The following is a 112366-nucleotide window of genomic DNA, read 5'->3' as shown; positions in this document are numbered from 1 at the left end:
CCAGATAATATCCGAAATTGTCGTGAAGATGGGGCAGGAAAGCACTGCCGCCGACATCCGGGAAGAAGCCGATGCCGGTTTCCGGCATGGCAAACATGGTGTTTTCCGTCACGATGCGATGCGAACCGTGAACGGAAATACCCGCACCGCCGCCCATGACAATCCCGTTAATAAGCGAGATATAGGGCTTTGGGAAACGGCCAATACGTGCATTGAGCCGATATTCGTCGCGGAAGAATTCGTAGGCAGGCGTTCCGGCCTGACCGGCCTTGTAGGCAGCAACGACATCGCCGCCCGCACAGAATGCACGCCCCTCGCCTTCCAGAATCACGCAGGCCACTTCAGGATCGTCTTCCCAAGCCTGCAAGGCGCGGTCGAGCGCCAAAATCATTTTATGCGTGAGCGCATTGAGAGCTTCGGTTCGCGTAAGCTTCACAAGCCCCGCTTTTCCCTTGCGTTCAAAGCTGATTTCGCTGCCACCGCCGAAGTCAATCTGCATATCCTGTCTCCCGTTCCATCAAATGGGTAGAAAGTGAGACGCCCCGCGTCAATCCTGCACAGGTCAATGTTCTTGGTTTCATCACTTTTCCCATGATAAACGGTGCGCATCCGATGCTAGTGGATTGAATTTGACGTTTGATACCCGTCCGATATTAATCCCGTTTCAAACGTCAAATTCGAAAAATCCACTAGATACATAAAGTTACTAGTGGTCTTTTTGATTCCGACATTTGCTCAGCGCTTATATCCGAGGGATGCAAATGTCTGAATCAGACCACTAGCCTTGAGACTTCATATTCCAAGGCGTCAATTCTCGGGAATAGTTTCATGACTGATCGCCAATCCAAATATCTGCCCACCAATATCAGCCAGCATGTCGATGACGTTACCGGCAGCAGACGTCTGCGCCGCATGCGCAAGGCCGACTGGTCGCGCAGGCTGGTACAGGAAACCCGGCTGACGGTCGATGACCTCATCCTGCCGTTCTTCCTGACCTACGGAACCGGCGTGGCGGAGCCCGTGGACGCAATGCCCGGTGTTGAACGTCTTTCGGTCGATATGGCTGTTCGCATGGCGGAAAAAGCCGCCAAGCTTGGCATTCCTGCCATCGCCCCCTTCCCGCGCGAAAAGCTGGAAGTGAAGACCGAGGACGGCGCCTTTGTCGCAAGCCCGGACAATCTGATCAATCGCGCCGTGCGCGCAATCAAAAAGGAAGTGCCTGAAATCGGCATCATCACCGATGCGGCGCTCGATCCCTTTACCACGCATGGCCATGACGGCATCCTGCGGAACGGCGAGATCGTCAACGACGAATCGGTTGCCATGGTGGTTCGCGGTGCTCTTTCGCAGGCTGAAGCCGGTGCGGATATCATCGCGCCTTCCGATATGATGGACGGTCGCGTCGGGGCTGTGCGTCAGGCGCTGGACGAACATGGGTTCTGTCACCTGCCGATCATGTCCTATGCCACCAAATTCGCCTCGGCCTTCTATGGCCCTTATCGCGATGCCATCGGCACGCAGGGACTGCTCAAAGGCGACAAGAAAACCTATTATCTTGATCCGGCCAATCCGGAGGAAGCCGTGCGCGAGGCCGAGCAGGATGTTGCCGAAGGCGCGGATATGTTGATGGTCAAGCCAGGCCTGCCCTATCTCGATATCATCCATCGCCTGAAAAGCGAGTTCCGCCTGCCCACCTATGCCTATCAGGTGTCGGGCGAGTACGCGATGATCAAGGCTGCTGGCATCAATGGCTGGATCGACGAAGAAAAAGTGATGATGGAAAGCCTTCTGGCGTTCAAGCGTGCCGGTTGTGACGGAATTCTTACTTACTTCGCAATCGAAGTGGCTGAAAAGCTTAAACAGCAAGGCTAAACGGCGGGTCCTTTCGGCGGGAAATCTTCAAATTTCCTTGAAACCGCCGGTTTTGGTTCCCATGTTGATGCCTGTTCCGCTGAGGTAGCGGGACAGCGCCGGTTGTCACACTCCCCCGGACGCTTCCTTGGAAACGACTGGAAGGAAAAATGTCCGACCATATTCTGCACGGCGAAGTCATGGGACCGCGTTATGAAAGCCGCGCATTCTTTGAAGGCGTGCGCACGCGCCGCATTATGGCTTTTCTTATCGATTACCTGATTGTCTTTCTGCTCTGCATTCCGGCAGCAATCGTTATTGCGATCCTCGGAATCATTACGCTGAGCCTCGGCTGGATGCTTTACGGCATCATGTTTCCCATGGTCGCGCTGTTTTATGTAGCCCGCACTCTGGGCGGACCGCAGCAGGCCACCAAGGGCATGCAGATGATGAACATCAAGCTCGTCCGGCTCGAAGGCAGCACGGTCGATCCGATGCTCGCTATCGTTCACACAGTCCTGTTCTGGGGTCTCAATGTGGTGCTGACGCCGCTGATCCTGCTCGCTTCGCTGGTTCTCGACCGCAAGCGCACGGTGCACGATCTTCTGCTTGGCACGGCTGTCATTCGTTCAGATCGATAAGCCTATAGAGCTGGATCGACGCATCCGTTTTCCGAAAATCGATTCCGAATTTCGGGTTGATGCTTCAGATCAAAAAAATTCAGAGCCGGCTGCGCAAAATGCCTATTGACGTTTTGTGCCGTCGGCTCAATCCTTAGAGACAGTATCGTGATGGTTTTGCCAGAGCATTTCCAGCAAAAGTGCGAAGCGGTTTTGCGTAGGAAAATGCGTCAAAGCGAGTAAATTAAGCCATTTCGTGGATATTGAATGACCCATCAACCGCAACAGTCTCCGCAGTTCTTTCTGACAGCTCCTTCGCCCTGCCCTTATCTTGAGGGTCAGATGGAGCGAAAAGTCTTTACGCATCTGGTCGGCGACAAAGCGAACGAGATCAACGATCTTCTGACCCAAGGCGGTTTCCGCCGTTCCCAGAACATTGCCTATCGTCCGGCCTGCGAATTGTGCAGGGCATGCATATCCGTTCGCATCCTGGCCGGAGAGTTCAAGATGACGCGCAACATGCGCCGCGTCTGGACACAGAATAATGACCTGATCGGGCGCGTGCACAAGGCACAGCCCAGCACCGAACAATATGCGCTTTTCCGCGATTATCTCGATGCACGCCACCGTTCCGGCGGCATGTCGGACATGACGGTCCTCGACTATGCAATGATGATCGAGGATACGCATGTGAATACGCAGATCATCGAATATCGCAAGCGCGGCCCGGAAAGCTTCATCAGTGCCAAGGGCGACGGTGAGCTGATCGCTGTAGCACTCACCGATGTTATGGCCGATGGCCTGTCGATGGTCTATTCGTTCTTCTCACCGCATATGCATGACCGGTCGCTTGGAACCTACATGATCCTCGATCATATCCAGCGCGCCCATGCCGCCGGTCTGCCGCATGTCTATCTCGGCTATTGGGTCGAGGGATCACGCAAGATGCAGTATAAAATCCGCTTCACTCCGCAGGAGCATCTGGGGCCCCGCGGCTGGCAGCGGTTTGAGGGTTAGACATAAAAAGCGGCGAAAGCCGCTTTTTTATTGAGCCGTTTGCGCAGTATCTGAATCAAAAAGCGGCAGGCCGTGGCGAAAATGGTGATTTCGAGAACCGGAGCGCAGCGTACATAAAGGTACGTGAGTACCGGAAGCACAGAAATTGCCATCTGCAGACCGGCATGGCGACTTTTGGATCAGGCACTTAGAACTTGCCTGAACGCGGAAAGCCCTTCGGCACCAGACGGCCCGCAGAGGCGCGCGCGCCGATCCACTCGACAAGCTCTTCCTTGTTGCGGTTGAAAGTGCGCTCTGCGGAATCCTGCCAGGAAAGCCCCTCGGCAATCGCAAAGGTGCGGACGTCGGACACACCGCCATCCTTGTACTTCTGCAGGCGCACGCCCTTGCCGCGTGTCATTTCCGGAATATCGGAAAGCGGGAAGACCACCATCTTGCGATTCTCGCCCACGACAGCAATGTGATCGCCGGAAACGCGCTGGCACAGTTTTGCCTCGTCCGGTGTCTTGACGTTCATCACCTGCTTACCCTTGCGGGTGTTGGCGACCGCCTCATTCTCGGGAACAATGAAACCGTTACCTTCATGGCTGACGAGCAGCAATTTCGCGGATGGATCATGCACGAAGGCGGTCAGAATATCCTGATCGTTTTCCATATCGACGAGAATGCGGATCGGCTCGCCATGGCCGCGACCGCCCGGCAGCGTGTTTGCGCCGATGGTGAAGAACTTGCCGCCCGTCGTGAAGAACAGAAGCTTGTCCGTCGTCTCGGCATGGAAAGCGAGCTTGAGCTTGTCACCTTCCTTGAAAGCGAGCGTGGAGAAGTCGGCCAGATGCCCCTTCATCGCGCGCAGCCAGCCCTTTTCCGACACAACAATCGTGACCGGCTCGCGCTCGATCATCGCCTGATGAATATCTTCCAGATCATGGGTCGGTGCATCAGCAAAGGTCGTACGACGTGCGCCGAGCTTGGTCTTCGGACCAAACTTTTCGCGCACCGACTTGATTTCGGCGCTGATCTTCTTCCATTGGCGCGTACCGGAAGCGAGCAGACCTTCGAGGTCTGTCTTCTCGACGGTAAGGTCATCGAACTCCTTGCGGATTTCGAATTCCTCAAGCTTGCGCAATGAACGCAGGCGCATATTGAGGATCGACTCGGCCTGAACATCGGTCAGCTCGAAGGTCCGCATCAGGTCCTGCTTCGGCTCATCCTCCTCGCGGATGATGCGGATCACCTCATCCAGATTAAGATAAGCGATCAGGAAGCCGCCAAGGATTTCCAGGCGTCTTTCGATTTCCGCCAGACGGAATTGGGAACGGCGGACAAGCACTTCCTTGCGATGATCGAGCCATTCGCGCAGAACGCTGCCCAGCGACAGGACATTCGGCACCTTGCCATGCGACAGCACGTTCATGTTCAGCGATACGCGGCTTTCCAGCTCGGTTAGCTTGAACAGCGATTCCATCAGCAATTCAGGATCGACCGTCCGGTTCTTCGGCTCCAGAACGATACGAATGTCTTCCGCCGACTCGTCGCGAATGTCGTCGAGCAATGGCAGCTTCTTTGCCAGCAGCAGCTCGGCGATCTTTTCGATCAGTCGCGATTTCTGCACCTGATAGGGAATTTCGGTGACGACGATCACCCAGGTGCCGCGATTGCCCTCTTCCTTCTCCCAGCGGGCACGAACGCGAAATGCGCCGCGGCCCGTGCGATAAGCATCGAGAATATTATCGTGTGCTTCGACAAGGATGCCGCCCGTCGGAAAATCCGGGCCACGCACCTTGCACTTCAGAAGAGCAGCCGGATCAGTCTCGGCTTCGCGCTTCAGTTCTTCCCACTGTTCCGGCGAGGTAACAAGTTCCTCCACCGGCGCGTCGGGATGATTGATGAGATAGAGCGCCGACGAGCAAAGCTCCGCCACATTATGCGGCGGAATATTGGTCGCCATGCCAACCGCGATGCCTGCCGAACCGTTTGCGAGCAGGTTCGGGAAGGCGCCCGGAAGAACGATCGGCTCCTCGTCCTCTTCATTATAGGTCGGGCGGAAATCAATGGCGTTTTCGTTGATGCCTTCCAGCAGCAGCGTCGCCACTTCCGTCATGCGTGCTTCTGTGTAGCGCATGGCGGCAGCGTTATCGCCGTCGATATTGCCGAAGTTGCCCTGCCCGTCCACGAGCGGATAACGCACCGCGAAATCCTGTGCCAGGCGCACCAGCGCATCGTAGATCGACGCATCGCCGTGCGGATGGAACTTACCCATCACGTCGCCGACGATACGGGCGCACTTTGCATAGGCCTGATCGGGATTGAGACGCAGCAGACGCATAGCGTGCATGATGCGGCGATGCACCGGCTTCAGGCCGTCGCGCACGTCCGGCAGCGCACGATGCATGATCGTCGACAGCGCATAAGCGAGGTAACGTTCCTCGAGAGCCGATTTGAGATCGACCCGCTCGATGTGTTCTTCGCCGTCATCCGGCGGAATCAGACTTTTTCCCATGTCTCTCAGTACCAACTGCGCGATTCGCCAGCAAGAGTTCAGGAGAACCAATCCAGTACATTCATGTGCAATAGTCGCAATCCTGCCGCCATTTGTGTCCTATAGAGCTATCAGGGGTGAATTTCCCCGGCTGCAATCGCAGGCTGAGGAAATCATGTTGTTATTGCGAGTGATTTCCGCCTATGAATGCCGCGCTACATTAAAGATCAGGCAGGAGCTTCGAATGCAGGTTTTCGTCAACATCAAGCCAGCGGCACGTATTTTGGCGGCCGGAACAGCGCTTTCGCTGATTTTCGGCAGCGCGGCCATGGCGGCAGACGCCAATGCGGTCGCCGAGCGCATCAAGACGCTCTACGCAAAACAGGGTGGCGAGCTGAGCTTCGCCAATGTTCAGGCGAATGGCTCCGACATCGTGCTTCAGGGCACCAAGATCAAGCTGCCGACAGTCGGTGAAAAGGAAACCGCCCTTGGCGACGTGACGCTCCAGAACGTTCAGGATACACCGGACGGCGGCTACAGCATCGAACAGGTTACAGTGCCCGATCTTGCTTTTGCCGGTCAGGAAGACAAGAACGACAAGGCCGAGATCAAGGGCTTTGCCATGCAGAACGTGCAGATTCCGTCGGAAACGGCCAAGGGCCCGCTCGACAGCATCGTCATGTATGACAAGCTGAAGATCGACGAAATCCAGTTCGGCACGCCCGGCACGGATGGTGCGACGGTGAAGGGTTTCGACCTGTCGCTCGACACCTCCAACAAGGCCGAGAAGATCGGCTATGTCTGGACCATCGCCAATATCGATGCGACCTTTGAAAAGGACGGCAAGAACCCGCTTGCGCCGCTTGACATGAACACGTTCAACGGTTCGCTGAACTCCAAGGGCAGCTGGTCGCCATCTTCTGGTGACACTTCGCTGGACCAGCTTGAGCTTCAGGCAGCGGAACTCGGCAAGATCAACATCACCGGCAGCCTCGGCGGATATGATCTGGCTTTTCTCGAAGCCGTCCAGAAGACACAGGAAAATATGAGCAAGGCCGATGCAGACAAGGACGCTGCCGGTCTCGCCATTCTGGGTCTGGCAGAACAGCTGAACCTCAAGAATCTGTCCATCCGCTTCGACAATGAAACCCTGACCCAGAAGATTCTCGACTATTACGGCAAGCAACAGGGCGCCGATGGCAAGCAGCTTGGCGAACAGATGAAGATGATGGTTCCGCTGATGGCAACACAGCTCAAGAACCCTGAGTTTGCCCAGCAGCTCAAGGCCGCATCCGACAAGTTCTTCGATGATCCGAAGTCGCTGACCATCAGCGCATCGCCGGATCAGCCGGTGACCTTTGCTTCGATCGTTGCCACGGCATCGCTGGATCCGACGAAGATCATCCAGCTTCTGAAAGTCAGCGTCGACGCTAACAACTAAAATGAAAAAGCCCGGTGAGTTTTCTCACCGGGCTTTTCTTCACCTAGAGCATTTCCTGTTTTGATTGGATCATTGGAAATGCTCTATCTGCTTGTTTTTACGCATGTCTTTATCCCGAAACCGGTTCCCACTTTCGGGAGACATGCTCTAATAAAAAACCCGGCTCTAGGCCGGGTTTTTTTATTCCATCGTGTGCTTTTAGCTCTTCTGTACGGGAGCCAGACGGATATGCAGATCGCGCAGCTGCGCGGGCGACACATCCGAAGGCGCGTTCATCAGAAGATCGAGCGCCTGCTGGTTCATCGGGAACAGCGAGATTTCGCGCAAGTTCTTCGCGCCGACCAGAAGCATGATGACGCGGTCGATACCCGCCGCCATGCCGCCATGCGGAGGTGCACCGTACTGGAACGCACGATAGAGACCGCCGAAACGTTCTTCCACATCCTGCTGGCTGAGACCGACCTTTTCAAATGCCTTGACCATGACGTCCGGCAGCTGGTTACGGATCGAACCGGAAGCGATTTCAAAGCCGTTGCAGACGAGATCGTACTGGTAAGCCTTGATCGCAAGTGGGTCCTGGTTTTCCAGCGCGTCCATACCACCCTGCGGCATGGAGAACGGGTTGTGTGCGAAGTCGAGCTTCTTGTTGTCCTCGTCCCATTCGTAGAACGGGAAGTCGATGATCCAGGCCAGTTCAAAACGATCGCGATCAACGAGGTTCAGCTCTTCACCAGCGCGCGTGCGGGCATCGCCTGCGAACTTGTAGAACTTGGACGGCAGACCGGCAACGAAGAAGCAGGCATCGCCGTCTTCCAGACCCATCTGCGTGCGGATCGCTTCCGTGCGCTCTTCACCGATGTTCTTGGCAATCGGGCCTGCACCTTCGAGCTTGTCGCCTTCCTTGCGCCAGAAGATATAGCCGAGACCCGGCTGGCCTTCGCTCTGCGCCCAGGAGTTCATGCGGTCGCAGAATGCTCTGGAGCCGCCAGTCTTGGCCGGAATGGCCCAGACTTCGACCTTCGGATCGTTGGCGATCATGTTCGCGAAGACCTTGAAGCCCGAACCGGCGAAATGATCGGTCACAGCCTGCATTTCAATCGGGTTGCGCAGATCAGGCTTGTCCGAACCATAGGTGCGGATCGCATCATCATAAGCGATGCGGCGGAACTGCTGCGTCACCGGCTTGCCTTCGGCAAACTCTTCGAAGATGCCGCGCATGACAGGTTCCATCGTTTCCCAGACTTCTTCCTGGGTCACGAAGCTCATTTCGAGGTCGAGCTGGTAGAATTCGCCCGGCAGGCGGTCTGCACGCGGATCTTCATCGCGGAAGCACGGCGCGATCTGGAAGTAGCGGTCGAAACCGGCAACCATCAAAAGCTGCTTGTACTGCTGCGGCGCCTGCGGCAGCGCATAGAACTTGCCTTCGTGAATACGGCTCGGCACGAGGAAGTCGCGCGCACCTTCCGGCGACGAGGCCGTCAGGATCGGCGTGGTGAACTCGTTGAAGCCGATTTCGGTCATGCGGCGACGCATCGCAGCAATGATCTTGGTGCGGCTCATGATGTTCTTGTGCAGCGTTTCACGGCGCAGATCGAGGAAACGGTACTTCAGGCGGATATCTTCCGGGTAGTCCGGCTCGCCGAATACAGGCAGCGGCAATTCCTTGGCAGCCGCCAGCACTTCGATTTCGGTTGCGAAGATCTCGACTTCGCCGGTCGGCAGATTCGTATTGACCGCATCGTCTGCGCGGGCCTTCACTTCACCATCGACACGGATAACCCATTCGCCACGAACGGTTTCAGCAACCTTGAAGGCGGGCGAATCGGGATCGGCCACGATCTGGGTAATGCCGTAATGATCGCGAAGATCGATGAAGAGAATGCCGCCATGGTCACGGACGCGGTGAACCCATCCGGAAAGGCGAACGTTCGAACCAACGTCCGTCTTGCGAAGGGCTGCGCAGGTATGGCTGCGGTAACGGTGCATGATTTCTGCCTTTGGAATGATAAGTCAGTACTAACTGACGAAACGCTTTAAATTCTCGCGGAAAAGCGCATTTTGACCGGGTTTTGTCAAGTCTGCACTCCCTACGGGTTTTGGTGTTAAACCACCTTGACGTAACGTGTCGACAAAAAACACTATGAGCACGCTCTGCGGAACGCTACTTACTGATTATTTCGCGACAAGCGGCAAAGCTTTGTCTCTTTGTTTTGTCGCATTATCCGACGCAAAACCGCTTCGCACTTTTGCTGGAAATGCTCTAAAAGGTAGACATGCATCTGATTACGACCACACAGGCCCTCGAAGAGGCCGTATCCGCCCTCGCCAAATCCGATTTCGTCACGGTCGACACGGAGTTTATCCGTGAAACGACGTTCTGGCCGGAATTGTGCCTTATCCAGATGGCTTCGCCTGACCACACGGCGCTTGTGGACGCGCTTGCGCCGGGGCTCGACCTCGCGCCGTTTTTCCGCCTGATGGCGGACGAGAAGATCGTCAAGGTTTTCCATGCCGCGCGGCAGGATATCGAAATTGTCTTCCATCTCGGCGACCTCATCCCTTCACCTGTCTTTGACAGTCAGGTTGCGGCGATGGTTTGCGGGTTTGGCGATGCCATTTCCTATGACCAGCTTGTGCAGAAGGTCACCGGCAAGCACATCGACAAGTCTTCCCGGTTTACCGACTGGCGCCGCCGGCCGCTTTCGGACAAGCAACTCGACTATGCCCTGGCCGACGTTACCTATCTGCGTGACATCTACTTCTATCTGAAGGAAGAACTTCAGAAAGAAGGTCGCAGTGAGTGGGTGAATGAGGAAATGGCGGTGTTGACTTCCCGCGAAACCTACGACCTGCATCCGGACGATGCGTGGCGGCGGGTAAAGGCGCGCGTTCGCAAGCCGCTTGAACTTGCCATCGTGCAGGCTGTGGCCGCCTGGCGTGAACGCGAAGCACGCGAGCGCAATGTGCCGCGCGGACGCATCATCAAGGACGACACCATCGCTGAAATTGCACAACAGCAGCCGCGTGACGCAGAAGCGCTCGGTCGCCTTCGTTCGATTCCGAAAGGCTGGGAGCGTTCGGCACAGGCTGCTGGGCTTGTCGCAGCGATCCAGTCCGCGCTTGAAATCCCGAAGGAAGATTTGCCGAAATTGCCGAAGCCGTCGCATTCGCCGGAAGGCAGCGCTGCTGCTGCAGATATCCTCAAAGTTCTGCTCAAGCTTGTGACGGAAGAGCACGGCGTCGCGGCAAAGATCGTCGCCAGTTCTGATGACATCGAAAAGATCGCCTCAGAAGGCGACAAGGCCAATGTACCTGCCCTGCATGGCTGGCGTCGCGAGGTATTCGGTCAGAAAGCCCTCGATCTCATCGACGGCAAGATCGTCATCAAGTTCGAGAACCGACGGATCAGGGCGGTTGAGTTAGGGCAATAAGGCAATAGGGCAGTAAGGCAATGTGTGAACGTATGCGTTAAACATACTGCCTTACTGCCCTACTCACTTACTGCCTTATTCCCGTGTCCCCTCAATCGCAGCGTCGCCTACCGCGAAATAGATGTTCTTTCCGGTCAGCTTGGAAAGCTGTTGCAAGCGTCCTTCGGGACGATCCGAAATCAGATCGGCCAGATCTCCCGGCACGACAAGCGCAATGCCGTTTTCCTCTTCACGCCAGACAAGGCGCGGGATGACGCCCGGCATCGAAGCCGACAGAAGGTAGACCACGCGCAGCAAGGCTCCGAGCAACTTCGCCCTTTCACGCAGACGCGGCGTGGCGAGCTGCATGATTTCCGGTGCAATCTCGTCTTCGATCAGGCCTTCGTGGCGATAATAATTGGCAAGCGCCATGAAGGAACGCCCGGCATGGTCGATACCGCCGAACGAGCCGTGGGCGATGATGTTCAGCGCCTGTGATCCGCGATAATCGGGATGCGCGCGCCAGCTAATATCGGCCACGAGGCAGGCAGCCTGCCTGTAGCGCGCTTCGTCCTCGGTTTCGTCAAAACCAAGCACCGGCAAGGACAATGTCGTCCATGTTGCCAGTTCGCGAGCATGACGCGGAGAGCGTGAGCGCAGAATGGACAGCTCGTCTGCCGAGGCCAGCAGAGGATCGAGCCGCTGTTCGTTCTTGGGTAGAAGCGAATAAAGATAGCCTTCGCGTACGCCGAGCGCCGAGAAAACGATCTTGGAGGGCTTCATCAGACGGATCGTCTCGAGCAGCACCGTAGCGCCATAGGCCAAAAGCTGGCGACGGTTTTTCGAAACCGCCTCGATACCGCGCATCGTGTCCAGATTGCCCTTGGCAACGCGCTTGAGGAAGCTTTGCGCTTCCACCGGGTTTATCTCATAGCCGTGCATGACATGCAGCGGATAGTTCTTCGCCGTCATATGCAGCTTGGCAAGGTTACGCCACGTACCGCCGACCGCATAGAACACCTGTCCCTGATGCGCTTTCAGAAGCGTCGCCTTTGCCAGCTCCGTACGCGCGATCTTGGTTGCCTCTGGCAGCCGTCCATCGGACATATCCTGCAGGCGCAGGCCGCCAAGCGGCAAGGTGATCCCCTCGCCTACCTCGTGGTCATCCACCGCAATCAGTTCAAGGCTGCCGCCGCCAAGGTCACCGGTTACGCCCTTCGGTCGATAGAAGCCCGAAATGATACCAAGCGCCGAATAATAGGCTTCTTCCTTGCCGGACAGCACTTCAATGTGCCGGCCGAGAATGGCTTCCGCCTGAGCGATGAAGTCCGGGCCGTTTTTCGCTTCACGCGCAGCCGCAGTCGCCAGCGCGTGGATGGATACGGCGCCAGCCTGTTCGGCCAATGCGCGAAAACGCTTCAGCGCACGAAGCGCCGCCTCAACGGATTTCTCGTTGAGCTTGCCGGTTTTCGCGAGGCCTTTTCCGAGGCCGCAGAGTATCTTTTCGTTGAAAAGCACCGTCGGAGAACGGACGATGCCTTCATAAATGACGACACGGATCGAGTTCGAGCCAATGTCGATGACCGCAACGGGCTTGAGCCCCTTCAAACGGCCTTGTGCTAAAGCTGCGCTCATGCAGTGGTTTTTCTTTCCGCCTGCGCGCGCTTGCGATGCGCGATAAGGCGGGGGGCCGAAGACTTCAGCGACTTTCCGCGACCCGACAGGCTAGGATTGGTCATGAAATATTCCTGCGCGTTGAAAGCTTCCTCTCCTGCTTCTTTTTCTATCCGGCGAGAGGTGCCGTCCGCAAGTAGCTGATAGCTCTGTTGGTTATCAATTATGTTGGCAAACATGATTTGCGACAGGATTTGCTGGTGCACTGTGGCATTTGTGATCGGAACGAGGGTCTCCACCCGGCGGTCGAGATTGCGTGGCATCATGTCGGCGGAACCAATATAGACGATTGCCTTGTCGGAAGGCAGGTCGTTACCGTTTCCGAAGCAGAAAATACGGCTATGCTCCAGAAAACGCCCGACAATCGACTTGGCGCGAATATTGTCGGAAAGCCCCGGAACACCTGGACGCAGGCAGCAGATGCCACGCACGACCAGATCAATCTGCACGCCCGCCTGGCTCGCCATGTAAAGCGCGTCAATAATCTGTGGATCGACGAGCGAGTTCATCTTCATCCAGATCGCAGCCGGACGCCCCGCCTTCGCATGCGCGACCTCATCCTCGATGTGCTTCAGGATTCGGGCGCGGAGCGTAAAGGGTGAAATCGCGATCTTCATCTCTTCGGCAGGCTGGGCATAGCCCGTGATGAAATTGAAGATATGCGCCACGTCGCGCGCAATATCCGCATCCGACGTGAAGAACGACAGGTCGGTATAGATGCGCGCCGTGATCGGGTGATAGTTTCCCGTACCCAGATGCACATAGGAACGCAGCTTCTGGTCCTCACGGCGCACCACGAGCGACATTTTCGCGTGGGTTTTCAATTCGATGAAACCGAACACCACCTGAACGCCCGCGCGTTCCAGATCGCGTGCCCAACGAATATTCGCCTCCTCGTCGAAGCGTGCCTTCAGTTCGACAAGCGCCGTTACGGACTTTCCGGCTTCGGCGGCATCCACCAGCGCGCGCACGATCGGGCTGTCATTGGAGGTGCGATAAAGCGTCTGCTTGATCGCCAGTACATCCGGGTCGGCTGCGGCTTGCCGCAGGAACTGCACAACCACGTCAAAGGATTCATAGGGGTGATGGACCACAATGTCCTTTTCGCGAATCGCTGCGAAGCAATCGCCGCCATGCTCGCGAATACGCTCCGGGAAACGCGGATTGTAAGAGACGAATTTCAGGTCTTCACGCGGGATCGAAACGATCTCCGAAATCATGTTGAGCGCCAGAAGACCCTCATGCACGCTGATGCGGTTTTCCGAAACGCCAAGTTCCGTCGCCACGAAGACGCGCAGAGCTTCCGGCATTTCTCCATCAAACTCGATGCGGATCACCTGACCGCGGCGGCGGCGTTTCAGCGCCGTCTCGAAGAGACGAACGAGATCTTCCGCCTCTTCTTCCACTTCGATATCGCTGTCGCGGATGATGCGGAATGTACCGGCGCCGCGCACTTCATAACCGGGGAACAACCGCCCGATGAACAGGCTCACTGCGTCCTCGATGGTGATGAAGCGGTAAACATTGGCCTGATCTGTCGGCAACTGGATAAAGCGCTTCAGCGCAACAGGAATGCGCAACAGCGCCGTCATCGGATGATTATCAGCGCGGCGCGCAAGCTGCAGGGCGATGGAGAAGCCGAGATTCGGAATGAACGGGAATGGATGCGCCGGATCGATGGAGAGTGGCGTCAGGACCGGAAAAATCGTTTCGAGGAAGTGGTTTTCAAGCCATTCCTTCTCCGGCTTCGCAAGCGCCGATGGGCGAACGATCTCGATGCTTTCCTGTTCCAGTTCCTCACGCAGCGCGCGCAGGCGCTGCTGCTGTTCTTCCTGCAGGCGCCCTACCTCGTCCAGAACGAAATCAAGCTGTTCCTGCGGCGTGCGTCCGTCGGCGCTGCGCAGCGCCACACCGGCGCGCACCTGTGCGGCGAGACCGGCAATGCGGACCATAAAGAATTCATCGAGATTGGCGGCGGAGATGGACAGGAAGCGCAGGCGTTCGAGCAAGGGCTGGCGCATATTCGCGGCTTCCTCGAGAACGCGCCGGTTGAATTGCAGCCAGGAAAACTCGCGATTGACGAAGCGGTCGGCGCTTTGCATCAGCTCGCTGTTCAAAGCTTTGTGAACGTCAGGGCCTATGTCCATATCGGGAACCACGGTTGGGTTGGGGGCTAGTCCGGCTGTCATCTCGTGTGTTCCGCCTTGGGATGCGCTGGGGGTTTCGCTCGCCATAACGCTGTTTTCGCTCATTTTTCCTGTCCCGACTTCCGCCGGAACATTCCGGCTCTGCCTTAAGCCTATGGCTGTCATATGACAGTTTGATAGCAATTAGCTTGAAATGTCCTCAGAATTGATGAAAACGCTTCCGGAAACAAGACTTTCGCGGTACACGCATGCCAATGTTTATGCATGATCTCGTCCGGCGCACGGTTCAGGACCATGCTCATACCGCCCATCGACCAGAACCGGAGCATATTATGTCCGATCACATCATTCCTCACTTTCAGAACGACGCCGGCCATGCTGCCATCGAAATCGGTGTGAAGGAATTCATGTGCGTTGGTGCAAACCCGCCTTTCGATCATCCGCACGTGTTTCTCGACATGGGTGACGAAAGCGAAGTCGTTTGCCCATATTGCTCGACCCTCTATCGTTACAACGCCAAGCTTCATGCTGACGAAACCGTTCCGGCTGGCTGCGTTTACGAAGCACCCGCCGACAAAGCTGCCTAATCTGGGCAGCCTCACGGGGCTGAATGCCGGATGATCTCATCAACATGAGCAAAGGGCGCATATTGATTGCCGGGGCCGGAGTAGCTGGCCTGTCGGCAGCACTGGAGCTGGCAGCACGCGGCTGGAATGTCCGGCTTGTCGAAAAGGCGGAGACCCTTTCGGAAGTCGGCGCCGGCCTGCAACTTGCCCCCAATGCGATGCGCCATCTGGAACGGCTCGGCGTTGCCGACCGACTTTCTACCCAGACCGTAACACCAGAAGCGCTCTATCTCATGGATGGGCGTAAAGCGCGTCCGCTGATGGAAATGAAGCTTGGCGACAAAGCTCGTCAGCGCTGGCACCATCCCTATCTCGTTTGCCATCGAGCTGATCTGCAATCCGCTCTGCTCGATGCCTGCCGTGAAGAGCCCGGCATTGAGATCAGCCTCGACGCTGAAATCACAAATCACCGTGTCGAAAACGGAACCGTTGCGGCCACCATCCGCCATGACAATTCCGAAGAAACTATCAACTCTGCCTATCTGATCGCCTGCGATGGCGTCTGGTCGGCAGAGCGCTCAAAGGCCAGTTTCAGCAAGGCACGGTTCAGCGGCCACATTGCATGGCGCACAACACTTGCCGTCGGAGCCCTCCCCGCATCGTTTTTATCCGTCATGAAGACGAGGAATGCCGTTTCAGCATGGCTCGGCAGGCAGGCGCATTTCATCGCCTATCCGGTCAAGGGCGGCAGCTTCTTTAATTTCGTCGCCATCACGACAGGCGAAAACCCCGGCGAAGTCTGGTCCAGAACCGGCGATCCGACACGTTTGCGCTCCATCTATGCGGATTGGGGCGCTCCGGTTCGCGATGTTCTGGCAGCGACCGATGCTTGGACCTATTGGCCGCTTTTCGAAATGGCAGACGCTCAATTCGTCGGGCCGGACCGGACGATTTTTCTCGGCGACGCATCGCACGCGGTCACACCTTTCGCCGCGCAAGGTGCCGCCATGGCAATCGAGGATGCGGCCGCCCTTGCCGAAGCGCTGGACAGCGACGACCACGAAACAGGGCTGAAGCGCTTCGATACCGCCCGCAAAGAGCGCATCGCGGCAGTTGGCAAACGCGGTCAGTTAAACAGGTTCGCCTATCACGCCACCGGCATTTTTGCGCTTGGCCGCAACACGCTCTTCGCCATGCGCAGCCCGGAAAGCTTCCTGAAAGATCTGGACTGGCTCTATGGCTATGATGCCATTGCGGCGGTACGGAATTAAGCTGCGTCGCGCGCTGCTTCGAGCGTCGCAACATCAAGCTTGACCATCTTCATCACGGCATCAGCCACGCGCTGGCGCTGTTCGGCAGTGCCGTTTTGCAGGACATCTAACAGCATCTGCGGCACCACTTGCCACGAGAAGCCATATTTGTCCGTCAGCCAGCCGCATTCCATCGGCGCACCGCCCTCCATCAGTTTTTCCCAGAACATATCCAGTTCCGCCTGATCCTTGCATTGGACGAAGAGCGAGACTGCCGGGGAAAACTTGAAGGGCGGCCCGCCGTTGAGACCGGATATCGCCTGCCCGTCGAGGGTAAAGTTCGCAACCACCACATCGGTGCCTTCAGGCTGGTGTGCATGCTCGAACCGGATGAAACCATCGACGGAAGCCGGTCTTCCGCAGGCACGGAAAATCGAGACATAATGGTTCGCCGCTTCCTCTGCCTGCCTGTCAAACCAGAGACAGATTGTCAGACCTGACATTTTCTCCTCCCTGCCGCATCGGCCCGACAATCGAAACCGATCTTCGGGGCGATGCGTAGTTTTAAAGGGTTAGAAGAGTGGAGCGTTCTTTGTGCACCCGTAAGGACGCAGGGCGCTCCAAGTGTTTGTATTTTCTATTGTCTGGAATACTCTATCCCATGACCTTGCTGGCTTCTTCCATATCCATCCACATTATCTCCCATATATGACCATCGAGATCTTCGAAGCTGCGCCCATACATGAAGCCGTAATCCTGCTTCGGCCCCGGATCGGCCTTTCCACCAGCATTCACCGCTTTCTCCACCGTCGTATCGACTTCAGCCTTGCTTTCCGCAGACAGACAGATCAGCACCTCGCTCACCGTGTTGGCATCGGCGATCTTCTTCGGTGTGAACTGGCTGAACTTTTCGTGGTCGAGGATCATCGCGTGAATAGTGTCCGAAAAGACCATGCAGGAAGCCGTTTCGTCCGAGAACATGGGATTCTTGGTGGCGCCAATGGCTTCATAGAAGCTAGTCGACTGTGCAACATTCTTCACTGGCAGGTTCACGAAAATCATTTTCGGCATGAGATTCCCTCCGTTGGCGGGCCAAGCGACCCGATCTTTATTTTACGATTATCTATCGCCTGCCCGGCTCCCCCGGCGATAAGGTCGAGCCATGCGTCGGAGGCCCGATATGCAATCGATGCTTGAGTCTTCCTTGCGTAAAACAAGTCACGCAATTGGCATCGAAAGAATTCAAAGTTCGCTTGTGCATAATGGCATATAAGTTATAATTAGCAACCATGAAGTTAGAAAAAATAACCAAACCAGAAAAGCCAGCCGCTAAACGCAGTTATGATGATGCATGCGCTGCGGCTCATGCCCTTGATTTGATTGGAGAACGCTGGTCTCTTCTGGTCATGCGTGAATTGATGTTCGGCCCCAAACGTTTCAGCGATCTGCGGGCTGATCTGCCGGGCGTGAGTGCAAATGTCCTCACGCAGAGGCTTGAAGGGCTGGAAGACGCTGGCATTCTTCGCAAAACGAAACTTCCGCCTCCGGCATCGGTGCAGGTCTATGAACTGACCGAATGGGGCTATGAGAGCGAACCTATCCTTCAGACGCTGGGCCGTTGGGCCGCACGTTCGCCAAAGCACGATCCTAACCTGCCGATTTCAACCGCTTCCTTCCTGCTTTCACTCCGAACCATGATGGACCATGACAGGTCTCTCGGCATGCGCGCCGTGATCGGTCTCCGTCTGGACGGAGAAGATTTCACCGCCCGACTGGAGGATGACGGAATTCATATAGAGCGCGGCACAGCACAGGAATACGATCTCCATTTCGAAAGCTCGCCGCGCATGCTTGCCGCAGTCATCTATGGCGGACAGCCCATTTCAGCCCTGGAAAGCGCCAATGTTCTCAAGGTCATAGGCGACCGTGCTCTGGCGGAAAAGTTCGTGACATTGTTCCCGCTTCCCGACAAGGCTCCACTGGCCGAGTAAATATGCAACTTTTCAGTTGCGTATTTTCGCAGTCGCCCTATATTGGCAACCATTAAGTTGCCAATTACGGAGGTTCATATCATGACCGTTGCAAGCAATACTGACCGCATCGTGAAGACCGTCGACATTCATGCTGGGATCGACCGCGTATGGCGTGCCCTCACCGATCATGAAGAGTTTGGAAGCTGGTTTCAGGTTAAGATCGACGGGCCATTCATCGTCGGCACCCGTTCGACCGGCCATATCACCTATCCCGGTTTCGAGCACGAGCCTTGGGAATCCTTCATCAAGGAAATGAAGGCACCGAGCTATTTTGCCTTCACTTGGCATCCCTATGCGGTGGACCACAACATCGACTATTCCAAGGAGCCGCCGACGCTGGTGGAATTCAGACTGGAAACGGTCGAGGCCGGAACGCGGCTGACAGTGATTGAAAGCGGTTTCGACGCCCTGCCTGCTGAACGCCGCCCGCTGGCGTTGCGGATGAACGAAGGCGGCTGGGAGGAGCAAGTCGGCAATATCAAAAGACACGTCGAAAATGAACGATAGGCAAGCTGTGACCGGCACGGATATGTCCATGGTTTTCGCAGCGCTCGCCGATCCGACCCGGCTGGCGCTTATCGAAACCCTGAGTGATGGTGAAAGCCGCTCGATTGTGGCGCTGTCGCAAAATGGCAGCATTACCCGGCAGGCAGTCACCAAGCACCTGACAGTGCTGGAACAGGCAAAACTGGTCGAACGGGAAAAGGTCGGACGGGAAAGCAGGTTTCGCCTGCATCCCGCACCACTGATCGACGCCCGTGCCTATCTCGCAACCGTTTCCAGCCAATGGGATGATGCTCTCCGGCGTCTGCGCCGGTTTGTCGAGGATTAAAGCATGTCGCGGAAAAGTGGGAACTGGTTTTCCGATGACGACATGCGTAAAAACAAACAGTTAGAGCGCGACGCGCTCTAACGCTGATTGAAAAGCAACGAGGATTTGCCCTTCACAAAACCCAGCTTCTCGTAGAAGGGCACAAGCCGTTCCGGGCAGTAGAGCTCAAAGCTTTTCACACGCTGCAGCTTTTCATGGCTGACAATGCGTTCCACGAGGGCTTGTCCCAGCCCCTGCCCCCGATGCTTCTCCGACACAATCACATCGAATATCAGCGCCTTGAAAGTGAAGTCGGTGAGAACGCGGGCGAAACCTGCAATCCCGCCTTTTGCATCGAGGCAGAAGAGAAGCAAATCGCAATGGGCCAGCATATGCGTGACCTCATCCAGCGTCCGCTCGCTCGTCCACCATTCTTTACTATAAAACTCATGAAATTCGCGATATTGCTCAGGTGCGAGTTTCTCCACCCATTGAAAATCAGTCACGAATTGCCTCTCCCGTTCGTTGAACTATCAGTCGCAAAGGCGTTTCAGAATGGCAATCCAGTTTGAGCAGACCTGTCCGATCTTTCGCATTTTCGACATTGAAAAGGCCCGCGAATTCTATCTCGGCTTTCTCGGATTCAATCTGGATTGGGAGCATCGCTTTGCAGAGGGAATGCCGCTTTATATGCAGGTTTCCCGCAGCAGGCTTGCCTTGCATCTCAGCGAACATCACGGCGACGGAAGCCCCGGCGCGAATATTTTCGTGCGCATGCGGGGTGTGGAGGAACTGCATAAGGAGATTAACGCGCGCGGCTACCGTTTCATGCGGCCGGGAATCGAGAGTGAGCCGTGGGGCCGTGTGATGACGGTCATCGACCCTTTCGGCAATCGTATCCAGTTCTGCGAAGGTCCGCACGACGAATAAACAAAAACACCCGCTGGCGAACCGGCGGGTGTCTTGATTCTAGCTCCAAAATCCGATCAGTGCAGGATCTGGCTCAGGAACAGCTTGGTGCGTTCATGCTGCGGATTGTCGAAGAACTGGTCCGGCGCGTTCTGTTCAACGATCTGGCCCTGATCCATGAAGATCACGCGATTGGCAACCTGACGGGCAAAACCCATTTCGTGCGTCACGCAGATCATGGTCATGCCTTCGGCAGCAAGGCTCACCATCGTATCGAGCACTTCCTTCACCATTTCCGGATCGAGAGCCGATGTCGGTTCGTCGAACAGCATGACTTTCGGGTTCATGCACAATGCACGGGCAATCGCCACGCGCTGCTGCTGACCGCCCGAAAGCTGGCCCGGATATTTGTTGGCCTGTTCCGGAATCTTCACGCGGGCCAGATAATGCATGGCGATTTCTTCCGCCTGCTTCTTCGGCATCTTGCGAACCCAGATCGGTGCAAGCGTGCAGTTTTCCAGAATGGTCAGATGCGGGAAGAGGTTGAAGTGCTGGAATACCATGCCAACTTCACGACGCACTTCATCGATCTTCTTGAGGTCGTTGGTCAGTTCGATGTTGTCGACGACGATCTTGCCCTTCTGGTGTTCTTCCAGACGGTTGATGCAGCGGATCATCGTCGATTTGCCCGAGCCCGACGGCCCCGCCACAACGATGCGCTCGCCGCGCATGACTTTCAGATTGATGTCCCGCAGGACGTGGAACTCGCCATACCACTTATGCATATTGGTAATTTCGATGGCGACATCGGTTTTGGAAACCTGCATCTTCGAACGATCGACGTCTACGCCGAGCTCGGATTGCGGGAGGGCGCTTTGTGCACTCATTTCCATTATTCCCTTTATTTTTATCGTTTATGACCCGTGTCGAGCCGTCGTTCCATGAATATAGAGTATCGCGACATTGCGAAACAGAAAATCCAGAAAACGAAGCCCGCAAAGATCAGACCGGTAGCAGGCGTCTGTGGAGAAGCCCAGTTGGCATCGGAAAAGTTCTGACGGACGATGCCCAGCAGGTCGAACATGCCGATGATGTAGACAAGGCTTGTATCCTTGAAGAGACCGATGAAGGTGTTGACGATACCCGGAATGACCAGCTTCAGCGCTTGCGGCAAGACGATCAGTCCCGTCTTCTGCCAGTAGCTTAGACCCAGCGCATCCGCGCCTTCATACTGCCCACGCGGGATAGCCTGAAGACCGCCGCGCACCACTTCTGCCATATAGGCCGATGCGAACAGCGCGACGCCGATAAGCGCACGCAGCAGCTTGTCGAAAGTCACGCCCGGCGGCAGGAACAAAGGCAGCATGACGCTGGCCATGAACAACACCGTCACCAGCGGAACGCCGCGCACCATTTCGATGAAGATGATCGAGAAGGTCTTGATGACAGGCAGCTTTGAACGGCGTCCAAGCGCGAGCACGATACCGAGCGGCAGCGACACGGCAATGCCGACAAAGGACAGCACAAGCGTAACCAGAAGTCCGCCCCAGAGCGGGGTTTCCACATAAGGAAGGCCAAACCAGCCGCCGACCAGCAGGAAGAAGGCGACAATCGGGAACACGAAGAAGAACAGGATCGCATTGAGAGCCTTCTTCGGGGCCTTCGGAATCAGCAGCGGCACAAGCAGGACGACGAAGATCAATGCCGTCAGATTGACACGCCAGCGTTCCGAAATCGGATAGCGGCCATAGATGAACTGCTCATATTTCGCGTTCACGAATGCCCAGCAGGCACCCGACCAGCCTTCCGGTTGCGTGCCACCCTGCGCGACGGTCAGGCAGGCCGTGCGATCCGCACCGGTCCAAACGGCCTTGAAGAACAGCCACTCGATGATCGGCGGAAGGAACCATGCCACGGCCAGCAGGCCGAGAATGGTCAGCGCCGCATCGACAGGCGTTGCGAACAGATTGACGCGCAGCCAGTGTGAAAAGCCCTGCACGGAGCGTGGCGGCGCTTCGCCATCCACCATCTGCGCACGGACATATTGGAGATTTGCGTTTTCCATTGTCATCTCTCCACCAGCGCCATCCTGGCATTGAACCAGTTCATCAGGCCGGACACAATCAGGCTGATGCCCAGGTAAATCACCATCCAGATCGCCACGACTTCGACCGATTGACCGGTCTGGTTGAGGATCGTGCCGCCTACGGCGACAAGATCGGGATAGCCGATGGCAATGGCGAGCGACGAGTTCTTGATAAGGTTCAGATACTGGCTCGAGAGCGGCGGAATGATGATGCGCAGCGCCTGTGGCACGATAATGAGACGCATCGTCTGACCGGGACGCAAGCCCACTGCATAGGCCGCCTCGGTCTGCCCTTTGTTGACGCCCAGAACGCCGGCGCGAACCGTCTCAGCGATAAAGGACGCCGTGTAGAAGGAAAGCGCCAGAAACAGAGCCAGAAACTCCGGCTTGATCTGCGCGCCGCCGGTCAGATTGAAGGTTCCAAGCTTCGGCGAATCGAACGAAACCGGAAAGCCGGTCGCGATCAGCGCCAGTATCGGCAGGCCGATAATCAGGGCGGCGGACACGCGTATCGTATGAAAGGACTGGCCGGTTGCCATCTGGCGGCGTTTTGCCCAGCGCGCAACGATGATCGATGCCACGATGCCGACGAGAAGCGCCACCGGCAGAAGCCACGCCCCCTCACCCCAGATAGGGGACGGCATGAAGAAGCCGCGATTGTTCAGATAGGTGCCGAGCGGGAGCGCGAAGCTGTCACGCGCCTGCGGCAGGACGGACAGAACGCCGAAATACCAGAAGAAGATGACGAGCAGCGGCGGAATATTGCGGAAGACTTCCACATAGACCGTGCAGATCTTGCGGATCAGCCAGTTGCGTGAAAGACGCCCGATACCAACCAGAAACCCGATGATCGATGCCGTAATGACACCGAGCAAGGCCACATAAAGCGTATTCACGAGGCCGACCAGAAAAGCCCGACCATAGTTCGAATCACTGTTGTACTGAATGAGCGTCTGGCTGATATCAAACCCGGCGCGCCCATTGAGAAAACCGAAGCCGGACGCAATATTTGCGCGCTGCAGATTGGTGATCGTGTTGCCAACGATCCAGTAGATTACGCCAATGACCGCGCCAAAGACAATGACCTGATAGAAGATGCCGCGAATCCGCGGATCGTACAGGAGCGAAGTTCCGCCGCTGTCCTGGCGACGTTCAGTTGCAGAATAGGAAGCCATATGTTTCCTGTGCCTCTCGGCTGGCTGCATCGACCTCGAGCAGGAAAGGCTGGCCGCATTTGCGGAGCAATTCCGGAAATCGAGGCATCGAATGCCGAACCGTTCGGTCTTGCCATCCCCCGTTCAGGCTCATCTCGAGCTTGCGGGCCTGCAAGACGCGGTTGAATTCCAAAATGCAGCTTGTCAGCATCCAAATGCCCGCGTGACGCGAGACCAATAGCAAACGGACAAACTGCAGAGCCGACAAATCCGGCGGGCGCTGCTGCACCCGCCGATAATCAGTCTGGAGAATAAGGTCCGTTAGCGCACAGGGACGCCATATTGCAGGCCGCCCTTGTTCCACTGAGCGTTAATGCCACGTGCAATCTTGAGCGGGCTGCTGGCGCCGATATTGCGCTCGAAGATTTCACCGTAATTGCCGACGCCCTTCACGATCTTCACCACCCAATCATTGTCGAGACCGAGATCGGTACCGATCTTCGTGTCTGCTTCCACGCCGAGAAGACGCTTGACGTCCGGGTTGTCGGACTTCTTCATCTCTTCCACATTGGCCTGCGTAATGCCGTATTCCTCAGCATTGAGCAGCGCATTATGGGTCCAGCGAACGACGTCCGCCCACTTGGAATCGCCCTGACGAACGGTCAGACCGAATGGCTCCTTGGAGATGATTTCCGGCAAGATGACGTGATCGTCCGGATTGGCAAGCGCCAGACGAACCCCGTAGAGGCTGGACTGGTCGGTCGTATAGGCGTCGCAACGGCCGGAATCGTAGGCAGCATTGGCTTCTTCGATCTTCTCGAAGACAACCGGGTTATATTCCATCTTATTGGCGCGGAAATAGTCGGCCATGTTCAACTCGGTCGTCGTACCGGCCTGAACGCAGATGGAAGCGCCGGAAAGCTGCAATGCGGAATTGATGCCCGACAGTTTCTTCGAATTAATCATGAAACCCTGGCCATCAAAATAGTTGATGCCAGCAAAATCGAGACCGAGCGCAGTATCGCGGCTGATGGTCCAGGTCGTGTTACGGATCAGGACGTCCACTTCACCCGACTGCAGCGCGGTAAAACGCTCCTTTGCGTTAAGGGGGGTGAACTTCACCTTGGTTGGATCACCAAAAATCGCAGAAGCCACCGCACGGCAATAGTCTACGTCGAAACCGGACCACTCGCCTTTGTCGTTGGGCGAAGCGAAGCCAAGCAGCCCCGTATTAACGCCACACTGCAGAAAACCTTTCGCCTTCACGTCGGAAAGCGTGTCAGCGGATGCTCCCGAAGCGACGCCAAACAGCGCTGCCGCACCCAATACACCCGTCATAAGAGTTTTTTTCATCTGGCCTGCAACCTTTTTGTTCCCTGGAGAGCGCCGAACCATGGGTTCATGGCGTCTCTTGTTGCTTTATTTTTTGCATAAACCCGTTGGAAAAGCCGCGTGACCTCCCAAGCCCATGCCCTACAGCAGATTGCCCTCGCCCGAGACCGCTTTCGGTCTTCGATTTTTGTTTTTGAGCGCAGTGACAAACCTGTCGCCTTCACGGGTCTTATCGAAGGCGAATTTTTGCCGTTGGTCAAGGCATTAACGCAGTCTGGTGAGCAGGCTTTTAAAAAAGATGAGGGAGAAATATTTGAAAATTTACACGGTTTCCCGATTTCTGGGTAGGCGGCTTCACTAATAAAACCCATGCCACCCCATCGCAAAGAAAAGCAATATAATTCAATTAATACAAATATTTATAAGACACTACCATCCTAGATAGTCGCACCAGGCAACAACCCTTGCGGGAAATCAGATGCGCGGCATCGCGCTATCGTCATCCAAAGAAAAAATAATATTTCGCGTCGCCATATAGCGGGCAACCCACCAGGTCGTGACGAATCCAATTGTCAGACCGGCGACAACGTCCGTCGGATAATGTGCTCCGGCGGCAAGTCTGCTGATCCCGAAGAGAATACAGATGAGGACTGTCAGGATGCGCCAGCGCGGCAGGAATATCCAAAGCGAAACCATCATGATGCCAGCCATCATGGAATGGCCGGATGGGAAGCTTTCATAGAGAAACTGCCCCTTGAAAGGCGAGAAATAAGCCGCTCCCACGTCATCAAGCAGAAAGGGACGCGCGCGGCCAATGGCGAGCTTACCGATTTCTACCGGCACGCTTGCGACAACGATTGAGGTCAGCACGAGTGTCGCCCAGCTATGGAGTTTCACGAACCACGATCTGGCCCGCGATCTGACATTGTCGCGCAGTTTCGGCGAAAGCAGTATCGCGGTGACGAGCCATACGACGATGCCGATTGCCAGCCAGACGATGGTGCGAATCGCATCGGTCACCGCACGCAGGAATTCCATGATGACATTGGTACTTTGCGCAGTGACGCGGATGATGTCGGCATCCCACAAATGCAGCACAAGAATAATGAACGGCAGAAGCACGACAATCGCGGTCATTTCAAGCGTCCAGGAGGACGGCGCGCCCTTGTAAGCCGGGCGTATAAGAGCTTGAAGGAGTTCCAGTGCGGCGCGAAAAGGATAAACAAAAATGCTGCCCGTGCTTGACCCCGTCATAACAGAAATATCCTTTCAAACGCATATTACGCAATAAACGGCACGCGAGGTTGCATCCAGACCACGCGCATCCTATCCAAGTATTCAAAGTTTCCGCCGCAAACGGAATCGCAGATCTTTTTGCCGTAGCCGACCTTGATGCGACCCGGCAGAATCCTCTCTTTCGAGAATCGGCGGGCGAGAATCAGTGGGATAGCATGCAACATGGTCTGGAGGCATTTTCGTGACTAAGCAGCAGGGCAAAACAGAGAAGCTGGGTGTAAACACACGGCTCGCTCACGACGGTTATAAGCCGCGCGATTATCATGGTTTCGTCAACCCACCCGTTGTCCGTGCCTCGACCGTGCTTTTCCCCGATGCGGAAACAATGGCGACCGGCAACCAGAAATACACCTATGGTACGCGCGGAACGCCCACCAGCTATGCGTTGTGTGCAGCCATCGATGCGCTGGAAGGTTCGGCAGGTACGGTCTGCGTGCCGTCAGGGCTTGCGGCTGTAACCATTCCGCTTCTGGCCTTCCTGTCGCCGGGCGATCACGCGCTGTTCGTCGATTCGATCTATAATCCCACCCGGCATTTTGCCGATACGATCCTGAAGCGCATGGGTGTGGATGTCGAGTATTACGATCCAGAGATCGGTTCCGGCATCGCGAAGCTGATGCGCCCGAACACCAAGGTCGTGTTCACGGAATCGCCTGCATCGAACACGTTCGAAATGCAGGATATTCCAGCCATCGCTGAAGAGGCCCATAAGGGCGGTGCCATCGTCATGATGGACAATACCTGGGCTACCCCACTTTATTTCAAGGCACTCGATTTCGGCGTAGACATCACCATCCACGCCTCGACAAAATATCCATCCGGTCATTCGGATATTTTGTTTGGCACGGTTTCGGCCAACGAAAAATGCTGGCCGCAGCTTCTGGAAACGCACGGAACACTTGGACTGTGCACATCGGCAGACGACACCTATCAGATCCTGCGCGGCATGCGCACCATGGGCGTGCGGCTGGAACATCACCGCAAGAGCGCACTGGAAGTTGCGCGATGGCTTGAGAAACACCCTGCCGTCGACCGTGTTCTGCATCCGGCACTGGAAAGCCATCCCGGCCACGAAATCTGGAAGCGGGATTTTTCCGGCTCGTCGGGCATTTTCTCCATCGTGCTTGCAAGTGGCGGGCAGAAGGAAGCCCATGCCTTCCTCGATGCGCTGGAGATTTTCGGTCTAGGCTATTCCTGGGGCGGTTATGAAAGCCTCGCGGTTCATGTGCGTCTCAATGACCGGACCGTAGCCAAGGGTGAATATCCGGGACCGGTGATCCGCCTGCAGATCGGTCTAGAAGACGTGCCGGACATTATTGCCGATCTCGAAAAAGGCTTTGCAGCGATCTAAGCCGGTTTTGCAGCGGTCATCTTGCGTGACCGCGCTCGAACCGTCTTTTTTGCCGTCTTCAAGGGTTTAGGCTCTCTTTCGGAGAGCCCTTCCACAACGGCCTCTATCATGGTGCAGGCGGCGAAATCCGCCTGCATTTCTTCCCGCAACGCCTCCCGGTCAACGGATCGTGCTTCGCCTGGATCATGCCACAGCACCACGCCGATGCGCAGAGAAGGTTGCAGCCGTCGCAGACGACGAACGGCAAAACGGGCATGGCGTGCCGCGCGACGATCCAGAAAGCAGATCATCAGCGTATCTTTACCGGAAAGATCCAGCGTCCTGAGATTGGCAGGATTGAGCGCATCATGAGCGGCGGCTTCTGCTGAAGCGCCCTGCACGGCAAGCACCTGTGCCAGCATGATCGCCGCCGTGTCGTCGAGTCCTTTTCGCCCCCCGAATGTCAGAAGCGATCGGCCTTCGCCGGACGGAAGCTCCAGATCGGATGCGCTTCCATCGCCATCGGGATTTTCAATCGCGATCTCTTCGTCATCGCCCTCCTCTTCGCTCGCAATCTGCTCCAGATTGGCCACCAACGTCTTTGTGCTTTCGGCGACAACCTGCAATTGCGGTTCAGTCAGAACCCCGCGAAGACGATCCTGCTCAGCCATCAAAAGCGCCGGGATCGCCACCGAACCGTAAAACTCGACCAGATATTTCCGTTCCAGCATTTCCTCGGCATTATCCGTGGCTTCGTCCGGATCTCCTGCCAGAAGGCGCTGATAGAGGCGCTCCTTTGGGTCGAGCACCGGCTCGTTGCCGAACAGGATTTCCAGAAACTCGAATTGCGGCACGTGACGCCCAAGCACGACGAGACAGACCGTCAACGGTGTCGATAGAACGAGCCCGACCGGCCCCCATAGCCACGTCCAGAAGATGGCAGATACGATGATCGCAAGCGGTGAAAGGCCAGTACGCGAACCATAAAGCCACGGCTCGATCACATTGTTTATAAGAAGCTCGATGATGACGAAGAGCCCGATTGTCCACAGCAGCAGGTTCCAGCCGGGTGCAACGGCAAAGGCGAGGAACAACGGCAGGATCGCCGCTATGACTGGGCCGATATAGGGCACGAACCGCAGAACAATTGCCAGCATTCCCCAAAGGGCAGCGTTGGGAATACCCAGAATCCAGAGCCCGAAAGCGAGAGGCGCGCCATAGGTGATATTCACCACAAGCTGCGTCAGCAGATATTGACCGACCCGCTTTCCGGCATCCTGCAAGGCTTCCGTCGTTCGGTGAAGATCACCATAGCCGACCAGCCTTATGAAGCGATCCCGCAGCTCCTCCCGTTCCAGCAGCATGAAAATCACGACGACCACAACGAGGCCCGTCGTCGCCAGCGGGCCGATGAGCGGCTCAATGATGCTCCTGAGCGTTTCGACCGGATGACGGGGTGCGAATATCTGGACGAGAAGCGGTTTTTCCTCCGGTTGATCCGAAGGTAAGGCCTGCGTTTTCTGTTCCGGCCTGTTGATTTCCGTACCGATACGCTCGGCAAAGCGGTTGAGCCTGTCGAAGAAACTGTTATCTGAGCTGGCTTCCTTGAGCGTCCTGATCTTCTCGATGATGTTGTACTGATAGGTCGAGATATTCTGCGCGACTTCCGAGACCTGAAAGGCAACCACTGCACTGAAAACGGCCACGATCAGGAAGCCACCGGCAACACTCGCAATCACCGCGAAGAGCCGCGGAAGGCCGGCTCTGCGCAGAAAAGCGACGATCGGCGCAAGCGCGAATGTCAGAAGCACCGCTATGGCGAGCGGCAGAAAAACGTCTTTTGCAAAGTAGAGAATGGCAACGGCCACAGCCATTGCCGCCAGGGTTGGCAGGCGTGGTGGCGCCGACGTGATCGGACGCACCGCAGAATCGGGATTGTTGATACTCTCCATGAACCCCTCTTTTGCCGCGTTATTATTTTCGGCTTGTTAGCCGCAATAACTGAACAGGAGGCGTTCGGTTCCATTTGTCGAGAGAGCAGAGATCAAATTACATTAGTGAATACTAATAATAATATTGGTCAAAATATACGCATAGCTTGAGAAGTAAATATTAATATAATTAAAATACCGACGAGATCGAGATTACCGTAAGTACTGGAAATATGTGGGGACCTGCTTTGTCGTTCATGTCGCTGAAAACCTTTAACAATCATAGCTTATGCATAGCTCTGGTAACTCTACTTTTAGTAGCAGTTTCGTCAATCTCCTATGCTCAGCAAACACCGAAGCCTGTGCAGGTCGGCGTCTATGTCAGCGAGCCATTCGTCAACAAGCAAGGCGATTCTTATTCTGGGATGGCCATAGATATCTGGCAGGACATTGCCGCGCGCATGAACCTTGCTTCGCAATATGTCGAATATCCGAACTATACCGAACTGGTGAAAGCTGTCTCCGAGGGCAAAGTTGACGCTGCCGTCACAAATCTGACTATCACGGAAAGCCGCGCAGAAATCGTCGATTTCACGCATCCATGGTTTGACGCAGGCTTGCGCATCATGGTCCACACCGAGGCGGGCGGCGGCTGGGACGACCTTATCAGCCGCCTCAATGATGCGGGACATCTGGCAACCTATGCCTGGATACTCGGTATTCTCGTTGCGGCCACGATATTACTCACGATCTTTGACAGGCGTTTCGATAAAGGCTTTCCGAAGCGCTGGCGCGAGGGGCTGGCGGAGAGCTTTTATCACGTGGTTTCCGTTGCAACATCCGGAAAAACCTCGCGTAAGAACCTGTTCGGCTGGATGGGGCGCATCTGGCAGACATTCTGGATGGTGTTCGGCATAGCGATCATCGCCTACATGACCTCATCGATCACGAGCGTCATGACCGTCGCTCATATCGACAACAATATTTCCAGCCTTTCTGATCTGCAGGGGAAATCCGTTGGCGTGCGGGCGGGCAGCGTTGCAGAACAATTCCTGAAGTCACGTTCCATCGCGACCGTTCCTTTCGATCACATGCCAGAAGCAGCAAACGCACTCGTCAACGACGAAATTGCAGCCATCGTCGGTGACGGTCCTGTGCTGGAATATTACGCCCACCAGCACGCCGACCAGCCTCTCGATCTCGTCGGCAATGTATTCAGTCCCGACAAATATGGCTTTGCCTTTCCGCGCCATAGCGAGCTTGTCAAACCCGCCACGGTGGCGATCATCAGCGCCCACGAGAATGAAGAGGTCGCCAAGCTGAAAGCCAAATATTTTGGCCCAGAGAATTAACGGCAGATGCAAAAAAGGCGGCCAATGGCCGCCTTTTTATTGTTCCTGCGAATGACTTACCGGCCCGCCACGATGGACGAAATGATGCCGGTTGCGATGCCGATCAACATATAATCATTGTTGACCTTGACCCAGTGGTAGCCACGCGGCGGCTGGCGCAGCTTGTAGTTCGAATAGTTGTTCACGACATGACCGCGATAGTTTGGCGGCAGACGGTTGCCCTTCTTCCAGCTCTGGTGGCGGCGGTTGTCATACTTGCGCGCATCATATTTCGGACCACCCTTGTGCATCTGGCTGTGCGAAGGCTGGCCGTGATGCGACGGATAAGGCTGTGCCATTGCGGCAGGGGCTGCGAGAAAGGAAAAGGCAGCAAGAGCAATAACGATCTTCTTCATGTCGGCATCCTTTGTTGTATTCGATGTGGGGACAATGCGCCTGCTAATGTGAATGCCAAGTGAATGCTCTCATTAAATAAATTTAATGATTTCATCGGCCTAGCACAAAGGCAGCATCCTGCATTTCCCATCCGTTCAAAATGCGCTAGGTAGAAGCCAAATTCGTACGTACCTCTCAACGAGGTAAGTGTCAGAGGACTGCATCATGATGAACTGGGTTTTCATTCTGCAAGGCGTTATCGCGTTTGGGCTGGCTGGACTGGCCATTGCAGTCATCCTGCGTCATCGCCGCCACTGAGGCGCCTCGGACTGGGCCTGGGCCCGCGATATTTTTCGCACCGGCCTGCCGGTTTCAAAGCAACCGAACACGCAATCAATCGTTTAAACTTAGTCTGATTTTTCTCAGGAGGAGACAGGGATGCGGAAAGTGGCGCTTGGGTTGGTCGCCTTGCTCGCAATTACGGGCTGCACGACCACGGAAAAGGACATTTCCATCGGCACCGGCGCAGGTGCCATTATCGGCGGCATTGCTGGCGGCGGACGTGGCGCGCTGATCGGTGCCGGTGCAGGCGCATTGGGCGGCCTGCTGGTGCGCGAATTGCGCAACGGCAATTGCCAGTATCGCGACCGTCATGGCCGCATATATGTGGCTCGCTGCAGACGATAGTCGCAGGCATCCGCAACGATCATCAAAAGCGCCGGTTTTCCGGCGCTTTTTGTTTTCGACAACTTTGGACTGCCTGACTTGCCGAACGGACCTGATTGGAACCTTCGCTCGCCGATGTCGTTTTACAAGCAATAAAGACAGTTCAGGGAGAACTCCGATGAAGCTTGCTTTCAAAGCCGCCCTTGTTGCCTTGGGCGTATTTGCGGCGGGCGCGGCGCAGGCGGCGAACGCCATATCCACCACCAACCTCAATATTCGTACAGGTCCCGGCACACGCTATGCGACGCTTGGCTCCATCCCCAGCGGCGCGCCTGTGAATGTGCGTGGCTGCACATCTGGCTATGGCTGGTGTCAGGTGAGCTACGGTCCGACCTATGGCTGGGCATCTTCGCGCTATCTGGCATTTCGAGAGGGAACATCCAGCGGTTATTCCGATGATTTCGGTCGAACGGCTGCGCTAATCGGTATTCCGCTCATTGCTGGCGTCGCCATAGGCTCCGCACTCAATGACCGCGACGACTATTGGTATCGTGATCGCCGCTATTATCGCGACAGACATTGGGATCGCCGTGGATGGCGCGACCGTCCCGGCTGGCATGGGCGCCCCGGCAATCACGGGCCGCGTGTCTATATGAGACACCGCGTTCCTGACGGTCCGCACGGACAGTAATGGACATATGAACGAAACTGGGGAAACGCCGCGAAGTGCTCGCGGCGTTCTGTCATCGCGGGAAGCTCCACACGGTCTCTATTCTGTCTTCAGATAAACTTCATGCCAGAAGGTGATGCGGTCGGCTTCATCGAATTTCAAAAGCAGCATCGCTTCGAATTGATCCGTTGTTTTATCAAGACGCACGACTGTAGCAGTCATTGCCAGCACCGCCGAACTTCCTTCGGCAACAACCTCCTGCACATCATAGTCGATGGCGTGAATCGTGCTGCGGAAACCATTCAGAAACGTCAGATAATTGGAATGATTGGCAGGATGGACGCGTCCATTGGCCTTGACGATAAACTGGTCCGCGAATCTCTCCGCGATGATTGCCTCAGTAAGCGTTCCGCTTTGAACCAGATGCTTTCGGTTCCAATCCAGAAGGCCCAACGCCAATTGTGTTGTGGTTTGCTTGTGCAAGATGACCTCCGGAAATTAGAGCGCGCTTCGATCTGATTGGATCAGATTGGCGCGCCAATGTTTTTTACGCGCATCCTGTCCGAAAACCGTTTCACACTTTTCGGGATGCGCTCCAATTGACGGGTGAGCTGTGTGGCCGCGTATTACATCAAACAGGCGAGTGCTAAAAACTCGCTCAATCGGGCGCGAAGAAACTGAAGGAACATGCCACCCCCTCGCATCAAAAAAGAGTGAGCTATTTCAATATGTTGCGAGCGTGGAAAAGTAAGGTGGCGATCCCGACAGGATTCGAACCTGTGACATTCAGCTTAGAAGGCTGACGCTCTATCCAACTGAGCTACGGGACCTCGCCTTTCGAAAAAGATCGAAGATATTTCAATGAACGCAGGGCTTTGCCAGCAAAGCCTTGCCGAATTATCGCATCGCCCTGCCTGAAACAAGTGTCAGGCCAAACAGGCAATCAATGCGTCTCAATGCGTCCAGGGCATCGTCCGGTCGAAGCGGAAATTATCCGAATAGGAAACCTTGCGGCGCTTCGGCTCATTAGGCTCGATAATGCGATAGGCGATGCCGTTGCGCTTTGCGTAATCGACTGCTTCTTCCTGCGTGGCGAAGAACAGACGAATCTGGCTCTTCATATCGCCGGAAGAAGTATAGCCCATCAAAGGCTCGACCATGCGCGGGCTTTCCGGCTCATATTCCAGAAGCCACTGATCTGTCTTGGCCTGACCGGACTGCATGGCAGTCTTAGCTGGACGGTAAATACGTGCAACCATTTGAAGAACCCTGAACTACTCTCTTGCCCCGCTGGGGAGCTGAAAATCCACCAAGCCAATAGTTTACACGGGAATGCATGTCAACGCGATAAAGACGCACGCCACAGCCTGTGCCAGTGCGTTCATTTATCGACCAAATCAAATCTTGGGGAAGTTGGTCGGAGCGGCAGGATTCGAACCTGCGACCCCCTGATCCCAAATCAGGTGCGCTACCAGACTGCGCTACGCTCCGTGGCCCTCTCGGACGTTGAGTTCCCTAGAGAATTCGCTTTCCTAAGGCAAGAGCTATTTTCAATCTTCAATAAAAAAATAAGCCGAACCGCTCATTGCAGGAGATGTTCTGCCCTCGAACCTGACGCTAGTGGATTGAATTTATCGTTTGATACCCTTCCGATATAAATCCCGTTTCAAACGTAAAATTCGAAAAATCCACTAGATTCATAAAGTTACTAGTGGTCTTTTTTGATTCCGACATTTGCTCAGCGCTCATATCCGAGGGATGCAAATGTCGAAATCAGACCACTAGCACAAAGGCTATGCTCAGCTTTGCATCGTCGGCCCGAATCTTTCGGGGCGTAATCACAGGATGTTCAGCGTGTTAGGAGAGTTGACCACTCCACGAGGAACCAGCGGAGATTTAGACCGTTCATTTCAGCGGCGGGCGCAAAACCAACGATGGATAGGTGCCATGTACAAATTTTCGGCAATCGCAGCAGTGATTATGGTGGCTGCTTTTTCAACCGCCTCCGCACAGGCACAGAGTATCGAAATAGGTCCCAATGGTATCCAGGTTAATCCTGATGGTGACCGGCGCCCCATGCGTGAGGGTGGGGAAATCAGCGAACGAAGAGCAGCGCGAATCGCACGCAGTGAGGGAATGGACGAAGTCGAAAGCGTTTCACGACGCCGTAACGTCTACGTTGTTCGAGGAATAGACCGTCGCGACAATGATATGCGCGTGGTGATCGATCGTCGTACTGGCGAAGTGCTTGAGGTACGCTGACAGACCCTGAACGATATATTCAGCAGCCGCGCCCGCAGGCGCGGTTTTCCTCCTGGAGATTTGCAAAGATGATGACCAAGCGCGATCTGCGCGAAGGCTTGGTGATTTCGCGCCATTTTTGTGCGCGAATCTTACCAGTTTCCCATTGCATGACGTAACGAGTAGCTGATGGATACCCTGCCTGAGTACAACTTGAAGCAGCACGGACCAGACTACATGCAAGCGCTTGAAGCGCTTTCCCGTCCGAAAGTAGCAGAATCAGCGAATTGACAGCTCTGGTAAAGTAAGCTTACCAATTATCTGCCTACATAAATTAGCACTTCGTAATTCAACTGCCATTCGGGAGAGGATGGTCGTTCATTGCATAACCGTCGAAAAAATTGCGACGGCGCATTCATTATCAAGGAGAGGAACTGCACATCCAGGAAGGGAGGACCTATGCCCTGGAATCAAGTTTATGACCCTTTGGGGAGCATGTTCTGGTCGACATTGCTTGCCGCCTTGCCAATTGTCGTCCTGCTGGGCGGTATCGGCTTTTTCCACATCAAAGCACACACCGCAGCCATACTTGGGCTTCTGACAGCGCTTGTCATCGCAGTCGTCGGCTTCGGAATGCCTGCCGACATGGCGGGTGCCACCGCCGTTTACGGTGCCGCCTATGGACTTCTGCCCATTGGCTGGATCATTCTCAACGTCATATTTCTCTATCGGCTGACCGAACAGACCGGCCAGTTCAATATTCTGCGTGATTCCATTGCCGGCATCACGCCGGATCGTCGTCTTCAGCTTCTCTTTATCGCCTTTTCGTTCGGTGCTTTCTTTGAGGGTGCCGCGGGTTTCGGTACGCCTGTAGCCGTGACGGCTGCGATGCTGATGGGGCTGGGTTTTGCTCCCCTGCCCGCGGCTGGCCTTTCACTGATCGCCAATACGGCGCCGGTCGCCTATGGCGCGCTTGGAACGCCGGTCATTGCGCTTTCGGCGGTGACCGGAATTGACCTTTTGCAACTCTCCGGGATGATCGGACGCCAGCTTCCGTTCTTTTCCGTCATCGTGCCCTTCTGGCTGATCTGGGCCTTTGCCGGACGCAGGGGCATGCTGGAAGTCTGGCCTGCATTGCTGGTGGCAGGTGTTGCCTTCGCCGTTCCGCAATATCTGGTGTCCAATTTCCATGGACCATGGCTGGTGGACGTGATCGCGGCGATCTGTTCGATGGCGGCTCTGGCAGGCTTCCTGCGCATCTGGCAGCCGAAGCGAATCTGGACCTCGACCGGCAAGGAAGGTGAAGCGGATTCGGCCCCTATGCCAGCGCCGCCGAAGCATTCCATCGGAACCGTTTTCCGGGCATGGACGCCCTGGCTTATCCTGTCGGTGTTCGTGTTTCTCTGGGGCACGCCGCAATTCCGGACATGGCTGGACTCACTCTGGGTCTGGAAAATGCCGATCCCCTATCTGCACAATCTTGTATTCAAGGTTCCGCCCGTCGTGGCCGAAGCGCATTCGGAAGCCGCGATCTATACGCTCAATCTGCTTTCGGCCACCGGTACGGGCATCCTGCTCTCTGCCGTGGTCGGCGGACTTGTGCTCGGCTTCAACCCGCTGAAGCTTCTGAAGGAATACGGCAAGACCGCCTACGTGGTTCGCTTCTCGCTGATCACGATCTCGGCCATGCTGGCGCTTGGCTATGTCACGCGCTATTCGGGCACCGATGCGACCCTCGGCCTCGCTTTCGCGCAGACCGGCTGGGTCTACCCGTTCTTCGGAGCGATGCTCGGCTGGCTTGGTGTCGCGCTGACAGGGTCCGACACGGCGTCGAACGTCCTGTTTGGCGGCCTGCAGAAGATCACGGCGGAACAGCTCGGCCTGTCGCCTGTCCTGATGGCGGCTGCAAATTCCTCCGGTGGCGTGATGGGCAAGATGATTGACGCACAGTCCATCGTCGTCGCCTCAACCGCGACGCAGTGGTACGGGCATGAATCGAAGATCCTGCGCTATGTGTTCTTCCATTCCATTGCGCTGGCCGCACTCGTCGGCCTTCTGGTGATGGCTCAGGCCTATCTGCCGCCATTCACCTCCATGGTCCCGACCGAAACACTACCGGCCATCACGCACTGACGCGAAGTGAACGACAGACGAACCCACGCGAGCCCCCTCGCGTGGGTTTTCTGCTTTTCTGCGAAGCCTCTCGGGGGAACAAAATCGCACGCGCACGCGTTTTCACTTCACTACCAATAGGCTGGAGACTGAATGTGAATAGAAACGGGCTTTATCTGATTATTGGCGCGCTGATTGTCGTGGCTGCGGGTCTTGCGGTTTATGTCTATCGTGAAGAGACCAAACCCGCCGGAATCGAGATGAAAATCGGAGAAGGTGGTGTTTCCATTCAGGAAAACTGAAATCGGCAAGACGTTATAAACATATAAACCGATTAAGATTTCAAACGCTTACGCTTTGTGATGCAACATTTCGGACTTCGCCATGTTATTTGGGGCACCAGATAAAACGGAGGACCGAAATGGGTATCCAGACTGTTTCCGACGAGCTTTATCGTCGTCATGAACGCGAATGGGCAGAGCTGCGCAACGCAGTTGAGGCAAGCGAAGCCAACCAACGGCAGCAGGAGAAGGCATCAGGCCAGACCTCTTGCGATGACAAGACGTCTGGGCACCAGTAAGTCTTCACCAATCTACCTTGAAACGCCGCGAAAGCGGCGTTTTTTGTTTCCGCTTCATCGTTCCAGCGTCCGCGCCAGACGCTGCGGTAACCAAATGCGAAGGAACAATTGGTAGCGTCTCCCCATCGCGATTCGAACAGGAGACAGACGATGGCTGCACGGAAACGCACCACCCGCTCGCCCCAGCGCTCCACAAAGCGCTCGGCCAAGTCGTCGGGCAAGTCCTCCGGCTCGTCCACCCCCGTTCTCGCACTTGCCGCAATTTTGGGCCTAGGTGCCTTCAGCCTGTGGGCAACCTCCCAGCACAAGAGCCCGCAAGCCGCCATAACAGCCCTGTTCCAGCGCCCCGCTTCCAAGCCGAACACACAGTCATCTGCGAGAGCCGAGCCAAAGGCGACCGTCACCAGCAAAGCACCCGAAAATAAGGCGCCGTCGAAGGATTACGGCGCCGCTGTCGGCCCTGTACCGCGTCCATCGGCACCCGTTGTGGCGGCACCCGCACCGCAAAAGCCGGTGCAGCAGGCGGCAATCCAGACCGCCACCCCGCCGCGCCCCAAAAATCAGGTTGCCGTATCCCCGCCCGCCGCTGCGCTACGCTCCATGCCGCCGCGTGGCGTCAACACTCCGGCAAGCTCCCCATCTGTGATTTATGCCAAGGCGCGGCTCACCATCCATAAGAATGCCTGGGACAAGTCGCCATCCATCGGCGTCGTGGAAAAAGGCCGCGAGATGCGCTCCTATGGGAAGACCGGACGCTGGCATCGCGTGATCGTCCCGAAGACGAACATGATCGGCTGGGTACACGAAGATCAGCTTATCGGTGGGCGCAACAAGCCTGACAGTGCAAGCCTTATCACCGGCTCGATTGCCAGGAAGACGCAAACTGCAACGGCTGCCGCACCGAAACAGGTTTCAAATCCAGCGCATTCACGCATGGAGCCGCCAAAAGCTGTCGGCCAGAAAAACTAGAGCGGTTCCGGTTAAAACGGAGTCGGTGGAACCGCCCTATCTCTTTGTTTTTACGCATGTATTTATCCCAAAACCGGTTCCCACTTTTGGGAGACATGCTCTAATCCAGACCACGCGCCATTGCTTCGAGCTGCCGGTCGCCCGGCAGATAATCGAATCCTGCTTCAATCAGTGATGAACTGTCTGCGACCAGATCACCATAAAGCTGGTCGTAGAGACCGCCTTTGCCTACTGCCGATAGCAGGAGCCGCATGAAGACCGGTGGAACGGGTACAAGACGCAAAGGCTTTCCCAAGGCAGCACGCAGCTTCGTTACAAGTTCTTTTGTGGAGCGCGGTTGCGGCTCAGCAAGATGAAACACCCGCCCGGCAACCTTTTCGGCAGGCGCCACGCTTAAAAATGTCAGCGCATGTGCGACGTTTTCAAGCGACACGAAACTGCGCCTGTTGTTTGCCAGACCGAACGGCAACGGCAATCCGCTGTTGCAGAGCTTTATCAAGGCTTTCAGGTTCGCCCGCGCTCCGGGACCGTAAACAAGAACCGGGCGCGCGATGACGATCTCGATTCCGTTGATTTCGCGCAGATCGGCTTCCGCCTTCGCCTTGGCACGGCCGTAATCATCACGCGGCTTCAGCGGCATGTCCGGCGTCAGCGGCGACGGGTTTCCCACAATCGTATAGATCGTGGATACAAATACGAAGCGCTTTACGCCGGTGGCTTTTGCCTTGGTGGCGAGTTCCACGGCCAGTCGATGATTGACCGCATCGAATGTATCTGCATCCGGTCGTTCCGCGCCGGTGCGGTGAGCAAATGCTGCACAATGAACGACAGTTTCCACACCTGAAAAATCCGGATCAGACAGTTCATTCCGGGACAGAGGCAGGACATCATGCCCTTCCCCGATCAGCATTTTTGTAAGGGCGCTTCCGATAAAACCACCCGCGCCGGTGACCGCTATCGTCATCCTCAGCGTTCCGGCTGTTCGCCACCCGCCAGAACCTGAGCGGCAAGCGTGCGCGTGATGCGGCTTTTCTGCTCAAGTGCCGCCCGGTCGAGCTTGTCGACGATCTGGATCGCAGACAGAAGCGAGCGCTCGATCCGGCTCACCAGATAGGCGACGACATGCGGCTCGACGCTTACCTGCCGGTCCGCGAAGAGTTTGTGAATAACGCCGGAAAGCAGCAGGTCGTCCGGTTCTGAAATTTCCACGACGGTTGCAGCCTTGAGACGCGAGGCAAGATCGGGGAGCTTGACGTTCCAGTTGGCTGGCCACAAGCGGGAGGTCATCAGCAGGGAAGGCCCAAGCCCCTGAGCCGCATTCTGCCGAACGCTGTTGATGAGATGGAAAAGTCCGGTTTCATCGAAAGGCGCAGCACCAATATCATCGATCAGCACCGGATATTCGGCAGCGCCGTTCACGGCTTCCTCGGTAATGTGCGTGGGGTCTACCAGAAGTGCGCCTGTTCCGGCGCGCCAGATTTCCGCCAGATGCGTCTTACCTGATCCGGTCGGTCCGGCAAGGATCGTGACAGGCGACAGCCAGTTCGGCCAGCGATCGATAAGATCGACGGCGGCACGGTTGGAATCCGTGACGATCATGTCTTCCCGATGATAACCGGGCTGATGCTCAAGATTCAACGGAATCTGGCGCGGTGCCTCACGCATCGCGGCCTCCTGCAAATCCCGTTTCAAATCCTGCCCGGTTACGACCCAGTCTCATTTCTCTTTGCCCGCATTCTCGCCTGCCTCGATCAGCGGCCCGGCGTCGGGGTTCGGCTGATGGTAGGCAGGATCATACATCGGTGAGTGGAGATAGCTATTCAATGCGAACCGCACAAGCACCCCGACTGCAGCCGCTGCGGGCACTGCCACCAGCATTCCGGTGAAGCCGAACAGCGAACCGAAGGCAAAAAGAGCGAACATGAGCCAGACCGGATGAAGCCCCACGGACGAGCCGACGAGCTTCGGCTGGAGGATGTTTCCTTCCACAAACTGACCAAGGAAAAACACACCCGCGACGGCACAGATCATGATCCAGTCAGGCCAGAACTGGACCAGCGCCACACCGATGGCGAGCGCCAGACCAACAAAGGAACCGATATAGGGAATAAAGCTGATGAGACCGGCAAAAAAGCCGATCAGCAGGCCGAAATTGAGCCCGGTCAGCGTAAGACCGATGGCGTAATAGGTTCCCAGAATGAGGCAGAGCGTTCCCTGTCCGCGAATGAAACCGGCGACGGCGGCATTCATCTCGCGGGCGATGCGGCGCACGGTATGAAGCTGGCGGCGCGGCACCCATGAATCGATGCTGCTCACCATGCGGTCCCAGTCCAGAAGCATGTAGAATGCAACCACCGGAGTGACGACGAAAAGCCCCGCAATATCGATCAGCGATTTCCCCGAATTCCACAGGGACTGAAGCAGGGTAGACAGGAAACCGGCGCCCTGCTGGAGCAGCGAACTCAGATTCTGCTGAATGACCGAACTGTCAATGCCGATATATTTCTTCAGCCATTGCGAATCCTCATTTGCCAGCAGCGACTGCAACTGGGTGATGTATTCGGGGATTTTGGAAATGAAATCAGCGAGCTGCGTTGCGAGGATCGGCACGACGATCATCAGGCCGAGGATCAGCGCCATCAGGAAGATGAGCAGGATGACGATTGTAGCCGCAAGCCGGGACAGGCCGAAACGTTCGAGCCTGTCTGCGACAGGGTCGAGGAAATAGGCCAGCGCCATGCCCGCAACAAAAGGCAACAGCACTGAACTGAATACGATGAGAAACAGAATGAAGACCGCGACGGTCCCCACCCAGAACATCGCCTGACGACGTACCGAAGAGCCGGTCAGCGCGCCGACTTCCACATTGACGTGGATATCACCATCGCGAACTGTCGCTTCCGACTGACGGATCGTTCGACTGGCGCTCGTGCGCGTGGGTGTCGGTTTCTTGACCATGTGCGTCCATTTTCTAAGAAATGAGCTGGATAGAGCCAGTCCTGATAGCAGAATGGCGTTACGGATATCTTAGTGCGAACGGGAACAAGTTAGAACGGTTACTCAAGATTGCAATGTCTGTGCGAAAAGCCAGACGAAACACAACCTTCTATCGAGTTATGGACGGTGCTTTACGATTTCAGGCAGAATCCTGCACTGTTTCGCTCTTTTCGGGCTTTGTGGCCTTGCAGGCAGCGCCGTCTCGTGCCATTGCGCGCACATTCTCTTTTTATCGCATTTTTCTTGAGCAAAACCGTTACACGCTTTTGCCGAAAATGCATTAAACAGCTGCGTGGATAAGCACCCAATTTCAGGAGCAGGCCATGACCATGGAAAATAAGCCCGCCGATAAGTCTGTTGGCCAGAACGGCCTGACCTATGCGCAGGCTGGTGTCGACATCGATGCTGGTAACCTGATGGTCGAGAAGATCAAGCCCCTCGTGCGCTCCACGCGCCGCGCCGGTGCGGACGGAGAGATTGGCGGCTTTGGCGGCCTGTTCGACCTCAAGGCCGCTGGTTTCAAGGACCCGGTACTCGTTGCCGCCAATGACGGTGTCGGCACCAAGTTGAAGATCGCCATCGATGCCGACAAGCATGACACGGTAGGCATTGATCTTGTTGCCATGTGTGTCAACGATCTCGTCGTTCAGGGTGCTGAGCCGCTTTTCTTCCTCGACTATTTTGCGACCGGCAAGCTTTCGCCGGATCAGGGTGTCGATATCGTTGCGGGTATCGCCGAAGGATGCCGACAGGCTGGCAGCGCGCTGATCGGTGGTGAAACCGCTGAAATGCCCGGCATGTATCGCGACGGCGATTATGATCTTGCAGGTTTCGCGGTTGGTGCGGCTGAACGCGACCGTCTGCTGCCGCGTGGCGATATCGCCGAAGGTGATGTCATACTCGGCCTTGCTTCGTCCGGCGTTCATTCCAACGGATTTTCTCTGGTGCGCCGCATCGTTGAACTCTCCGGTCTTGGCTGGAAGTCCGATGCCCCGTTCCAGCCGGGCGCAACACTCGGTGAAGCCCTGCTCGCCCCAACACGCATTTATGTGAAGCCTCTTCTTGCCGCAATCCGCGCTTCAGACGGTATCAAGGCGCTGGCCCACATCACCGGCGGCGGTTTTCCCGACAATATTCCGCGCGTCCTGCCGGAAGGTCTCGCTGCTGAAATCGATCTTGCGTCCATTTCCGTTCCGCCAGTCTTCTCCTGGCTTGCCAAGACGGGCGGCGTCGAGCCGAATGAAATGCTGCGCACATTCAATTGCGGCATCGGCATGATTGCCGTCGTGAAGCTTGAGAAGGTTGAGGAAGTTGTGGCTGTCCTTGCCGCAGAAGGCGAAAAGGTTGTCACGCTCGGCCGGATGGTGAAGCGTGAAAAAGACGGCGTCGTCTATAAGGGTACGCTTTCGCTATGAGCCGCAAGCGGGTCGTCATCTTCATTTCGGGCGGCGGCTCCAATATGGAGGCGCTGATCCGCGCTGCTCAAGCCGCCGATTTTCCGGCGGAAGTGGTGGCGGTCTTTTCCGACAAGGAAGAAGCTGGCGGCCTTGCCAAGGCAAAGGCTGCCGGTATTGCGACACAGGTTTTCAAGCGCAAGGACTTTGCCTCGAAGGATGCGCATGAAGATGCCATTCTGGACGCACTCGCCGCGTTGAAGCCGGATATGATTTGCCTTGCTGGCTACATGCGTCTTCTGTCGGGCCGTTTCATTGCTCCCTATGAGGGCCGTATTCTCAACATTCACCCTTCCCTGCTCCCGCTTTTCCCCGGACTGCATACCCACCAGCGCGCGCTGGATGCGGGTATGAAAGTCGCAGGCTGCACCGTTCACCTGGTCACGGAAGGGATGGATGAAGGTCCGATTCTGGCACAGGCGGCGGTGCCGGTGCATGCTGGTGACGATGCCGAAGCGCTCGCAGCCCGCGTTCTGAAAGCCGAGCATCAACTTTATGCATTGGCCCTTCGCAAATTTGCCGACGAACAAAACAGCCAGCCGGATCTGGCCGATGTGATGGTTCTGAGCGCCTGACGGCGTTCTTTCCTTTTTTAGCCGCGGCAAATTAATCACATCCCAATTTTTTTGTTAATAAAACTTTAATTTCCCGCAAAAAGCTCTAATTCCCATTCGTAACGGAACTTGCTTCGGCAAATCTCGTTAAGGGACGTGTAAGCGTCTCTTTCAATGTGTGTTTTAGAAGAGGACAAAGACATGTCTCTCCGTTTTTCGACTTCCTTCCTTTCGGCAATGACCGTCATTTCCGGCATTGCGGTCACGGCTCCAGCCATTGCTGCCGACTACGTAGCTCCTCCCGCTTCGGGTCGCACCCAGCCGCGCTCGGAAGTCGGCACGCTGTCCTGCGATATTTCTCCTGCAATCGGCGTCATCATCGGCAGCCAGCAGGATGTGGACTGCGTATTCAGCCCGGCCCGTGGACGTGGTCCGGCTGAGCGTTATACAGGGACGATTACCAAGCTCGGCATCGATGTCGGCTTCATCAATGGCGGCCGTGTCGCCTGGGCCGTCTGGGCTCCGACTGTTCGTCCCGAAGGCGCTCTTCAGGGCCGTTATGTCGGCGCATCTGCCAATGCAGCGATTGGCGTCGGCTTCGGCACCAACATCCTGACCGGCGGTTCGTGGAAGACGATTTCGCTTCAGCCGATTTCGCTTCAGGGCCAGCGCGGCCTGAATGCTGCTGTGGGTGTTTCCAAGCTGAGACTGCGTTACGCTGGCTAACAATCAGCGCGAATAAACAACAACGCCGGGACGCATATAAATTTTATATATGCGTCCCGGCGTTGTTGGATAAATATTTATGTATTTATTTTGCGTATCCAGATCTTGGTGTCGTGGACTGCCAGCCCGCCATAGGGTGCGGCAGGTTCAGCGCCGATCAATATATTGATCCCCTCGCCGCGCTCGAATGTCGAGTTCGGAAAAATGCCCTCCGACACGACGACCCCGCGTTTTTGTCCGGCACGCAGCACGGCATGAAGCACCAGTTCGCCACGATGATTGCCGATCTCGATCCGCTCGCCATTCTCGATGCCAAGTTCTGCCGCATCGTCGGGATGGATAAGCAGTTCAGGCCGGATTTCCTTGGCAAGCGACGTGGGCGTCTCGGCAAAGGTCGAGTTCAGGAAATTATGCGCCGGTGAAGTCGTCATGCGGAAGGGATGTTCGGCATCCGCCGTTTCAATCACTTCCCAATAATCCGGAAATTCCGGTATCGACTGGAAATCACCCTGAAGCCCCATGACTTCCGGTGGCTTGTTCGGCGACGGGCTTCCGGTCCAGTCAGGACGAAAGCGGAACTTGCCATCCGGCCATTTAAAGCCATTGATATAATGCGCATCTTCGAAAGGCGGCTGTAGATCGACAAAGCGCTTTTCCTTCAATTCATCGAATTGCGGCAAGTCGCTATTGGCGTTCATGTTGTCGATCAGCGTGCGTTCATCCAGATCGAAGCCCGGCAGATCGCCAACGCCGAGGCGCTTTGCCAGTTCGTTGATTACGAAGATATTCGGACGCGCATCGGCGAGAGGCTCAATCAGCTTCGGCCCCAGAACGACATGCTGCTGCCCGCCGCCGCGATAAATATCGTCATGTTCGAGGAACGTCGTGGCTGGCAATACGACATCGGCCATCTTCGCCGTATCGGTCATGAACTGTTCGTGCACGGCAACGAAAAGATCCTCGCGTGCAAAGCCTTTGCGAACCAGCCGCTGTTCCGGCGTCACATTCATCGGGTTGGTGTTCTGGATCAGCATCGCCATGACGGGTGGGCCGCCATAAAGAGCCTCACTGTCACCGGTGAGAATGCGACCGATCTTCGACTGATCGAGAAAACGAAGCCCCACATCCTGCATGGCGCGACCTTCGATCTCGCGCTTGTCCATCTTGAAGATGCCGGAGTTCGAGTGGAATGCCCCACCGCCTTCATAAAGGAAAGCACCTGTCACGCAGGCAATCGAAGCGGCTGCATGCATGTTCACCGCGCCGTTGCGCTGGCGGGTGAAACCATAGCCGAGGCGGAAATAGGTGCGCTTGGTTTTGCCGACGAGATGGGCGAATGCCTCGATCTCTTCAACGGACAGGCCGGTGATCGCGGCTGCCCATTCCGGTGTGCGGGTCTGAAGATGTGCTTCCAGCCCCTTCGGATCATCGGTGTAGCGCTCCAGATAATCCCAGTCTGCAAGGCCGTCACGAAACAGCACATGCATGACCGCGCAGGCAAAGGCGCCATCGGTTCCAGGTTTCAGCACAATGCCCATATCCGCCTGACGGACGGTCGCATTGGCATAAACGTCGATGACGACGATCTTGGCGCCGCGTTCCTTACGTGCTCGGACCGCATGAGTCATGACATTGACCTGCGTGGCGGCGGCATTGGTGCCCCAGATCACCACCACATCGGCCTTCGCCATTTCACGCGGATCAGGACCAGTCAGGCTTCCTGTTCCCGCAAAATAGCCGGTCCAGGCCATATTGGTGCAGAAACTGTCGAACTGGTTGGAATAGCGCTTGGCAAAGCGCAGGCGATTGATCGAGTCGCGCTGCACCAGCCCCATGGTGCCTGCATAGTAATAGGGCCAGACGCTCTCGCTGCCATAATCGCGCTCAGCTTTCAGGAAACGCTCTGTAATGAGATCAAGTGCGGCTTCCCATGAAGCTTCCTTCCACTGCCCCGCACCTTTCGCACCGGCACGAACCAACGGATGCTTGAGGCGATCGGGATGATGAACGCGCTCGGCATAGCGCGCCACCTTGGCGCAGATGACGCCAGCCGTATAGCTGTTGTCCTTCGCGCCGCGCACGCGCCCGATGGTCCGCTCATCGAGAATTTCGACATCGAGTGCGCAAGTTGACGGACAGTCGTGCGGACAAGCCGAATGACCGGTTTTGATGTTCGAGATTGGAGCGTGCTGGTTCATATTACTTTATTATCTCAAGCCACTTCCTGCAGAAACGAATTTCTGCCGGAAGATTGTCACTGTGACGAAATAAATTTTCAAGACAGGCGCAATGCAATTGCGCCGAGAACAATAAAGCCGGCAGCCACGAAACGCGATAGCCCGACTTTTTCTTTCAACACCAGAGCCGAAATGAGCACACCGAAGAGTATCGCGGTTTCGCGGAGTGCCGCCACGACGGCAATCGGAGCCATGGTCATCGCCCAGAGTGCAAGGCCATAGGAACCGAGCGTACCAACGCCACCGATCATGGCCGGTCGCCAGTGATTGCGCAGATACTGGATGAAACGATCCGGTTCGCGGTAAAGGGCCCAACCCGCCAGCGGTATGGCGTTCATCAGGAACAGCCACAGCGTATAGGAAATCGGCTCGCCCGACACACGAACACCGAGGCCGTCAATGATCGTATAACTTGCTATGAAACCGGCATTGGTCAGCGCAAGCAAGGCAGTGCGGCTTGAAGCCCCACGATTTCTTCGCCGCGCATCAAGCGCCATCGCCAGAACGCCGGAACAGATCAGCACGATACCGAGCCAGCTCTGCCAGCCCATGATCTCGCCGACCAGCGGCGCACTGACCAGCGCCACCAGCAAGGGCGGAGTGCCGCGCATGATCGGATAGGCTTCGCTCATATCGCCGGATTTATAAGCCGCCGCCACGAGCGACATATAGAAGGTCTGCGTAACCGTAGACAGAAGCATGTAAATCCAGCTTGCCGGGTTCGGCAGCGGCAGAAAAGGCAAGGTGAAAAGAGCAATCAACCCGGCAGCGCTGGTCACACTGGCCGCGCTGAAGAACTTGTCTCCGCTTCCCTTTACAATTGCGTTCCAGCTCGCGTGGAGGAACGCGCCAAAGAGGACGATCAGAAGGACGCCACCAGACATTTCGGGACTCGACTCAAAGGATAAGGAGCGGATGTTGAAGGTTGTATGTCACATTTGTGACAGGAGAGATATTGCAGGAACGACGCAGTGTCTGTTCCAAAAGTCGCCATGCCGGTCTGCAAATGGCAATTTGTCTGCGTTCCGGTGCTCACGTACCTTTAAGTACGCTCCGCTGCGGTACTCGAAAATCACCATTTTCGCCACGGCCTGCCGCTTTTTGATTCAGTCACTGGGGGTGTTTTTGCCTTTCCCTATCGACCCTCTTGCCGAAATGAGACCGACATGAAACAAGCGCAACCATGAATTATCGTCACGCCTATCACGCCGGAAATTTTGCGGATGTCGTCAAGCACGTCATCCTGACGCGTCTTGTCGAGTATCTGAAACGCAAGGATCAGGCCTTTCGTGTCATCGACACCCATGCAGGCATCGGCCTCTACGACCTGAAGGGTATTGAGGCAGGCAAAACCGGCGAATGGGCAGGCGGTATCGACCGCATCCTGGACGCGGTGAAGAAAGGGCAGATCGAGCAGCCCGTTCTGGATTTGCTGGAGCCTTATCTTGCTGCCGTCCGCTCGGTCAATGAAGGCGAAAAGCTGCGCCATTATCCGGGATCGCCCCTTCTCGTGCGGCATTTGCTACGCAAGCAGGATCGCCTGTCCGCACTGGAACTGCATCCGCAGGACTCCACCAAACTGGCGAAGCTATTCGACGGCGATTATCAGGTTCGGGTGACCGAGCTGGACGGTTGGCTGGCGCTTGGCGCTCACCTTCCACCGAAGGAAAAACGCGGCATGGTGCTGGTTGACCCGCCTTTTGAAAAGGAAGGCGAATTCGATCGCCTGGTTGACGGTCTGGCCAAGGCGTACAAGCGTTTCGGCGGCGGCATTTATGCGCTGTGGTATCCGGTGAAGGACCGCAAGGAAACGGAACGTTTCACCAGACACTTACGTGAAACAGGCATTCCGAAGATCATGCAGATCGAACTGGCGATTCGTGCCCCCTCCGCCGAACCACGCCTGGATGGCACCGGTATGATTGTCGTCAACCCGCCCTATACACTTGAAAGTGAGATGCAAACCCTGCTTCCCTGCCTTACCAAGCTTCTGGCTGAGGAAAAAGGGAGCAATTTCAGCATCAAGTGGGTGAGAAGCGAGACGGATCGCACTTGACCCGCGTGAATTGCTGACGGAAACTGCGCCTCAATGCTTCGGCTATCATAGACTTGAACGGGTGCCAGCCCGCAATTTGGGACAGGACAGAGATATGCAACGAACCCTGGAACGTATCGGACAGTATTCACGCGCAGCCCTGTTTGCGGCGTCTGTCCTTCCTCTGACGCTTGTGTCTCTGCCGGCCAGCGCCGCAGACTATCTCGCTTCTGCTCCAGCAGGCGTTGCCGATGCAGGCGCTTGCAGCCAGCAGAGCGTTTTGCGTTCGGTGGTTTCCGATTTCGGCTATCAGGTACGTCATGTCCCGAACCTGCCGCAGGTCGGCATTTCGGCCATGAGCGATGTTCAACTGACGCGCTATGAGCCGAGGACCAATCCGGCCCAGATCGAACGCACCTATTGCAAGGCAACCGCCGTTCTGACCGACGGTCAGTACCGTTCGGTCTGGTATATGGTCGAAGAAGGTCAGGGCTTTGCCTCGATGGGCCGCAATGTCGAATTCTGCGTCGACGGTTTCGACCGCTGGTATGTTTACGACGCAAGCTGCCGCGTTCTTCGCTAGTGTCTGTTCCAAAAGTCGCCATGCCGGTCTGCAAATGGCAATTTGTCTGCGTTCCGGTGCTCACGTACCTTTAAGTACGCTCCGCTCCGGTACTCGAAAATCACCATTTTCGCCTCGGCCTGTCGCTTTTTGATTCAGACACTGAAGCCTTGAGCAACGATTGAGTGGAGGGCACATGCTGCGGAAGTTTGGTGCGGCTGCGGTTACGTTGCTCGCAGCGGCGGTTGCGAGTATTTTGGCAATTGCGCCGGGTCGGGCAGATGACGTTCCGGGCGAGTTCGACTTTTACGTCCTCGCCCTCTCCTGGTCGCCCAGCTATTGTGCATCGGAAGGCCCCCGCGCCAACAAGCAGCAATGTGGAACCAATCGTCCCTTCGGTTTCGTGGTGCATGGCCTCTGGCCGCAGAATGAATGGGGTTACCCGGCGAACTGCCAGCTCGACAATGCCCGCAGCCGGGGCAGCTATGTCCCTCGCCCGATCATCTCCCGCCTGTCGGATATCATGCCTTCCGCCGGTCTCGCCGCTTATCAATGGCGCAAGCATGGCAGTTGTTCGGGGCTGTCGCAGGATGAATATTTCTCAACGCTGCGCAACGCTTTCGATCAGGTCAAAATTCCGCCCAGCCTGCGCAATCTGGCGAGTGGTCGGCGTGTTGATCCCCTTCTCGTTGAAAAAGCTTTTATCGCAGCCAATCCCGGCATGAAGCCCGACGGAATTTCGATTAGCTGCAAGCGGAACTATCTTCAGGAAGTTCGCATCTGCATGACAAAAGACCTGCAATACCGCGCTTGCGGTCAGGTCGATGCCAATGCTTGCCGAAGCCGTTCCGTCATGATGCCCGCCACGCAATAAACTTTACATATCCGGTTTAGGAACGAACGATGACACAGATACTCTATTCGCCTGCTTCGCCCTACAGCGCGAAGGTGCGCATGGCCGCTCACTATGCTGGCATTCCGTTTGAAAGCGTCGTCGTCAACACCTCGGCGGAACCGGAGAACCTCATCCATGCCAATCCACTCGGAAAAATTCCGACGCTGGTGACGGATGATGGCAAATCGGTTTTCGACAGCCGTGCAATCATCCAATATCTGAACCGGGTTTCGGGTAACAAGCTCTTCCCGCGTAATGCCGAAAAGCGCACCGATGCAGAGCGCTATGAAGCCATCGCCGACGGTCTCTGCGACGTGCTTCTGGCACATGTCTATGAACGCCGTATGCGTCCCGAAGAAAAGATTCATCAGCCCTGGCTCGACCTGCAATGGCGCAAGGCTGAACGTGCACTCGATCTTCTGAACGAAGCACCGCCACGTCTGGCGGGCAAGCTGCATGGCGGTCATATCGCTGTCGCCGCCACGCTGGGCTATCTGGCGTTGCGCTTCGAGGGCAAATGGGAACGTAACCGTCCCAAGCTCAAGCGCTGGATGAAGCGCTTTCAGGAAGTGCATCCCGAATTGACTGAACTGCTGCCGCGCGGCTGACCGGTCTGGAAAGAATGAAACCCCGGATTTCCGGGGTTTCTTTTTGCGGATTATTGTTTCCCGTCGAGCGCCTGCAATATCCGATAAGCGGCTTTTACGCGCTCATCGATTGGATAATTCCGGTTGGCAAGCAGAACAATTCCGGTCTTCTTCGCGGGAATAAAGGCCGCATAGGCGCCAAAACCGTTGGTCGAGCCTGTCTTGTTGACCAAGACATCCGCTGACGGCTGCAAGGGTTGGTCGAATTTGCTGATTTTGTGCGACTTCAGCGCCATGTCCGACGAATTGCCCGCAAGAAGTGTCTTGAGCGCAGTCGGATAGCTGTAGAACTCCCAGCCAAGCCCCTGATTGTTCGCATCGACACGGTAGTAACCGGTATGCGTTGCGGCGACGGCTTTCTGGAAATCAGGCTCCAGAGATGAGCTGTCGATGTTCAGTTCGATGAAGTGGGCAAGATCAAGCGCAGTGGTCTTGATGCCATAGGCTTGTGCATCCAGCGCCCCGCCCGATACCCGGATCGGCTTGTTGGCTTTGGAATAGCCGTAGGCGTAGTTCTTCATCTGGCTTTCCGGCACATTGATGAAGGTGTTCTTCAGGCCGAATGCAGGCAGAAGCGTTTGTTCCATCAAAACGTCGAACGGCTTGTCCATGCTCCGTGCCGCCAGATAGCCGAACAGGCCGATGCTGGGATTCGAATAGCGACGCTGCGTGCCTGCTGGATAGTCCGGCTTCCAGTTCTTGAAATATGCCAGCATCGAACTGTCATCGGTGACAGCATCGGGAAACTGGAGGGGTAGTCCGCCCGGCGTGTAGGTCCCAAGATCAAGCATGGTGATCTTGTCGAAGCTGCTGCCTGCCAGTTCAGGGGCCCATTTGGTCGCGGGATCGGACAGGGAGAACGCGCCTGTCGCCAGCCCGTAGCCGCCAAGCATTGCAGTGAAGGTCTTGCTGACCGAGCCGATCTCGAAAATCGTGTCTTCAGTGACTTTTTGCCCGCTTTCCTTCGATGCCACACCATAACCGAAGAAGTGGCTCTTGCCGTCGATGGTTATGGCAACCGCCATGCCGGGAATCTTCTGCTCGGCCATGAGTGGGCGCACGATTTCATCGACGATACGGCGCAAATCGTCATCGTTCACCTTGCTTGCAGCCAGCGCACCGCTATTCGGGATAATAGCAGCGGTGGCGAGGAAACCGATCAAAAATGTCGTAGATTTTCTCATGACAGATAGATAAACCTCATGATTATGCGTTCCGCTACGTCTTTCTCAAGACATAGCCGGTATTGCGCGATCCGTTATATTGAAGCCCGCTTACAGCATTTTTTCAACGCTTCTGCGGGATATAAGCCTATCAGGCCCCGCTGATATACGATGCTTGCACAAAGAGGACAAACGACGTTATCTAGCATTTGGCATTAGAAAAATTTGGGGCAACATGGTTCGACCGCATCTCCCGCTCAATTCCCTGCGCGCCTTCGAGGCTTCGGCGCGTCACTTGAGTTTTACGAAGGCCGCGATTGAACTTTGCGTCACGCAGGCAGCTGTCAGCCATCAGGTCAAAAGCCTCGAAACACGCCTGAATGTGACTTTGTTCGAGCGCCTGCCCCGCGGGCTGATGCTGACGAGCGAAGGAGAAACGCTACTCCCCACATTGAAGGACGCATTCGACAGGATTGCCGGAACGCTTGAACGTTTCGAAGCAGGGCATTATCGGGAAATATTGCGCGTGGGTGCGGTCGGCACGCTGGCCGTCGGCTGGCTTATGCCGCGTCTGCGCGACTTTCAGAATCGTTATCCGTTCATCGACCTGCGGCTTTCGACCAACAACAACCGGGTGGACATCGCCGCAGAGGGTCTCGATTACGCCATCCGTTTCGGCAGCGGCGCCTGGCATGGCATCGACGCAACCCGATTGCTGGAAGCACCGTTGTCACCGCTTTGCATTCCGGAACTGGCCCACGAATTGCGAACACCAGCCGATCTCGCGCGGCACACTTTATTGCGCTCCTATCGTGCCGATGAATGGACGCAATGGTTTATGGCAGCAGGCGTCACGGGCGACATGCCCCTGCCCCGAAGCATCATGTTCGATTCGTCGCTCGCGATGATGGAAGCAGCCATGCAGGGAGCGGGCGTAGCACTTGCGCCGCCGCTGATGTTCTCCCGTCAGTTGCTCTCGGAAACCATCATTCAGCCATTCGATACAACGGTGACAATGGGCAGCTACTGGCTGACAAGGCTGCAATCACGGTCGGAAACGCAAGCAATGGCTGCATTTCGCGACTGGCTGGTTGAGGTGGCAAACCTCTAACCCTAAAAACATAACAAAAAACCGGACAGTTGCCTGCCCGGTTTTTCGTGTCCAATTATCAGATAATTAGAACTTGTAGCCAACGCCGACGCGGATGTCGTGGGTGTCGAGCTTGTTACGGACCGTTTCGGTGCCAAGATCATAGTTCTTGTTGCCGAACTGGGTGTAACGGTATTCGACGCGGCCCAGGATGTTGTCCGTGAGCTTGGCTTCCAGACCGGCACCAGCAGTCCAACCAACGCGGAACTTGCTTTCGTCGTCAAAGCCGTTGTCGAGCTTAACCTGCGAACCGGCAACACCAGCCGTGATGTACGGCATAACCGGGTTCAGGTCGTAGCCGAGACGTGCGCGCAGCGAGCCTTCGAAGCCCTGCTTGACTTCCAGACCGTCCTTGGACTTCTTGGCCCAAGAGTAACCGGCGTCACCTTCAACACCGTATACGAACTGGTCCTGCTGGAAGTTCCAACCAGCGTAAGCGCCAGCCTTCATGTCGTCGGGCTTAACGGTACCTACAGTGTCGGTCTTGGCCTTGTTCCAGCCGTAGCCGAGGTACAGACCGGTGTAGCCACCAGCCCAGCTATACTGCGGAGCCATTTCAACCGGAGCCGGAACAGGAGGCTGTTCCTGAATGGCATCAGCAGCGAAAGCAGTCGCAGAGAACGGCAGCAGCGCAGCCGAGGCGATTACGAGAGACTTAAGAGTGCGCATAGCATTCTCCTTACACAAATTACCTTTTGCGCGGTCCCTTATCGGGCGGGCGATGTTGGGAGCAAATCGTCCATGCCGCGCTGACAGGACCGACATATCGGCGGTAATTGCGGCACGAAATGCCCGCTTCTGTGGAGAGAACCTGACGAGAACGTGGCAAAAATGCGATGTTGCATTATCGCAACGCCGGATTCAGCCACCTATATAGTGGGAGAGTTTCGAATGCGGCGACCGCAACAACCGGCAGAAAGAAACGAAGTCGCTGAAATCTCTATCAATTTGTCAGTTATGAATGTTGCAGCCGCTGTTTTTAGCTGCAATCTTCCGACCGAAATGGCATGAAATCGACTGAAGAATCTCGATAAGAAAGTGTTTACCGTGTTGAACGATCACGAGCCCCGCCTGCTTGCTAAATGTCCGGTTCTGGTCACCGGCGGCGCACGGCGTATTGGCAAGGCAATTGTCGAAGACCTTGCCGCCCACGGCTTCCCGGTCGCCATACACTATAATCACTCCATCGATGAAGGCGCGGCCCTCGCAGCGGCCATAAACGAACAAGGCGGGAAGGCCTGTGTTGTGCGCGCAGACCTTTCATCCGAATCCGATGTTCGCAATCTTGTGGAGGATGCGTCACGCCAGATCGGGCCAATCCGGCTTCTGGTCAACAATGCATCGCTCTTTGAAGATGATCACATTGGCCGACTGGATATGGCGCTGTGGGACAAGCACTTTGCCATCCATCTCAAGGCGCCGGTCCTGCTGGCCGAAGAAATGGCGAAAGCCCTGCCCAGCGGCGAAGAGGCGCTTGTCGTCAATGTCATCGACCAGCGCGTCTGGAAGCTCAACCCGAACTTCTTTTCCTATACGCTTTCGAAGACAGCCCTCTGGAATGCCACCCGAACCATGGCGCAGGCGCTTGCACCGGAAATCCGGGTCAATGCAATCGCACCCGGCCCGACATTGCCGAGCGAACGGCAGAAGCCTGGCGACTTCGAACAGCAGGTCGAGAAACTTCTTTTGCAGCGTGCGCCGGAATTGTCGGAATTTGGGCGTACTGTTCGCTATTTCTGGGAAAGCCGCTCCGTCACTGGCCAGATGATCGCACTTGATGGCGGACAGCACCTGGCCTGGGAAACCCCGGATATTGCAGGAATTACGGAATGACTGGAAACCGCAAGAACAATGAGGATGCCGTTGCAAACCTGCCGTCTGATGACGAGCAGGATGTGGCCGGTATTATCATTGGTGACGCGGAAACCGACGATGATGACGAGACCGACGATATAGCCGATGTTCCGGCCTCTCCGTCCGCTGCCGATTCCATTCAATGGGATTCCTCGGACGGCCTGCCGGATATTGAAGGCCTGAGCGGCCAGGACATCATCAATGCTTTCGTGAAGCGTCTGCCGAACAATCCGGGCGTCTACCGCATGTTCAACAGCGATGGTGACGTGCTCTATGTCGGCAAGGCACGCAATCTCAAGAAACGCGTTTCCAACTATGCGCGCGGTATCGGCCATTCAAATCGCATCACGCGAATGATCCGCGAAACGGTGACGATGGAATTCGTTGTCACCCGAACGGAAACCGAAGCCTTGTTGCTTGAAGCCAATCTCATCAAGAGGTTGCGTCCGCGCTTCAACGTGCTGATGCGCGACGACAAGTCGTTTCCCTATATTCTTCTGACCGGCGACCATCGGGCACCCGGCATTTTCAAGCATCGCGGTGCGCGGTCCCGCAAGGGAGACTATTTCGGTCCCTTCGCCTCTGCCGGTGCCGTTGGTCGCACGATCAACGCGCTTCAGCGCGCCTTCCTGCTGCGGACCTGCACGGATTCGGTTTTTGAAACGCGTACCCGTCCCTGCCTTCTCTTTCAGATCAAGCGTTGTTCCGGCCCCTGCACGCACGAGATCAGCGATGAGAACTATGCCGAACTCGTCAATGAAGCCAAGGCGTTTCTTTCCGGCAAGAGCCAGTCGGTAAAGGACCACCTCGCAACGGCAATGCAGGCCGCGTCGGCGGACCTCGATTTTGAGCATGCAGCCGTTTACCGGGATCGTCTGGCGGCGCTTTCTCATGTGCAATCCCATCAGGGCATCAATCCGCAGACGGTTGAAGAGGCTGACGTCTTTGCCATCCATCAGGAAGGCGGCATGACCTGCATTCAGGTCTTCTTCTTCCGTACCGGCCAGAACTGGGGCAATCGCGCCTATTTCCCCAAGGCGGACAGTTCACTAGGCCCGGCAGAGGTTCTGGGGGCATTCCTGTCCCAGTTCTATGACGACAAGCCATGTCCGCGGCTGGTTCTCTTGTCCGAGACGGTTGAGGAGCAATCGCTTATTGCCGAAGCGCTCTCGACGCGCGCGGGCCATAAGGTACAAGTCAACGTCCCCCAGCGCGGAGAGAAGAAGGATCTTGTCGATCACGCGCTTACCAACGCGCGCGAAGCGCTTGGACGACGGCTTGCCGAAACATCTTCGCAAGCCCGCCTGTTGCAAGGCATGGCCGAAACCTTCGGCTTGTCCCAACCGCCGCGCCGGATCGAGGTCTATGATAACTCGCATATCATGGGTACGAACGCTGTCGGCGGCATGATCGTCGCAGGACCGGAAGGCTTCGTCAAAAATCAGTACCGCAAGTTCAACATCCGCTCGACCGATATTACGCCGGGCGACGACTTTGGCATGATGCGCGAGGTAATCGAGCGGCGCTTCTCACGGCTGGTCAAGGAACATGGTACGCCGGAAGAGCCAACTGACGCAGAGGTAACCGACACGTTTCCTGCATGGCCCGACGTCATTCTGATCGACGGCGGGCAAGGTCAGGTTGGCGCGGTCAGGCAAATTCTCGGCGAGCTTGGGATCAGCCATCTCGTCAATGCAATCGGCATTGCCAAGGGCGTCGACCGTGAAGCAGGGCGCGAACGTTTCTTCGTGGAAGGCAAGCAGGCCTTTACACTGCCGCCGCGCGATCCCGTGCTCTATTTCATCCAGCGCCTGCGCGATGAAGCGCACCGGTTTGCCATCGGCACACACCGCGCCCGGCGCAAGAAGGAAATGGTCAAGAACCCGCTTGATGAGATTGCGGGAATCGGTCCGTCGCGAAAGCGTGCGCTTCTGCACCATTTCGGAACCGCAAAGGCCGTCTCCAGAGCCGCGGTTGCCGATCTGATGCAGATCGAAGGCATTTCGGAGGCCATGGCCAAGACGATTCACGATCATTTTCGTGACAGATGACGTAATTTTGTCCGGAATTGAGGCGCAAGCGTCATTAGGTCCCGGTAGAATATATTCGCAGGTGTTGATTTTAACGGTCATCCCTGTTGATGTGCGGCTGACAACGATGCGGCGGAACAATGCAGAAAAAACATACCCTCTCCTTGCCCAATATCCTCACCTATGGCCGGATCATTGCCGTTCCCCTTGTGGTATTGTGCTTCTTTATCGAGGGGAAACTGGAATCGAGCGATTTCGCCCGATGGACCGCCTTGGGATTGTTTGCCGTCGCCAGCATCACGGATTTTTTCGATGGCTATCTCGCCCGCATATGGAAGCAGACCTCGACCATCGGTCGCATGCTTGACCCGATTGCCGACAAGCTTCTCGTATCCGCCATCCTGCTGCTCCTTGCAGCCGACGGAACCATTGCCGGCTGGACGCTTTGGGCTGCGATCATCATCCTGTGCCGCGAAATTCTGGTTTCGGGGCTGCGTGAATATCTTGCCGAGCTGAAGGTCAGCGTTCCCGTTTCCCGTCTCGCCAAGTGGAAAACGACCGCACAAATGATTGCGCTTGCATTTCTGCTCGCAGGCCCTGCTGGTGACAAAGTCATGCCCTATGTAACGGAAATTGGCATTGTCCTGCTTTGGATCTCGGCGCTTCTGACGCTTTATACGGGCTGGGATTACTTCAAGGCGGGCCTCAAACACGTAATGGATTGATCCAGTGGCGGTAAAACTCGTCTATTTCGCATGGGTGCGCGAGAAAATCGGCAAGGGTGAGGAAGTCATCGAACTCCCCTCACCCAAAACAACCGTGGGCGATCTGATCAGCCACCTGAAATCGCGCGGCGAGGAATATGAAGCGGCTTTCGAGCATGAGCATGTCATTCGCGCCGCGATCAACCAGGAACATGCCGAGCATATTGAACTCGTGAATGACGGCGATGAAGTTGCGCTCTTTCCTCCCATGACGGGGGGATGAGATGTGCGGGCCAGAGCATTTCCAGCAAAGGTGCGGAGCGGTTTTGCGCAGGGCATTTTCAATGATTCAAGCAAAACCGGAAACGCCCCAATGACATGCCCACTTTTCGTCGGCATAAGAAACGAAGACTTCGACACGGCAGCGGAGCTGCGCAAGCTTGAGCACGGGCGAACGGATATCGGCGCCATCGTCACCTTTACCGGCCTGTGTCGCGATGAAAGCGGCACGCTTTCGGCTCTGGAGCTGGAACATTATCCGGGCATGGCCGAAGCGGAAATCACCCGCATCGCCCGACAGGCTATCGAGCGCTGGCCGATAACAGCCCTCACGATCATTCACCGTTACGGGCTCATCAAACCGGGCGAAAACATTGTTCTGGTCGCAGCAGCATCATCGCATCGACACGCGGCTTTCGAAGCCGCCTCTTTCCTGATGGACTACATGAAAACCGATGCCCCATTCTGGAAAAGGGAGCATCTTGCAGACGGTTCGGTCGGCGGTTGGGTGTCGTCCAAAGAGGAAGACGAGAAGATTCGCGACCGCTGGCAGCAGTCATAAGCTTTCGATTACTGGCTATTCTATTGATCCCCTTTCTCATTTTAATTGCGAATTAACTATTTAACCCCCTAAAATAACGGGTAATTTGGTCAGCACGTTCTTGCGCTGCCACAATTTTCACATGAAGATTTCGCTAATGTCGGCATTATGAATCAGGCGCTGACAAGCGATGATGACAGACAGATTTGGAATCCGCATCAGCGCCATCTGTCTTACAACAAACAACGCGTGCGGGAACGGAAGTTTCGGGCTTTGACGATGCGAAATGGATTGGCGAAAACCCTCTCAATTGCTGCGGCACTGGTGGTCGGCATTGGCGCGCTTGGCGGCGCTGCCTTGTTCCTGACCACATCGATGCCGACAAGCAGCATGGCGGCGGAAAAAACCGTCAGCGGCAAGGTCATGTATCGCGAGCGCATCGCGCTGCCGCCGGAGGCGAACCTGACGGTTCAGCTTTCCGACGTCTCGCTGGCCGATGCCCCGTCGAAAGTCATTGGTGAAACGCGGATCGAATCCGTTCAGGGATCACCGATCCCGTTTGCCATCAACTTTGATACGGACCAGATCCAGCCGGGCCATACCTATGCCCTGCAGGCACGCATTTCGGCAGGCGATACGCTGTGGTTCGTCAATGACGAACGCTATTCCATTGATCCGGAGAACCCCGGCACCCCGGCAGAGATCAAGGTTGTGATGGTCCGCAAAAGCGGTGACGAAGGCGCGGCCATCGGTATCGAGGGCAAGGACTGGCTCGCGGAGGACATTCAGGGCGGCGGCGTGATCGACAATGCGCAAACCACACTGACGGTTTCGACCGACGGTGCCGTCAGCGGTTCAGGCGGCTGCAACCGTTATTTCAGCAAGGCGGTCGTGACCGGGGACAACATTTCCTTTGCCGATATCGGATCGACCTATGTTCAGTGCCCGCCTGCCCTCATGAACCAGGAGCGCAAGTTTCTCGACGTGCTCGGTAAGACCAAATCCTACAAGATCGATATGGGCAAGCTTGTTCTCTTCGATGACGAAGGGAAAGAAATGGCAAGGCTCGCGCAAAGTCTCTAAAGCAAAAAAGCCCGGCAATGCCGGGCTTTTCTTTGAATTCCGGGTGGGATCAGCCGACGATTTCGGTGCCCGAGAACCAGTATGCGATTTCTTCTGCAGCGGTTTCAGGAGCGTCCGAACCGTGCACGGAGTTTTCGCCGATCGACAGGGCGAATTCCTTGCGGATGGTGCCTTCGTCAGCGTTGGCCGGGTTGGTCGCACCCATGACTTCGCGGTTCTTGGCGATGGCGTTTTCGCCTTCCAGAACCTGAACGATGGTCGGACCGGAAGACATGAATTCGGTCAGTTCGCCGAAGAACGGACGATCTTTGTGAACAGCATAGAAGCCTTCAGCTTCACGCAGGCTCATCCAGACGCGCTTCGAAGCGACGACGCGCAGGCCAGCTGCTTCGAGCTTGGCAGTGATTGCGCCGGTCAGGTTGCGGCGGGTCGCATCGGGCTTGATCATGGAGAAGGTACGTTCGATTGCCATTATGACACCTTGTTCGCTGGAATTTTTAGAAAAGTGAGGCTCTATACCGTCGATAGGCCGAATTGCCAAGAGGCCACGCCATTTTGAACACATCGCATACCGCCTAGCAGCTTGAGACGACGGAAATTTGAAGGCATAGACGAAATTTGAAGGTATAGATTATGCCACTCTGATTCAGGCTATCGGGTAGCGGGGGACTTGTATGGAACAGCATTTTCAAATGTTTGCCTGGTACAATCGCTGGGCCAACGAACTGCTCTATGCCGCTGCTACCGATCTGAGCGACGAGGAATACCGGCTCGATCTCGGGCTGTTCTTCGGTTCGATCCATCGCACGCTCAACCATCTTCTGGTCACCGACCGCATCTGGATGAAGCGGTTTACCGGCGAAGGCGACCATCCAAAGCAACTCGATGCCATCATAACCGATAATTTCATCACGCTGCGCGATCTGCGTAATGCCGAAGATGAACGCATCTGCCGCTATACCGACTCCTTGAACGCCGACAAGCTTGCTGGACGTTTTACCTATACGACCGTTTCGGACATGCGCACGATGAGCCAGCGGCTTGCGCCCTCGCTGGCACATCTGTTCAATCACCAAACCCATCATCGCGGCCAGATCCACGCGGCATTGACGCGGCTCGGTACTGACGCTCCATCGCTCGACCTCTCACAATTCCAGCGAACCGAAGGCGGACGCCGCTTCGCCTGACTGATGTTGATACTTGCGGAAACGCTTCAAGCCGTGCAAAAGCGCTTTCACCATGCTTATCCTTGACGACATCTCCGTACGAATTGCCGGACGCCTCCTGATCGACCACGCCAGCGTAACGCTGCCAGCGGGATCGAAGACGGGTTTCGTGGGCCGCAACGGCACCGGCAAATCTACGCTGTTTCGTGTGATCACGGGCGATCTTGCGCCGGAAACAGGCAGCATCTCGCTTCCGAAAAATACCCGTATCGGTCAGGTGGCGCAGGAAGCGCCCGGCACCGAGGACGCACTGATTGAAATCGTCATGAAGGCGGACAAGGAGCGCACAGCACTTCTTGAAGAGGCTGACACGGCAACCGATCCACACCGCATTGCCGAAATTCATACCCGCCTTGCCGACATCGACGCTCACTCTGCGGAAGCTCGCGCAGGTGCCATTTTGTCCGGTCTCGGTTTCAATGCCGAAGCACAACGCCAGCCCGCATCCGCCTTTTCCGGCGGCTGGCGCATGCGCGTCGCTCTGGCAGCGGTTCTTTTTGCCGAGCCGGACCTGCTGCTCCTCGACGAACCGACCAACTATCTCGACCTTGAAGGCGTGCTGTGGCTGGTCGACTATGTGAAGCGCTATCCGCACACGGTCATCATCATCAGCCACGACCGTGATCTCCTGAACTCGGCGACCAGTTCGATCATGCATCTCGACCAGAAGAAGATCAGCTTCTGGCGTGGCAATTATGATCAGTTCGAGCGCCAGCGCCACGAAATGCTGGAATTGCAGCAGAAGGCCCACGCAAAGCAGGAAGCCCACCGCAAGCACATGGAATCCTTCGTGGAACGGTTCCGCGCCAAGGCCACCAAAGCCCGTCAGGCACAATCGCGCATGAAGGCTTTGGAAAAGCTCAAACCAATCGAGCTTTATGTTGAAAGCAATGTGCAGCCGTTTCGTTTTCCAGACGCTGACAAAAAGACGGCATCGCCTGTCATCGCGCTTGATAATGCCGATGTCGGTTATGTGCCCGGCAAGCCGGTCCTTCGCAATGTGACCTTGCGCATCGACAATGATGACCGCATCGCCCTCCTCGGCTCAAATGGTAACGGCAAGTCGACGCTGGCCAAGCTGATTGCCGGTCGCCTGACGCCGGAAAAAGGCACGCTTACGCTTTCACCGAGCTTGAAGGTCGCATTCTTCGCACAGCATCAGATGGATGATCTGATCCCCGAAGACAATGCCATCGAGCATGTGCGCAAGCTCATGCCGACGGAACCGGAGGCGAAGGTGCGCGCGCGTGTTGCGCAGATGGGCCTTTCGACCGAGAAGATGCTGACACCGGCCAAAGACCTGTCCGGTGGCGAGAAAGCGCGTCTCCTGATGGGACTTGCGACCTTTCACGGTCCCAACCTGTTGATCCTCGACGAACCGACCAACCATCTCGACATCGACAGCCGCGAAGAGCTTGTGCATGCGCTCAACGCTTTCAACGGCGCGGTTATCCTGATTGCCCACGACCGCCATCTTATCGAAGCTACGATGGAACGGCTCTGGCTGGTCCGCGAAGGCGGCGTAAAGGCGTTTGAAGGCGATCTCGATGAATACCGGCAGATTGTTCTGGCCGATGCCAAGGGAGAACCGGCCGCCGACCGCGACGATAACGCCAAGGTCAACAAGGCCGAACAGCGAAAACTCGCCGCCCAGAAACGTGAAACCATGGCGCCACTGCAGAAAAAGATCAAGGAAACCGAAGCCTTGATCCAAAAACTGCAGAAACAGATTCAAGGCTTCTCGTCACAACTGGAAGATCCGGCCCTTTACGAGAAGGAACCTCAGAAGGCGATCCGGATCAACAAGGACATGAGTGACGCCCGTTCTGCACTTGCGGATGCTGAGGACAAGTGGCTGGAACTTTCCACCGAATATGAAGAAGCGATGGCGGACTGAAAACCGCTTCAAAGCGCTTTTTCTGGCGGTAGGACCAACGTTTCCAGTGCGAAAGCCTGCAGTCCTGCCAGAATGTTGGCGAAATTGACAACAATATAAAATGTTGGCATAATCGACAACATGAAAGCGCAAAAGCTAACCGAGCATAAGAGCGTCGAGACAGACGGAAGTATTTCCAGTTTGTTGTCTGGCAGGTTCCAACGCCGGTGCCGCCAGCGTCCCACGGGTTCAAATACCGGATGGTCTATATTCAAAACGGAGAACGTGTCGTCGGCTTTGATAACGAACGTGGAAAAGGCGACCACATGCATCTGGATGGGAAAGAATATCCTTATCAGTTCACAAACTTGGACCAACTCATTGAGGATTTTTTATTCGAAGTAGAGAAACGGAGACGATCATGAGAACACTGACAATCACGACGAATCCGAACTGGAAATCGGCGTTGCGTGCGGCTGGACAACGCGCCAAGATTGGTGTGGCCTCTGGTGAATATCAAGGCGAGACGCTTAATTTCGAGACCCCAGGAGCTTTCTTTTCTCACCTCACCGAACGGCGTTGGCTCTTGCTTAATGAGCTTTTGGGAAGCGGTACAGTGGGCGTGCGGGAACTTGCGCGCCGATTGGGTCGCGATGTCAAGCGTGTCCATGAAGACGCGGCAGCTCTAGTCGAATTGGGCCTGATCGAAAAAGACGAGCGAGGCGCGCTATATTGCCCGTTTAGCAATATCCATGTTGACATGGTGATGACACCGTCGACGAAAGTTGCGTGAGCGCCGGTATTGGTTTTGTGCGTCACAAAAGGACGCACAGCACTCTATCTGTTTGTTTATACGCATTATCCAACGCAAAACCGCTTCGCACTTTTGCTGTAAATGCTCTAAGTGAACATCAATAAGGTCACGATTGCCAGCGCCAGCCAACCCACGATGCGCATGGCAACCGGCAGAGGGCGGGGCATGAACCGCACCGCGAGAAGCGCGAAAATAACGGTCAGAGTGGGAAACCCGAAATAAAGGGCAGCGTAACCGCTCTGCCCTTCAAAGGAAGAGCCGAAGACGCCAAGCTTTTCGAGTGGTATCAGCGCAACCAGTGCGGCAACAGCCGAAAGCAGCAACAGCAGCAATCTGTCGGAAATTTTGCAGAGCATCGTCATCAATCAGCTCTGGGGACGCAGGCGCGTGCGCATCAGGGCATAAAGACCGAATGCACCGAGGATCAGACCGATGGTCGTATAGACCTCGTCAGGCGTTTCGGCCCCACGGCGCAATACGAGATCGGCTTTTGAAACCTGAAGCCCATCGGTATTTCCCTGCACCAGACGAAATGCATAAAGCCCCGGAATGACCGGATCGATGTCCCCGGCGCTCTGGCGCAGAACGCTGCCATCCTGCGGGCGGTCCGTATTGATGGAACCGCTGGTGGAGGCGAAATCGAGTCCCTGGGAGAGAACCGGCTGACCGTCGCGGCTGACCGCAAGCGTAACCGCCGAGCGCCTTTCTGCAGGCACGTAACCCGGCAAAGGCGTGGCATCGATGAACACACGCACAGGCCCATCAGCCGCCGACAACCTGACTTCCTGTATCTTGAAGCCGCTCTGACGATTTTCAAGCATGGTCCAGCGGCCAATCTCGCTGCCCGTGAAATGGCGCATATACCAAGGATAGCCGATGCCAAGGCCAAACCCGGCGACGATCATCAAAATGAATAGAGCCCGTATCACGCCTTGCGCTCCCAGCGGCGATCTGGCGTCTGCTGCCAATAGGTCAAGTCGTGATTTCCTGCCTTGAAATTCTTCCATTGCCCTCGGGCAATATCAAGCTGATCCTGATCATGCCCGTCGAACATGACGACAAGACGCTCATAAGCATCCGCCTGTTCCAGCCCGGCGCCTTCAACGAGAAAGCGCACCGTCGCTCCATTCGGATTGGCCTCACTGGTGGTCAGTAATACCGGCTGGTGTTCGGGATGAGGCTCTTTATCCGTGCCATGCGCCACGAAGGATGTATCGGAGAAGGTCCAGAGCAAACCGTCCAGCGCATCGCGTCTTTCCTCGCTGACCGTCTGGATCGTGACGCGCCAGCCGCGTCCGAGCGAACGCTCGACCAAACCAGGCAAGGCCTCGTCGAGTGTCGATTCCGTCAGATGGTAGAAGAGAATTTCCGCCATGCAATATCCGTTTCGGGAATGGGTGAAGAAATTGATTCCGCTTCTCCACCCATCCTTTTGTTTGGAAAAGATTTTAGCTTTCGAAATGATCCCGGACAAGGCGGTCCAGCAGGCGGACGCCATAGCCGGAAGCCCATGTCTGGCTATATTCGTTTGCTGGCGATCCCATGGCTGTTCCGGCAACGTCGAGATGCGCCCACGGGGTATCGCCGACAAAGCGCTTCAGGAACTGCGCGGCCGTAATCGATCCGCCGTAACGGCCGGCACTGTTCTTCATATCGGCAAACTTCGAATCGATCATCTTGTCGTATTCAGTGCCGAGCGGCAGGCGCCACAACTTTTCGCCGGTCGACTGGCCCGCATCGTAAAGCTGGTCCGCAAGCTCGTCGTCGTTGGAGAAGAGACCGGCATGATATTGGCCGAGTGCAACCATGACGGCACCCGTAAGGGTGGCCAGATTGATAATGAAGCGCGGCTTGAAACGATCATTCGTATAGTGCAGCGCATCGGCGAGGACGAGACGGCCTTCAGCATCAGTATTGATGACTTCAATCGTCTGCCCCGACATGGATGTCACGATGTCGCCTGGGCGCTGTGCATTGCCATCCGGCATATTTTCGACAAGGCCGATAATGCCGATGGCGTTGACCTTTGCCTTGCGACCGGCCAGAGCGCGCATCAGGCCCGTGACGGCTGCCGCGCCGCCCATGTCGCCTTTCATGTCCTCCATGCCACCGGCAGGCTTGATGGAAATACCGCCCGTATCGAACACTACGCCCTTGCCGACAAAAGCAACCGGCTTTTCTTTGCTCTTCGCGCCCTGCCATTCCATGACAACCAGTCGCGGCGGGCGAACGGAACCCTGTGCTACGCCCAGAAGCGCGCCCATACCGAGCTTCTTCATTTCCTTCTCGCCGAGGACTTCAACTTTTACGCCAAGCTTTTCGAGCTTCTCGGCTTCCTGTGCAAACTCGACCGGACCGAGAATGTTCGCAGGCTCATTGACGAGATTGCGCGCCTGGATAACGCCGTCCGCGACCGCTTCTGCAACTTCAAAAGCACGCTTTGCCGTGTGCGGGTCAGCAACGCAGATGCTGACCTTGGCAGCGTGTTTCGGATCGCCATTTTCCTCATTGTTCTTGCGCGTCTTGTAGCGTTCGAACTTGTAGGAGCGCAGAATCATGCCAAGCGCCAAATCTGCTGCTTCGTCACCTGCGATGGTGGTTTCAGGCAATGCAAGCGTTACGGTCGCACGCTCGGCTTTGCCGATTCGTGAAAACGCCGCGCCACCAATCTTGAGCCAGTCGTCATTGCCAAGCTTGCCGGTTTCGCCGACGCCGACCAGAACGATCTTGTCGATGCCGCTGGAAGTTGTCTCGATCGCTTCCGCCGACTTGCCCAATGCGCCGGTAAATCCGGAAATTTCGGCAATACGCTTGATCTTTTCCGCGCCACCCACGGCCTGAGCCGCTTCATCCGCAAAACCGCCGCCCTTGGCGACGAGGACGATGGACACACCTTTTTCCGGTACTGCAAAATCGCTGAAAGAGATCGAAGGACGTTTAGACATGACAACTCCAAACTTGGTGTCGATTTGAGAATGACACGATTGTGTCGCGACTTTTCCCCACTCATGTGAGACGAATATGGCGAAACAGCAAGAGCAGATCCCAGATTGTCCAGTTTTAGCCCGAGGAAAACCGTGCAGGACACAATTGCAAACTCGTCTTACATGCTTCCCGCAAAAACCGGTTGCCTTGAGCCCACTCATCACCCATTAAGGGAAACAGCAGAGCTGGCATCTTCATGATGCTTTTAGTAATCTGTTAACCGCGTTTATTGGGCCAATCTTAGCCAAGCGTCATTAAGTTTAGTGATTATCACGAGTGCCGCAGCCATTTTCAGGTGCGCATTCTTCAACGGAACCGGGATGTAGACTCCACCTATGCGATTGATTGAGTTGTACATCTTACGCCGGGTGGCGATCATGTTCCTCGCAGTGCTTGGGGCGGCAGTCGGTATTACCTGGACCGTGCAGGTGCTTCAGCGCATCGACTTTCTGACCACAAGCGGCCAGACATTCCAGACAATCATTCAATTCAGCTCGCTGTTGATTCCGTCAGCCATCCCGCTCGTGATGCCGTTTGCGCTGATCATTGCGATCACACAGACGCTGTCCACCATGAACCAGGATTCCGAGCTGGTCGTTATCAATGCATCGGGTGCCCCGCGCAGTGCGGTGATGCGCCCTATTCTGATTCTTGCGGCCGTGATTTCCGTCGTCTCGTTTCTCGTCGCCAATTATGTCGATCCCTATGCGCGCATGAACATGCGCGCCATGATCGCCAATGCCAGCGCCGATCTGATGAATGTCATCGTTCAGGAAGGCAATTTCCGCAAACTGGCGGACAATCTTTATATTCAGGTCGCGGAACGACGCGCCGATGGCAGCATTGGCGGGCTTTTCATCGCCGATTCCCGCGATCCATCGCTTGACCTCATCTATTATGCTGCCGATGGCGCAATTGCTTCGACGCCAAGCGGTGACATGCTCTTGATGCAGAACGGCGAAGTTCAGCGGCGTGACGTGTCGGATGGCACGGTTTCGATCATCAAGTTCAATTCCTACGCATTCGATCTCAGCCAGTTCGCCTCGGCTGGCGACGATTTCGTCATCTATGCGAAAGACCGTCCGCTGTCCTATCTTTTGAACCCGGACCCGAATGACCCGATCCTTCAGACCCGCCCATTGCGCTATAAGGCCGAATTGCACCGGCGTCTGACGCAATGGCTCTATCCGGTAGTCTTTGCAATGATCGCACTGGCTTTTGCGGGCGATTCCCGTTCGCATCGCGAAGCTCGTGTCTCTGCGTCCTTCTCGGCGATCAGCACCGCCCTCCTCGTCTATTGGGCAGGCTATTTCGCATCCGACCGGGCCGACAAGGATGCAGGCTATATCGTCGTCATGTATCTCGTGCCCGCCGCCGTCATCCTTGTGACTGGCTTTGCGCTCGCCACCGGGCGACGGATCGGCCTGCCGGACAAATGGAACGACCGTATTCTCGACAATTTCGACAGTCTGAGAAATCGCGTTTCGGAGCTTTATGCCCGCCTCACGGGACGTTCCCGCAATAAAGCCGGAGGTCAGGCATGATCGGCTGGACGCTCGGGCGCTATTTCTTCATCCGCTATGTGCAGATCACGTTCTATTTTCTGCTCGGCATCTTCGCATTGTCGCTGCTTCTCGATTTCACCGAGAATGCGAGCAAGCTTTCAAACCTGCCGGACTATTCGGTGTGGGCTGCGCTTGGCCTTTCCGCCATGCGCGTACCCTTCATCATGCAGCAGATGATCCCGTTTGTTGCCCTGTTCTCCGCAATGGCGACGCTCATCTCGCTCAATAGAAAATACGAACTGGTCGTCGCTCGCTCCGTTGGTGTGTCGGCCTGGCAATTCCTTCTGCCTGCCTGCTTCGGCGCATTCCTGTTTGGCCTAGCGACGATCTTCATCCTCAATCCATTCGCCGCCTACGGTTTTGCCAAGGCCGACGAGATTGCATCGACATGGAAGACCGGCAAGGTTACCGACGTTTCCGCCCTGCGCGACCCGTGGCTGCGCCAGAAAACGGATGAAGGCGAAACCATCATCGGCGCAAAGAGCATTCTGGATCAGGGCGCGACACTTGCTGACGCGACATTCATTCAGTTCGATGAGAAGAAGAATATCAGGGTACGCTACGACGCACGGACCGCACAACTGCAGGACGGCCACTGGGAGCTTACCGACGTGACGCGATTCGCGCGCGGCGAAGAACCCGAGAAAATGGCGAGTTTCCAGATCGAGACGCAGCTTCGTCCGGAATATGTGGAAGAGAAGCTCGCGACGCCGGACACGATCCCCTTCACGCAGTTGCGCCACAAGATCGAGGTCGCGCGTTCCTTCGGTTACTCCGCAAACGCATTTGACATGCAATACCAGTCACTTCTGGCATTGCCGGCATTGCTGATGGCGATGACTCTCATTGCTGCAACAGTGTCGTTGAAATTTGTGCGATTTGGTCAGTCAGGAGCTATGATTCTGGGTGGCGTTATCGCAGGCTTCATGCTTTATGTCGTTTCGGTGCTAGTGAAGGCATTCGGGAATGCGGGATTCGTTCCGCCATTCGTGGCTGCCTGGGTTCCGGTTATTATCGCGACATTCTTTGGTGTCTCCTTTTTGTTGCATAAGGAGGATGGTTAGTGGGTTCGAGTAACGCCCGCATGGTATTGCCCCATTCGCTCTCGCGCCTAACGCGCGGGACGGCCTTGGCGTGCGTCCTTGCTTTGCCTTTCATTTCTGTCGCGGCCCTGCCCTCACCCGCATCGGCACAGGACGCTCTTGCTGCCAATTACAAGAGCGATCCGAACGCACGCATGCTTCTGCAGGCTGATGAGCTTGTCTATGATCGCGACGTCAATACCGTCACGGCTCAGGGCAAGGTGCGCATCGAGTATGACGGCAATCATCTCGTCGCCGACAAGGTAACCTATAACCAGCAAACGCGGCGCATGACCGCGACGGGTAATGTTGAGGTCGTCGAGCGCGACGGCAACAAGATCTATTCCGACCATATGGATGTCACCGACAGTTTCCGCGACGGCTTCGTAAATGGCCTGCGCGTCGAGACGACGGATAACACCCGCTTTGCCGCTGAAAGTGCTGAACGCAGCAACGGCGAAATCACGACGTTCAACAATGGCGTCTATACGGCCTGCGAACCCTGTGCGAAGAATCCGGACAAGCCTGTTCTCTGGCAGATCAAGGCGCGCAAGATCATCTGGAACAGCACGACGAAGACGGTCCGTTTCGAACATGGCCGCTTCGAGTTCTTCGGCATGCCACTTGCCTACTTCCCGGCATTCGAGATGGCCGACCCGACGGTGAAGCGCAAGAGCGGCTTCCTGTTTCCGGGTTTCTCCTACAAGGATGATCTGGGTGTCGGCATTAAGAACTCGTATTTCTGGGCACTTGCTCCAAACTACGACGTCACGCTTTCAACGACGGCTTACACCAAGCAGGGCTTCCTGACCGAAGCCGAATGGCGTCATCGCCTGGAAAATGGCACATACAATCTTCGTATTGCGGGCATTCACCAGAACAAGCCCGGTGAATTCGATGCCGATTCTGTAGACCGATACGAAGACAACCGCGGTATGGTTGCGTCGAAAGGCGACTTTAATCTTAATTCGCGCTGGCGTTTTGGCTGGGATGTGATGGCACAGACCGACCGGAATTTCAGCCGCACCTATGGCCTTGAAGGCTATAACGCCGAAACTCAGGTGTCCAAAATATATCTTACGGGTATCAACAACCGTAATTATTTCGACCTGAATTTCTATCGCTTCAATGTGCAGGAATCTCTCTTGTCGGATAATCCGAATGAGATGCACTCGAAGCAGCCTTGGGTTTTCCCGAGCCTCGATTATTCCTACACAATGCCAGAGCCAGTCTATGGCGGTGAACTGAACTTCAATACCAATCTGCAGGCGCTGTATCGCCAGAATGCAAATCATACGGTGAACCCGAACAATGGCTTGCCTTATTATGCTCGTATTCCCGGCTTTAGCGGCACGAATGTTCGCCTGACTACTGAAGCTGAATGGAAGCGCACATTCATCACGCCTGCCGGTCTTGTCATCACGCCGTTGCTGGCATTACGCGGTGATGCGATTGGCGCCAACACGAATTTTGATCCGGCGAGTGCTGGTTATACGGATGCACTCGTGCGTTCGGAGGCTCTTCGCGCCATGGCAACCGCAGGGCTTGAACTGCGCTGGCCAATCCTGTTCTCGACCACCAGCTCGACGCATATCATCGAGCCGATCGCACAGCTTTATGTTCGCAACAACGAACGCTATGCGGGCGAATTGCCAAATGAAGACGCCCAGAGCTTTGTTTTCGACGCGACGAACCTGTTCTCGCGTGACAAGTTCTCCGGTTATGACCGTGTTGAGGGCGGCACTCGCGCCAATCTCGGTTTGCGCTATTCGGGCAACTTCAACAATAGCGACTGGGCTCTTTATGCTCTCGGCGGCCAGTCGTTCCAGTTGGGTGGCGTAAACTCTTACGGCACAAGCGACTTCCTGAATGTCGGCGCAGATTCCGGCTTGCAGGATGCACGATCTGACTATGTGGCCATGATCGGTACGTCCAACTCGACAGGCCTTGCTCTGGCTGCTCGCGGACGCTTCGACAAGGAGAGTTTCTCGGTCCAGCGTGGCGAACTTGAAGCCCAGCAGAGCTGGCAGAAGCTGACCGTTTCCGCTCAGTACGCCTATATCGCCCCGCAACCTGCTTACGGATATAACGATCTCCGTCAGGAAGTTACGGGCTCTGCGACAGCGCGCATCAATGCAAACTGGCGCGTTTTCGGTTCAGGCACCTATGATATGGTATCTGATACCTTGGTCCGCGCATCGTCAGGGCTCGCCTATGATGATGAGTGCTTCACTTACTCAATGGCTTATGTCCAAACCCGCAATCCAGGGGACGACAAACCATCTCATAGCGTCGGCTTCAACATTTCGCTGCGTACCCTGGGTGACATCGGTAGCGGCAATCAGACTTTCTAAACTTGACAGACCGGAAGCACTAGAAATGCTTCCGGTCTTTTCATTTCATTCGACAAAGAAATTTGCACATCAAAGCCTGATTTGGCTTTCTTTCTGTAGTATTCACACGATACAACCTTCGCAAAATAGCTTTTGGGTCATTGTTTCGCCGCACTGGGTCATCTATACAGGCAGCTTATGATCAGCCGCTGATATGATTGATTGATTGTTTGGCTGCCGACGATAATGACCATAAAGGGATACGTCCGGTAAGGATTGTCGTTCATCGACCGGAAGGAATCGGGAAAGAAAGATGATGATTGCAAGACCTCTCTTCGCCTCCATGCTGAGCGCCGCAGTCTGCCTGACGACGCTTGGAACGGTTGCGGTTCCAGCATTTGCTGCAGGTGCAGGTTCCGAGGTCAAGGTTATCGTTTCCGGCAACGCCATCACCAACAGCGATATTCAGCACCGCATGGCCTTTTTGAAGTTGCAGCGCAAGGGCGGCAATCTCAGCCAGATTGCCAAGCAAGAGCTGACTGATGAAATGTTGAAGCGCGTCGAGATGAAATCGCGCGGCATCAATATTTCCGAACAGCAGGTCGATGAGGCTTATGCCGGTTTTGCCAGCCGTAACAAGATGAGTCTGGCACAGCTCAATCAGTTGATGAATCAGTCGGGCGTTACGCCGGATCATTTCAAGAAATACATCATGGTCCAGATGGGCTGGGGCCGTCTCGTCAGCGCCCGTTTCCGTGCGACCGGCATGGTCAGCGAACAGGAAGCCGTTCAGCGTATGTTGAAGGATGGCGGCAAGAAGCCTGTGGCGACCGAATATCGTCTCCAGCAGGTCATTTTCGTGGTACCGGCTTCCAAGCGCTCTCCTGCCCTGCTCGCCAAGCGCAAGCAGGAAGCCAATGCACTTCGCTCGCGCTTCCAGAATTGCGATGCAACCCGTCAGCAGGCCAAGGGCATTCTTGACGTAACCGTCCGCGATCTTGGCCGCATTATCGAACAGCAATTGCCTGGCGAATGGTCCAAGGCGGTCAAGTCCACATCGGTTGGCGGCACCACCCCGCCGCAGGAAACCGAAAAGGGCGTTGAATTCCTGGCCGTCTGCTCAACCCGGCAAGTGTCGGATGACCGCGTCGCCCAGCTCGTCTTCTCCATGGAAGGCGCGGATTCCGCTGCTGGCCAGGAAAAGAAGGCGGAACAGCTCAGCGAGAAATATCTCAAGGAACTGCGCGAAAAGGCGACGATCGTCAATCGCTAAACCGACCTGACGGATTCATCCGTATTCATTGGACTATTGACGCGATGTCCGCATCACCTGTTCCTCCTCTCGCCATCAGCATTGGTGATCCGTCCGGCATTGGCCCCGACGTTGCGCTTGTCGCCTGGCTCCGGCGCGACGAGCTTGCGCTGCCGCCTTTCGCCTTGCTGGCAGATCCGGTTCAACTGACTGCGCGCGCGAAGCATCTCGGACTTGACGTCGAGATCGAGGTCATCACCACCATTTCCGCCGCAAGCCGTATATTTGCTGATGCTTTGCCGGTTCTCCCTCTCGACAACAAGCTGACGGATAGTGTCGGCAAGCCCCTCCCGGAAAACGCCGCAGGCATCATCGAAGCCATCGAGCACGCTGTCGAACTCACATTGAAAGGTGAGGCCTCGGCAGTTGTCACCTGCCCGATTTCAAAGAAGCCGCTTTATGAAGCCGGGTTCCAGCATCCGGGCCATACGGAGTTTCTAGCGGAACTCGCCAGCAAATATCTGGGCAAACCTGTCACGCCCGTCATGATGCTTGCCGGGCCGCAGCTTCGCGCCGTTCCGGTCACCATACACATTCCGCTTGCCGAAGTGCCCGTCCGTTTAAGAACTGCCGATATCATCGAAGTTTCGCGGATCACCGCCACCGAACTGCGAGAACGGTTCGGCATTCTCGCACCGCGTCTCGCCATATCCGGACTTAACCCGCACGCCGGTGAAGGCGGAGCTATGGGCAAGGAGGATGACGCTATCATCCTGCCAGCAGTCGAGGCATTGCGCAGTGAAGGGATAGACGCTCGCGGCCCCCTGCCCGCCGATACGATGTTTCACGCGCCAGCCCGCGCGACCTATGATGCTGCGGTCTGCATGTATCACGATCAGGCCCTTATCCCGGCCAAGGCACTGGCTTTCGATGAGACTGTGAATGTGACCTTGGGGCTTCCCTTCATTCGCACGTCGCCGGATCACGGCACGGCTTTCGACATTGCAGGCAAAGGCATTGCCCGCCCGGACAGTCTTGTCGCGGCCATTCGTCTTGCACAGGAACTGGCTGAAAACGCCGCCAACGCACACTAACGAGTACAAATGGCATGAGTATTGATGGCCTTCCCCCGCTTCGCGAGGTAATCGAACGGCATGATCTGATGCCGAAGAAATCGCTCGGCCAGAACTTCCTTTTCGACCTCAATCTGACATCGAAAATCGCCCGTCAGGCGGGTAATCTGCAGGATCAGCCTGTTATTGAGGTTGGCCCAGGCCCTGGTGGCCTGACCCGCGCGCTTCTGGCACAAGGTGCCTATGTTACGGCAATCGAGCGCGATGAACGATGCCTCGACGCACTCGCAGAGATTGAAGCGCATTATCCGGGTCGTCTGCGCGTCATCTCCGGCGATGCGCTTGAGCAGGATTTTTCGGCGCTGTTTCCAGACGGGCCGAAGCCGCGCATCGTCGCCAATCTGCCTTATAATGTCGGCACGCAGCTTCTTATCAACTGGCTGCTGGTCGAGCCATGGCCACCCTTCTATTCGTCCATGACATTGATGTTCCAGCGGGAAGTCGCCGAACGTATCGTCGCGACACCGGACAGTGATCACTATGGACGTCTGGGTGTGCTTGCCGGGTGGAGAACAGTTTCCAAGATCAGTTTTGATGTGCCGCCGCAGGCATTTACACCACCGCCGAAAGTCATGTCGTCGGTCGTTCATATCATTCCGCGTGAAAATCCGCTGCCTTGCAACGCCAATGCGCTTGGACAGATCACGCAGGCCGCCTTCGGACAGCGTCGCAAGATGTTGCGCCAGAGCCTGAAACCGGTGGGCGGAGCCGAGCTTCTCGAAAAAACCGGTATCGACGGAACGCGTCGCGCAGAAACGCTCAGCGTCGGAGAGTTCGTCGCGCTGGCAAACGCCTATCGCCCGATAAAGTAATCAGTGATGGCGCCCACCCTTCCCCGAAGTTGACTTCGTGACTTCGGGTGCAGCGGGCATGACTGGCAGCTTCATTTCATTGACGATCTGACCCACATGGTCAATTTCTTCGCGGAAGCTATTCAGCGATGAGCCTGTCAGTTTTTCGCCTGCATTGAGACGCGCCGTCAACGGATCGACATATTGGTCGCCGACCTTGAGCTCGTAATAGAGGTGCGGGCCGGTCGAGTAGCCCGTCGATCCAACATAGGCGATCACATCTCCCTGCTTCACGCGATCACCGACCTTCAGGCCCTTCTTGGCCGATGCAAGATGCGCGTAGGTTGTGCTATAGCCGCCCTGATGGCGTATGCGGACATATTTGCCATATCCCTTCTGGTACGAGATCAACTCCACCACACCGTCGCCCGCCGCAACGATGGGCGAGCCGATCGGTGCATCGTAATCGACCCCGTTATGGTGTTTGCGAACATGCAGAACGGGATGGATGCGCCAGCCGAAACCATCATTGAGACGGCCATTCGGCAGCGGCTTCTGCATGAGATATTTCGTCATGGACGAACCATCTTCATTGAAATAGTCGGCACCGTTATTGCCTTCGTGACGGTACAGGCGGCGGCTTTTACCGTCGGTCGTGAACTCAACGAAAACCAGTTCCGGTTCTGTCTCTGCGCTTTTGCGGAATAGAAGATCGATCAAATCGGGCTTTTTGCCGCCATTTAGTGAAATACCATTCTGTGAAGCCAGCTTCTCGACTTCACCGACGATTGCCTTCGGTGCGCCTGCCTGCTCCAGCCGCGACGAAATCGAGCCGCTATTGCTGACCGCATTTTGCGGATGATAGGCCGTCAGCATCGCATCGCGCGACAGGCGAGCAAAAAGGCGCTCATTGCCCGTGGCGCGGAAAACGCCATCATCGGCGCGTCCATAAATTGCCTTGTCGATATCGCCATGCTCGAAGCGCGCAAGCGCAATATGCTGCTCTCCATCGGCATGCTGCCTCGATTTGTCGACCAGCAGTTCAAGATTGTCACCGGGCACCAGTTCTGTTCGCGCCAGGGCTTCCTCAAGCCGCTTGCTGTCCTCAACCGCAATCCCGGCCGCTTGCAACAATGCGCCCAATCGCTCGCGCGACTGCGGTGCGACAATGATCTCGTGAACCTTTGCGCCCGAAGCAACGGCCGGTTTGGCGAGGCTGACATTGATCGGAACACCCCGCTCCAGTTCTTCCTCAGGCCGTTTCGGCAAGGATTTCGGTACGGAAATCTCTCCGCGGAGCGTGTCGTCTATGGCAGCACGGCTGGAACCTTTGAGATCGAGCACCACATGCTGGTAGGTGTAGAGGCGCGCGTCACCATCCTCGACGCCTTCAGCAATATCAATGCGTCGGGATACCCGGCTTCCCTGGTCAATACCGATCTCCGGTGCCAGTCTTGCCTCTTTCGACGCTGCGCGTCTCCTGTTTAGCGTCGCCGGATTGACCATGACCGGCTGTGCCGCGCGGCCATGACGGACAAGCCGCCCGGTCGTAAACAGAAGCCCGCCGCCAGCAATGACCATTGCGGCTATCAGCGCCAGACAGAACCGCAAATGCGTATGCAGGGAAAACCGGACCTGGCGGAATGGCTTCAGGCTGTGAGAGGAAAGCGGCTCGCTCTTCAAGGCCGCCTTGAAAGCCGCAAAATCTGGCTCCGCCGTCGCAGCAACTTTTCTTTCGTTTGCTGGCGCTAACCAGAAGACCATTTTGAACAATTCTCCACCACTGGATTATCGGCGGATGAGTGGTAAAGACAGCGGCCAAAATAAGGCTTACGGCAGGATATCCACCGTAAGAGAATCACATTCAGCGAATTGTGAAGATCAGGCCTCTAGAGCGCCGTGCGTCCTCTTGGACGCACAAAGGACGCTCTAACTTATTAATCTACGCATCGTGCTTTCCGAAAATCGGTTCCTATTTTCGGACCGATGCAGTAGCCCGCCCCCGGCGATGTTCAACCAGCATCGACCACGTATAGAGCGCGAGCCCAGCCCAGATCAGCGCGAATGCACCGAGCTGCGCGGTCGAGAACGGTTCGTGGAAGATGAAGATCGCAAAGAAAAACAACATCGTCGGCGTCATGTACTGCATGAGGCCAAGCGTCGTATAGCGCAACAGCTTTGCGCCACCGGCATAGAGGATCAGCGGGATAGCCGTGAAAGGCCCGGCCAGAAGCAACATCGACACGTTAAACGCCGGGCCTGTCGAGAAATGATCCTGACCGTTTGCCGCCAGCCACAACACATAGCCAAGTGCCGGAATGCACAGGATGAGCACTTCCAGCGTGAAGCCCTGCAGCGGCGGCATTGGCAGTGATTTGCGGAAGAAACCATAAAGGCCGAAGGTCAGCGGCAGCGCCAGCGATACCCATGGCAGACCGCCTGCATTGACGGTCAGCAAAAGCACAGCCGCAAAGGCAAACCCGACAGCGACATACTGAACCTTGGTCAGCCTCTCGCCGAGAAACAAACCGCCCAGAACCACATTGAACAGCGGATTGATGTAATAGCCAAGTGCCGCCCCCATCACCTGATCGTGGGCAACGGCCCAGACATAGATCGACCAGTTAATGGTAATAAGCCCGGCTGTCAGAGCAGCCATGGCCAGCATGCGCGGCTGACGCACGGCATTGAGAATATCCTTGAACTGCCCCAGCACAAGAAGAAGCACCAACGCGACCGGAACCGACCAGATCACGCGATGCGACACGACTTCCATCGCCGGAATGTGGCCAAGTGCCTTGAGATAGAACGGTAGCGCGCCCCATAGCCCATAGGCTGCGATTGCCATCAGAAACCCGCGCGACCCGTCAGACAGGCGCGTATCGGTGATGGTCTGATCGGACATGCCTCTCTCCTCGGCGAAACTAAAAATGTCGCAAGCCAAATACAGCAGGCGAAGCATCGAACTTCACCTGCTATGCGCTCAACAATCCATAAAATCCATTCAATTAAACTGATCGAAGCATCAATCGCCGTGAACAGATGGGTTACTCAGCAGCAGCCAATCCGGCCATCGAACGGTTCTTCATCAGTTTGTAATTGACCGAATCCATCAGGGCCTGGAAGGACGCGTCGATGATATTGTCCGACACGCCGACCGTGCGCCAGCGAGCGCCGGTCGCATCCCCGGATTCTATCAGAACGCGGGTGATGGCGGCTGTACCACCATTGAGGATACGCACCTTGAAGTCCACCAGCTCAAGATCCTCGATCTCGGCCTGAAACCGCCCAAGGTCCTTGCGCAATGCAATATCGAGGGCATTGACCGGGCCGTGCCCTTCGGCGACAGACATGCGAACCTCGCCATCGACCTCAACCTTGACCACGGCTTCGGAAACAGTCTTCAACATGCCGTTGGCATCGAAACGCCGCTCGACGAGGCAGCGGAAGGATTCGACCTTGAAGAATTCCGGCTGTGGCGTCAGCATATTGCGCGCGAGCAGCTCGAAACTCGCATCCGCGCCTTCATAGGCATAGCCTTCGGCTTCGCGCTCCTTGACCACGGCAATCAACGTGTCGAGACGGACATCGTCCTTCGCAACGCGAATACCGCGACGTTCCAGTTCAGCGATGAAATTGGACTTTCCGCCCTGATCCGACACCATGACACGCCGGCTGTTACCGACGGATTCCGGCGGCACATGCTCATAGGTCTGCGGTTCCTTGAGAAGCGCGGAAGCATGAATTCCGGCCTTGGTCGCAAATGCGGAAGTGCCGGTATAGGGTGCCTGCTCCGTCGGCGGACGGTTCAGGATATCGTCGAAGGCACGTGAAATCCGCGTGATCCCCTTCAGTGCAGCAGGTTTGATCCCCAGTTCGAAACGCTCTGCCCAATAGGGTTTCAGCGCCAGTGTAGGGATCAGCGAAACGAGATTGGCATTTCCGCAACGCTCGCCGATACCGTTGAGCGTTCCCTGCACATGGCGCACACCCGCATCGATAGCTGCGAGCGAGACGGCCACCGCCTGCTCGGTGTCATTATGGGCGTGGATGCCAAGGCTCTCGCCTGGAACTACAGCCGTCACGGCGGCAACAATTTCGCCAATTTCCGACGGCTGCGTGCCGCCATTCGTATCGCAAAGCACAACCCAGCGTGCACCTGCGGAATAGGCAGCCTTGGCACAGGCAAGCGCATATTCGGGATTGGCCTTGTATCCGTCGAAGAAATGCTCGCAATCGACCAGCGCTTCCCGCCCTGCCATGCGAGCAGCCGTGACGGAAGCCGTGATCGACTCGAGATTTTCCTCATTGGTACAGCCGAGCGCCAGGCGGACATGATAGTCCCAGCTCTTGGCAACGAAACAAACGGCATCGGCAGAGGCCTGAAGCAGACTGGAAAGGCCGGGATCATTGGATGCCGAAACGCCTGCGCGCTTCGTCATGCCGAAGGCCACAAATTTGGCACGTGCGGTCTGGCGACGCTTGAAGAAGGCCGTATCAGTCGGGTTGGCGCCCGGATAACCGCCTTCCACATAGTCGACACCCAACTCCTCCAGCAGCGCGACAATCGACTTCTTGTCCTCCACGGAAAAATCAATGCCGGGTGTCTGCTGTCCATCCCGCAAAGTGGTGTCGTAGATATAGATGCGTTCGCGTGCCATTATTCTGCTCCCCGCATTCGGACTGGACAGCAACCACCCGCTTCAGGTTTTGTCCGTCCTCGCACGCTTCGCGGCTGCGGGCGGACGGGTGAGGTTTGCTGTCCATCCCGCAAGGTGGTGTCGTAGATATAGATGCGTTCGCGTGCCATTGTGCCTGCCTGTCGGTGGGTCTGCGGTCCGGTCAACCTTGCTGTTGCGGCCAGCTTTCAGTGTCGTAGTCGGGATGCTGATAGGAAATCATCGTTCTTACGAATTCGATGCTCTCCGGATCACGCTCCGTTGCATAGCCGGGAAGGCTTGCAAGTTCCGGCACATAGGGAAGCTGCTTCTCGATGCCCCACTGAATCGTCGGCTCGATTTCCTCCGGCGCATCGAATGCGCCGATGGCGAGCGCGATCCCGTCGGGTGCCTCGTAAGTAAGCGGCGTGCCACACTCAGGACAAAAGCCCCGCTGCACATGATTGGACGAACGGAAGCGCTTAGGCTCGTTGCGCGTCCATTCCAGCTTCGCATCACTTACCGACACCAGAGGCGCATAGAAATTGCCAAACGCTTTCTGGCACATGCGACAATGACAGATCGATGCGGAACCCATCGCACCGTCAACGCGAAAGCGAACCGCACCGCACTGGCAACCACCGGTATAGATCGGTTTGTTATCAAGCGTCATGTCATCCTCCCTACTCCGCAAGCCTGTTCGAGCATTTCCAGCAAAAGTGCGAAGCGGTTTTGCGTAGGATAATGCGTAAAATCAAATAGATAGAGCATTTCCAATAGTTCAATTTAAACTGGAAACGCTCTAGCCTACCACATCCCAGTTGGTTATGCGTTCGCCCGTTGCCGGGTCCTTGCCATCCTTGAGCTGAACACCTTCCTGAAGCAGTTCATCGCGAATGCGATCAGCCTCAGCCCAGTTCTTCTCACTGATGAAGCGCAGGCGCTCCGCAATACGTGCTTCAATGGCTTCACCATCCACTTCGGCCTTCGCAAAGACCGGAATGTCTTCAGCCGTAACGAAATGCGGATCGAACAGGCCCAGCAGAGCCATGCCCTCGCCCAATCCGGCGACATCGCGTGCCTTGAAAGCCTTGCGCAATGCGGTGATCGCCGTCCAGCTATTCAGATCGTCAGACAGGGCCTCGACCACCTCGCCAACTGTTGTCAGCGTTTCCGGCAATTCGAAATTCCTGTCGCGCAGCAAGCCATACCAGCGATGCAGTTCGTCGGCAGATTCTGCCAGACGCTGCGCCGTCCAGTTGATCGGCTCGCGATAATGCGTCTGCAGCATCGAAAGGCGAGCCGCCAGGCCAACCCAACGATCATGCGCATCGACGTCGTCCCATACACCCAGTTGCGGCAGGCCTTCGTTCAGCACATCGCGAATGGTGATGAAGTTGCCAAGCGATTTCGACATCTTCTGGCCTTCGACCTGCAGGAAGCCGTTATGCATCCAGATGCTCGCCATCCGCTCGGTGCCGAATGCGCAGCATGATTGCGCGATTTCGTTCTCGTGATGCGGAAATACGAGATCGATACCGCCGCCATGAATGTCGAACTGATTCTTCAGCGGATCATCGCATTTCAATCCGCCACCAAACGGCTCAAGCAGCTTGGCCATCGACATGGCCGAGCACTCGATATGCCAGCCCGGACGGCCCAATACCGCGATCCCTGCGGGAGAGGACCAGCCTGGCTCGCCCTCCTTCGACGGTTTCCACAAGACGAAATCCATTTCGTCCCGCTTATAGGATGCTACGTCGACGCGGGCGCCTGCCAGCATCTCATCCAGCGAGCGGCGGGCAAGCGCGCCATAACGCGGCCCGTTCCGCTCGTTCATGGCCGACGGCGAGAAGAGCACATGATCCTCGGCCACATAGGCTACACCCAGCTTCACCAGGCGATCAATCATGGCGCGCATCTCGTCCATATGCTCGGTAGCGCGCGGCTGAACGGTCGGCTGTAGATTACCAAGCGCCGTCACGTCAGCCTGAAACTGTTCGTTCGTGCTTTCCGTCACCCGACGAATGGCTTCATTGAAGGATAGATCAGGGTAATCGCGCGCGGCGCGCGCATTAATCTTGTCATCGACGTCGGTAATGTTGCGCGCATAGGTGACGTGTTCCGCGCCATAGACATGACGCAGCAAACGGAACAACACGTCGAAAACGATCACCGGACGAGCGTTGCCTATATGCGCGAAGTCATAAACCGTCGGTCCGCAGACATACATGCGCACATTGTCGGCATCGATGGGAGAAAACTCCTCCTTCGTGCGGGTCAGCGTGTTGTACAGACGCAGTTGCGGCGCATAAGCCATTGTAAATATTCCCCAAAAAGACCTGCTGGAACCGTTCCGCTCAAACAATATGCGGCACTGCTCCAGCTACTGTTTTCACGCATTATCCCACGCAAAACCGCTTCGCACTTTTGCTGGAAATGCTAAGCGCAACTGACCGCAGCCGACTGACCGGGGCGTTATCATCCAATTTTTATGAAAGGGAGACGAAAACGGCCGGGCCAGCAGGCTGCTAGCCAATAATAATTGCACAAATACAAATGATCGTGGTCGGCGTTTTCATGATTGCACTTATCCTCAGCGGGAGTGCCTCCGTCAAGAGCTTTCGCTAAGTGCCTGTTCCAAAAGTCACCCTGCCCTGCCGCAAACAGCCGGATCGCCGTCTTTGTTGTATTTTTGCAACCTGTGAGCGCCCTCTCCAGCGTTAACCGGAAAACCGCAAAACCGGCTCCAAACAGCCTTCATTCGGTCTCAATCAATCACAAAATGGTGAGCAGGCATTATCGAAAGGAAGGACCAATGTCTAAGAGTGAACTGCAACCCCGCCAAGACCGACTGGTTGATAAATACCGCGAAATCGGGCCTGCCGTGCTTGTTGCAGCATTGCTGAACGCAACGCAGCGCAGCAGCGACGGTCGTAACGACAATCGCCGGCGTTCCATTCTCGCCGTCAAGAAGACAGGCTGAAGAAGCTGATGTCGTTCAGCGCCTGGAGCATTTCCGAGCCAAAAGTGCGAAACGGTTTTGCGTAGGATAATGCAACGAAAAGACCTTGGAGCGCCGCAGGCTCGGCGATCAAAGTCGGTGGATGCGTAACACATAGCGCCAGTCCAGCAAGACTGGCGGTCACTGTCAGAACATCGAAAGCTGCCCGCCATTTCCGTCATCGGATTCGGGCTTGTTCTTTCGTTTCGGCACTGAACGCTCCGAAGAAACCTGTTCCTCTACACGTTCCTGCAAGTCGGGTGTCGTGTTGGCGACCTTGTTGACCTTGCCCGACACCGGTATCGCTTCAAACAAATCCTCCTGAGCCGGACGCATGATATCCGCCACTTCGCGCGGCAGAAAACGTTTGCAATCCAGCCAGCGCGCAAAATCTTCCGGCTGTACGACAACCGGCATCCGCTCATGGATCGGTCGCAACAGGCCGTTGGCACTCGTCGTCAATATGCCTCCGGTATCGATCTGCGATCCGTCCGCACTGCTCCATGTCTCGATCAAGCCGCCAAAAGCGACAATGCCGCCCTTGCGCGGGCGCACCCAGTAGGCTTGCGCCTTGTTCTTGCCTTCACGGCGCCACTCATAAAAGCCCGATGCCGGGATCAAGGCGCGTCTGTGATTCAGCGCTGCACGGAACGAATTCTTCTCTGCCGCCGTCTCGGAGCGGATATTGAACATGAGCGGCCAGTCGTTCGGGTCTTTGACCCATGACGGAACAAACCCCCATCGCACCAGCAATCCGACGCGATCCGGCCTGTTACTGCCCGGCGGCGGCGTTTCCCCGCCCAGAATGGTCAAGATGGGCTGCGTTGGCGCGATATTATATCGTGGAGGAAAATCCTCTGCGATCAATGCGGCCACGAAGGCTTCCAGCTCTTCCCGGCTTGCAGTCAATGAAAAACGTCCACACATAGTGAGCATGTTTAAGTTTTTTGCCAAGCGGTCAAGGGGCGCTTTTCCATTGCCAACCGCTGTTTGCACGATCATAGCTAGAGCATGATGAAAACAGTTCCCGTAGTTCCGATACCTCTGAAGATTCATGGTGTTTCGCTGATCTGCAGACGCGAAGGGCGCTTTCTTCTGGTCGAGCGCGGAAAAGAGCCGTGGAAAGGCTGGCTTGCTTTTCCGGGTGGAAGTATCGAACCAGGCGAAACGTCCGAACAAGCCGCGATCCGCGAACTCAAGGAAGAAACAGCGCTTGATGCAAAGACCCTGTCGCACGTCATAACTGTAGATCTGGCGCTTGAGGGGAAGGCATATGACAAGAGCTATTATCTGTCCGTCTTCCGGGCCTGGCAGGTTTCGGGTCAGGAAGTCGCCGGAGACGATGCTGCATCCATTCACTGGCTGACGATAGAAGAAATGGCGCTTGCAAAGGTGACGGACAGTACTCTCGATGTCGCCCGCGCGGTGGCGGAAAATGAAGACGAGCGTTTGGATATTAATCCTGTTTAGCGATCTGCCTTGAAGAGGCCCCTATTTATAGCAATAGCTCATTTTCAGGTGAGAGGTTTTCGATTGAAAAGCATTCCGTTTTTTCGACCGGCTATCTGCTTCTCGATCGCTTTGTGGGTCGGGGTGGCATCTCCGGCTTTGGCTCAGGACGCGCCCTATGAAGGGAAGATGTTGCGGCTCGCCGAAATTCTCGGCTCGCTTCACTATCTGCGCAATCTGTGCGGCGAAGCTGGCAGCGAATGGCGCGATCGGATGGACGCGATTGTGTCGGCGGAAAAGCCTTCCGAAGCCGAACGGGTGCGGCTGATTTCGAGCTTCAATCACGGGTATCGCGTGTTCAGCGACAATTACACCCGCTGCACCCCTTCGGCGCTTGCGGCGATTGATCGCTACATGAAGGAAGGCGAGGACTTGTCGAACGAGATCATCTCGCGCTATGGAAATTAACCAATCATTCACTCTTGTGCGGATTGACGGGATTAGTTCGTTCAAATCCGTGATAATCTGTTAACACTGTCTTAAGAAGGCAGTCACGTTGCCAGGTGGTTGAGCTCCCGCGAAACGGTGAGACACCGACAGTGCAACAGAAAGGCGAAAGCCAGGATGAAATCTATGGAACATGCACCGGCCGATCTGGACGAAATGATTGAGCGCGAGAAGAAACTCGTCGCAATCGAATATCATAACGAGGCCTGGGCGGACGGTATCTCGGAAGGTATCGAACCGGAAATCCTTGCCGAAGCAGCCTTTACGACCGCGCTTACTGAACTGATCCGTGAAGCAGGCGACGATTGTGCGCTGGAGCTGATTGAGAAGATGCGTGAACAGATTGTAGCGGGAACCTTCCTGCCGCAGCGCATTCTTCAATAGCATTGATACGCCGGTCGCGGGACCAGACCGGCGCAGCAGTTCCCTCCCGGCGTCCCTCTTCTTGCGCCCAATGTCATTCCCGATCAGGAACTCCGCCTCGCCCCGAGCTTTTTTGACCGGGTTATTCCTTGCCTGCGGCATTACCTTGCCCGCCGCCGCAGCAAACTCTTTTGACGTCGCACTGACGGATCAATCAGACTTCCTGCAACGCCCCGGTGCCCGCGCCGTTGCCGATGAAGGCGACACCCCCTCCCCAATCCCCATACCCGGAGCACTTCCTCGCGCGGTGCCAAGAATGTCCCCCGGCAATGAGCCTGCCCCGGCAGCATCCTCCAAGCCCATGCCGGAAATCCATCGCGATTTCGACAAGCTGCCCGAACCTGTAAGGCTGACGCGTGAACGTATGCTGGAAGCAGCACGTTCCGGTGACATCGAGAAGCTGCGGCCGCTCCTCGGCGTCGAGGACAAGGCCACCCAACTCTCGCTCGAGGACCACGAGGAAGACGTTATCGATTTTCTCAAATCGCTCTCGGGTGACGAAGCGGGCCGTGAAGTTCTGGCTATCATCGTCGATCTGCTGGATACGGGCTATGTGCATCTGAATGCAGGCAAGGACGACGAAGTTTATGTCTGGCCCTATTTCTACGCCATGCCTCTCGACAAGCTGACCCCGCCGCAGATCGTGGAGCTTTTCGAAATTGTCACCGCCGGTGATTTTGAGGATATGAAAAAGGCAGGCGGCTATATCTTCTACAGTATCGGCATCGGGCCGGACGGTAGCTGGCGCTTCTTCACTGCGGGCGAATAATCAGACGCCAAAACGTACGCGGCTCGGTGGCTCATTGTAGATGCGCTGCCAGACCCGACGAAACTGCCGTGCGGAAGCAAACCCCGCCTGCGCCGCAACATTCTCGATATCGAGCCCGGAGTTCAAGAGCATCTCGCGCGCAAGGCTGATCTTGAGCCGATTGACATAGTCCGTCACCGTCATTCCGGCATATTCATTGAACAGACGCGAGAAGTTGCGCGGGCTTGCCCCACCAATATCCGCCAGTCGTTCCACCGACCAATCCGCCGCCGGATCGTGCGCGATGGCATCCTGTGCGCGATGCACAACCGGGTTCATATGGTTTCGCCCCTCAAGCCAGGGCGATAGCTGCGGGTCATTGCCGCTGCGCCGCAAATAAACGACCAGATAACGCGCAACCGCCAGCGCCGTGGCGTGATCGGTCAGTCCGGCAACAATGTGCAGCATCAGATCGATGCCTGCGGTGATGCCCGCACTCGTCAGCCTTTCACCATCTTCAACGAACAGCCTGTTTTCATACACGCGCGCGGCAGGGGCCAGCCGTTCAAGTTCGCCAAGCGTCAAATGGTGCGTGGTGCAGGAATAGCCGTCGAGTAATCCCGCGCGTGCTGCGAGCAACGCACCGGAACAGATCGTCACCAGCCGCACACCGGGACGTACCACCCGGCGAAGCCATAAAACGATTTCCTTTTCCAGAACGGCATCCGCGGTTCTGTCGAACTCCACATTTCCGAGTGGAATGTCAGACGCACCCGAAACAATGACGAGTGCGTCATGTGGCAGGGCCTCCGGCAAAGATTCCACCCCCGCCACCGGCAGGCCGATGGAACTGAGCGCGGTCGGCGCAGGCCCAATATAATGAACCTCGAAACGCACCTTATGCTGTTCAAGATTCGCCTTGCGCAAAACCTCAAGCGGTCCCGCCACGTCGAGCAGAAGCACACGTGGCGGAATAACGACATAAACCGGAATTATCCGGACAATGTCCGCATGGTCACTCATGCTGCCTTCCGCTCTCCCGGCGCAGCCAGCGCCTGTTCCACGGTTACGATGCGGGCAAAACGATTGGCCAGAACAAGCTCGGTGCGAGCCTTGATGTCGGCAGCGCTCCATTCACGGCCAGTTGCGTCCGTCATCGGGAAGGTCAATGTCGCTTCACTGACGAAATCGACATGATAACCAAAATCCGATGCCTGCCGTGTTGTCGTCTCGCAGCATTGCTCTGTGCGGATACCGGAAACCAGCACACGACGGATACCATTGGCAACCAGCCAGACATCAAGTCCGCTTCCGACCAGCGCGCTGTGACGACGCTTGCGGAAGACTGCATCGGGCTCAATCGACAGGGGCGAAATCGCTTTCACCAGACCCGATGCTTCCGAGAACGGGCCTTCATTTTCGACATGAAAAATCTGCACCACCGGAATACCGGCACGCCTGGCGCCATCGATAAGCGCCTGCTGGCGTTCAATATAGGCACCAACCTCTTCGTCCCGGTAGTAAGGCCGGTGGCGGAATGACTCCTGAGCGTCGATAACCAGCAAAACCGTATCTTGAGCGGACATTTTTGTTCTCCCTGTAAAAGACTATAGGGAGAGAATACGCCTTGCAACCGGGATCAAAAGCCACCTGACTGACAATCAGGGGACAGATCACGCCAATATGTTACAAGCTCCGTATCTTAAAGAAGATCACCAAGAGGAGACGCATATTTCGCTGGCGTAAACTCGACGACATCATAGGTTGCCAGTCCGTGACGCCTGAAAGGGTCAAGCCTCAATATCGCGTCCAGTTCGCTCTTGCTGACCTTACCGCTTGCGAGGATCACGCCGCCGTCTCGTGGATTTTTCGGCCCGGAAGCCAGAAAAACGCCATCCGCATATTGCCGGTCCAGAAACTCCCGATGCGCTTCGAGGTGCCTCCCGGTCTCCTCAAGAGGCTTGATGTAGGTCAGGTTGACAACGAACACGGGACGACCCTCAGCGATGCGGTAATGCTTCGAGGAATTCTACCGGCTCACCCTTGTTGGCGTTCACGATTTCCGCTTCCCACATTACCTTGATGCCACGCACGAAAGTGCCAATCGGCCATCCTGTGACAGTCTTGCCGTGATAGGGCGTCCAGCCAGCCTTCGAACCGGCCTGCTCATGCGTGATCGTTTCGCGGCGCTTCATGTCCACGATGGTCAGATCGGCATCGTAGCCGACTGCAATACGTCCCTTGCGCGCCATGCCGAAAATACGGTTCGGACCGTGGCTGGAGAGATCGACGAAGCGCTCCAGCGTGAGCCTGCCCGCATTGATGTGATCAAGCATGATCGGCACCAGTGTCTGCACGCCTGTCATTCCGGACGGGGAAGCTGGATAAGGCTTCTGCTTTTCTTCCAGCGTGTGCGGAGCGTGGTCGGAACCGAGCACATCGACGATACCCTGATCAATGCCCTTCCACACGCCGTCGCGATGACGCTTGTCACGGACAGGCGGGTTCATCTGGATGAGATTGCCGAGTGTCTTGTAATCGTCTGCCGACAAGGTGAGATGGTGTGGCGTTGCTTCGCAGGTCGCGACATCCTTGTGATCTTTCAGGAAGTCGATTTCTTCGGCAGTGGAGATATGCAGCACGTGAATGCGGGCGCCGGTATCGCGTGCGATGCGTACAAGCCGTTCCGTGCATTGCAGTGCTGCAACTTCGTCGCGCCAGACCGGGTGGCTCGACGGATCGCCCTGCACGCGCAGGCCTTCGCGTTCCTTCAACCGGAACTCGTCTTCAGAGTGGAAGGCCGCGCGACGGCGCGTGTTCTTCAGGATCGAGCGAACACCGTCATCGTCTTCAACAAGCAGATCGCCGGTAGACGATCCCATGAAAACCTTGATGCCGGCAGCGCCCGGCAGACGTTCCAGTTCGACAACGTCCTTCGCATTGTCGCGCGTACCACCGACCCAGAAAGCGAAATCGCAGTGCATACGATGACGGCCACGGCGAATCTTGTCTTCCAGCATCTCGGCGGAAGTGGTGAGCGGCTTGGTGTTCGGCATTTCGAAAACGGAGGTTACCCCGCCCAGAACAGCGGCGAGTGAACCGGTTTCGAGATCTTCCTTGTGTTCAAGACCGGGCTCGCGGAAATGGACCTGGCTATCCACCACGCCGGGCAGAATATGCAGGCCGGTGCAATCGATCACCTCACCTGCCGTATGTATGGATAGAGAGCCTATGGCAGCGATGCGACCATTGCGAATACCGATGTCGCGTTGGCCTATACCGTCGTGATTGACGATGGTTGCACCCTTCAAAATCGTATCGAATGTTTCGGCCATAGTTGTCTCCTGCCAGATTGATAGGACTTGCGAGCCTTCCCATTGGGGCTTACGTAACGAGGGCGCGAAAGGCAAGGACGAAGCGATGACGACGGCAGTTGAAACGGTAAATCTTTCAAACAGGGCTTTGGTTCACATTACGGGCGACGACGCGGAAAAATTTCTGCAAGCCGTGATTACAACCGATCTCGACAAGCTTGGACCGGATGATTTGAAACCGGGAGCCTTGCTCGCTCCGCAAGGAAAGATTCTGTTCGACTTTGTCGTTTCACGCATTGATGGCGGCTTGCGTTTCGATCTCCCGGCAAGCATTGCCGCTGATTTTATCAAGCGTATCACTCTCTACAGGCTGCGCGCAAAAGCCGAAATAACGCAACTGCCAGAATCGCTTGTCAGTGTTTCCTGGCAAGCTGAATCACATCCTTCACAGAATGATTCAATCAAGCGCGACAGCCGCTTTCCGACCGAACTGAATGTTCGCCGGATTTACGGTCCGGCAGATGGCACGACCGATGAAAGCGCGTGGACGAAGCTGCGCGCAGAATATGGCATTGCGGAAGGCGAAGCGGATTTCGCTTATAATGACGTCTTCCCGCATGACGTCAATTTCGACCAGACCGGCGGCGTCTCCTTCCCGAAAGGCTGTTTCATCGGACAGGAAGTCGTATCGCGCATGCAGCATCGCGGCACGGCTCGGCGGCGCGTTCTGGTGGCTCGTTCAGAAGGAGGCCTCCCCCCGATGGGTACGCCCATTACCGTTGATGGGCGCGAGATCGGCACGACAGGAAGCTCCACTGACACTATCGGCATCGCGCTTGTGCGCATCGACCGCGCCAAGGATGCAATAGATGCTGGCAGTCCGATTCTGGCAGGCGAAACGCCCATAACACTTACCTTGCCGCCTCATGTGCGGTTCGGGTTTCCGAAAGCTGAAGCGGGTAACGCCTGATGGCCAGCGCCGACCGATCTTCCGGCAAAACGCGTGCCTGGCAACGCATGTTGTCGGGGCGCCGTCTCGACCTGCTCAACCCCTCGCCGCTCGATATTGAGATCGAGGATATTGCCCATGGTCTTGCCCGTGTTGCGCGCTGGAACGGTCAGACTGTTGGTGAACATGCCTTTTCGGTCGCGCAGCACTCGCTGCTCGTGGATCAGATATTTACTCGGCTGGTGCCCGATGCCAGTGTTGAATGGCAGCTATTGTCACTCCTGCACGACGCACCGGAATATGTCATCGGCGACATGATCTCGCCCTTCAAGGCGGTGATGGGCGGCAATTACAAGATGATCGAAACGCGGCTGGAAAACGCGATCCACCTGCGCTTTTCGCTGCCGATAACTGCGCCCGCGCAGCTCAAGACACTTATCAAGCGCGCCGATCAGGTTGCAGCTTTTTTCGAGGCCACGCGACTTGCCGGGTTCACCGAGGCCGAGGCCGTCAAATATTTCGGGCGTCCGCGTGGTTTCGATCCGGCAGGACTGGATATCGCACCGCGCCCCACGCAAGACGTGCAGACAGATTTTCTCGCACGGTTTGCAGCATTGGAAAAAGCACGGCAGGGCCGATGAGCCGGATCGTCGTGACGCCGCTGTCGCAACTGGCAACACAACTGGCATTGCACCGGCCCAGCCATGTCGTGACGCTTGGAAGCGAGGCCCCGGCGGCTCTGCCTGATGGCTACGATGCCGTCCGTCTGTCGCTGACATTCAACGATATTATCGAATTGCGCGAAGGGTTGGTCGCCCCCGATGAAACCCACGTGCTGCGGCTTCTGAACTTCGCGAAGAGCTGGCCTATGAATGCGCCGTTGCTCATTCACTGTTATGCTGGCATTTCCCGTTCCACGGCTGCGGCTTATATCATCGCTTCGGCTTTAAACCCTGCGCTGGATGAAAGCGATCTTGCCGAGATTGTTCGCAGCCTTTCTCAATCGGCAACGCCGAATATCAGGCTCATATCGCTCGCAGACGAAATTTTAGAGCGAAAAGGGCGAATGGTTGCAGCCATACGCGCAATCGGCCGCGGAGCGGAAGCCTTCGAAGGTGAGGTTTTCAGCTTGCCTGTGAGACATTGATCGCTCGCCCGAGGGCGTTCAGAAACCCGCCACGCGCATCAGGCGGCGTGACGGCACGTGGCTCCCATACATGCCGCATCAGAAAATAGCCGGTCATCGTGAAGGCATGATCGATATCGTCATAGGACGTTGCGCGAACGGCAGTATTATTGACGAAGCCCGGCAGTAGCAGAAGCTTGTCAGCCCATGGTGCACCCGCATCACGACAGACCGCACGCCCGGATTTCGGCGACACATAGATCAGGTCTTCCTTGACGCCTGTTGCGGCACATTCCTTGAGATCAAGGCCGAAGCCAAGTTCCTCAAGCATCATCACTTCAAAGCGCAATACCAGTTCGCCAGAGGCCAGCGGATCGTCAAAATGTTCGATGATAAGTCGCAATGTCTCATAGAGGCCGCGATGCGGGTCGCGTTCGGGCAACAGGCGCAAATGGGAAGCCGCAAGCTGGATACCATATAACGCCACGGGTGTTTCGATGAGGCGGGCGGCAGCAAATTCCAGCGGTTCGATGGTAAAGCTGCCCATATGCTCGTCCAGCCGCGCCCACCATGTCACATCCACATGATTACCCGGCTGCAGCAAAGGCTGCATGCGGCGGGAACGCCCGCCGCGCACCATACCCATATGGCGGCCATGCTCACGGGTCATCACTTCCACGATGGCGCTTGTCTCGCCATGGCGTCGTGTCCCGAGAATTATGCCTTCATCGCGCCATTCCATGGCCGCCAGCTTTATAGTTTAGCGCATCCCGAAAAGTGTGAAACGGTTTTCGGACAAGATGCGCGCCAGTACAAAAAATGGAGCGCCGATCTGATTTAATCAGATCGAAACGCGCTCTAGGTTGGAAAATCAAGGCCCATTTCGCGATAGCGTTCCGGGTCGTTGCCCCAGTTTTCCCGCACTTTCACGAAAAGGAAGAGATGAACCGTCTGTTCCAGTATCTCGGAGATTTCCTTGCGTGCCGATTGTCCGATTGCCTTGATCGTCTCGCCCTTGTGGCCAAGCACGATCTTCTTCTGGCTTTCGCGCTCCACATAGATCACCTGCTCGATGCGCACTGATCCATCCTTGCGCTCTTCCCAGCGTTCGGTTTCCACCGTGGACGAGTAAGGCAGTTCCTCATGCAGGCGCAGATAGAGCTTTTCGCGCGTGATTTCGGCTGCAAGCTGCCGCATCGGCATGTCAGAAATCTGGTCTTCCGGATAATACCAAGGGCCGTTCGGCACGTTCTCTGCGAGATATTTCGCAAGATCCTTGCAGCCCGATCCGTTCAGCGCCGAGATCATGAAAGTCTGGTCGAATGTGACCAGTTCGTTGGCCTTGCGGGCAAGATCCAGCAAAACCGGCGGATCGACGCGGTCAACCTTGTTGAGCACCAGAACCTTCTTCTGGCGCACATCCTTCATGCTCGCAAGCAGCGCTTCCGCATTCTCGTTCAGGCCGCCCTGCGAATCGAGAAGAACGAGAATGATGTCGGCATCCTTCGCACCACCCCAGGCCGTCGTGACCATGGCGCGGTCGAGCCTGCGCTTCGGCCGGAAAATGCCGGGCGTGTCGACCAGAACGATCTGTGCCTGGCCTTCGATGAATATGCCGCGCACAAGAGCGCGTGTCGTCTGCACCTTATGCGTGACGATTGAAACCTTCGTTCCCACAAGCTGGTTGACCAGCGTGGATTTCCCCGCATTCGGCGCCCCGATCAACGCCACGAAGCCGGACCGGGTCTGGCCTGCCTCGTTTTCGCCGTCAGCCGGCGTCGTCCGATTGTTCATTGTTTATCCTTCCAGACGATATTTCCTTGCAGAACGCCGCCGTCCCCTGCGCACGGCATTCCGGATACGACAAAACCGCTGATGAAAGCGACATATCGTATAAGACTAATTATAACCGATCTCGATTTAAAAAACGCCAACTCTTGCATCAAGCAGAATTATCACGCTTCCAGACGCCTTCACGATGAAGCATCACTTCAGCGGCGTTCTGTTCGGCTATTCTTTTCGAACGCCCCTCGCCCGTTTCCGTGGCAAAACCCTTGACCGTAACCTCCACCGTAAACAGCGGATCATGGTCGGGACCTGTACGGCTGATGATGGAATATGAAGGATGGACATTGCCCTGCTGGTGCGCCCATTCCTGCAACTCGGTCTTGGCATCGCGGCGGGCGGCACCCGTTTGCAGTGACCGCTTTTCCCAGTAGCGCTTGACGAAGGGCCGTACGGCCTCCAGTCCGCCATCGAGATAGATCGTGGCGATCAGTGCCTCGACGACATCGGCGCGCACGTTCAAAAGGCGCTTGTCATTCAGTGACTTGATATCGGAGCCGGTGTGGATGAGATCGGCGAGCCCGATCTCATCGGCAATCGCCGCGCAGGTTTCGGCATTCACCAGCGCATTGAGGCGAACCGACAGTTCACCTTCGGAGGCATCGGGAAATTCGTCGAACAACATTTCCGCAACGGTCAGTCCCAGAACGCGGTCGCCGAGAAATTCGAGACGTTCATAATTTGCGCGCGAAGGCGCCTGCACACTTGAGTGGGTGAGCGCACGATCCAGCCGTTTCAGATTGAGAAAACGGTGTCCGGTGCGCTCCTCCAGAATTGCTGCTGCCTGATTTGCCGAAGCCATTTCAGTTTCCGGTTACGGCTGTATGCGGCGCGGCATTGACTGAGCTGAACAGTCGGCCAAAGCGTACTTCGGTCGGCCATTTCCAGATTTCAAGCGGGCTTGCCTTGTCGGCAATGGAGAAGAAGATGATGTTTGCGCGACCGACCAGATTTTCAAACGGCACATAGCCAACGCCGAAACGGCTATCGAGCGAGTTGTCGCGGTTGTCGCCCATCATGAAGTAATGACCGGCAGGAACCTCAAAGACGCGCGTATCGTCACCGATGGAATTCGGCGCGAGATCGAGCGTGTCATAGGTCACGCCTTCCGGCAGGGTTTCGCGATAGACTTCGACGGGCCGGTTCACTTCCGTCACATCGGGATTGTCGATCGTACCGACCCGGTCACGCTTGACCGCCTGATCGTTGATGTAGAGCACGCCGCCGCGCATCTGCACGCGGTCGCCCGGCAGGCCAATCACGCGCTTGATGTAATCGACGGAAGGATCACTCGGCAGTTTGAACACCACCACGTCACCGCGCTTCGGCTCCGCACTCCAGATACGGCCTGAAAACAAATCCAGTCCGAACGGCAGCGAATAGCGCGAATAGCCATAGGCATATTTTGAAACAAACAGATAATCGCCTTCCAGAAGCGTGGGGCGCATGGAGCCCGACGGTATGCTGAAAGGCTGGAAAAGCAGGGTGCGAATGACCAGTGCCAGCAGCAGCGCCTGCACGATAACGCTGATGGTTTCGCCAAGGCCGCCGGATTTTTTTGTCTCACTCTTGCTGGACACGCTCATTGTATCTCCGCTTCCGATAACGCGATCTAATAACGACTATGAAAGCATGACGCAATCAGGCCGCCGGCAGAACGCCGGTTTATCGCACGATTATGAGCAGGAGTTTACCCGTCACAATCACAATTATTTCGTCTCAGGCAGGGCTTCGATGATAACGAACGCCTGTGCGAGAGGAAAATCATCGGTAATTGTCAGATGTATGGCGGCACGCATTCCTGCGGGCAAGAGTTTCTGCAACTGTCTCGCCGCACCGCCGGTCAAATGCATGGTGGGCTTTCCGGAAGGGGCATTGACCACGCCCATATCTCGCCAGAAAACGCCTTGGGCAATACCGGTTCCAAGCGCCTTCGCGCAGGCTTCCTTCGCCGCGAAGCGCTTTGCATAGGACGCCGCACGCTGCTTGCGCCCATCCGATTTTTTCTGCTCGATTTCAGTGAAGACCCGGTTGCGGAAACGGTCGCCATGCCGCTCAAGGGTACTTTCGACACGGCGAATATCGATGAGGTCGCTACCTATACCGACGATCATACTTTCTGAAGCTCCTGCTCGCGGTGCAGGCGATGCTTTTCCGCAAGGCGTTCGATACGGCGACGACGGAACGCCGAAACGGCAAACCGGGTAACGAAATAGACCACGACAGCGAATGCTGCGCCCAGAATCGTCGAGCCGAACAGCATCGGCTTCAAAAGCGGTGTCCAGATTTCATCGAAATGCATGGTTTCGAGTGCCCGGCCGAAATGGACCGGCGGAGCATTATCGATACTGCCGTTCATAATGAAACGACCAAGCTCGAACGTGCTGCCCCAAATGAATGGCAGGGTCAGCGGATTGGCAAGGGTTGTGCCAAGCGCTGCGGCCGCAATATTTCCGGCAAGGAAATAAGCCAGCACGATTGCGATGATGAGATGGAAGCCGAAGAAAGGCGTAAACGCCGAAAACACGCCGACGGCCAGACCGGCTGCAACAGCATGAGGTGAGGCAGTGATGCGCAGAATCCGCTTTCCCCCGTACCGGAAGGAACGGGAGAAGGAGCGGCGCGGCCAGACCAGAAGCCTTAAACGCTCTTTTCTGGTCGGAGGATTACGGCGTTGAAACAGCATGCGCTTCTATTAATGCTCTCCTATCGCGGAGACAATTGTTATTATTCGGCCAAAACTGCGGCACTGTCGCTGCGTTCGAAAGGAACTGTGTCCAGCCTCGGCAAATAAAACCGTGGCGAAACACCAAGCATCCTGCGGAACATCGTCGTGAAAGCGGAAACGCTGTCATAACCCAGATCGAGCGCCACGCTCGTCACCGCCTCCCCTTCCGTAAGCCGGGGAACCGCAGCGAACAGACATGCCTGCTGGCGCCAGACTGAAAGGCTTACACCGGTCTCCCGCTGGAAATGCCGGGTAAATGAGCGTCGGCTCATCGCCATCCTGTCCGCCCAGTCATCAATTGTGGCGCGCGAAGAAGGCTTTTTCACGAATTCACGGCATAGTTTCTGCAAACGCGGATCGGACGGGAAAGGCAGGCCCAGAGAGCGTTGCGGCAATGTGTGGAGGTCCCGCAAGATCAGCTCGATCACCAGCGCATCGCGACTATCCGGCTCTGGCGTGCTGTCCTGCGTGGTTGCATCGATGATAAGGCATCGCATGAGATCGGTAAGCCCGACCACGTGGAGATAATCCGGCACGCCCGAGACGGCATCGACGCAGATATAGATCGACCGCATGTAGACTTCGCCGAGGATTTCAACCGAATGCTCCACGCCTGCCGGTATCCACATGGCGTGGTCACTTGGAATCATCCAGCGCCCGGCATCCGTCGTTACCAGAACCACGCCTTGCGAGGCACAGAGAAGCTGTGCCCGGCTGTGACGATGGCGCGGCACGAAATAGCCATCCGGGTAGCGCGTCGGCAGGGCAATCACCGGCCCGCTCATGCCTTCCAGCATGGCGATCCGCTGTTCGTGGAACTTCTGCAGTTCCTCGCTTCCCGGTAATAAAAGCCCCGGTGGAGACTTTGGTTTCATTGCAGTTCTGCCCTATCTTTGGCCCACTCTCGAAACTATTGGACCAAAACACGAAAGCGGGCGAGAGGCAATAGTCCTATTAATGACTTGCTGAGAATGGGTCGCGACATTCGCTGGCGGAATGAATTTGACGTTTGATGAAGGCAACTGCCTGTCCAGACGCCAAATTCGTAAACTTTCGCCAGTTTCTCATCAACACCCCGCAATTTCCCTGAGTGCCTTATTTCCTGTAGTCAGATAATATCTGCAGGAAATGCGCCTGAAGACCGGCTTTCATCTTCGGAGTAGTAGTATGAGCATGAGTGCTGCACAGCAGCCATCAAACAGCGGCGCGGACAATACTGTTCTCGCCATCATTCTGGCCACAAGCATGGGCCATTTCCTGAACGACATGATGCAGTCGCTCCTTCCAGCCATCTATCCGATGCTGAAGGACAACTACAGCCTGTCATTCTGGCAGATCGGCCTTCTGACTTTCACCTTCCAGATGACGGCATCGATCCTGCAGCCGCTCGTGGGTATTTATACCGACCGCAAGCCAATGCCTTATTCCCTGCCTTTCGGCATGGGGTGCACGCTTGTCGGGCTCGTCTTTCTGGCGACCGCGCATCACTATTCGATCCTGCTTCTGGGGGCGGCCTTTGTCGGCTTCGGCTCGTCCGTCTTCCATCCGGAAGCCGCCCGTGTGGCACGCCTTGCCTCCGGCGGACGTCATGGTTTTGCGCAATCCCTGTTTCAGGTGGGCGGCAATTTCGGCTCGTCGATTGGCCCGCTTCTGGCAGCCTTCATCGTTCTGCCTTTCGGCCAGATCAGCGTGTCGTGGTTCTCTGTCGCCGCGCTCATCGGCATGATGCTGCTCTGGTATGTCAGCAACTGGTATAATCGCTACCGGATTGCCAATGCCAGCAAGGCGAAGCCCGACAAGACCCTTCCGCTTCCGCGCAATAAGGTTCTGGTGTCCGTTGGTGTTCTGGCGATGCTGGTCTTCACCAAGTACATCTATATGGCCAGCCTGACGAGCTACTACACCTTCTACACCATCAGCCATTTCGGCGTGACGGTGCAGGCATCGCAGCTGCTTCTGTTCCTGTTCCTCGGTGCGGTAGCTGCGGGAACGATCATCGGTGGCCCGATCGGCGACAGGATCGGTGCGCGCAAGGTGATCTGGGCATCGATCCTCGGCGTCCTGCCGTTCACGCTGGCCCTGCCCTATGCGAACCTGGAAATGACGGCGATCCTGACGGTTATCATCGGCCTGATCCTCGCCTCGGCCTTCCCGGCAATCGTGGTGTTCGCACAGGAATTGCTGCCAGGACGCGTCGGCATGGTATCCGGCCTGTTCTTCGGCTTTGCTTTCGGCATGGCTGGTATCGCAGCCGCCGTCCTCGGTATCGTGGCCGATCACAAGGGTATCGAATATGTTTACAACATCTGCTCGTATCTGCCGCTGCTCGGCCTGCTGACGATTTTCCTGCCTAAGCTGGAAAAGAACCGCAAGGCCTGACCCATATGAAAACACAGCCCGAGGAGCGGTCCACGCTCCTCGGGCTGTGTTCAAAACAGTGGAGCACCGCACGTCCCCCAACGGCGGTGCTCCCATGCCACTGACCTTTTGACGGCCCGGTGCAGCAGCATTCTCTTGATAGAGCATCTTTCGCCCTACCTCTTTGTTCCAACGCAAGTTCAGACGGCGAAACTGAAGCCGTGCATCGTTTCCCTGCGAAATTCATCGAAAGCAGCCGCGACCAGACGGATCAGCGGTTTGCCATCGCTTGTTGCGCTGATGACGCCGCTGCGAACTTCCACCAGTCCGTCAGCTACCAGAGGGCGCAGCAAGGCCAGTTCGTCGGAAAACTCCACGCCCGGCGCCGTGGTGTTCAGATCGACCCGGAAGTTGCACATCAGCGCCGTGATAATTCCGGCGCGGATACGGTCGCTCTCGCGCATCGCATAGCCGCGAACAGTTGCCAGTTCACCCGCTTCAACACGCTTCGAATATTGCTTCACGTCCGAGATATTCTGGGCATACCCGCCAGGAAACTGAGAAATCGATGACGGTCCAAGACCAATCAAAGTCTGGCAGCGATCATCCGTATAGCCCTGAAAATTACGGTGCAGCGTACCATGGCGCGCAGCAACAGCCAGATTGTCATCCGGCAATGCGTAGTGATCGATCCCCACCGGCTCGTAGCCGAAACCGATGAAGCTGTCCGCAACCACACGTGCCTGAACGAAGCGTTCATCAGCATCGGGCAGAAGACTTGCATCTATCAGGCGCTGATTGGCACGCCGCTGGGGAAGATGCGCGTAGCCATAGCAAGCAACACGGTCAGGCTTGAGCGCTGCAACCTTTTCGCAAGTCTCGCGCAGTGTCTCGACGGTCTGCAACGGCAGGCCATAGATGAGATCGAAGTTCAGACGATCAATGCCCACTTCGCGCAGAAGACTGGCAGCCTTGGCGACCGTTTCTATTGGCTGAATGCGACCGATGGCTTTTTGCACTTCGGCATCAACATCTTGCACGCCGAGGCTGGCGCGGTTCACACCCATGAGCGCAAGCGTCTGAGCCAACTGCGGCGTGACTGTGCGCGGATCAAGCTCGATGGCATGTTCCATATCAGGCGCAAAATCGAACGCAACGCGCAGAGCTGCCAGAATGCTCGTAAACTGGCGCGGGTTCAAAATGGAAGGCGTTCCTCCACCCCAATGGAGATGAACAACGCTGGGCCGCGCAGTCAGGCTCTTGCTGACAGTTTCGATTTCACTGAGCAAAGAGATACAGAAATTCTCGACGACATCGTTCCGCACAGCCATTTTTGCATGGCAGCCGCAATAATGGCAGAGCTGCCGACAATAAGGCACATGGATATAAAGGGAGACACTTTCTTCCGGCCCGATCTGGCGCAACCAACGATGCGTCGTCTCGGCACCGACAGGAATAAAGTCTGCAGCCGTCGGGAAAGACGTATATCTGGGTACAGCCAGCGCGGCGTAGCGTCTTATCGCTTCTTCATGCATAGCGCATCCACCTTAAGCGTCGGGCGCTCCGGCGAGGCCCTGCCGGATATGCGCGCACCAGAACCGGGGCGACATTCCGCGGGGCAAGACGGCATGATGCGGCAAGGAAGCCCGCATGCATGACAGCCGATATTGCAATTCCCAGCCACAACAGCACCTGTTTTCCCCATTTTGAACGTGCAATCCTAAAACGGATCGCATCAATCTCTATGGTCAGGAATAGGCTGTTCTGCCGGATGCTGCATTGATTTGAATCAACGGAAATACACCTGGCTTTTAGGGATGGCAGCTTGAAATCAGAGGCTTTCCGGGTCCATTCCGGCAACGGCGGCCAGCGAACGGCGCGACAGAATTTCCACAGTGTTGGCGTCAGGCAACTGGATGAGTCCCTGGGTCTTCAGCTTTGTGAAGCTGCGGCTGACGGTTTCAATCGTCAGGCCGAGATAGTCTGCAATATCGGTACGGTTCATCGACAGATGAACCGGATTGGGCTTCTCTCCGCGCTTCTCGGCCCGGGCCGACAAAACCAGCAGGAAGCTTGCAAGCTTTTCCACCGGCGCGAGGCGTCCGAGCACAAGCTGATTGTCGCGCGCCGTGCGAAGAGCTGCCCTTGTCATCTGATGCAGGCGTTCCTTCAATTTCGGGAAACGCTCCATCAGGTCGTCCATCTCCTTGGTGGAGAAGGCGCACAGAACCGATGGCACGACAGCTTCGGCCGACTGGGAATAAGTCTCGTCGTCAGCCAGACCGAGATAGTCGCCAGGGAACAGGAAACCTGCAATCTGCCGACGCCCATCAGGAAGCGACGTATAGATGCGCAGCATACCGGAAGTGAGGCTGAAGACACGGCGCTTCGGCTCCCCCTCTTCCACTAGCTGCTCATTGGCATCGAGACGCTTGGACGTCATGATCGCTTCGAGAGCACCGAGATCGCCGTCATCAAGCGCCGCGCAAACCGCAGTCCGTCGAACGTCGCACTCCACGCATACCCCGCATGGTGCGCGGTAAGGCGATCTGGGATCGAATAAAATGGGCGCTACACTCACGATGGAATCCTGTTTGTGGAAGCCGGAAAACGTTTTGCGACTACCCTCTTAAATAGGTAACTAGAACGCGTCCCGCAAAGCGGAATTTCGCCGCAGGGGTGTATCTTCCCCTGCAGCGTATCCAAAACCGCTGGTAAACTTGTTTAAATGTTGCGGCTACCGGGCTTCACAGCCGGGATTGCAGCAAGTTCCGGCGGTAATTTATCCGCAGGATAGGCCGGAACTTCATATTCAGCGAGAGAAATCAGCTTGGTGCCAACATCTGCCTTCCCTGCCGAACGGTCGACGATGCAGGCCGCAGCCACGACTTCGATGCCGAGGTCCTTCATGCAGTCGATCGTTTCGCGGATAGAAAGTCCAGTCGTGACAATATCTTCCACGATAACGACCCGAGCACCTTTCGGCACATCGAATCGGCGCAGACGGAAAACACCATTTTCACGCTCCACCCATACCGACGGAACATGCAGATGGCGCGAGGTCTCGTAGGAAGGGATCAGGCCACCAATCGCCGGTCCGACTACGTAATCGATGGTTCCAAGATTTGCCGCCTTGATTTTCTCTGCGAGAGCCTTGCAAAGCTTTTCCGTCTTGTCGGCATGCATGAAAACACGCGCCTTCTGAAGGAAAACAGGGCTGCGCAGGCCTGACGTCAGAATAAAGTGGCCTTCAAGGATCGCTCCCGCTTCGCGGAAGACGGCAAGCACATCTTCGGTATTCATCTTAGTCCTATCCGTTCACGCGTTTCGCGCCGCTGACGCTCGCGCTCTCTTTCAATTGGGAAATGATACGGTTGAGATGCTTAAGGTCCCAAACCTCGACATCGATAATCATCTCGGTGAAATCCGGTGCCGTGCGCACCATGGAGAGATTGTGAATATTCGCGTCGTTGGCCGCCACGATCTGCGCGATCTCCGCCAGTGAGCCGGGCGAATTGATAGCCGATACGCTGACGCGTGCCGGGAAACGCTCGCTCATCTGCTCGTCAATGTCCCAACGCACATCAATCCAGCGCTCCGGCTGATCGTCATAGGCCGTCAGCGCAGGCGACTGGATCGGGTAGATCGTGATACCGGCACCTGGCTGCAGAATGCCGACGATACGATCTCCGGGGACGGCGCCTTCCGGGGCAAAACGCACAGGCAGGTCCGAATTGGTGCCGCGAATCGGCAGCGCCTTCTTTCCAGGCTTCGGCATAGCCCCGGCTTCGTCCTTGGCGGCATCTTCACTGCCTTCCGGCACCTTGAAGATCATGCCGGCTGCGTTCTGAATGTTGAACCAGCCCTTTTCACCCGTCTTGGCCGGGCTGTTCTGCGATGTGACGCGTGTGTCCTGATAGTCTGGATAGACAGCCTTCACCACATCGGTTGACGGCAGTTCACCACGTCCGACTGCGGCCAGCACATCCTCGACATCCTTGCGCGCCAGGCGCGGAAGTCCCGGCTTCAGAATATCCTTGCTGAACGGCTTTCCGGCACGTTCGAAAGCGCGTTCCAGAATGCGCATGCCAAGCCCTGAATATTGCTTGCGGACAGCAGAGCGGGTTGCGCGCCGAATGGCGGCACGCGCCTTGCCGGTCGCGACAAGCGACTCCCAGGCTGCTGGAGGAACCTGCGCCTTGGAGCGGATGATATCCACCTCATCGCCGTTCTTCAGTTCGGTCATCAGCGGCATGATGCGCCCGTTGACCTTAGCACCCACGCAGCTATCGCCGATATCGGTGTGAACGGCATAGGCGAAATCGATCGGCGTTGCGCCACGAGGCAAAGCTATGAGACGCCCTTTCGGCGTGAAGCAGAAGACCTGATCCTGAAACAGCTCAAGCTTGGTGTGCTCGAGAAACTCTTCGGGATTGTCGCCTTCGGAAAGCTGCTCGATCGTCTGGCGCAGCCATGCATAAGCATTGGTTTCGGTGGACATTTTGTGCGGATTGTTGGCACTGCCACGATCCTTGTAGATCGAATGCGCGGCAACGCCAAATTCGGCAATCTCGTCCATTTCGCGCGTGCGAATCTGCAGTTCGATACGCTGGCGCGAAGGGCCGATAATAGTGGTGTGGATCGACCGATAATCGTTCTGCTTGGGCGTTGAAATGTAATCCTTGAACCGGCCCGGCACCATCGACCATGTCGTATGAATAAGACCGAGTGCCCGATAGCAATCCTGCATCGTATCGACCATGACACGGAAGCCGAAAATGTCGGAAAGCTGCTCGAATGACAGGCCCTTGGTTTCCATCTTGCGGAAAACCGACCACGCCTTCTTCTGACGGCTCTTCACGCTGGCCTTGATGCCGTGCTTCTCGAAAATTTCGGAGAGGTCCTTTTCGATTTTCTGCAGCAGCCCGCGGTTCTTCTCCAGAAGCTCGGCCAGTCGATCCGTCACAGCGCGCCATGCATCGGGATTGATATAGCGGAAGGCCAGCTCTTCCAGCTCTTCGCGCATATCCTGCATACCCATGCGGCCAGCGAGTGGCGCATAGATATCCATCGTTTCCTCGGCAATACGCAGGCGCTTGTCTTCCCGCATCACGCCCAGCGTGCGCATATTATGCAGACGGTCGGCAAGCTTCACCAGAAGCACGCGCACATCTTCGGAAATCGCCAGAAGCAGCTTGCGGAGGTTTTCCGCCTGTACAGCCTTCTTCGAAACGAGGTCGAGCTTCTTGAGCTTGGTCAGTCCCTCGACGAGCTTGCCTATTTCAGGGCCGAAGAGCTGATCGATTTCCTGCCGGGTGGCCGTCGTGTCTTCAATCGTGTCGTGCAGGAGCGCGATGGCAATCGTCGCTTCGTCGAGATGCATATCGGTGAGGATTGCAGCGACTTCGAGCGGATGGGAAAAATAGGGGTCGCCGGAAGCGCGCTTCTGACTTCCATGCTTTTGCATGGCATAGACATATGCCTTGTTGAGAAGCGCCTCGTTCACGTCAGGCTTGTATCGCTGTACACGCTCCACAAGCTCATATTGGCGCATCATCTACGAGAACTCCCTTTCGAAACCGATACCTGGAACCATATCGGGTCCAGCACACCGGATATTGTGACCCAAAATCGCCGAAAATCGAATAGTTCTCGACGTTTAGGCTTAATTTTTTGCCGACAATATTAATTTCTGGCAGAAATCGCTCGTCATCGGTGCTTTTCGCACGCCATTACGAGCATTCAGAACCTTTGCAACAAGCCAGCCTGCACGGCCATCGGCGCATAAAAACATGCGCCACGACCGAGAAGTCGCAGCGCATGCAAAAGAGAGTTGATTCAAACGATGATCAGAAGTCGTCGTTCTTCTCTGGTGCAACGAGGCCTTCGATACCGGCAAGCAGCTCTTCTTCCGACATACGGTCGAAAGCAACCACATCTTCTTCGGCAGCGTCTGCGATGCCTTCCGCGACTTCTTCAGAAGAAGAAGTAATCTGTGCGGGTGCAGCCGCTTCCGGCTCGTCGACTTCCACATGCTTCTGCAGCGAATGGATGAGATCTTCCTTCAGATCGTCCGGCGAGAGGGTTTCGTCGGCGATTTCGCGCAGGGCAACGACAGGATTCTTGTCGTTGTCGCGGTCGATGGTGATCTGTGCACCCTGGGAAATTTGGCGAGCACGGTGACCAGCCAGCAGAACCAGTTCAAAACGGTTCTCGACCTTATCTACGCAGTCCTCAACAGTGACGCGGGCCATGCGCGGTCCCTTTCATTTCTCGAACTTTATTGGATTTTTCCCCACATAACGCTTGTGGAGCGAAATTACAAGCAAAAGCGGAAATGCTCGTGCCTTGCTGCATGAAATCTGCCAAAAGAACGTCAAATTCATGGAATCGCCTCATAAAACACGGCGGCGCGTCAAAACGGCACAATATTTTATAAGCCTGAAAGCGATTATTGGGGCAAGACTCCCCGATAGGTAATTTAGTGGGGGCAAATAACAACCCATGGTTGCTTGTTTTTCTGTGATATGTCCTTAGAAGGCAATAAACGCACTGGTAAAATTTGATACCACCCGCCGTTTAGAAAACAAACTGAATAAGCGGTCGTCGGTCCACTCCCGTCCGGCCGTAGAGTGGATATATTGCACGATGTTCGATTCTCGTGAAAAGATTGCGCTTTTTATTGATGGCGCCAATTTATACGCTGCCTCCAAGACTTTGGGGTTCGATATTGATTATCGTAAGCTTTTGAAGGCCTTTCAGAAGCGCGGCTATCTGCTCCGCGCTTATTATTACACGGCCTTGGTTGAAGATCAGGAATATTCCTCGATCCGTCCTTTGATCGACTGGCTGGATTATAACGGCTACAAGGTCGTCACAAAGGCCGCCAAGGAATTCACGGATTCCACCGGACGCCGCAAGGTGAAGGGTAATATGGACATCGAGCTGACGGTCGATGCGATGCAGCTTACCGATACAGTCGACCATTTTGTGATTTTCTCCGGCGACGGCGATTTCCGTTCGCTTGCAGAAGCTCTTCAGCGCAAGGGCCGCAAGGTTTCGGTCGTATCGACCCTCACCACCCAGCCAGCCATGATTTCCGATGAACTGCGCCGTCAGGCCGATCATTTCATCGATCTGGTCTCGCTCAAGGCTGAGATTGGTCGCGACCCGTCGGAACGCGCACCGCGCCGCCAGGATGATGATCTCGACGACAGCTATTGACGCCGTCGTCGAGCCGGTTCATGCAGAGGCATGATTTCCGAACCATCTCCCAATTGCGATATCTGTCCGAGGCTGCACGCATTCCTTCAGGAATGGCGGCGCAAGGAGCCATCGTGGCATAATTCGCCCGTCCCACCGTTTTTGCCAGCGCATGATGACGATGTCCGGCTCCTGATTGTGGGGCTGGCACCGGGTTTACGCGGCGCCAACCGAACCGGACGCCCCTTCACCGGTGATTATGCTGGCGACCTTCTCTACAGCACGCTGTGTGAATTCGGATTCGCCGCCGGCAAGTTCGAAGCCCGTCCCGACGATAGCTTGCGCCTGCTGGATGCCAGCATTGTCAATGCAGTGCGCTGCGTGCCACCGGAAAACAAGCCCATCGGCTCCGAGATCAACAATTGCCGACAATTCCTGTTACCGATGCTGACTCGGTTTCGCAATCTGCAGGCAATCGTCACGCTGGGAACGATTGCGCATCAATCGACGGTCCGTGCTCTTGGTGCCCCGGTTGCGCGACATCCCTTCGGCCATGACCGGGCAAGCGACATCGGCAGCCTGCGGATTTTCTCCAGCTATCATTGCTCGCGCTATAACACGAATACCGGGCGGCTAACGGATACCATGTTCCGAACCGTATTCCGGCATGTACGCGATTATCTGAATCAAAAGAGCGCCTGAGGCGCTCTTTCTTCTACTGATCGTTATCCCTTATCCCGCATCAAGCGAGCTTTTTCGCGATTCCAGTCGCGCTTCTTTTCGGTCTCGCGCTTGTCGTGAGTCTTCTTGCCCCGCGCCAGCGCCAGTTCCAGCTTCGCCCGCCCCCGATCATTGAAGTAAAGCTTCAATGGCACCACGGTCATCCCGTCGCGCGATACGGAGTTGAACAGGCGGGACATTTCGCGCTTGCTGATGAGCAACTTGCGCAAGCGCCGCGGCTCGTGATTGAAGCGATTGCCCTGCGTATATTCCGGAATATAGGAATTGATGAGCCAGAACTCGCCATTCTCAAAGCTCGCATAGCTTTCGGCTATGTTTGATTGATTGGCGCGCAACGACTTGACCTCGGTGCCGGTCAGGACGAGACCGGCTTCGAGCGTATCAAGAATTTCAAAATTGAAGCGCGCCTTGCGGTTTTCCGCGATCATCTTGCGCACGGGAGAATTCTTAGGCTTGTTCATGATGGCACCATATAATGTGCAATACCTGAAATGAAAACGCTCCCGAAGCTACGGGAGCGTAAAAATCAGCGAAAGCGGTAAATAAGAACGGCTATAGAAGCGAAGAGCCGTTCCATCTCTTTGTTTTGTCGCATTGCCGCACGCAAAAACGCTTCACACTTTTGCTGGCAATACTCCAGACAGATCAGTTGACCAGACCCGCATGTTTCATGGCCTGATCGATCTTCTCTGCCGTCGCAGCTTCCACCGTCACCATCGGCGACCGCAGCGCGTTTTCCACGCGGCCAAGACGCGACAGCGCATATTTCGGGCCCGACGGGTTCGGCTCGATGAAGAGTGCCTTGTGCAGCGGCATGAGGCGATCCTGCAACTCGAGCGCCTTGGTGAAATCGCCAGCCTGACATGCATCCTGGAATTCGGCGCAAAGACGCGGCGCGATGTTGGACGTCACCGAAATGCACCCCACCCCGCCATGGGCGTTGAAACCAAGGGCAGTAGCATCTTCGCCGGAAAGCTGGATGAAATCCTTGCCGCAGGTTGCACGCTGTTCCGATACGCGCTCGATCTTGCCGGTCGCATCCTTGACGCCCACGATGTTCTTGTGGTCGCGAACGAGAGCGCCCATCGTTTCCGGCGTCATGTCGATGACCGAACGACCGGGAATATTGTAGATGATGAGCGGAATCGAGATGGAGCGGGCCACACGCGAGAAATGTTCGTAAAGGCCGCGCTGGTTCGGCTTGTTATAATAAGGCGTGACAACGAGAACAGCATCAGCGCCAGCCTTTTCGGCATGCTGGGCCAGTTCAATCGCTTCCACCGTATTGTTGGAACCCGCACCGGCAATCACCGGAACGCGGCCAGCCGCGACCTCGATGCAAACCTCGATGACGCGCTTGTGCTCATCATGCGACAGGGTCGGCGTTTCGCCGGTCGTGCCGACGGGAACCAGTCCTTTGGTGCCTTCTTCGATCTGCCAGTTTACAAATGCGCGAAAGGCTTTCTCGTCGAACGCTCCTTCGGAATCGAATGGCGTGACAAGCGCGGTAATTGAGCCCTTCAGCATTAGTGAACTCCTGAAAAAAGAAAGACTGGACCTCATTCCACCAATCAGCTTGGAATCCCACTGGGGCTTCTGACCGGGTTGAGGCGTTGCACAATAGTCTTGCCACACGAGTGGAGCAAGCGGGGTAAGCTGGCAAAACAAGCGTAATACGGCAGTTTTGCGGCAAAAAACGCGGCGGCCTCCATGCTCCACCGACTATTCGCCAGATTGCTTTTGGAAACATTGGAGGTCTCTACCAGTCGAGCGGCGAGCAACGACTCGCGATAACGCTTTATTAAGGATGGATTCATTCCTTGAGCTTATCATCATCATTGAAAACGCCGGACAAAAACCGGGCTAAGAAAAGCCGGATTTCAACAACATATTGCGTATCAACCAAGTCTTTGTTCTAGTTAGCCAATGTCAAAACAAGTCGCAGCGATATCCTTGAAAAGAAAAGCACTCCTCGCGAGCTGCTTTGTTGCGGTTGCCCTACAGCCGATGATTTCGCTCGCGCAATCTTCGCTGCCGACTGATGTGCCAACCCCGCTCGCGCGCCCCTTTGCGCCGACGACGACACACCAGTCGCCGATGAATCTGGTGACACCGAAGCCGCGTCCCGCCACACCCGACCCGGTCGTGACGTCAGCGGTCAGCCGCACGGAAAACCCGGCAGCAATTGGCGGAACGCTAAAAAGCGGGCTTGATGCCCTTTCCTCCCGCGACGTTGCGAGTGCTATTGCATTCCGCAACGGGATGCCGCATGGCTCGCTCGACCGCCAGATTTTGACGTGGGCTATCGCGACATCCGGTCTCGACGGCGTGCCAAGTACCGAAATCGCAACGGCAGCAACGGATTTGCGCGGCTGGCCGGGAACGTCCGTGCTACGCCGCAATTCTGAGCGGGCTCTGTTCAAGGAAAACCCAACGCCAGCGGCCGTAATCGCAACATTCGGCAATACACGCCCGCAGACCACAGAAGGTATGATCCTGCTCGCCCGCGCCTATGTCAGCACTGGCAACGCAGGCAAAGCACGCGGACTGCTTTCGCCGTGGTGGGCCACGCAGCGTCTTTCGGCCGATGATGAGCAAAAGATACTGAAAGAGTTTTCGGGCGTTCTGACGCGCGAGGATCATCAGCGCCGTATTCTAAGCTCTCTCTACAATGACCGCATGCAGTCCGCAAAACTGCTTGCGGGACCAGCACAAGCTCAATCGCTCTACAACGCCTTTGCGGCAGTCTCACAAAAATCTCCGAACGCAGCCAAGGCGATAGCGGATGTCGACCGGACATGGCAGGGCAATGCGGCCTATCAGTTTCTGAAGATTCGCTATCTGCGGCGCGCCGAGCGCTATAACGAGGCGACGGACCTTATGCTGAAGGCACCACGTCAGGCTGCGGCGCTTGTCGATCCGGATGCGTGGTGGATTGAACGCCGCATCCTGTCGCGGGAACTGCTCGACCTTGGCAAGCCGCAACTCGCCTACAAGCTGGTTTCGGCTCATGCAGCCGAATCACCCACGATGGCCGCAGAAGCGGAATTCCATGCCGGATGGTATGCGCTTCGCGCCCTGAACCAGCCGAAGGCGGCTGCTCCGCATTTTGCCCGGATCGCAGAAATCTCGTCGCGTCCGATTTCAGCTTCTCGCGCCTTCTACTGGCTCGGGCGGTCGGCTGAAGCAGGTAGCGGTGGCGATGCGCGCGACTATTATCGTCGCTCCGCTCATTTCGGCACGACATTTTACGGCCAGCTTTCAGCGGCCAAGCTGAGTGAAAAAGCGCCTGAGCTCATCTATCCAAGACCAACTGAAACGGATCGCGCGCGGTTTGCCGCTCGTCCCGCCGTGCAGGCGATAAGGCGGCTGGAACAGGTCGGTTACAGTAGTCGCGCAACGACACTTTACAACCAGCTATCGCAGGAACTGGACAGCGTCGGTGAACTGGCTCTGCTGGCGGTCATGGCCGAGCGCAACGAGAATCACTATCTGGCGCTGCGCGTCGGCAAAAATGCTGCATTGCGAGGCCTTGATGTTGGTGCTCTGTCGCATCCGCTCGGCGCAATTCCCGCCACTGCCAATATAAGCGGATCGGGCAAAGCCCTTGCCTATGCGATTGCGCGGCAGGAAAGTGAATTCAACGTCGGCGCGGTTTCGAAAGCTGGCGCGCGCGGCCTGCTGCAACTTATGCCCGCAACGGCAAAAAGCGTAGCGACCCGCAACGGTATGAGCTTCTCAGCACCGCGCCTCACGAGCGATGCAGGATATAATGCGACGCTTGGCGCCCATTTCCTCGGTGAGCAGCTCGACCGTTTCAACGGGTCCTACGTTCTGACCTTCGCCGGTTACAATGCTGGGCCCCGCCGGGCATCGGAATGGGTCGAGAAATATGGCGATCCACGCGGCAAGCCTATCGATCAGGTCGTCGATTGGATCGAACGTATCCCCTATTCCGAAACGCGAAACTATGTTCAGCGCGTCATGGAAAACTATGAGGTCTACAAAGCCCGTCTGACCGGTAGCGCCGATATCCAGACCGATCTGATTTACGGTCGGCGCTAGAAAACTTCGCACTTATATTGAAATAGTAGAAATGCTCTGAAATGAAAAAGCAGGCTATTCGCCTGCTTTTTTTGTCCGTCGCGATCTTGGTTTGGTCGCTGTTTTGCCGGGCTTTTCCGATCTCCTAGCACTGGCTTTATTTGCTGCATTTGCCAGCTTGGTGGCTTGCCCGCTCCAGTCCTCGCGCTCCACACGGCGCGGAAAGCCTATGTTTCGCTCGATCCAGCGCGATTCGTCTTCATTCCAGCCGGCAATCTGGTCGTAATGAAACACGCCGATCCCGTTGAGCAATCCCTGAACCGCCCCGCCAATGCCCTTGATGACGGTAAGGTCATCAGGTTTTCCAAGGCGCGCAGCTTCCAAAAGCTCAGGTCGGCCCGGATCGCGTACAGGCTCGGCATTTGCCTCAGCCTCCGCCTTTTCCTCCCGAGAAGGCCAGTTCCCAACCACTTCAGCGTCGGGCACAGCTTTCAACTGAAGCTCCTCGGGTTCACGCGGCTGGGACGAGATTTTGGGTTCTTCAGTTTTTGCCGGGGAAGAGATCTTATTTGACGCTTCCGGCTTTTCAGCAACTGGCAATGTCGCGTGTGCCGCTGCAATAATTGTACGCTCGTGATCCGGCATCGCCGCACTTCTGTGCCGCACGAAACGACCCAGAACACAGCCAATAACAAAAGCGATGGCAACAAGAACAGCCAGTTGAACAATCAGCAACGGCATATGGTTTCCTCGTACTCCAAATTACTCAAGCCCGACGAACATATTCGTCGTCAATTTTTCCCCGCCCCCAATTTGCCGCCACTATTTCGAACCGGTCAGCCAGCCCACACCCGCACCGATTAAAACCGCTACAACGAGAACCGGCCAAAACGATACGGCTAAATAAAGCATTGTCAGGTCCGCTTTCTATTCCGGAAATGGAACATATGATCCGCTATGCCTATTCATAAAGAGAAAGGAAAGGCTCGAACAGGCGGGCTGTCAATTCCGAACAGAAAACTAACAGGGGACGAAATTCGAGATTCCGTCAGCCTTCCTCGCTGTAAAAGCTAAGGTTCGCCAATCTCTACCCGTCCTGCCTTCAGAGCGAAAGGAAGCGGGGAGTGCAACTGGGATTCTATCTTTTGATAGCTGGCATCGTCTGCAGCTTTGCCTTTGACAGAGATATTGAGGTCTGAAATCTCAACCTCTCCTTCCCGCAGAGCCGACAGAAGTTGCAAGGCAAACTCCACCGAATCAACGAAATTCGCCGGGCTGCCTCGGCCTACGGCCATCTCATCATCAAGCGGGATGCCGGGAGCCGCACTTTCAGCCGCCGTCATGATACGATCCCTGACATCATTATCGGGGACGGAACCAGATAGAATGATTCCGTCTGCACTCTTCTTTATCTGTAGCGAATAGGGCGACACGAGCGGAAGAACACTCGTCAGATCGGTGATTTCGCGAATCCCCCTCACCTGCTCCAGCGCCATTTTCGCAGCGGATTGAGCCTCTGGATCGGGCGCAATACCTTTAAGCGTCACATCGCGACCGTCCACATCAAAGCCCGTCCATATATATGGAGCCAATGCTTCGCCGGTACGTGATGCAATATCCGTCTCGACCCGATCGGCACCAAACCAGAGCGCAAGCGCGGTCAGCGCTGCGGTCCACGTAACTCCGGGCCAAAACCATTTGAACATGTCGTGGCGTCTCCACGCTGGAAATTATCGAATGCGAAGCAGCGGAACACAAACCGCTTTCTATTCGTACAAAGACCGAGATTTCGGTGAAAGCAAGATCGCAACCGTGAAAATCCGCAAACAAAAAACCCGGCAGCGATGCTGCCGGGTTCTTTTTGAACAATCCCAGAGGGATTAGAACGAGCGCTGGAAACGAACCATGCCCTGGAAAGCATCCTTGCCGTCGAGGCTGATGTTTTCGTCGTCCCACTTGGTGTAGGAAACTTCCGGGGTGATCGTGAAGCCAGGAACCAGTTCGTAAGCAACGTTTGCGGTTGCTGCGAAGGTCTTGGAGTCGTCGTAAGCGAGCTGCAGGTTGAAGGTAGCCTTTTCGGTTGCCTTGAATGCAGCGCCACCCCAGACAGCCCAGTCGCCGCCCCACGTGCCGTAGAAGCTGGTGACCGCACGGTAGGTGTAAAGACCGCCATTACCATCCGACGTAGAGAAGTATTCGTCGTCGTTGGACTTGTAAGCGCCCTGTACCCAGACCGAGAAGCGATCCGTGATGTTGACGTCGCCGCGAACCTTGGCAGCCCACTCTTCGTTACGAGCGTCGTATGCACCAACAGCTGCGATTGAACCCCAACCACCAGCGTACTTCAGACCGCCAACGATGTGCGGCGTGTAGTCGTTCAGCGTTACGTCAACGTCGGAGTCACCGTTGCCGCCTTCTTCGAGCGACAAGATGGCCGAGAAGCCGTTGCCGCCGGTGAAGGTGTAGCTGATGAGGTTGGTGCGGTAGCCGCCAGCGAGGATCACGTCGTCGTTGATGACGTTGCCGAGGTAACCGGTGAAGGTTACGAAGGCCGATTCGTCAAGACCAACGCGCAGACCGCCGAGCTGGATGTAAGCGTAACGCAGCGAGCTGTTTTCGTTCGAACCGTATGCGTCTTCTTCGCCGTCGCCACCGCCGGTCCAGTTGTAACGCAGTTCGGTGAAGGTCTTCAGAGTGCCGAGTTCGGTTTCCGAAGCGGTCGAGAAGCGGAGCGTTGCACGAGCAAGCTTGCCCCAGGTGTCACGGTCCAGATCGCCAGGCGTACGAGCATAAACGCGGTCACCGCCGGTTGCGTCGTAACGAACATAACCATGGATACGCAGGCAGGTTTCGGTGCCTGGGATGTAGAAGTAGCCAGCGCCGTAAGCATCGCAGACGCGGACATATTCAACGGCTTCTGGCTCTGGCGCGACGATTGCGTCGGCAGCCTGAGCGCCGGAAGCTGCAACCAGAGCTGCAGCGGAGCCAAGGAGAAGGCT

113 protein-coding genes and 2 tRNA genes (1 of these 115 cut by a window edge) are annotated in these 112366 nt (G+C 56.1%); 57 read left to right on the top strand and 58 right to left on the bottom strand.

The features are described from left to right. Window positions 1-499 carry the start of an enoyl-CoA hydratase/isomerase family protein gene (locus tag F9K94_RS00600; protein ID WP_151643043.1) on the bottom strand. Its footprint begins 551 nt before the window's first position, so the window shows 499 of its 1050 coding nt (coding positions 1-499); the start codon lies at window positions 497-499; the stop codon falls past the left edge of the window. Window positions 500-828: 329 nt separating this feature from the next. Here F9K94_RS00600 and hemB point away from each other — a divergent pair, with 329 nt between their 5' ends. The 3 genes from hemB to F9K94_RS00580 all read left to right on the top strand — a co-directional run bounded on the left by hemB (window position 829) and on the right by F9K94_RS00580 (window position 3488). Continuing rightward, a complete protein-coding gene (gene hemB, locus F9K94_RS00595) occupies window positions 829-1872 on the top strand; it encodes a porphobilinogen synthase (protein ID WP_151643041.1) in 1044 nt (347 codons plus the stop codon). Window positions 1873-2021: 149 nt separating this feature from the next. After that, a complete protein-coding gene (locus tag F9K94_RS00590; protein WP_151643039.1) occupies window positions 2022-2492 on the top strand; it encodes an RDD family protein in 471 nt (156 codons plus the stop codon). A gap of 246 nt (window positions 2493-2738) precedes the next feature. Next, the gene (locus F9K94_RS00580) at window positions 2739-3488 is read left to right on the top strand and encodes an arginyltransferase (protein WP_012092346.1); all 750 of its coding nucleotides are present in this window, start codon (window positions 2739-2741) and stop codon (window positions 3486-3488) included. Window positions 3489-3675: 187 nt separating this feature from the next. Here F9K94_RS00580 and F9K94_RS00570 read toward each other — a convergent pair whose 3' ends face one another. Further along, complete coding sequence (locus F9K94_RS00570; RefSeq protein WP_151643035.1) at window positions 3676-5988, bottom strand: DNA topoisomerase IV subunit A; 2313 nt, start codon at window positions 5986-5988, stop codon at window positions 3676-3678. Between the two features lie 223 nt (window positions 5989-6211). Between F9K94_RS00570 and F9K94_RS00565 the strand changes: the two genes are divergently transcribed. Continuing rightward, window positions 6212-7408, top strand: coding sequence for a hypothetical protein (locus F9K94_RS00565; protein WP_151643033.1), 1197 nt, complete (start codon window positions 6212-6214; stop codon window positions 7406-7408). Between the two features lie 198 nt (window positions 7409-7606). Here the strand turns inward: F9K94_RS00565 and aspS are convergent, their stop codons facing one another. Further along, complete coding sequence (gene aspS / locus F9K94_RS00560) at window positions 7607-9394, bottom strand: aspartate--tRNA ligase (RefSeq protein WP_061347368.1); 1788 nt, start codon at window positions 9392-9394, stop codon at window positions 7607-7609. A gap of 287 nt (window positions 9395-9681) precedes the next feature. Between aspS and rnd the strand changes: the two genes are divergently transcribed. Next, window positions 9682-10839, top strand: a complete 1158-nt coding sequence (rnd, locus tag F9K94_RS00555) for a ribonuclease D (RefSeq protein ID WP_151643031.1) — start codon at window positions 9682-9684, stop codon at window positions 10837-10839. Window positions 10840-10914: 75 nt separating this feature from the next. On the opposite strand, the gene ppx is transcribed toward rnd, so the two are convergent. Both ppx and F9K94_RS00545 read right to left on the bottom strand, forming a co-directional pair. Further along, the gene (gene ppx / locus F9K94_RS00550; RefSeq protein ID WP_151643029.1) at window positions 10915-12453 is read right to left on the bottom strand and encodes an exopolyphosphatase; all 1539 of its coding nucleotides are present in this window, start codon (window positions 12451-12453) and stop codon (window positions 10915-10917) included. Then, on the bottom strand, window positions 12450-14681 hold the full coding sequence (locus tag F9K94_RS00545) for an RNA degradosome polyphosphate kinase (RefSeq protein WP_235920565.1): 2232 nt from the start codon (window positions 14679-14681) through the stop codon (window positions 12450-12452). The genes ppx and F9K94_RS00545 overlap by 4 nt, the downstream gene beginning before the upstream one ends. Before the next feature lie 290 nt (window positions 14682-14971). Between F9K94_RS00545 and F9K94_RS00540 the strand changes: the two genes are divergently transcribed. Together F9K94_RS00540 and F9K94_RS00535 are read left to right on the top strand one after the other, a co-directional pair. Beyond that, window positions 14972-15226, top strand: a complete 255-nt coding sequence (locus F9K94_RS00540) for a zinc-finger domain-containing protein (protein WP_010661074.1) — start codon at window positions 14972-14974, stop codon at window positions 15224-15226. A gap of 44 nt (window positions 15227-15270) precedes the next feature. After that, window positions 15271-16476 (top strand): FAD-binding protein, encoded by a 1206-nt coding sequence (locus tag F9K94_RS00535; protein ID WP_151644076.1) that lies wholly within the window; start codon window positions 15271-15273, stop codon window positions 16474-16476. Here the strand turns inward: F9K94_RS00535 and F9K94_RS00530 are convergent. Beyond that, a complete protein-coding gene (locus tag F9K94_RS00530; RefSeq protein WP_151643025.1) occupies window positions 16473-16958 on the bottom strand; it encodes a VOC family protein in 486 nt (161 codons plus the stop codon). The two genes, F9K94_RS00535 and F9K94_RS00530, sit on opposite strands and share 4 nt — an antisense overlap. A gap of 151 nt (window positions 16959-17109) precedes the next feature. Beyond that, window positions 17110-17526 (bottom strand): VOC family protein, encoded by a 417-nt coding sequence (locus tag F9K94_RS00525; RefSeq protein WP_109988419.1) that lies wholly within the window; start codon window positions 17524-17526, stop codon window positions 17110-17112. 218 nt (window positions 17527-17744) lie between these two features. On the opposite strand from F9K94_RS00525, the gene F9K94_RS00520 reads away from it, so the two are divergent. The 3 genes from F9K94_RS00520 to F9K94_RS00510 all read left to right on the top strand — a co-directional run bounded on the left by F9K94_RS00520 (window position 17745) and on the right by F9K94_RS00510 (window position 19320). Further along, window positions 17745-18446 carry a winged helix-turn-helix transcriptional regulator gene (locus F9K94_RS00520; RefSeq protein WP_151643023.1) on the top strand — a complete coding sequence of 234 codons (702 nt, stop codon included), beginning with the start codon at window positions 17745-17747 and terminating at the stop codon, window positions 18444-18446. Between the two features lie 81 nt (window positions 18447-18527). Further along, window positions 18528-18995 carry an SRPBCC family protein gene (locus F9K94_RS00515; protein WP_061347362.1) on the top strand — a complete coding sequence of 156 codons (468 nt, stop codon included), beginning with the start codon at window positions 18528-18530 and terminating at the stop codon, window positions 18993-18995. Then, window positions 18985-19320, top strand: a complete 336-nt coding sequence (locus tag F9K94_RS00510) for an ArsR/SmtB family transcription factor (RefSeq protein ID WP_192799420.1) — start codon at window positions 18985-18987, stop codon at window positions 19318-19320. Before F9K94_RS00515 ends, F9K94_RS00510 begins: the two co-directional genes overlap by 11 nt. 77 nt (window positions 19321-19397) lie before the next feature. On the opposite strand, the gene F9K94_RS00505 is transcribed toward F9K94_RS00510, so the two are convergent. Continuing rightward, the gene (locus tag F9K94_RS00505) at window positions 19398-19805 is read right to left on the bottom strand and encodes a GNAT family N-acetyltransferase (protein WP_151643021.1); all 408 of its coding nucleotides are present in this window, start codon (window positions 19803-19805) and stop codon (window positions 19398-19400) included. Window positions 19806-19854: 49 nt separating this feature from the next. Between F9K94_RS00505 and F9K94_RS00500 the strand changes: the two genes are divergently transcribed. Then, the gene (locus F9K94_RS00500) at window positions 19855-20229 is read left to right on the top strand and encodes a glyoxalase superfamily protein (protein ID WP_151643019.1); all 375 of its coding nucleotides are present in this window, start codon (window positions 19855-19857) and stop codon (window positions 20227-20229) included. Between the two features lie 56 nt (window positions 20230-20285). On the opposite strand, the gene F9K94_RS00495 is transcribed toward F9K94_RS00500, so the two are convergent. From F9K94_RS00495 to F9K94_RS00480, 4 genes are all read right to left on the bottom strand, one after another. Next, complete coding sequence (locus F9K94_RS00495) at window positions 20286-21095, bottom strand: amino acid ABC transporter ATP-binding protein (RefSeq protein WP_151643017.1); 810 nt, start codon at window positions 21093-21095, stop codon at window positions 20286-20288. Window positions 21096-21115: 20 nt separating this feature from the next. Then, on the bottom strand, window positions 21116-22273 hold the full coding sequence (locus tag F9K94_RS00490; protein ID WP_061347357.1) for an amino acid ABC transporter permease: 1158 nt from the start codon (window positions 22271-22273) through the stop codon (window positions 21116-21118). Window positions 22274-22275: 2 nt separating this feature from the next. Beyond that, window positions 22276-23469 (bottom strand): amino acid ABC transporter permease, encoded by a 1194-nt coding sequence (locus F9K94_RS00485; RefSeq protein WP_151643015.1) that lies wholly within the window; start codon window positions 23467-23469, stop codon window positions 22276-22278. Window positions 23470-23769: 300 nt separating this feature from the next. Next, the gene (locus F9K94_RS00480) at window positions 23770-24801 is read right to left on the bottom strand and encodes an amino acid ABC transporter substrate-binding protein (protein ID WP_061347354.1); all 1032 of its coding nucleotides are present in this window, start codon (window positions 24799-24801) and stop codon (window positions 23770-23772) included. Window positions 24802-24900: 99 nt separating this feature from the next. Here F9K94_RS00480 and F9K94_RS00475 point away from each other — a divergent pair, with 99 nt between their 5' ends. Beyond that, window positions 24901-25128, top strand: a complete 228-nt coding sequence (locus tag F9K94_RS00475; protein WP_151643013.1) for a hypothetical protein — start codon at window positions 24901-24903, stop codon at window positions 25126-25128. A gap of 126 nt (window positions 25129-25254) precedes the next feature. On the opposite strand, the gene lpxE is transcribed toward F9K94_RS00475, so the two are convergent. Further along, window positions 25255-26034, bottom strand: coding sequence for a lipid A 1-phosphatase LpxE (lpxE, locus tag F9K94_RS00470; RefSeq protein ID WP_151643011.1), 780 nt, complete (start codon window positions 26032-26034; stop codon window positions 25255-25257). A 223-nt stretch (window positions 26035-26257) separates the two neighbouring features. Here lpxE and F9K94_RS00465 point away from each other — a divergent pair, with 223 nt between their 5' ends. Then, window positions 26258-27427: a cystathionine beta-lyase gene (locus F9K94_RS00465; protein ID WP_151643009.1), complete on the top strand. Its 1170-nt coding sequence runs from the start codon at window positions 26258-26260 to the stop codon at window positions 27425-27427. Here the strand turns inward: F9K94_RS00465 and F9K94_RS00460 are convergent. Next, window positions 27424-29358, bottom strand: a complete 1935-nt coding sequence (locus F9K94_RS00460) for an AI-2E family transporter (protein ID WP_151643007.1) — start codon at window positions 29356-29358, stop codon at window positions 27424-27426. The two genes, F9K94_RS00465 and F9K94_RS00460, sit on opposite strands and share 4 nt — an antisense overlap. A 404-nt stretch (window positions 29359-29762) precedes the next feature. Here F9K94_RS00460 and F9K94_RS00455 point away from each other — a divergent pair, with 404 nt between their 5' ends. After that, window positions 29763-30689, top strand: a complete 927-nt coding sequence (locus F9K94_RS00455; protein ID WP_328593536.1) for a transporter substrate-binding domain-containing protein — start codon at window positions 29763-29765, stop codon at window positions 30687-30689. Between the two features lie 56 nt (window positions 30690-30745). Here F9K94_RS00455 and F9K94_RS00450 read toward each other — a convergent pair whose 3' ends face one another. Further along, complete coding sequence (locus F9K94_RS00450) at window positions 30746-31084, bottom strand: RcnB family protein (protein ID WP_151643005.1); 339 nt, start codon at window positions 31082-31084, stop codon at window positions 30746-30748. A gap of 418 nt (window positions 31085-31502) precedes the next feature. Between F9K94_RS00450 and F9K94_RS00445 the strand changes: the two genes are divergently transcribed. Next, window positions 31503-31751: a YMGG-like glycine zipper-containing protein gene (locus F9K94_RS00445; RefSeq protein ID WP_061347348.1), complete on the top strand. Its 249-nt coding sequence runs from the start codon at window positions 31503-31505 to the stop codon at window positions 31749-31751. A gap of 157 nt (window positions 31752-31908) precedes the next feature. Continuing rightward, window positions 31909-32421 carry an SH3 domain-containing protein gene (locus F9K94_RS00440; RefSeq protein ID WP_151643003.1) on the top strand — a complete coding sequence of 171 codons (513 nt, stop codon included), beginning with the start codon at window positions 31909-31911 and terminating at the stop codon, window positions 32419-32421. 78 nt (window positions 32422-32499) lie between these two features. Here the strand turns inward: F9K94_RS00440 and F9K94_RS00435 are convergent, their stop codons facing one another. The 4 genes from F9K94_RS00435 to F9K94_RS00420 all read right to left on the bottom strand — a co-directional run bounded on the left by F9K94_RS00435 (window position 32500) and on the right by F9K94_RS00420 (window position 33891). After that, window positions 32500-32883 (bottom strand): hypothetical protein, encoded by a 384-nt coding sequence (locus F9K94_RS00435; protein ID WP_235920551.1) that lies wholly within the window; start codon window positions 32881-32883, stop codon window positions 32500-32502. A 270-nt stretch (window positions 32884-33153) separates the two neighbouring features. After that, window positions 33154-33230: transfer RNA gene (locus F9K94_RS00430), tRNA-Arg, on the bottom strand. A gap of 123 nt (window positions 33231-33353) precedes the next feature. Continuing rightward, window positions 33354-33659, bottom strand: coding sequence for an ETC complex I subunit (locus F9K94_RS00425; RefSeq protein ID WP_061347344.1), 306 nt, complete (start codon window positions 33657-33659; stop codon window positions 33354-33356). Window positions 33660-33814: 155 nt separating this feature from the next. Beyond that, a tRNA-Pro gene (locus F9K94_RS00420) sits at window positions 33815-33891 on the bottom strand. A 456-nt stretch (window positions 33892-34347) separates the two neighbouring features. Here F9K94_RS00420 and F9K94_RS00415 point away from each other — a divergent pair. The 5 genes from F9K94_RS00415 (at window position 34348) to F9K94_RS00400 (ending at window position 38302) form a co-directional block, all read left to right on the top strand. Further along, window positions 34348-34662, top strand: coding sequence for a PepSY domain-containing protein (locus tag F9K94_RS00415; RefSeq protein WP_061347343.1), 315 nt, complete (start codon window positions 34348-34350; stop codon window positions 34660-34662). Window positions 34663-35100: 438 nt separating this feature from the next. Then, the gene (locus tag F9K94_RS00410; RefSeq protein ID WP_151642999.1) at window positions 35101-36774 is read left to right on the top strand and encodes an L-lactate permease; all 1674 of its coding nucleotides are present in this window, start codon (window positions 35101-35103) and stop codon (window positions 36772-36774) included. A 134-nt stretch (window positions 36775-36908) separates the two neighbouring features. Then, window positions 36909-37055 carry a hypothetical protein gene (locus F9K94_RS00405; protein ID WP_010661698.1) on the top strand — a complete coding sequence of 49 codons (147 nt, stop codon included), beginning with the start codon at window positions 36909-36911 and terminating at the stop codon, window positions 37053-37055. A gap of 119 nt (window positions 37056-37174) precedes the next feature. Next, window positions 37175-37333, top strand: a complete 159-nt coding sequence (locus tag F9K94_RS24330) for a hypothetical protein (protein ID WP_010661697.1) — start codon at window positions 37175-37177, stop codon at window positions 37331-37333. Window positions 37334-37483: 150 nt separating this feature from the next. Then, window positions 37484-38302: a hypothetical protein gene (locus tag F9K94_RS00400; RefSeq protein ID WP_151642996.1), complete on the top strand. Its 819-nt coding sequence runs from the start codon at window positions 37484-37486 to the stop codon at window positions 38300-38302. Between the two features lie 100 nt (window positions 38303-38402). Here F9K94_RS00400 and F9K94_RS00395 read toward each other — a convergent pair whose 3' ends face one another. Genes F9K94_RS00395 through F9K94_RS00385 form a run of 3 tightly spaced genes read right to left on the bottom strand, consistent with a single transcriptional unit; the run spans window position 38403 to window position 41260 of the window. After that, on the bottom strand, window positions 38403-39266 hold the full coding sequence (locus F9K94_RS00395; protein WP_151642994.1) for an NAD-dependent epimerase/dehydratase family protein: 864 nt from the start codon (window positions 39264-39266) through the stop codon (window positions 38403-38405). A gap of 2 nt (window positions 39267-39268) precedes the next feature. Next, window positions 39269-39967, bottom strand: coding sequence for a DnaA regulatory inactivator HdaA (gene hdaA / locus F9K94_RS00390; RefSeq protein ID WP_151642992.1), 699 nt, complete (start codon window positions 39965-39967; stop codon window positions 39269-39271). A gap of 51 nt (window positions 39968-40018) precedes the next feature. Continuing rightward, on the bottom strand, window positions 40019-41260 hold the full coding sequence (locus F9K94_RS00385) for an AI-2E family transporter (protein ID WP_192799419.1): 1242 nt from the start codon (window positions 41258-41260) through the stop codon (window positions 40019-40021). A 362-nt stretch (window positions 41261-41622) separates the two neighbouring features. Here F9K94_RS00385 and purM point away from each other — a divergent pair, with 362 nt between their 5' ends. The 3 genes from purM to F9K94_RS00370 all read left to right on the top strand — a co-directional run bounded on the left by purM (window position 41623) and on the right by F9K94_RS00370 (window position 44033). Beyond that, entirely contained in the window at window positions 41623-42714 is a 1092-nt protein-coding gene (purM, locus tag F9K94_RS00380) for a phosphoribosylformylglycinamidine cyclo-ligase (protein WP_151642990.1), read from the top strand. Further along, window positions 42711-43328, top strand: coding sequence for a phosphoribosylglycinamide formyltransferase (gene purN / locus F9K94_RS00375; RefSeq protein ID WP_151642988.1), 618 nt, complete (start codon window positions 42711-42713; stop codon window positions 43326-43328). Before purM ends, purN begins: the two co-directional genes overlap by 4 nt. A gap of 180 nt (window positions 43329-43508) precedes the next feature. Then, on the top strand, window positions 43509-44033 hold the full coding sequence (locus tag F9K94_RS00370; protein ID WP_061347336.1) for a DUF992 domain-containing protein: 525 nt from the start codon (window positions 43509-43511) through the stop codon (window positions 44031-44033). Between the two features lie 77 nt (window positions 44034-44110). Here F9K94_RS00370 and F9K94_RS00365 read toward each other — a convergent pair whose 3' ends face one another. Together F9K94_RS00365 and F9K94_RS00360 are read right to left on the bottom strand one after the other, a co-directional pair. Next, window positions 44111-46231 (bottom strand): molybdopterin oxidoreductase family protein, encoded by a 2121-nt coding sequence (locus tag F9K94_RS00365; protein ID WP_151642986.1) that lies wholly within the window; start codon window positions 46229-46231, stop codon window positions 44111-44113. Between the two features lie 77 nt (window positions 46232-46308). Continuing rightward, complete coding sequence (locus F9K94_RS00360; RefSeq protein WP_151642984.1) at window positions 46309-47154, bottom strand: DMT family transporter; 846 nt, start codon at window positions 47152-47154, stop codon at window positions 46309-46311. A 299-nt stretch (window positions 47155-47453) separates the two neighbouring features. On the opposite strand from F9K94_RS00360, the gene F9K94_RS00350 reads away from it, so the two are divergent. The 4 genes from F9K94_RS00350 (at window position 47454) to F9K94_RS00335 (ending at window position 50370) form a co-directional block, all read left to right on the top strand. Next, window positions 47454-48326 (top strand): 23S rRNA (adenine(2030)-N(6))-methyltransferase RlmJ, encoded by an 873-nt coding sequence (locus F9K94_RS00350; protein WP_151642982.1) that lies wholly within the window; start codon window positions 47454-47456, stop codon window positions 48324-48326. A 94-nt stretch (window positions 48327-48420) separates the two neighbouring features. Further along, on the top strand, window positions 48421-48888 hold the full coding sequence (locus F9K94_RS00345; RefSeq protein ID WP_151642980.1) for a phage portal protein: 468 nt from the start codon (window positions 48421-48423) through the stop codon (window positions 48886-48888). A 175-nt stretch (window positions 48889-49063) separates the two neighbouring features. After that, complete coding sequence (locus F9K94_RS00340; RefSeq protein WP_151642978.1) at window positions 49064-49741, top strand: ribonuclease T2 family protein; 678 nt, start codon at window positions 49064-49066, stop codon at window positions 49739-49741. Between the two features lie 29 nt (window positions 49742-49770). Continuing rightward, window positions 49771-50370 (top strand): glutathione S-transferase, encoded by a 600-nt coding sequence (locus F9K94_RS00335; protein WP_010661684.1) that lies wholly within the window; start codon window positions 49771-49773, stop codon window positions 50368-50370. Window positions 50371-50420: 50 nt separating this feature from the next. On the opposite strand, the gene blaOCH is transcribed toward F9K94_RS00335, so the two are convergent. Beyond that, window positions 50421-51593 (bottom strand): OCH family extended-spectrum class C beta-lactamase, encoded by a 1173-nt coding sequence (gene blaOCH, locus F9K94_RS00330; protein WP_151642976.1) that lies wholly within the window; start codon window positions 51591-51593, stop codon window positions 50421-50423. Window positions 51594-51807: 214 nt separating this feature from the next. On the opposite strand from blaOCH, the gene gcvA reads away from it, so the two are divergent. Next, window positions 51808-52683, top strand: coding sequence for a transcriptional regulator GcvA (gcvA, locus tag F9K94_RS00325; RefSeq protein WP_151642974.1), 876 nt, complete (start codon window positions 51808-51810; stop codon window positions 52681-52683). Between the two features lie 66 nt (window positions 52684-52749). Here gcvA and omp25 read toward each other — a convergent pair whose 3' ends face one another. Further along, window positions 52750-53391: an outer membrane protein Omp25 gene (gene omp25 / locus F9K94_RS00320; protein WP_140019826.1), complete on the bottom strand. Its 642-nt coding sequence runs from the start codon at window positions 53389-53391 to the stop codon at window positions 52750-52752. Between the two features lie 378 nt (window positions 53392-53769). Between omp25 and F9K94_RS00315 the strand changes: the two genes are divergently transcribed. From F9K94_RS00315 to F9K94_RS00290, 6 genes are all read left to right on the top strand, one after another. After that, window positions 53770-54555, top strand: coding sequence for an SDR family oxidoreductase (locus F9K94_RS00315; RefSeq protein WP_235920550.1), 786 nt, complete (start codon window positions 53770-53772; stop codon window positions 54553-54555). Continuing rightward, entirely contained in the window at window positions 54552-56627 is a 2076-nt protein-coding gene (gene uvrC, locus F9K94_RS00310; RefSeq protein WP_151642970.1) for an excinuclease ABC subunit UvrC, read from the top strand. Before F9K94_RS00315 ends, uvrC begins: the two co-directional genes overlap by 4 nt. Before the next feature lie 119 nt (window positions 56628-56746). Beyond that, entirely contained in the window at window positions 56747-57331 is a 585-nt protein-coding gene (gene pgsA, locus F9K94_RS00305; protein ID WP_151642968.1) for a CDP-diacylglycerol--glycerol-3-phosphate 3-phosphatidyltransferase, read from the top strand. Between the two features lie 4 nt (window positions 57332-57335). After that, complete coding sequence (gene moaD, locus F9K94_RS00300; protein WP_151554821.1) at window positions 57336-57593, top strand: molybdopterin converting factor subunit 1; 258 nt, start codon at window positions 57336-57338, stop codon at window positions 57591-57593. Window positions 57594-57683: 90 nt separating this feature from the next. Then, window positions 57684-58151 carry a molybdenum cofactor biosynthesis protein MoaE gene (locus F9K94_RS00295; RefSeq protein WP_061347322.1) on the top strand — a complete coding sequence of 156 codons (468 nt, stop codon included), beginning with the start codon at window positions 57684-57686 and terminating at the stop codon, window positions 58149-58151. 258 nt (window positions 58152-58409) lie between these two features. Then, the gene (locus tag F9K94_RS00290) at window positions 58410-59213 is read left to right on the top strand and encodes a YbaY family lipoprotein (RefSeq protein WP_151644070.1); all 804 of its coding nucleotides are present in this window, start codon (window positions 58410-58412) and stop codon (window positions 59211-59213) included. Window positions 59214-59262: 49 nt separating this feature from the next. Here F9K94_RS00290 and ndk read toward each other — a convergent pair whose 3' ends face one another. After that, a complete protein-coding gene (ndk, locus tag F9K94_RS00285) occupies window positions 59263-59685 on the bottom strand; it encodes a nucleoside-diphosphate kinase (protein WP_010661674.1) in 423 nt (140 codons plus the stop codon). Window positions 59686-59887: 202 nt separating this feature from the next. Between ndk and F9K94_RS00280 the strand changes: the two genes are divergently transcribed. The 4 genes from F9K94_RS00280 (at window position 59888) to F9K94_RS00265 (ending at window position 63108) form a co-directional block, all read left to right on the top strand. Then, the gene (locus F9K94_RS00280) at window positions 59888-60400 is read left to right on the top strand and encodes a DinB family protein (RefSeq protein WP_151642966.1); all 513 of its coding nucleotides are present in this window, start codon (window positions 59888-59890) and stop codon (window positions 60398-60400) included. Between the two features lie 52 nt (window positions 60401-60452). After that, window positions 60453-62336: an ABC-F family ATP-binding cassette domain-containing protein gene (locus F9K94_RS00275; protein ID WP_151642964.1), complete on the top strand. Its 1884-nt coding sequence runs from the start codon at window positions 60453-60455 to the stop codon at window positions 62334-62336. A gap of 206 nt (window positions 62337-62542) precedes the next feature. Beyond that, on the top strand, window positions 62543-62740 hold the full coding sequence (locus F9K94_RS24630) for a toxin-antitoxin system TumE family protein (protein ID WP_235920549.1): 198 nt from the start codon (window positions 62543-62545) through the stop codon (window positions 62738-62740). After that, window positions 62737-63108 carry an HVO_A0114 family putative DNA-binding protein gene (locus tag F9K94_RS00265; RefSeq protein ID WP_061347317.1) on the top strand — a complete coding sequence of 124 codons (372 nt, stop codon included), beginning with the start codon at window positions 62737-62739 and terminating at the stop codon, window positions 63106-63108. Before F9K94_RS24630 ends, F9K94_RS00265 begins: the two co-directional genes overlap by 4 nt. A 107-nt stretch (window positions 63109-63215) precedes the next feature. Here the strand turns inward: F9K94_RS00265 and F9K94_RS00260 are convergent, their stop codons facing one another. The 4 genes from F9K94_RS00260 to F9K94_RS00245 form a co-directional block, all read right to left on the bottom strand. After that, a complete protein-coding gene (locus F9K94_RS00260) occupies window positions 63216-63491 on the bottom strand; it encodes a hypothetical protein (RefSeq protein ID WP_151642960.1) in 276 nt (91 codons plus the stop codon). 3 nt (window positions 63492-63494) lie between these two features. Further along, the gene (gene bspB / locus F9K94_RS00255) at window positions 63495-64055 is read right to left on the bottom strand and encodes a type IV secretion system effector BspB (protein ID WP_151644068.1); all 561 of its coding nucleotides are present in this window, start codon (window positions 64053-64055) and stop codon (window positions 63495-63497) included. Continuing rightward, window positions 64055-64504: a DNA polymerase III subunit chi gene (locus F9K94_RS00250; RefSeq protein ID WP_151642958.1), complete on the bottom strand. Its 450-nt coding sequence runs from the start codon at window positions 64502-64504 to the stop codon at window positions 64055-64057. Before F9K94_RS00250 ends, bspB begins: the two co-directional genes overlap by 1 nt. A 73-nt stretch (window positions 64505-64577) precedes the next feature. Further along, on the bottom strand, window positions 64578-66074 hold the full coding sequence (locus F9K94_RS00245; protein WP_151642956.1) for a leucyl aminopeptidase: 1497 nt from the start codon (window positions 66072-66074) through the stop codon (window positions 64578-64580). Between the two features lie 375 nt (window positions 66075-66449). Between F9K94_RS00245 and lptF the strand changes: the two genes are divergently transcribed. From lptF to rsmA, 6 genes are all read left to right on the top strand, one after another. Continuing rightward, a complete protein-coding gene (gene lptF, locus F9K94_RS00240) occupies window positions 66450-67658 on the top strand; it encodes an LPS export ABC transporter permease LptF (RefSeq protein ID WP_061347313.1) in 1209 nt (402 codons plus the stop codon). Continuing rightward, window positions 67655-68743: an LPS export ABC transporter permease LptG gene (lptG, locus tag F9K94_RS00235; RefSeq protein ID WP_151642954.1), complete on the top strand. Its 1089-nt coding sequence runs from the start codon at window positions 67655-67657 to the stop codon at window positions 68741-68743. The genes lptF and lptG overlap by 4 nt, the downstream gene beginning before the upstream one ends. Window positions 68744-68763: 20 nt before the next feature. Beyond that, window positions 68764-71115 (top strand): LPS-assembly protein LptD, encoded by a 2352-nt coding sequence (locus F9K94_RS00230; protein WP_151644066.1) that lies wholly within the window; start codon window positions 68764-68766, stop codon window positions 71113-71115. A 292-nt stretch (window positions 71116-71407) separates the two neighbouring features. Next, entirely contained in the window at window positions 71408-72367 is a 960-nt protein-coding gene (locus F9K94_RS00225) for a peptidylprolyl isomerase (protein ID WP_061347310.1), read from the top strand. A gap of 44 nt (window positions 72368-72411) precedes the next feature. Then, a complete protein-coding gene (gene pdxA / locus F9K94_RS00220) occupies window positions 72412-73440 on the top strand; it encodes a 4-hydroxythreonine-4-phosphate dehydrogenase PdxA (RefSeq protein ID WP_151642952.1) in 1029 nt (342 codons plus the stop codon). Between the two features lie 14 nt (window positions 73441-73454). Beyond that, a complete protein-coding gene (gene rsmA, locus F9K94_RS00215; RefSeq protein ID WP_061347308.1) occupies window positions 73455-74291 on the top strand; it encodes a 16S rRNA (adenine(1518)-N(6)/adenine(1519)-N(6))-dimethyltransferase RsmA in 837 nt (278 codons plus the stop codon). On the opposite strand, the gene F9K94_RS25000 is transcribed toward rsmA, so the two are convergent. The 5 genes from F9K94_RS25000 to cysS form a co-directional block, all read right to left on the bottom strand. Further along, window positions 74292-76034: a M23 family metallopeptidase gene (locus F9K94_RS25000; protein WP_151642950.1), complete on the bottom strand. Its 1743-nt coding sequence runs from the start codon at window positions 76032-76034 to the stop codon at window positions 74292-74294. It abuts the gene before it with no gap. Between the two features lie 208 nt (window positions 76035-76242). Further along, window positions 76243-77175 (bottom strand): EamA family transporter RarD, encoded by a 933-nt coding sequence (gene rarD, locus F9K94_RS00205; protein WP_061347306.1) that lies wholly within the window; start codon window positions 77173-77175, stop codon window positions 76243-76245. A gap of 142 nt (window positions 77176-77317) precedes the next feature. Further along, on the bottom strand, window positions 77318-78931 hold the full coding sequence (gene cimA / locus F9K94_RS00200) for a citramalate synthase (RefSeq protein ID WP_151642948.1): 1614 nt from the start codon (window positions 78929-78931) through the stop codon (window positions 77318-77320). A 181-nt stretch (window positions 78932-79112) separates the two neighbouring features. Next, window positions 79113-79601 carry a GFA family protein gene (locus F9K94_RS00190; protein WP_151642944.1) on the bottom strand — a complete coding sequence of 163 codons (489 nt, stop codon included), beginning with the start codon at window positions 79599-79601 and terminating at the stop codon, window positions 79113-79115. Between the two features lie 129 nt (window positions 79602-79730). Then, window positions 79731-81248, bottom strand: coding sequence for a cysteine--tRNA ligase (gene cysS / locus F9K94_RS00185; RefSeq protein WP_151642942.1), 1518 nt, complete (start codon window positions 81246-81248; stop codon window positions 79731-79733). Between the two features lie 498 nt (window positions 81249-81746). Between cysS and F9K94_RS00175 the strand changes: the two genes are divergently transcribed. Next, entirely contained in the window at window positions 81747-81914 is a 168-nt protein-coding gene (locus F9K94_RS00175) for a hypothetical protein (protein WP_061347302.1), read from the top strand. Window positions 81915-82079: 165 nt separating this feature from the next. Here the strand turns inward: F9K94_RS00175 and F9K94_RS00170 are convergent, their stop codons facing one another. After that, window positions 82080-82859: an SOS response-associated peptidase gene (locus tag F9K94_RS00170; RefSeq protein ID WP_151644064.1), complete on the bottom strand. Its 780-nt coding sequence runs from the start codon at window positions 82857-82859 to the stop codon at window positions 82080-82082. An 87-nt stretch (window positions 82860-82946) separates the two neighbouring features. On the opposite strand from F9K94_RS00170, the gene F9K94_RS00165 reads away from it, so the two are divergent. The 4 genes from F9K94_RS00165 (at window position 82947) to F9K94_RS00150 (ending at window position 85080) form a co-directional block, all read left to right on the top strand. Continuing rightward, complete coding sequence (locus F9K94_RS00165) at window positions 82947-83402, top strand: NUDIX hydrolase (protein WP_192799442.1); 456 nt, start codon at window positions 82947-82949, stop codon at window positions 83400-83402. 72 nt (window positions 83403-83474) lie between these two features. After that, entirely contained in the window at window positions 83475-83849 is a 375-nt protein-coding gene (locus F9K94_RS00160; protein WP_369798344.1) for a TIGR02301 family protein, read from the top strand. 165 nt (window positions 83850-84014) lie between these two features. Then, on the top strand, window positions 84015-84272 hold the full coding sequence (locus F9K94_RS00155; protein WP_061347299.1) for a hypothetical protein: 258 nt from the start codon (window positions 84015-84017) through the stop codon (window positions 84270-84272). Between the two features lie 70 nt (window positions 84273-84342). Further along, entirely contained in the window at window positions 84343-85080 is a 738-nt protein-coding gene (locus tag F9K94_RS00150; RefSeq protein WP_151644062.1) for a hypothetical protein, read from the top strand. Here F9K94_RS00150 and F9K94_RS00145 read toward each other — a convergent pair whose 3' ends face one another. The 4 genes from F9K94_RS00145 to F9K94_RS00130 all read right to left on the bottom strand — a co-directional run bounded on the left by F9K94_RS00145 (window position 85081) and on the right by F9K94_RS00130 (window position 88394). Next, the gene (locus F9K94_RS00145) at window positions 85081-86082 is read right to left on the bottom strand and encodes a GlxA family transcriptional regulator (protein ID WP_151642938.1); all 1002 of its coding nucleotides are present in this window, start codon (window positions 86080-86082) and stop codon (window positions 85081-85083) included. It abuts the gene before it with no gap. Next, window positions 86079-86645, bottom strand: coding sequence for an isochorismatase family protein (locus F9K94_RS00140; RefSeq protein ID WP_151642936.1), 567 nt, complete (start codon window positions 86643-86645; stop codon window positions 86079-86081). Before F9K94_RS00140 ends, F9K94_RS00145 begins: the two co-directional genes overlap by 4 nt. Window positions 86646-86761: 116 nt before the next feature. Beyond that, on the bottom strand, window positions 86762-87049 hold the full coding sequence (locus tag F9K94_RS00135) for a YciI family protein (protein WP_151642934.1): 288 nt from the start codon (window positions 87047-87049) through the stop codon (window positions 86762-86764). Between the two features lie 10 nt (window positions 87050-87059). After that, window positions 87060-88394: a dihydroorotase gene (locus tag F9K94_RS00130; protein WP_061347295.1), complete on the bottom strand. Its 1335-nt coding sequence runs from the start codon at window positions 88392-88394 to the stop codon at window positions 87060-87062. 85 nt (window positions 88395-88479) lie between these two features. On the opposite strand from F9K94_RS00130, the gene ygfZ reads away from it, so the two are divergent. Genes ygfZ through F9K94_RS00115 form a run of 3 tightly spaced genes read left to right on the top strand, consistent with a single transcriptional unit; the run spans window position 88480 to window position 90469 of the window. Continuing rightward, window positions 88480-89343, top strand: coding sequence for a CAF17-like 4Fe-4S cluster assembly/insertion protein YgfZ (gene ygfZ, locus F9K94_RS00125; protein ID WP_151642932.1), 864 nt, complete (start codon window positions 88480-88482; stop codon window positions 89341-89343). Next, window positions 89343-89963, top strand: a complete 621-nt coding sequence (locus F9K94_RS00120; protein ID WP_151642930.1) for a YfbR-like 5'-deoxynucleotidase — start codon at window positions 89343-89345, stop codon at window positions 89961-89963. Before ygfZ ends, F9K94_RS00120 begins: the two co-directional genes overlap by 1 nt. Beyond that, window positions 89960-90469, top strand: coding sequence for a tyrosine phosphatase family protein (locus tag F9K94_RS00115; RefSeq protein WP_151642928.1), 510 nt, complete (start codon window positions 89960-89962; stop codon window positions 90467-90469). Before F9K94_RS00120 ends, F9K94_RS00115 begins: the two co-directional genes overlap by 4 nt. On the opposite strand, the gene recO is transcribed toward F9K94_RS00115, so the two are convergent. The 7 genes from recO to F9K94_RS00080 form a co-directional block, all read right to left on the bottom strand. Then, window positions 90447-91190, bottom strand: coding sequence for a DNA repair protein RecO (gene recO / locus F9K94_RS00110; RefSeq protein WP_151642925.1), 744 nt, complete (start codon window positions 91188-91190; stop codon window positions 90447-90449). The genes F9K94_RS00115 and recO overlap by 23 nt on opposite strands. 116 nt (window positions 91191-91306) lie before the next feature. Then, window positions 91307-92242 carry a GTPase Era gene (gene era, locus F9K94_RS00105; protein WP_061347290.1) on the bottom strand — a complete coding sequence of 312 codons (936 nt, stop codon included), beginning with the start codon at window positions 92240-92242 and terminating at the stop codon, window positions 91307-91309. 148 nt (window positions 92243-92390) lie between these two features. Next, window positions 92391-93095, bottom strand: a complete 705-nt coding sequence (gene rnc / locus F9K94_RS00100) for a ribonuclease III (protein WP_061347289.1) — start codon at window positions 93093-93095, stop codon at window positions 92391-92393. 1 nt (window position 93096) lies between these two features. After that, the gene (gene lepB, locus F9K94_RS00095; protein WP_061347288.1) at window positions 93097-93879 is read right to left on the bottom strand and encodes a signal peptidase I; all 783 of its coding nucleotides are present in this window, start codon (window positions 93877-93879) and stop codon (window positions 93097-93099) included. 123 nt (window positions 93880-94002) lie between these two features. Next, window positions 94003-94407, bottom strand: a complete 405-nt coding sequence (gene acpS / locus F9K94_RS00090) for a holo-ACP synthase (protein WP_151642923.1) — start codon at window positions 94405-94407, stop codon at window positions 94003-94005. After that, a complete protein-coding gene (bspA, locus tag F9K94_RS00085; protein ID WP_109987967.1) occupies window positions 94404-94979 on the bottom strand; it encodes a type IV secretion system effector BspA in 576 nt (191 codons plus the stop codon). Before bspA ends, acpS begins: the two co-directional genes overlap by 4 nt. A 41-nt stretch (window positions 94980-95020) precedes the next feature. Next, window positions 95021-95896, bottom strand: a complete 876-nt coding sequence (locus F9K94_RS00080; RefSeq protein ID WP_151642921.1) for an AraC family transcriptional regulator — start codon at window positions 95894-95896, stop codon at window positions 95021-95023. Window positions 95897-96188: 292 nt separating this feature from the next. Between F9K94_RS00080 and F9K94_RS00075 the strand changes: the two genes are divergently transcribed. Next, the gene (locus F9K94_RS00075) at window positions 96189-97400 is read left to right on the top strand and encodes an MFS transporter (RefSeq protein ID WP_061347284.1); all 1212 of its coding nucleotides are present in this window, start codon (window positions 96189-96191) and stop codon (window positions 97398-97400) included. A gap of 179 nt (window positions 97401-97579) precedes the next feature. Here the strand turns inward: F9K94_RS00075 and hemN are convergent, their stop codons facing one another. From hemN to rpoZ, 5 genes are all read right to left on the bottom strand, one after another. After that, complete coding sequence (gene hemN, locus F9K94_RS00070) at window positions 97580-98914, bottom strand: oxygen-independent coproporphyrinogen III oxidase (RefSeq protein ID WP_151642919.1); 1335 nt, start codon at window positions 98912-98914, stop codon at window positions 97580-97582. Window positions 98915-99210: 296 nt separating this feature from the next. Then, window positions 99211-99960, bottom strand: coding sequence for a helix-turn-helix domain-containing protein (locus F9K94_RS00065; RefSeq protein ID WP_151642917.1), 750 nt, complete (start codon window positions 99958-99960; stop codon window positions 99211-99213). Window positions 99961-100103: 143 nt separating this feature from the next. Next, the gene (gene pyrE, locus F9K94_RS00060; RefSeq protein WP_061347281.1) at window positions 100104-100682 is read right to left on the bottom strand and encodes an orotate phosphoribosyltransferase; all 579 of its coding nucleotides are present in this window, start codon (window positions 100680-100682) and stop codon (window positions 100104-100106) included. 7 nt (window positions 100683-100689) lie between these two features. Then, window positions 100690-102936 carry a RelA/SpoT family protein gene (locus tag F9K94_RS00055; RefSeq protein WP_151554851.1) on the bottom strand — a complete coding sequence of 749 codons (2247 nt, stop codon included), beginning with the start codon at window positions 102934-102936 and terminating at the stop codon, window positions 100690-100692. A gap of 292 nt (window positions 102937-103228) precedes the next feature. Beyond that, window positions 103229-103633, bottom strand: coding sequence for a DNA-directed RNA polymerase subunit omega (gene rpoZ / locus F9K94_RS00050; RefSeq protein WP_061347279.1), 405 nt, complete (start codon window positions 103631-103633; stop codon window positions 103229-103231). Window positions 103634-104027: 394 nt separating this feature from the next. Here rpoZ and F9K94_RS00045 point away from each other — a divergent pair, with 394 nt between their 5' ends. Beyond that, window positions 104028-104603 (top strand): LabA-like NYN domain-containing protein, encoded by a 576-nt coding sequence (locus F9K94_RS00045; RefSeq protein ID WP_012092419.1) that lies wholly within the window; start codon window positions 104028-104030, stop codon window positions 104601-104603. A gap of 30 nt (window positions 104604-104633) precedes the next feature. Further along, window positions 104634-105284, top strand: a complete 651-nt coding sequence (locus F9K94_RS00040) for a uracil-DNA glycosylase (RefSeq protein WP_061347278.1) — start codon at window positions 104634-104636, stop codon at window positions 105282-105284. Window positions 105285-105307: 23 nt separating this feature from the next. Here F9K94_RS00040 and smpB read toward each other — a convergent pair whose 3' ends face one another. Both smpB and dapA read right to left on the bottom strand, forming a co-directional pair. Further along, window positions 105308-105784 (bottom strand): SsrA-binding protein SmpB, encoded by a 477-nt coding sequence (gene smpB / locus F9K94_RS00035; protein ID WP_061347277.1) that lies wholly within the window; start codon window positions 105782-105784, stop codon window positions 105308-105310. Window positions 105785-105968: 184 nt separating this feature from the next. Continuing rightward, window positions 105969-106850, bottom strand: a complete 882-nt coding sequence (gene dapA / locus F9K94_RS00030; protein WP_151642915.1) for a 4-hydroxy-tetrahydrodipicolinate synthase — start codon at window positions 106848-106850, stop codon at window positions 105969-105971. A 480-nt stretch (window positions 106851-107330) separates the two neighbouring features. On the opposite strand from dapA, the gene F9K94_RS00020 reads away from it, so the two are divergent. Beyond that, window positions 107331-109388, top strand: a complete 2058-nt coding sequence (locus F9K94_RS00020) for a lytic transglycosylase domain-containing protein (RefSeq protein WP_151642913.1) — start codon at window positions 107331-107333, stop codon at window positions 109386-109388. Between the two features lie 54 nt (window positions 109389-109442). Here the strand turns inward: F9K94_RS00020 and F9K94_RS00015 are convergent, their stop codons facing one another. The 3 genes from F9K94_RS00015 to F9K94_RS00005 form a co-directional block, all read right to left on the bottom strand. After that, window positions 109443-110108 carry a 50S ribosomal protein L21 gene (locus F9K94_RS00015; RefSeq protein WP_151642911.1) on the bottom strand — a complete coding sequence of 222 codons (666 nt, stop codon included), beginning with the start codon at window positions 110106-110108 and terminating at the stop codon, window positions 109443-109445. 329 nt (window positions 110109-110437) lie between these two features. Beyond that, window positions 110438-111073, bottom strand: a complete 636-nt coding sequence (locus F9K94_RS00010; protein ID WP_151642909.1) for a BON domain-containing protein — start codon at window positions 111071-111073, stop codon at window positions 110438-110440. A gap of 174 nt (window positions 111074-111247) precedes the next feature. Next, window positions 111248-112366: porin (locus F9K94_RS00005; RefSeq protein WP_235920548.1), on the bottom strand; the 1119-nt coding region annotated here is incomplete at its 5' end.

Source organism: Brucella tritici (genome assembly GCF_008932285.1).
Lineage (GTDB): Bacteria > Pseudomonadota > Alphaproteobacteria > Rhizobiales > Rhizobiaceae > Brucella > Brucella tritici.
The sequence above is the reverse complement of the archived record's forward strand: the minus strand, read 5'-3'. Positions and strand labels throughout refer to the sequence as shown.

What these genes read in the sequence shown, in the direction of transcription:
- aspS (WP_061347368.1), bottom strand. Translation starts at nt 9,394, where the DNA reads ATGCACCGTTACCGCAGCCATACCTGCGCAGCCCTTCGCAAGACGGAC.
- lptG (WP_151642954.1), top strand. Translation starts at nt 67,655, where the DNA reads ATGATCGGCTGGACGCTCGGGCGCTATTTCTTCATCCGCTATGTGCAG.
- F9K94_RS00020 (WP_151642913.1), top strand. Translation starts at nt 107,331, where the DNA reads ATGATTTCGCTCGCGCAATCTTCGCTGCCGACTGATGTGCCAACCCCG.
- lpxE (WP_151643011.1), bottom strand. Translation starts at nt 26,034, where the DNA reads ATGACGGGGTCAAGCACGGGCAGCATTTTTGTTTATCCTTTTCGCGCC.
- F9K94_RS00260 (WP_151642960.1), bottom strand. Translation starts at nt 63,491, where the DNA reads ATGACGATGCTCTGCAAAATTTCCGACAGATTGCTGCTGTTGCTGCTT.
- F9K94_RS00520 (WP_151643023.1), top strand. Translation starts at nt 17,745, where the DNA reads ATGAAGTTAGAAAAAATAACCAAACCAGAAAAGCCAGCCGCTAAACGC.
- F9K94_RS00385 (WP_192799419.1), bottom strand. Translation starts at nt 41,260, where the DNA reads ATGGTCAAGAAACCGACACCCACGCGCACGAGCGCCAGTCGAACGATC.
- bspA (WP_109987967.1), bottom strand. Translation starts at nt 94,979, where the DNA reads ATGCTGTTTCAACGCCGTAATCCTCCGACCAGAAAAGAGCGTTTAAGG.
- lepB (WP_061347288.1), bottom strand. Translation starts at nt 93,879, where the DNA reads ATGAGCGTGTCCAGCAAGAGTGAGACAAAAAAATCCGGCGGCCTTGGC.
- F9K94_RS00415 (WP_061347343.1), top strand. Translation starts at nt 34,348, where the DNA reads ATGTACAAATTTTCGGCAATCGCAGCAGTGATTATGGTGGCTGCTTTT.
- F9K94_RS00130 (WP_061347295.1), bottom strand. Translation starts at nt 88,394, where the DNA reads ATGGCCGAAACATTCGATACGATTTTGAAGGGTGCAACCATCGTCAAT.
- omp25 (WP_140019826.1), bottom strand. Translation starts at nt 53,391, where the DNA reads ATGCGCACTCTTAAGTCTCTCGTAATCGCCTCGGCTGCGCTGCTGCCG.
- pdxA (WP_151642952.1), top strand. Translation starts at nt 72,412, where the DNA reads ATGTCCGCATCACCTGTTCCTCCTCTCGCCATCAGCATTGGTGATCCG.
- F9K94_RS24330 (WP_010661697.1), top strand. Translation starts at nt 37,175, where the DNA reads ATGGGTATCCAGACTGTTTCCGACGAGCTTTATCGTCGTCATGAACGC.
- rpoZ (WP_061347279.1), bottom strand. Translation starts at nt 103,633, where the DNA reads ATGGCCCGCGTCACTGTTGAGGACTGCGTAGATAAGGTCGAGAACCGT.
- F9K94_RS00335 (WP_010661684.1), top strand. Translation starts at nt 49,771, where the DNA reads ATGACACAGATACTCTATTCGCCTGCTTCGCCCTACAGCGCGAAGGTG.
- F9K94_RS00265 (WP_061347317.1), top strand. Translation starts at nt 62,737, where the DNA reads ATGAGAACACTGACAATCACGACGAATCCGAACTGGAAATCGGCGTTG.
- smpB (WP_061347277.1), bottom strand. Translation starts at nt 105,784, where the DNA reads ATGAACAAGCCTAAGAATTCTCCCGTGCGCAAGATGATCGCGGAAAAC.
- ygfZ (WP_151642932.1), top strand. Translation starts at nt 88,480, where the DNA reads ATGACGACGGCAGTTGAAACGGTAAATCTTTCAAACAGGGCTTTGGTT.
- F9K94_RS00365 (WP_151642986.1), bottom strand. Translation starts at nt 46,231, where the DNA reads ATGAACCAGCACGCTCCAATCTCGAACATCAAAACCGGTCATTCGGCT.
- F9K94_RS00400 (WP_151642996.1), top strand. Translation starts at nt 37,484, where the DNA reads ATGGCTGCACGGAAACGCACCACCCGCTCGCCCCAGCGCTCCACAAAG.
- F9K94_RS00525 (WP_109988419.1), bottom strand. Translation starts at nt 17,526, where the DNA reads ATGCCGAAAATGATTTTCGTGAACCTGCCAGTGAAGAATGTTGCACAG.
- F9K94_RS00345 (WP_151642980.1), top strand. Translation starts at nt 48,421, where the DNA reads ATGCAACGAACCCTGGAACGTATCGGACAGTATTCACGCGCAGCCCTG.
- F9K94_RS00290 (WP_151644070.1), top strand. Translation starts at nt 58,410, where the DNA reads ATGCGAAATGGATTGGCGAAAACCCTCTCAATTGCTGCGGCACTGGTG.
- F9K94_RS00280 (WP_151642966.1), top strand. Translation starts at nt 59,888, where the DNA reads ATGGAACAGCATTTTCAAATGTTTGCCTGGTACAATCGCTGGGCCAAC.
- lptF (WP_061347313.1), top strand. Translation starts at nt 66,450, where the DNA reads ATGCGATTGATTGAGTTGTACATCTTACGCCGGGTGGCGATCATGTTC.
- F9K94_RS00565 (WP_151643033.1), top strand. Translation starts at nt 6,212, where the DNA reads ATGCAGGTTTTCGTCAACATCAAGCCAGCGGCACGTATTTTGGCGGCC.
- F9K94_RS00445 (WP_061347348.1), top strand. Translation starts at nt 31,503, where the DNA reads ATGCGGAAAGTGGCGCTTGGGTTGGTCGCCTTGCTCGCAATTACGGGC.
- pgsA (WP_151642968.1), top strand. Translation starts at nt 56,747, where the DNA reads ATGCAGAAAAAACATACCCTCTCCTTGCCCAATATCCTCACCTATGGC.
- F9K94_RS00570 (WP_151643035.1), bottom strand. Translation starts at nt 5,988, where the DNA reads ATGGGAAAAAGTCTGATTCCGCCGGATGACGGCGAAGAACACATCGAG.
- hemB (WP_151643041.1), top strand. Translation starts at nt 829, where the DNA reads ATGACTGATCGCCAATCCAAATATCTGCCCACCAATATCAGCCAGCAT.
- F9K94_RS00360 (WP_151642984.1), bottom strand. Translation starts at nt 47,154, where the DNA reads ATGTCTGGTGGCGTCCTTCTGATCGTCCTCTTTGGCGCGTTCCTCCAC.
- uvrC (WP_151642970.1), top strand. Translation starts at nt 54,552, where the DNA reads ATGACTGGAAACCGCAAGAACAATGAGGATGCCGTTGCAAACCTGCCG.
- purN (WP_151642988.1), top strand. Translation starts at nt 42,711, where the DNA reads ATGAGCCGCAAGCGGGTCGTCATCTTCATTTCGGGCGGCGGCTCCAAT.
- F9K94_RS00015 (WP_151642911.1), bottom strand. Translation starts at nt 110,108, where the DNA reads ATGCCGTTGCTGATTGTTCAACTGGCTGTTCTTGTTGCCATCGCTTTT.
- pyrE (WP_061347281.1), bottom strand. Translation starts at nt 100,682, where the DNA reads ATGAATACCGAAGATGTGCTTGCCGTCTTCCGCGAAGCGGGAGCGATC.
- blaOCH (WP_151642976.1), bottom strand. Translation starts at nt 51,593, where the DNA reads ATGAGAAAATCTACGACATTTTTGATCGGTTTCCTCGCCACCGCTGCT.
- F9K94_RS00515 (WP_061347362.1), top strand. Translation starts at nt 18,528, where the DNA reads ATGACCGTTGCAAGCAATACTGACCGCATCGTGAAGACCGTCGACATT.
- purM (WP_151642990.1), top strand. Translation starts at nt 41,623, where the DNA reads ATGACCATGGAAAATAAGCCCGCCGATAAGTCTGTTGGCCAGAACGGC.
- F9K94_RS00250 (WP_151642958.1), bottom strand. Translation starts at nt 64,504, where the DNA reads ATGGCGGAAATTCTCTTCTACCATCTGACGGAATCGACACTCGACGAG.
- F9K94_RS00530 (WP_151643025.1), bottom strand. Translation starts at nt 16,958, where the DNA reads ATGTCAGGTCTGACAATCTGTCTCTGGTTTGACAGGCAGGCAGAGGAA.
- F9K94_RS00350 (WP_151642982.1), top strand. Translation starts at nt 47,454, where the DNA reads ATGAATTATCGTCACGCCTATCACGCCGGAAATTTTGCGGATGTCGTC.
- F9K94_RS00535 (WP_151644076.1), top strand. Translation starts at nt 15,271, where the DNA reads ATGAGCAAAGGGCGCATATTGATTGCCGGGGCCGGAGTAGCTGGCCTG.
- F9K94_RS00410 (WP_151642999.1), top strand. Translation starts at nt 35,101, where the DNA reads ATGCCCTGGAATCAAGTTTATGACCCTTTGGGGAGCATGTTCTGGTCG.
- F9K94_RS00040 (WP_061347278.1), top strand. Translation starts at nt 104,634, where the DNA reads ATGATTTCCGAACCATCTCCCAATTGCGATATCTGTCCGAGGCTGCAC.
- F9K94_RS00080 (WP_151642921.1), bottom strand. Translation starts at nt 95,896, where the DNA reads ATGAAACCAAAGTCTCCACCGGGGCTTTTATTACCGGGAAGCGAGGAA.
- hemN (WP_151642919.1), bottom strand. Translation starts at nt 98,914, where the DNA reads ATGCATGAAGAAGCGATAAGACGCTACGCCGCGCTGGCTGTACCCAGA.
- cimA (WP_151642948.1), bottom strand. Translation starts at nt 78,931, where the DNA reads ATGGCACGCGAACGCATCTATATCTACGACACCACTTTGCGGGATGGA.
- rnd (WP_151643031.1), top strand. Translation starts at nt 9,682, where the DNA reads ATGCATCTGATTACGACCACACAGGCCCTCGAAGAGGCCGTATCCGCC.
- F9K94_RS00275 (WP_151642964.1), top strand. Translation starts at nt 60,453, where the DNA reads ATGCTTATCCTTGACGACATCTCCGTACGAATTGCCGGACGCCTCCTG.
- rarD (WP_061347306.1), bottom strand. Translation starts at nt 77,175, where the DNA reads ATGTCCGATCAGACCATCACCGATACGCGCCTGTCTGACGGGTCGCGC.
- gcvA (WP_151642974.1), top strand. Translation starts at nt 51,808, where the DNA reads ATGGTTCGACCGCATCTCCCGCTCAATTCCCTGCGCGCCTTCGAGGCT.
- F9K94_RS25000 (WP_151642950.1), bottom strand. Translation starts at nt 76,034, where the DNA reads ATGGTCTTCTGGTTAGCGCCAGCAAACGAAAGAAAAGTTGCTGCGACG.
- F9K94_RS00460 (WP_151643007.1), bottom strand. Translation starts at nt 29,358, where the DNA reads ATGGAGAGTATCAACAATCCCGATTCTGCGGTGCGTCCGATCACGTCG.
- F9K94_RS00370 (WP_061347336.1), top strand. Translation starts at nt 43,509, where the DNA reads ATGTCTCTCCGTTTTTCGACTTCCTTCCTTTCGGCAATGACCGTCATT.
- cysS (WP_151642942.1), bottom strand. Translation starts at nt 81,248, where the DNA reads ATGGCTTATGCGCCGCAACTGCGTCTGTACAACACGCTGACCCGCACG.
- F9K94_RS00500 (WP_151643019.1), top strand. Translation starts at nt 19,855, where the DNA reads ATGGCAATCCAGTTTGAGCAGACCTGTCCGATCTTTCGCATTTTCGAC.
- F9K94_RS00540 (WP_010661074.1), top strand. Translation starts at nt 14,972, where the DNA reads ATGTCCGATCACATCATTCCTCACTTTCAGAACGACGCCGGCCATGCT.
- F9K94_RS00140 (WP_151642936.1), bottom strand. Translation starts at nt 86,645, where the DNA reads ATGTCCGCTCAAGATACGGTTTTGCTGGTTATCGACGCTCAGGAGTCA.
- F9K94_RS00120 (WP_151642930.1), top strand. Translation starts at nt 89,343, where the DNA reads ATGGCCAGCGCCGACCGATCTTCCGGCAAAACGCGTGCCTGGCAACGC.
- F9K94_RS00170 (WP_151644064.1), bottom strand. Translation starts at nt 82,859, where the DNA reads ATGTGTGGACGTTTTTCATTGACTGCAAGCCGGGAAGAGCTGGAAGCC.
- F9K94_RS00245 (WP_151642956.1), bottom strand. Translation starts at nt 66,074, where the DNA reads ATGTCTAAACGTCCTTCGATCTCTTTCAGCGATTTTGCAGTACCGGAA.
- F9K94_RS00010 (WP_151642909.1), bottom strand. Translation starts at nt 111,073, where the DNA reads ATGTTCAAATGGTTTTGGCCCGGAGTTACGTGGACCGCAGCGCTGACC.
- era (WP_061347290.1), bottom strand. Translation starts at nt 92,242, where the DNA reads ATGAACAATCGGACGACGCCGGCTGACGGCGAAAACGAGGCAGGCCAG.
- ppx (WP_151643029.1), bottom strand. Translation starts at nt 12,453, where the DNA reads ATGAGCGCAGCTTTAGCACAAGGCCGTTTGAAGGGGCTCAAGCCCGTT.
- F9K94_RS00055 (WP_151554851.1), bottom strand. Translation starts at nt 102,936, where the DNA reads ATGATGCGCCAATATGAGCTTGTGGAGCGTGTACAGCGATACAAGCCT.
- F9K94_RS00190 (WP_151642944.1), bottom strand. Translation starts at nt 79,601, where the DNA reads ATGACGCTTGATAACAAACCGATCTATACCGGTGGTTGCCAGTGCGGT.
- F9K94_RS00230 (WP_151644066.1), top strand. Translation starts at nt 68,764, where the DNA reads ATGGTATTGCCCCATTCGCTCTCGCGCCTAACGCGCGGGACGGCCTTG.
- F9K94_RS00395 (WP_151642994.1), bottom strand. Translation starts at nt 39,266, where the DNA reads ATGACGATAGCGGTCACCGGCGCGGGTGGTTTTATCGGAAGCGCCCTT.
- F9K94_RS00155 (WP_061347299.1), top strand. Translation starts at nt 84,015, where the DNA reads ATGGAACATGCACCGGCCGATCTGGACGAAATGATTGAGCGCGAGAAG.
- F9K94_RS00075 (WP_061347284.1), top strand. Translation starts at nt 96,189, where the DNA reads ATGAGCATGAGTGCTGCACAGCAGCCATCAAACAGCGGCGCGGACAAT.
- F9K94_RS00480 (WP_061347354.1), bottom strand. Translation starts at nt 24,801, where the DNA reads ATGAAAAAAACTCTTATGACGGGTGTATTGGGTGCGGCAGCGCTGTTT.
- F9K94_RS00175 (WP_061347302.1), top strand. Translation starts at nt 81,747, where the DNA reads ATGTCTAAGAGTGAACTGCAACCCCGCCAAGACCGACTGGTTGATAAA.
- hdaA (WP_151642992.1), bottom strand. Translation starts at nt 39,967, where the DNA reads ATGCGTGAGGCACCGCGCCAGATTCCGTTGAATCTTGAGCATCAGCCC.
- ndk (WP_010661674.1), bottom strand. Translation starts at nt 59,685, where the DNA reads ATGGCAATCGAACGTACCTTCTCCATGATCAAGCCCGATGCGACCCGC.
- F9K94_RS00455 (WP_328593536.1), top strand. Translation starts at nt 29,763, where the DNA reads ATGGCCATAGATATCTGGCAGGACATTGCCGCGCGCATGAACCTTGCT.
- F9K94_RS00495 (WP_151643017.1), bottom strand. Translation starts at nt 21,095, where the DNA reads ATGAGTGCACAAAGCGCCCTCCCGCAATCCGAGCTCGGCGTAGACGTC.
- F9K94_RS00045 (WP_012092419.1), top strand. Translation starts at nt 104,028, where the DNA reads ATGTTCGATTCTCGTGAAAAGATTGCGCTTTTTATTGATGGCGCCAAT.
- F9K94_RS00115 (WP_151642928.1), top strand. Translation starts at nt 89,960, where the DNA reads ATGAGCCGGATCGTCGTGACGCCGCTGTCGCAACTGGCAACACAACTG.
- F9K94_RS00440 (WP_151643003.1), top strand. Translation starts at nt 31,909, where the DNA reads ATGAAGCTTGCTTTCAAAGCCGCCCTTGTTGCCTTGGGCGTATTTGCG.
- F9K94_RS00425 (WP_061347344.1), bottom strand. Translation starts at nt 33,659, where the DNA reads ATGGTTGCACGTATTTACCGTCCAGCTAAGACTGCCATGCAGTCCGGT.
- acpS (WP_151642923.1), bottom strand. Translation starts at nt 94,407, where the DNA reads ATGATCGTCGGTATAGGTAGCGACCTCATCGATATTCGCCGTGTCGAA.
- rsmA (WP_061347308.1), top strand. Translation starts at nt 73,455, where the DNA reads ATGAGTATTGATGGCCTTCCCCCGCTTCGCGAGGTAATCGAACGGCAT.
- F9K94_RS00150 (WP_151644062.1), top strand. Translation starts at nt 84,343, where the DNA reads ATGTCATTCCCGATCAGGAACTCCGCCTCGCCCCGAGCTTTTTTGACC.
- F9K94_RS00145 (WP_151642938.1), bottom strand. Translation starts at nt 86,082, where the DNA reads ATGAGTGACCATGCGGACATTGTCCGGATAATTCCGGTTTATGTCGTT.
- rnc (WP_061347289.1), bottom strand. Translation starts at nt 93,095, where the DNA reads ATGGCTTCGGCAAATCAGGCAGCAGCAATTCTGGAGGAGCGCACCGGA.
- F9K94_RS00225 (WP_061347310.1), top strand. Translation starts at nt 71,408, where the DNA reads ATGATGATTGCAAGACCTCTCTTCGCCTCCATGCTGAGCGCCGCAGTC.
- F9K94_RS00580 (WP_012092346.1), top strand. Translation starts at nt 2,739, where the DNA reads ATGACCCATCAACCGCAACAGTCTCCGCAGTTCTTTCTGACAGCTCCT.
- F9K94_RS00490 (WP_061347357.1), bottom strand. Translation starts at nt 22,273, where the DNA reads ATGGAAAACGCAAATCTCCAATATGTCCGTGCGCAGATGGTGGATGGC.
- F9K94_RS00485 (WP_151643015.1), bottom strand. Translation starts at nt 23,469, where the DNA reads ATGGCTTCCTATTCTGCAACTGAACGTCGCCAGGACAGCGGCGGAACT.
- F9K94_RS00295 (WP_061347322.1), top strand. Translation starts at nt 57,684, where the DNA reads ATGACATGCCCACTTTTCGTCGGCATAAGAAACGAAGACTTCGACACG.
- F9K94_RS00165 (WP_192799442.1), top strand. Translation starts at nt 82,947, where the DNA reads ATGAAAACAGTTCCCGTAGTTCCGATACCTCTGAAGATTCATGGTGTT.
- F9K94_RS00590 (WP_151643039.1), top strand. Translation starts at nt 2,022, where the DNA reads ATGTCCGACCATATTCTGCACGGCGAAGTCATGGGACCGCGTTATGAA.
- F9K94_RS00450 (WP_151643005.1), bottom strand. Translation starts at nt 31,084, where the DNA reads ATGAAGAAGATCGTTATTGCTCTTGCTGCCTTTTCCTTTCTCGCAGCC.
- F9K94_RS00545 (WP_235920565.1), bottom strand. Translation starts at nt 14,681, where the DNA reads ATGACAGCCGGACTAGCCCCCAACCCAACCGTGGTTCCCGATATGGAC.
- F9K94_RS00340 (WP_151642978.1), top strand. Translation starts at nt 49,064, where the DNA reads ATGCTGCGGAAGTTTGGTGCGGCTGCGGTTACGTTGCTCGCAGCGGCG.
- dapA (WP_151642915.1), bottom strand. Translation starts at nt 106,850, where the DNA reads ATGCTGAAGGGCTCAATTACCGCGCTTGTCACGCCATTCGATTCCGAA.
- recO (WP_151642925.1), bottom strand. Translation starts at nt 91,190, where the DNA reads ATGGAATGGCGCGATGAAGGCATAATTCTCGGGACACGACGCCATGGC.
- F9K94_RS00510 (WP_192799420.1), top strand. Translation starts at nt 18,985, where the DNA reads ATGAACGATAGGCAAGCTGTGACCGGCACGGATATGTCCATGGTTTTC.